At 71.5% G+C, this 113,568-nt stretch carries 97 protein-coding genes and 2 pseudogenes (2 of these 99 only partly in view); 50 read left to right on the top strand and 49 right to left on the bottom strand.

The window, feature by feature from the left end:
- Both ACGFRG_RS22615 and ACGFRG_RS22610 read left to right on the top strand, forming a co-directional pair.
- Positions 1–251 carry the final stretch of an SAM-dependent methyltransferase gene (locus ACGFRG_RS22615; protein ID WP_393266478.1) on the top strand. 562 nt of this gene lie to the left of the window's left edge, so only the last 251 of its 813 coding nucleotides appear in the window; the start codon falls outside the window, past its left edge; it ends in the stop codon at positions 249–251.
- Positions 248–2,422: an EAL domain-containing protein gene (locus ACGFRG_RS22610; protein ID WP_361418807.1), complete on the top strand. Its 2,175-nt coding sequence runs from the start codon at positions 248–250 to the stop codon at positions 2,420–2,422. Before ACGFRG_RS22615 ends, ACGFRG_RS22610 begins: the two co-directional genes overlap by 4 nt.
- 19 nt (positions 2,423–2,441) lie before the next feature.
- Here ACGFRG_RS22610 and ACGFRG_RS22605 read toward each other — a convergent pair whose 3' ends face one another.
- The gene (locus ACGFRG_RS22605; protein WP_393266474.1) at positions 2,442–3,344 is read right to left on the bottom strand and encodes a LysR family transcriptional regulator; all 903 of its coding nucleotides are present in this window, start codon (positions 3,342–3,344) and stop codon (positions 2,442–2,444) included.
- 83 nt (positions 3,345–3,427) lie between these two features.
- On the opposite strand from ACGFRG_RS22605, the gene ACGFRG_RS22600 reads away from it, so the two are divergent.
- The 3 genes from ACGFRG_RS22600 to ACGFRG_RS22590 are packed head-to-tail and all read left to right on the top strand — an operon-like array spanning position 3,428 to position 6,837.
- The gene (locus ACGFRG_RS22600; RefSeq protein ID WP_393266472.1) at positions 3,428–4,135 is read left to right on the top strand and encodes a succinate dehydrogenase; all 708 of its coding nucleotides are present in this window, start codon (positions 3,428–3,430) and stop codon (positions 4,133–4,135) included.
- Complete coding sequence (locus ACGFRG_RS22595) at positions 4,136–6,085, top strand: fumarate reductase/succinate dehydrogenase flavoprotein subunit (protein WP_361418798.1); 1,950 nt, start codon at positions 4,136–4,138, stop codon at positions 6,083–6,085. It begins immediately after the preceding gene.
- Entirely contained in the window at positions 6,082–6,837 is a 756-nt protein-coding gene (locus ACGFRG_RS22590) for a succinate dehydrogenase/fumarate reductase iron-sulfur subunit (RefSeq protein ID WP_361418796.1), read from the top strand. Before ACGFRG_RS22595 ends, ACGFRG_RS22590 begins: the two co-directional genes overlap by 4 nt.
- Positions 6,838–6,866: 29 nt before the next feature.
- On the opposite strand, the gene ACGFRG_RS22585 is transcribed toward ACGFRG_RS22590, so the two are convergent.
- From ACGFRG_RS22585 to ACGFRG_RS22570, 4 genes are all read right to left on the bottom strand, one after another.
- Positions 6,867–7,541, bottom strand: coding sequence for a hypothetical protein (locus tag ACGFRG_RS22585; protein ID WP_393266468.1), 675 nt, complete (start codon positions 7,539–7,541; stop codon positions 6,867–6,869).
- A 171-nt stretch (positions 7,542–7,712) separates the two neighbouring features.
- Complete coding sequence (locus ACGFRG_RS22580; protein ID WP_393266465.1) at positions 7,713–9,458, bottom strand: glycosyl hydrolase family 18 protein; 1,746 nt, start codon at positions 9,456–9,458, stop codon at positions 7,713–7,715.
- A 125-nt stretch (positions 9,459–9,583) separates the two neighbouring features.
- On the bottom strand, positions 9,584–11,959 hold the full coding sequence (locus tag ACGFRG_RS22575) for an ATP-binding cassette domain-containing protein (RefSeq protein WP_393266462.1): 2,376 nt from the start codon (positions 11,957–11,959) through the stop codon (positions 9,584–9,586).
- A gap of 9 nt (positions 11,960–11,968) precedes the next feature.
- Entirely contained in the window at positions 11,969–12,988 is a 1,020-nt protein-coding gene (locus ACGFRG_RS22570) for an LLM class flavin-dependent oxidoreductase (protein WP_393266459.1), read from the bottom strand.
- A gap of 48 nt (positions 12,989–13,036) precedes the next feature.
- Here ACGFRG_RS22570 and ACGFRG_RS22565 point away from each other — a divergent pair, with 48 nt between their 5' ends.
- Positions 13,037–13,525 (top strand): hypothetical protein, encoded by a 489-nt coding sequence (locus tag ACGFRG_RS22565; RefSeq protein ID WP_361418781.1) that lies wholly within the window; start codon positions 13,037–13,039, stop codon positions 13,523–13,525.
- Positions 13,526–13,594: 69 nt separating this feature from the next.
- On the opposite strand, the gene ACGFRG_RS22560 is transcribed toward ACGFRG_RS22565, so the two are convergent.
- Positions 13,595–13,816, bottom strand: a complete 222-nt coding sequence (locus tag ACGFRG_RS22560; protein ID WP_361418778.1) for a dodecin — start codon at positions 13,814–13,816, stop codon at positions 13,595–13,597.
- A gap of 205 nt (positions 13,817–14,021) precedes the next feature.
- On the opposite strand from ACGFRG_RS22560, the gene ACGFRG_RS22555 reads away from it, so the two are divergent.
- On the top strand, positions 14,022–15,275 hold the full coding sequence (locus ACGFRG_RS22555; RefSeq protein WP_393266668.1) for an extracellular solute-binding protein: 1,254 nt from the start codon (positions 14,022–14,024) through the stop codon (positions 15,273–15,275).
- A 16-nt stretch (positions 15,276–15,291) separates the two neighbouring features.
- On the opposite strand, the gene egtD is transcribed toward ACGFRG_RS22555, so the two are convergent.
- From egtD to ACGFRG_RS22525, 6 genes are all read right to left on the bottom strand, one after another.
- The gene (gene egtD / locus ACGFRG_RS22550; RefSeq protein ID WP_393266455.1) at positions 15,292–16,266 is read right to left on the bottom strand and encodes an L-histidine N(alpha)-methyltransferase; all 975 of its coding nucleotides are present in this window, start codon (positions 16,264–16,266) and stop codon (positions 15,292–15,294) included.
- The gene (egtC, locus tag ACGFRG_RS22545; protein WP_393266453.1) at positions 16,239–17,018 is read right to left on the bottom strand and encodes an ergothioneine biosynthesis protein EgtC; all 780 of its coding nucleotides are present in this window, start codon (positions 17,016–17,018) and stop codon (positions 16,239–16,241) included. The genes egtD and egtC overlap by 28 nt, the downstream gene beginning before the upstream one ends.
- On the bottom strand, positions 17,018–18,349 hold the full coding sequence (egtB, locus tag ACGFRG_RS22540) for an ergothioneine biosynthesis protein EgtB (protein ID WP_393266449.1): 1,332 nt from the start codon (positions 18,347–18,349) through the stop codon (positions 17,018–17,020). Before egtB ends, egtC begins: the two co-directional genes overlap by 1 nt.
- Positions 18,346–19,599 carry an ergothioneine biosynthesis glutamate--cysteine ligase EgtA gene (gene egtA / locus ACGFRG_RS22535; protein WP_393266446.1) on the bottom strand — a complete coding sequence of 418 codons (1,254 nt, stop codon included), beginning with the start codon at positions 19,597–19,599 and terminating at the stop codon, positions 18,346–18,348. The genes egtB and egtA overlap by 4 nt, the downstream gene beginning before the upstream one ends.
- A gap of 295 nt (positions 19,600–19,894) precedes the next feature.
- Positions 19,895–22,663, bottom strand: a complete 2,769-nt coding sequence (locus ACGFRG_RS22530; protein WP_393266443.1) for an exo-beta-D-glucosaminidase — start codon at positions 22,661–22,663, stop codon at positions 19,895–19,897.
- A 104-nt stretch (positions 22,664–22,767) separates the two neighbouring features.
- Complete coding sequence (locus ACGFRG_RS22525) at positions 22,768–23,949, bottom strand: ROK family protein (RefSeq protein ID WP_393266440.1); 1,182 nt, start codon at positions 23,947–23,949, stop codon at positions 22,768–22,770.
- A 107-nt stretch (positions 23,950–24,056) separates the two neighbouring features.
- Here ACGFRG_RS22525 and ACGFRG_RS22520 point away from each other — a divergent pair, with 107 nt between their 5' ends.
- The gene (locus tag ACGFRG_RS22520; protein ID WP_361418756.1) at positions 24,057–25,505 is read left to right on the top strand and encodes an APC family permease; all 1,449 of its coding nucleotides are present in this window, start codon (positions 24,057–24,059) and stop codon (positions 25,503–25,505) included.
- A gap of 57 nt (positions 25,506–25,562) precedes the next feature.
- Here the strand turns inward: ACGFRG_RS22520 and ACGFRG_RS22515 are convergent, their stop codons facing one another.
- Together ACGFRG_RS22515 and ACGFRG_RS22510 are read right to left on the bottom strand one after the other, a co-directional pair.
- Positions 25,563–27,068, bottom strand: coding sequence for a flotillin family protein (locus ACGFRG_RS22515; protein ID WP_393266437.1), 1,506 nt, complete (start codon positions 27,066–27,068; stop codon positions 25,563–25,565).
- 212 nt (positions 27,069–27,280) lie between these two features.
- A complete protein-coding gene (locus ACGFRG_RS22510) occupies positions 27,281–27,484 on the bottom strand; it encodes a hypothetical protein (protein ID WP_188272798.1) in 204 nt (67 codons plus the stop codon).
- 135 nt (positions 27,485–27,619) lie between these two features.
- Between ACGFRG_RS22510 and ACGFRG_RS22505 the strand changes: the two genes are divergently transcribed.
- A complete protein-coding gene (locus ACGFRG_RS22505; RefSeq protein WP_361418750.1) occupies positions 27,620–28,642 on the top strand; it encodes a LacI family DNA-binding transcriptional regulator in 1,023 nt (340 codons plus the stop codon).
- A gap of 318 nt (positions 28,643–28,960) precedes the next feature.
- Positions 28,961–29,224, top strand: a complete 264-nt coding sequence (locus ACGFRG_RS22500) for a hypothetical protein (protein WP_361418747.1) — start codon at positions 28,961–28,963, stop codon at positions 29,222–29,224.
- Here the strand turns inward: ACGFRG_RS22500 and ACGFRG_RS22495 are convergent.
- Positions 29,188–30,681: an IclR family transcriptional regulator C-terminal domain-containing protein gene (locus tag ACGFRG_RS22495; RefSeq protein WP_393266433.1), complete on the bottom strand. Its 1,494-nt coding sequence runs from the start codon at positions 30,679–30,681 to the stop codon at positions 29,188–29,190. The two genes, ACGFRG_RS22500 and ACGFRG_RS22495, sit on opposite strands and share 37 nt — an antisense overlap.
- A gap of 175 nt (positions 30,682–30,856) precedes the next feature.
- Between ACGFRG_RS22495 and ACGFRG_RS22490 the strand changes: the two genes are divergently transcribed.
- The 3 genes from ACGFRG_RS22490 to ACGFRG_RS22480 all read left to right on the top strand — a co-directional run bounded on the left by ACGFRG_RS22490 (position 30,857) and on the right by ACGFRG_RS22480 (position 34,757).
- Positions 30,857–32,041: a thiolase family protein gene (locus tag ACGFRG_RS22490; RefSeq protein WP_393266430.1), complete on the top strand. Its 1,185-nt coding sequence runs from the start codon at positions 30,857–30,859 to the stop codon at positions 32,039–32,041.
- Positions 32,042–32,207: 166 nt separating this feature from the next.
- On the top strand, positions 32,208–33,644 hold the full coding sequence (locus tag ACGFRG_RS22485; protein ID WP_393266427.1) for a benzaldehyde dehydrogenase: 1,437 nt from the start codon (positions 32,208–32,210) through the stop codon (positions 33,642–33,644).
- A 189-nt stretch (positions 33,645–33,833) separates the two neighbouring features.
- The gene (locus ACGFRG_RS22480) at positions 33,834–34,757 is read left to right on the top strand and encodes an AEC family transporter (RefSeq protein WP_393266425.1); all 924 of its coding nucleotides are present in this window, start codon (positions 33,834–33,836) and stop codon (positions 34,755–34,757) included.
- Between the two features lie 33 nt (positions 34,758–34,790).
- Here ACGFRG_RS22480 and trxA read toward each other — a convergent pair whose 3' ends face one another.
- The gene (gene trxA / locus ACGFRG_RS22475; protein WP_361418732.1) at positions 34,791–35,162 is read right to left on the bottom strand and encodes a thioredoxin; all 372 of its coding nucleotides are present in this window, start codon (positions 35,160–35,162) and stop codon (positions 34,791–34,793) included.
- A 136-nt stretch (positions 35,163–35,298) separates the two neighbouring features.
- Here trxA and ACGFRG_RS22470 point away from each other — a divergent pair, with 136 nt between their 5' ends.
- Positions 35,299–36,729 (top strand): dihydrolipoyl dehydrogenase family protein, encoded by a 1,431-nt coding sequence (locus ACGFRG_RS22470; protein WP_393266421.1) that lies wholly within the window; start codon positions 35,299–35,301, stop codon positions 36,727–36,729.
- Positions 36,730–36,825: 96 nt separating this feature from the next.
- Positions 36,826–37,308, top strand: coding sequence for a GNAT family N-acetyltransferase (locus ACGFRG_RS22465; RefSeq protein WP_393266418.1), 483 nt, complete (start codon positions 36,826–36,828; stop codon positions 37,306–37,308).
- Between the two features lie 81 nt (positions 37,309–37,389).
- Here ACGFRG_RS22465 and ACGFRG_RS22460 read toward each other — a convergent pair whose 3' ends face one another.
- Together ACGFRG_RS22460 and ACGFRG_RS22455 are read right to left on the bottom strand one after the other, a co-directional pair.
- Positions 37,390–38,439, bottom strand: a complete 1,050-nt coding sequence (locus ACGFRG_RS22460; protein ID WP_393266415.1) for a M4 family metallopeptidase — start codon at positions 38,437–38,439, stop codon at positions 37,390–37,392.
- A 153-nt stretch (positions 38,440–38,592) separates the two neighbouring features.
- On the bottom strand, positions 38,593–39,675 hold the full coding sequence (locus tag ACGFRG_RS22455; RefSeq protein WP_361420013.1) for a magnesium and cobalt transport protein CorA: 1,083 nt from the start codon (positions 39,673–39,675) through the stop codon (positions 38,593–38,595).
- Between the two features lie 153 nt (positions 39,676–39,828).
- On the opposite strand from ACGFRG_RS22455, the gene ACGFRG_RS22450 reads away from it, so the two are divergent.
- Complete coding sequence (locus ACGFRG_RS22450) at positions 39,829–40,794, top strand: pirin family protein (protein ID WP_361418720.1); 966 nt, start codon at positions 39,829–39,831, stop codon at positions 40,792–40,794.
- Between the two features lie 98 nt (positions 40,795–40,892).
- Here ACGFRG_RS22450 and ACGFRG_RS22445 read toward each other — a convergent pair whose 3' ends face one another.
- The 3 genes from ACGFRG_RS22445 to ACGFRG_RS22435 all read right to left on the bottom strand — a co-directional run bounded on the left by ACGFRG_RS22445 (position 40,893) and on the right by ACGFRG_RS22435 (position 45,405).
- Positions 40,893–42,845, bottom strand: coding sequence for an amino acid transporter (locus tag ACGFRG_RS22445; RefSeq protein ID WP_393266411.1), 1,953 nt, complete (start codon positions 42,843–42,845; stop codon positions 40,893–40,895).
- 348 nt (positions 42,846–43,193) lie between these two features.
- The gene (locus ACGFRG_RS22440; RefSeq protein WP_393266408.1) at positions 43,194–43,742 is read right to left on the bottom strand and encodes a hypothetical protein; all 549 of its coding nucleotides are present in this window, start codon (positions 43,740–43,742) and stop codon (positions 43,194–43,196) included.
- A gap of 88 nt (positions 43,743–43,830) precedes the next feature.
- Complete coding sequence (locus ACGFRG_RS22435; protein ID WP_393266405.1) at positions 43,831–45,405, bottom strand: Na+/H+ antiporter; 1,575 nt, start codon at positions 45,403–45,405, stop codon at positions 43,831–43,833.
- Positions 45,406–45,651: 246 nt separating this feature from the next.
- Here ACGFRG_RS22435 and kdpF point away from each other — a divergent pair, with 246 nt between their 5' ends.
- From kdpF to ACGFRG_RS22415, 4 genes are all read left to right on the top strand, one after another.
- A complete protein-coding gene (gene kdpF / locus ACGFRG_RS22430; RefSeq protein ID WP_361418708.1) occupies positions 45,652–45,741 on the top strand; it encodes a K(+)-transporting ATPase subunit F in 90 nt (29 codons plus the stop codon).
- Positions 45,742–45,914: 173 nt separating this feature from the next.
- Positions 45,915–48,437 carry an ATP-binding protein gene (locus ACGFRG_RS22425; RefSeq protein WP_393266401.1) on the top strand — a complete coding sequence of 841 codons (2,523 nt, stop codon included), beginning with the start codon at positions 45,915–45,917 and terminating at the stop codon, positions 48,435–48,437.
- Between the two features lie 83 nt (positions 48,438–48,520).
- A complete protein-coding gene (locus ACGFRG_RS22420) occupies positions 48,521–48,745 on the top strand; it encodes a hypothetical protein (RefSeq protein ID WP_361418702.1) in 225 nt (74 codons plus the stop codon).
- Between the two features lie 2 nt (positions 48,746–48,747).
- The gene (locus ACGFRG_RS22415; RefSeq protein ID WP_393266397.1) at positions 48,748–49,176 is read left to right on the top strand and encodes a hypothetical protein; all 429 of its coding nucleotides are present in this window, start codon (positions 48,748–48,750) and stop codon (positions 49,174–49,176) included.
- Between the two features lie 56 nt (positions 49,177–49,232).
- Here ACGFRG_RS22415 and ACGFRG_RS22410 read toward each other — a convergent pair whose 3' ends face one another.
- Positions 49,233–49,952: a GNAT family N-acetyltransferase gene (locus ACGFRG_RS22410; protein WP_393266394.1), complete on the bottom strand. Its 720-nt coding sequence runs from the start codon at positions 49,950–49,952 to the stop codon at positions 49,233–49,235.
- A 244-nt stretch (positions 49,953–50,196) separates the two neighbouring features.
- Entirely contained in the window at positions 50,197–51,006 is an 810-nt protein-coding gene (locus tag ACGFRG_RS22405; protein WP_361418693.1) for an SDR family NAD(P)-dependent oxidoreductase, read from the bottom strand.
- A 341-nt stretch (positions 51,007–51,347) separates the two neighbouring features.
- On the opposite strand from ACGFRG_RS22405, the pseudogene ACGFRG_RS22400 reads away from it, so the two are divergent.
- Both ACGFRG_RS22400 and ACGFRG_RS22395 read left to right on the top strand, forming a co-directional pair.
- Positions 51,348–51,752 (top strand): annotated as a pseudogene (locus ACGFRG_RS22400) (winged helix-turn-helix domain-containing protein); the annotation flags it as partial.
- Between the two features lie 73 nt (positions 51,753–51,825).
- On the top strand, positions 51,826–54,363 hold the full coding sequence (locus ACGFRG_RS22395; protein WP_393266390.1) for an ATP-binding protein: 2,538 nt from the start codon (positions 51,826–51,828) through the stop codon (positions 54,361–54,363).
- 127 nt (positions 54,364–54,490) lie between these two features.
- Here ACGFRG_RS22395 and ACGFRG_RS22390 read toward each other — a convergent pair whose 3' ends face one another.
- From ACGFRG_RS22390 to ACGFRG_RS22365, 6 genes are all read right to left on the bottom strand, one after another.
- Complete coding sequence (locus tag ACGFRG_RS22390; protein WP_393266387.1) at positions 54,491–55,936, bottom strand: glyceraldehyde-3-phosphate dehydrogenase; 1,446 nt, start codon at positions 55,934–55,936, stop codon at positions 54,491–54,493.
- A gap of 161 nt (positions 55,937–56,097) precedes the next feature.
- Complete coding sequence (locus tag ACGFRG_RS22385; RefSeq protein WP_393266384.1) at positions 56,098–58,224, bottom strand: FG-GAP repeat domain-containing protein; 2,127 nt, start codon at positions 58,222–58,224, stop codon at positions 56,098–56,100.
- Between the two features lie 99 nt (positions 58,225–58,323).
- Positions 58,324–59,673, bottom strand: a complete 1,350-nt coding sequence (locus ACGFRG_RS22380) for a VCBS repeat-containing protein (protein ID WP_361418682.1) — start codon at positions 59,671–59,673, stop codon at positions 58,324–58,326.
- A 191-nt stretch (positions 59,674–59,864) separates the two neighbouring features.
- Entirely contained in the window at positions 59,865–61,058 is a 1,194-nt protein-coding gene (locus ACGFRG_RS22375; protein ID WP_393266380.1) for an FG-GAP-like repeat-containing protein, read from the bottom strand.
- 190 nt (positions 61,059–61,248) lie between these two features.
- Positions 61,249–61,434: a hypothetical protein gene (locus ACGFRG_RS22370; protein ID WP_393266377.1), complete on the bottom strand. Its 186-nt coding sequence runs from the start codon at positions 61,432–61,434 to the stop codon at positions 61,249–61,251.
- 111 nt (positions 61,435–61,545) lie between these two features.
- Positions 61,546–61,947, bottom strand: a complete 402-nt coding sequence (locus tag ACGFRG_RS22365; protein ID WP_361418674.1) for a hypothetical protein — start codon at positions 61,945–61,947, stop codon at positions 61,546–61,548.
- A gap of 183 nt (positions 61,948–62,130) precedes the next feature.
- Between ACGFRG_RS22365 and ACGFRG_RS22360 the strand changes: the two genes are divergently transcribed.
- Positions 62,131–63,129, top strand: coding sequence for a helix-turn-helix transcriptional regulator (locus tag ACGFRG_RS22360; protein WP_361418671.1), 999 nt, complete (start codon positions 62,131–62,133; stop codon positions 63,127–63,129).
- Positions 63,130–63,191: 62 nt separating this feature from the next.
- Here ACGFRG_RS22360 and ACGFRG_RS22355 read toward each other — a convergent pair whose 3' ends face one another.
- The 3 genes from ACGFRG_RS22355 to ACGFRG_RS22345 all read right to left on the bottom strand — a co-directional run bounded on the left by ACGFRG_RS22355 (position 63,192) and on the right by ACGFRG_RS22345 (position 68,157).
- A complete protein-coding gene (locus ACGFRG_RS22355) occupies positions 63,192–65,171 on the bottom strand; it encodes a helix-turn-helix domain-containing protein (protein WP_361418668.1) in 1,980 nt (659 codons plus the stop codon).
- A 370-nt stretch (positions 65,172–65,541) separates the two neighbouring features.
- Positions 65,542–66,759, bottom strand: a complete 1,218-nt coding sequence (locus ACGFRG_RS22350; RefSeq protein ID WP_361418665.1) for a transposase — start codon at positions 66,757–66,759, stop codon at positions 65,542–65,544.
- 459 nt (positions 66,760–67,218) lie between these two features.
- Positions 67,219–68,157 carry an AfsR/SARP family transcriptional regulator gene (locus tag ACGFRG_RS22345; protein ID WP_361418662.1) on the bottom strand — a complete coding sequence of 313 codons (939 nt, stop codon included), beginning with the start codon at positions 68,155–68,157 and terminating at the stop codon, positions 67,219–67,221.
- Positions 68,158–68,379: 222 nt separating this feature from the next.
- Here ACGFRG_RS22345 and ACGFRG_RS22340 point away from each other — a divergent pair, with 222 nt between their 5' ends.
- The 3 genes from ACGFRG_RS22340 to ACGFRG_RS22330 all read left to right on the top strand — a co-directional run bounded on the left by ACGFRG_RS22340 (position 68,380) and on the right by ACGFRG_RS22330 (position 71,380).
- Positions 68,380–69,117 (top strand): SDR family NAD(P)-dependent oxidoreductase, encoded by a 738-nt coding sequence (locus tag ACGFRG_RS22340; RefSeq protein ID WP_361418659.1) that lies wholly within the window; start codon positions 68,380–68,382, stop codon positions 69,115–69,117.
- Between the two features lie 182 nt (positions 69,118–69,299).
- Positions 69,300–70,220 carry a zinc-binding dehydrogenase gene (locus tag ACGFRG_RS22335; RefSeq protein WP_393266373.1) on the top strand — a complete coding sequence of 307 codons (921 nt, stop codon included), beginning with the start codon at positions 69,300–69,302 and terminating at the stop codon, positions 70,218–70,220.
- Positions 70,221–70,420: 200 nt separating this feature from the next.
- The gene (locus tag ACGFRG_RS22330) at positions 70,421–71,380 is read left to right on the top strand and encodes an MBL fold metallo-hydrolase (RefSeq protein ID WP_393266370.1); all 960 of its coding nucleotides are present in this window, start codon (positions 70,421–70,423) and stop codon (positions 71,378–71,380) included.
- Between the two features lie 73 nt (positions 71,381–71,453).
- On the opposite strand, the gene ACGFRG_RS22325 is transcribed toward ACGFRG_RS22330, so the two are convergent.
- Complete coding sequence (locus ACGFRG_RS22325) at positions 71,454–71,999, bottom strand: flavin reductase family protein (RefSeq protein WP_188272673.1); 546 nt, start codon at positions 71,997–71,999, stop codon at positions 71,454–71,456.
- A gap of 218 nt (positions 72,000–72,217) precedes the next feature.
- Between ACGFRG_RS22325 and ACGFRG_RS22320 the strand changes: the two genes are divergently transcribed.
- A complete protein-coding gene (locus tag ACGFRG_RS22320; RefSeq protein ID WP_393266366.1) occupies positions 72,218–73,291 on the top strand; it encodes a phosphotransferase family protein in 1,074 nt (357 codons plus the stop codon).
- A 105-nt stretch (positions 73,292–73,396) separates the two neighbouring features.
- The gene (locus ACGFRG_RS22315) at positions 73,397–74,881 is read left to right on the top strand and encodes an FAD-binding protein (RefSeq protein WP_361418649.1); all 1,485 of its coding nucleotides are present in this window, start codon (positions 73,397–73,399) and stop codon (positions 74,879–74,881) included.
- A 140-nt stretch (positions 74,882–75,021) separates the two neighbouring features.
- Here ACGFRG_RS22315 and ACGFRG_RS22310 read toward each other — a convergent pair whose 3' ends face one another.
- The 6 genes from ACGFRG_RS22310 to ACGFRG_RS22285 form a co-directional block, all read right to left on the bottom strand.
- Positions 75,022–76,077, bottom strand: coding sequence for an LLM class flavin-dependent oxidoreductase (locus tag ACGFRG_RS22310; RefSeq protein WP_188272676.1), 1,056 nt, complete (start codon positions 76,075–76,077; stop codon positions 75,022–75,024).
- A 69-nt stretch (positions 76,078–76,146) separates the two neighbouring features.
- Positions 76,147–76,920, bottom strand: coding sequence for an SDR family oxidoreductase (locus ACGFRG_RS22305; protein ID WP_361418646.1), 774 nt, complete (start codon positions 76,918–76,920; stop codon positions 76,147–76,149).
- Positions 76,917–77,378: a nuclear transport factor 2 family protein gene (locus tag ACGFRG_RS22300; RefSeq protein WP_361418643.1), complete on the bottom strand. Its 462-nt coding sequence runs from the start codon at positions 77,376–77,378 to the stop codon at positions 76,917–76,919. Before ACGFRG_RS22300 ends, ACGFRG_RS22305 begins: the two co-directional genes overlap by 4 nt.
- Complete coding sequence (locus ACGFRG_RS22295; RefSeq protein ID WP_361418640.1) at positions 77,359–77,865, bottom strand: nuclear transport factor 2 family protein; 507 nt, start codon at positions 77,863–77,865, stop codon at positions 77,359–77,361. The genes ACGFRG_RS22300 and ACGFRG_RS22295 overlap by 20 nt, the downstream gene beginning before the upstream one ends.
- Before the next feature lie 4 nt (positions 77,866–77,869).
- Entirely contained in the window at positions 77,870–78,334 is a 465-nt protein-coding gene (locus tag ACGFRG_RS22290) for a nuclear transport factor 2 family protein (RefSeq protein WP_361418637.1), read from the bottom strand.
- Entirely contained in the window at positions 78,331–78,642 is a 312-nt protein-coding gene (locus tag ACGFRG_RS22285; protein ID WP_361418634.1) for an antibiotic biosynthesis monooxygenase family protein, read from the bottom strand. The genes ACGFRG_RS22290 and ACGFRG_RS22285 overlap by 4 nt, the downstream gene beginning before the upstream one ends.
- Before the next feature lie 259 nt (positions 78,643–78,901).
- On the opposite strand from ACGFRG_RS22285, the gene ACGFRG_RS22280 reads away from it, so the two are divergent.
- Both ACGFRG_RS22280 and ACGFRG_RS22275 read left to right on the top strand, forming a co-directional pair.
- A complete protein-coding gene (locus ACGFRG_RS22280; RefSeq protein WP_361418631.1) occupies positions 78,902–80,482 on the top strand; it encodes an FAD-dependent monooxygenase in 1,581 nt (526 codons plus the stop codon).
- A gap of 40 nt (positions 80,483–80,522) precedes the next feature.
- Positions 80,523–81,386: an NAD(P)H-binding protein gene (locus tag ACGFRG_RS22275; RefSeq protein ID WP_361418628.1), complete on the top strand. Its 864-nt coding sequence runs from the start codon at positions 80,523–80,525 to the stop codon at positions 81,384–81,386.
- 75 nt (positions 81,387–81,461) lie between these two features.
- On the opposite strand, the gene ACGFRG_RS22270 is transcribed toward ACGFRG_RS22275, so the two are convergent.
- Positions 81,462–82,085, bottom strand: a complete 624-nt coding sequence (locus tag ACGFRG_RS22270) for a hemerythrin domain-containing protein (protein ID WP_361418625.1) — start codon at positions 82,083–82,085, stop codon at positions 81,462–81,464.
- Between the two features lie 154 nt (positions 82,086–82,239).
- Between ACGFRG_RS22270 and ACGFRG_RS22265 the strand changes: the two genes are divergently transcribed.
- Positions 82,240–82,848, top strand: coding sequence for a TetR/AcrR family transcriptional regulator C-terminal ligand-binding domain-containing protein (locus ACGFRG_RS22265; protein WP_361418622.1), 609 nt, complete (start codon positions 82,240–82,242; stop codon positions 82,846–82,848).
- Here the strand turns inward: ACGFRG_RS22265 and ACGFRG_RS22260 are convergent.
- Genes ACGFRG_RS22260 through ACGFRG_RS22240 form a run of 5 tightly spaced genes read right to left on the bottom strand, consistent with a single transcriptional unit; the run spans position 82,845 to position 86,875 of the window.
- A complete protein-coding gene (locus ACGFRG_RS22260; RefSeq protein ID WP_393266358.1) occupies positions 82,845–83,540 on the bottom strand; it encodes a 4'-phosphopantetheinyl transferase family protein in 696 nt (231 codons plus the stop codon). The genes ACGFRG_RS22265 and ACGFRG_RS22260 overlap by 4 nt on opposite strands.
- A gap of 11 nt (positions 83,541–83,551) precedes the next feature.
- The gene (locus ACGFRG_RS22255) at positions 83,552–84,703 is read right to left on the bottom strand and encodes a 2-oxo acid dehydrogenase subunit E2 (protein ID WP_361418616.1); all 1,152 of its coding nucleotides are present in this window, start codon (positions 84,701–84,703) and stop codon (positions 83,552–83,554) included.
- A complete protein-coding gene (locus tag ACGFRG_RS22250) occupies positions 84,700–85,722 on the bottom strand; it encodes an alpha-ketoacid dehydrogenase subunit beta (protein WP_393266355.1) in 1,023 nt (340 codons plus the stop codon). The genes ACGFRG_RS22255 and ACGFRG_RS22250 overlap by 4 nt, the downstream gene beginning before the upstream one ends.
- Positions 85,719–86,651: a thiamine pyrophosphate-dependent dehydrogenase E1 component subunit alpha gene (locus tag ACGFRG_RS22245; protein ID WP_361418610.1), complete on the bottom strand. Its 933-nt coding sequence runs from the start codon at positions 86,649–86,651 to the stop codon at positions 85,719–85,721. Before ACGFRG_RS22245 ends, ACGFRG_RS22250 begins: the two co-directional genes overlap by 4 nt.
- Positions 86,648–86,875, bottom strand: coding sequence for an acyl carrier protein (locus ACGFRG_RS22240; RefSeq protein WP_188272687.1), 228 nt, complete (start codon positions 86,873–86,875; stop codon positions 86,648–86,650). Before ACGFRG_RS22240 ends, ACGFRG_RS22245 begins: the two co-directional genes overlap by 4 nt.
- A 407-nt stretch (positions 86,876–87,282) precedes the next feature.
- Between ACGFRG_RS22240 and ACGFRG_RS22235 the strand changes: the two genes are divergently transcribed.
- Positions 87,283–87,624, top strand: a complete 342-nt coding sequence (locus ACGFRG_RS22235) for a LysR family transcriptional regulator (protein ID WP_393266351.1) — start codon at positions 87,283–87,285, stop codon at positions 87,622–87,624.
- 134 nt (positions 87,625–87,758) lie between these two features.
- On the opposite strand, the gene ACGFRG_RS22230 is transcribed toward ACGFRG_RS22235, so the two are convergent.
- The gene (locus ACGFRG_RS22230; RefSeq protein WP_393266348.1) at positions 87,759–88,343 is read right to left on the bottom strand and encodes a TetR family transcriptional regulator; all 585 of its coding nucleotides are present in this window, start codon (positions 88,341–88,343) and stop codon (positions 87,759–87,761) included.
- A gap of 527 nt (positions 88,344–88,870) precedes the next feature.
- Here ACGFRG_RS22230 and ACGFRG_RS22225 point away from each other — a divergent pair.
- The 10 genes from ACGFRG_RS22225 to ACGFRG_RS22180 all read left to right on the top strand — a co-directional run bounded on the left by ACGFRG_RS22225 (position 88,871) and on the right by ACGFRG_RS22180 (position 100,704).
- Positions 88,871–92,092 (top strand): amino acid adenylation domain-containing protein, encoded by a 3,222-nt coding sequence (locus ACGFRG_RS22225; RefSeq protein ID WP_393266345.1) that lies wholly within the window; start codon positions 88,871–88,873, stop codon positions 92,090–92,092.
- The gene (locus ACGFRG_RS22220; protein WP_361418595.1) at positions 92,089–92,832 is read left to right on the top strand and encodes an alpha/beta fold hydrolase; all 744 of its coding nucleotides are present in this window, start codon (positions 92,089–92,091) and stop codon (positions 92,830–92,832) included. Before ACGFRG_RS22225 ends, ACGFRG_RS22220 begins: the two co-directional genes overlap by 4 nt.
- Before the next feature lie 12 nt (positions 92,833–92,844).
- Complete coding sequence (locus ACGFRG_RS22215) at positions 92,845–94,815, top strand: chorismate-binding protein (protein WP_393266340.1); 1,971 nt, start codon at positions 92,845–92,847, stop codon at positions 94,813–94,815.
- 68 nt (positions 94,816–94,883) lie between these two features.
- Positions 94,884–96,032 carry a 3-deoxy-7-phosphoheptulonate synthase gene (locus tag ACGFRG_RS22210; RefSeq protein WP_393266664.1) on the top strand — a complete coding sequence of 383 codons (1,149 nt, stop codon included), beginning with the start codon at positions 94,884–94,886 and terminating at the stop codon, positions 96,030–96,032.
- Between the two features lie 56 nt (positions 96,033–96,088).
- On the top strand, positions 96,089–96,793 hold the full coding sequence (locus tag ACGFRG_RS22205) for an isochorismatase family protein (RefSeq protein WP_361418586.1): 705 nt from the start codon (positions 96,089–96,091) through the stop codon (positions 96,791–96,793).
- Entirely contained in the window at positions 96,790–98,109 is a 1,320-nt protein-coding gene (locus ACGFRG_RS22200) for a peptide ligase PGM1-related protein (RefSeq protein ID WP_361418583.1), read from the top strand. Before ACGFRG_RS22205 ends, ACGFRG_RS22200 begins: the two co-directional genes overlap by 4 nt.
- Positions 98,110–98,185: 76 nt before the next feature.
- Positions 98,186–99,376, top strand: a complete 1,191-nt coding sequence (locus tag ACGFRG_RS22195; RefSeq protein WP_393266336.1) for an MFS transporter — start codon at positions 98,186–98,188, stop codon at positions 99,374–99,376.
- Positions 99,377–99,520: 144 nt separating this feature from the next.
- Positions 99,521–99,799, top strand: coding sequence for a hypothetical protein (locus ACGFRG_RS22190; protein WP_393266332.1), 279 nt, complete (start codon positions 99,521–99,523; stop codon positions 99,797–99,799).
- Complete coding sequence (locus ACGFRG_RS22185) at positions 99,796–100,416, top strand: TIGR03619 family F420-dependent LLM class oxidoreductase (protein WP_393266329.1); 621 nt, start codon at positions 99,796–99,798, stop codon at positions 100,414–100,416. Before ACGFRG_RS22190 ends, ACGFRG_RS22185 begins: the two co-directional genes overlap by 4 nt.
- Positions 100,417–100,515: 99 nt before the next feature.
- On the top strand, positions 100,516–100,704 hold the full coding sequence (locus ACGFRG_RS22180) for a hypothetical protein (protein WP_393266326.1): 189 nt from the start codon (positions 100,516–100,518) through the stop codon (positions 100,702–100,704).
- Between the two features lie 50 nt (positions 100,705–100,754).
- Here ACGFRG_RS22180 and ACGFRG_RS22175 read toward each other — a convergent pair whose 3' ends face one another.
- Positions 100,755–101,348 (bottom strand): TetR/AcrR family transcriptional regulator, encoded by a 594-nt coding sequence (locus tag ACGFRG_RS22175; RefSeq protein WP_393266323.1) that lies wholly within the window; start codon positions 101,346–101,348, stop codon positions 100,755–100,757.
- Positions 101,349–101,560: 212 nt separating this feature from the next.
- Here ACGFRG_RS22175 and wrbA point away from each other — a divergent pair, with 212 nt between their 5' ends.
- The 5 genes from wrbA to ACGFRG_RS22150 all read left to right on the top strand — a co-directional run bounded on the left by wrbA (position 101,561) and on the right by ACGFRG_RS22150 (position 104,709).
- Positions 101,561–102,169 carry an NAD(P)H:quinone oxidoreductase gene (gene wrbA, locus ACGFRG_RS22170; protein ID WP_361418568.1) on the top strand — a complete coding sequence of 203 codons (609 nt, stop codon included), beginning with the start codon at positions 101,561–101,563 and terminating at the stop codon, positions 102,167–102,169.
- Between the two features lie 122 nt (positions 102,170–102,291).
- Complete coding sequence (locus ACGFRG_RS22165; RefSeq protein WP_361418565.1) at positions 102,292–102,462, top strand: hydrophobic protein; 171 nt, start codon at positions 102,292–102,294, stop codon at positions 102,460–102,462.
- A 96-nt stretch (positions 102,463–102,558) separates the two neighbouring features.
- Positions 102,559–102,780, top strand: a complete 222-nt coding sequence (locus tag ACGFRG_RS22160; protein ID WP_361418562.1) for a hypothetical protein — start codon at positions 102,559–102,561, stop codon at positions 102,778–102,780.
- Positions 102,781–102,903: 123 nt separating this feature from the next.
- Entirely contained in the window at positions 102,904–104,238 is a 1,335-nt protein-coding gene (locus tag ACGFRG_RS22155; protein WP_393266319.1) for an NAD(P)/FAD-dependent oxidoreductase, read from the top strand.
- Between the two features lie 57 nt (positions 104,239–104,295).
- Positions 104,296–104,709 (top strand): VOC family protein, encoded by a 414-nt coding sequence (locus ACGFRG_RS22150; protein ID WP_361418556.1) that lies wholly within the window; start codon positions 104,296–104,298, stop codon positions 104,707–104,709.
- A gap of 6 nt (positions 104,710–104,715) precedes the next feature.
- Here the strand turns inward: ACGFRG_RS22150 and ACGFRG_RS22145 are convergent.
- Both ACGFRG_RS22145 and ACGFRG_RS22140 read right to left on the bottom strand, forming a co-directional pair.
- A pseudogene (locus tag ACGFRG_RS22145) lies at positions 104,716–104,874 on the bottom strand (flavodoxin family protein); the annotation flags it as partial.
- Positions 104,875–105,027: 153 nt separating this feature from the next.
- On the bottom strand, positions 105,028–105,732 hold the full coding sequence (locus tag ACGFRG_RS22140; protein WP_361418553.1) for an alpha/beta fold hydrolase: 705 nt from the start codon (positions 105,730–105,732) through the stop codon (positions 105,028–105,030).
- Positions 105,733–105,955: 223 nt separating this feature from the next.
- Here ACGFRG_RS22140 and ACGFRG_RS22135 point away from each other — a divergent pair, with 223 nt between their 5' ends.
- The 3 genes from ACGFRG_RS22135 to ACGFRG_RS22125 form a co-directional block, all read left to right on the top strand.
- Positions 105,956–106,702 carry an AraC family transcriptional regulator gene (locus ACGFRG_RS22135; protein ID WP_393266315.1) on the top strand — a complete coding sequence of 249 codons (747 nt, stop codon included), beginning with the start codon at positions 105,956–105,958 and terminating at the stop codon, positions 106,700–106,702.
- Between the two features lie 217 nt (positions 106,703–106,919).
- Complete coding sequence (locus ACGFRG_RS22130; RefSeq protein ID WP_393266313.1) at positions 106,920–112,865, top strand: glycosyl hydrolase family 18 protein; 5,946 nt, start codon at positions 106,920–106,922, stop codon at positions 112,863–112,865.
- A 297-nt stretch (positions 112,866–113,162) separates the two neighbouring features.
- On the top strand, positions 113,163–113,568 hold the 5' portion of the coding sequence (locus ACGFRG_RS22125; RefSeq protein ID WP_393266310.1) for a PKD domain-containing protein. 2,306 nt of this gene lie beyond the right edge of the window; the window shows 406 of its 2,712 coding nt (coding positions 1–406); its start codon is at positions 113,163–113,165; the stop codon falls past the right edge of the window.

Here is a 113,568-nt window from a genome sequence, read left to right as displayed (position 1 = left end):
TCCTCACCCATGCCGCGTACGAGGGCATCCCGCTCAGCGAGGAGCGCGCGGGCGGCGCGGTGGGCGTCTACCGCACCATCCGCAACCCGCTGGTCATGCGGACCAGCGAGCAGATAGCCGGGTTCTTCGACGGGTTCGACCTGGTCGCGCCGGGCGTGGTCCAGATGCCGATGTGGCGGCCCGAGACCTCGCCGGAGCAGGAAGACCCCTATGCCTTCTCGGGGTTCGCCGGCGTGGGACGCAAAGCGTGAGCACCCCGGCCAAGGCGCAGGGGCAGCCCCTGGATCCCGACGGTCCGGAGTCCAGGCTCAGACGGTTCGCCACGATCTGGAGCCGGGCGATCTTCCCGGTGACCGCGACCTCGCTGACCCGCCCCGAGTTCGAGCAGCATCTGGTCCCGCTGGCGCGCCGGCTCATCGAGGCGCTGCACCGCCGCCACTTCGACCCGGCGCCCGCGCACGAGGTCGGCGCCTCACTGGTGCGCGCCCACTGCACCGACCCGGACGCCCTCAGCCGTACGCTCGGCGTCGTCGACTCGTATCTCGTCCTGTACTGCGGTACGGACCAGGGCCTGCGGGCCGAGGAGGCGCGGGCGCGGTGCGCCCGCCTCCAGCACGCGCTGGCCGCGGGCTTCGCCCAGGCGCTGCGCGAGCGCACCCTCAGCGAGCAGGAGGCCATCGCCCGCTCCGCGCTCTCCGCGCGCAGCGCCGCCGAGGTGGCCCTGCACACCAGCGAGGCCCGGTTCCGCGCGGTCTTCGAGGGCGCCGCCGTCGGCATCGGCATCGCCGACCTCGAAGGCAACGTCCTGGAGGTCAACGAGACCCTCACCCGGATGTTCGGCGGCATCGAGGGCCGGATCCGCAGCCGCAACGTCAGCGAGTGGGCGCACCCCGAGGACGCGCCGCAGGTCTGGCGGCTCTACGAGGAGCTGGTGCGCGGCGAGCGCGACCACTACCGGGTCGACAAGCCGTACTACCGGGGCGACGGAACCGTGCTGTGGACCAATCTGACGGTCTCGCTGCTGCGCGACTCCGAGGGGCGTCCGCAGTACCAGCTGGCGCTCCTGGAGGACACCACCGAGCGGCGGCTGCTCAATCTGCGGCTGCGCTACGAGGCCACCCATGACGCGCTGACCGGGCTGCCCAACCGCACGCTGTTCTTCGAACGCCTGGAGAAGGCGCTGGCGCCGGGCGAGGGCAGGCGGTTCGGGCTCTGCTATCTCGACCTCGACGGCTTCAAGGCGGTCAACGACAGCCTCGGCCACTCGGCGGGCGACCGGCTCCTGGTGGAGGTCGCCGACCGGCTGCAGAGCTGCGCGACCGGGCCCGGCGAGATGGTGGCGCGGCTCGGCGGCGACGAGTTCGTGGCTCTGACCACCGGCACCGACACCCTGCGCGAGGTCGACGAACTGGCCTCGCGCATCCTCGGCGTGCTCTCCGCGCCGATCCGGCTCGACGGCCGTGAGCTGACCGTGCGCGGCTCCATCGGCGTGGTCGAGGGCCCGGCGGGCGAGCGCGGCGCCGCCGAGGTGCTGCGCAGCGCCGACATCACGATGTACCGGGCGAAGGCGGCGGGCGGCAACCGCTTCGAGCGGGCCGACCCGGAGGCCGACGCGCGCGCGATCACCCGGCACGGGCTGACCAACGCGCTGCCCGCGGCCCTGGAGCGCGGCGAGTTCTTCATCGAGTACCAGCCGCTGGTGCACCTCGACGACGGCAGTGTGCACGGGGCGGAGGCGCTGGTGCGCTGGTCGCACCCGCAGCACGGGATCCTCGGGCCGGACCGGTTCATTCCGCTCGCCGAGCACACCGGTCTGATCGTGCCGCTCGGCCGCTGGGTGATGGCCGAGTCCGTACGCCAGGCCCGGTTCTGGCAGGAGCGCCACCCGGGTTCGCGGGCGGGCGGCCCGCTGCGGATCAACGTGAACCTGTCGCCGACCCAGCTCCACCACCCGGGCCTGGTCGCCGACACCGTGGAGGTCCTGGAGCGCTCCGGCCTGGAACCGGGCGCGCTGTGCCTTGAGGTCACCGAGTCCGCGCTCATCGGCGCCGACGACGACCTGTTGAAGCCGCTGCGCCAGCTCGCGGACATGGGCGTGGACATCGCGCTCGACGACTTCGGCACCGGCTACTCCAACCTCGCCAATCTGCGCCGGCTGCCGGTGAGCGTGCTCAAGCTGGACCGCTCGTTCACCCAGTCCATGCAGCAGCACCCGGCGGACCCGGTCGACATCAAGATCGTCGAGGGCATCGTCTCGCTCGCCCACAGCCTCCAACTGGCCGTCACCGTCGAGGGAGTGGAGACCGGGGCGCAAGCCGAGCAGTTGCGCGCGCTGGGCTGCGACACCGCGCAGGGCTGGTACTACGCCCGCCCCGGCGCCCCCGACCGCATCCACTCGCTCGCCCTGGTGGACGCGGTCTGACCCGGCCGCGGCGCCGGGCTCACGAGGCCGCCCCGCTCTTCCCGATGCCGAGCAGGACCCGCTGCAACTCCCGTGCGGCGCGCGGCGGGTCCACATCACTGCGGTGGGCGAGCGCGATCGTACGGCGAAGGCCGGGGCGCGCCAGCGGGGTCACGCGCAGCTCGCGGCCCGCCCGGGCGGCCACCATGCTCGGCACCACCGCGATGCCGAGCCCGGCCCGTACGAAACCGAGCACCGCGTCCATCTCGCCGCCCTCGACGGTGAACGACGGCTCGAAGCCCTCGGCGCGGCAGGCGCCCACCGTCAGCTCCCGCAGGTCGTAGCCGTGCCGGAACATGACCAGCGGCGCGTCGCGCAGATCGCGGATCCGCACCGACTCGCCCGGGCCCGGCGGCGGTTCGGCGGCCGCCGAGACCACCACCAGGTCCTCGTGGAAGAGCTCGACGCTGGTCAGCGCGGGCGACCCGGGCGGCAGCGGCAGCACCACGAGCGCCAGATCGAGCGCGCCGCGCGCCAGTTCCCGTACGAGGTCGTGCGAGCCGCCCTCCTCGATGAGGAGCTGGATGCCGGGGTGGCGGCCGTGGAAGGCGCGCAGCACCTCGGGCAGCAGTCCGGTGCACAGGCTCGGGGTGGCGCCGAGCCGGACCCGGCCGCGCCGCAGCTGGGCCAGCTCCTGCACCTCGATGCGGGCGGTGTCGGCGTCGGCGAGGATGCGGCGGGCCAGCGGCAGCAGCGCCTCGCCCGCGTCGGTGAGCGCGATGTTGCCCCGGGCGCGGCTGAACAGCTCCGCGCCGAGCTCCTTCTCCAGCGCCCTGATCTGCTGGGAGAGCGACGGCTGGGAGACGTGCACCTGCTCGGCGGCGCGGGTGAAGTGGCGCGTCTCGGCGACGGCGACGAAGTACAGGAGCTGCTGGAACTGCATTGGCCCACGATAGTCCATGGCTATCGATTTGAGCAGATCCATGTCTTGGACCTCTCGGGACCTCCGGCCCTAGCGTCTACGGCATGGCTCTGGCAACGCGGACGGACCGAAAACCGTCCTTGACGCGCACCGTGTGGGACTCGACCGTCGGCAAGAAGGCCGTCATGGCCGTCAGCGGCCTGATCATGCTGTCCTACCTGGCCGTCCACATGTTCGGCAACCTCAAGATCTTCTTCGGTGCGGGCGACTTCAACGCGTACGCGCACTGGCTGCGCACCATCGGGGAGCCGTTCCTGCACCACGAGTGGGCGCTCTGGATCATCCGGGTGGTGCTGGTCGTGGCCGTCGTCGCGCACGCGGTCTCCGCGTACCAGCTGAGCCGCCGGGACATCAGGGCGCGCCCCAGCCAGTACGTGCACAAGCGGCCGCGCGCGAGCTACGCCACCCGCACCATGCGCTGGGGCGGGATCATCCTCGGGCTCTTCGTGGTCTGGCACATCCTGGACCTGACCACCGGGACCGTGCACTCCGGCGGCTTCCAGTCCGGGCACCCGTACCAGAACGTCGTGGACACCTTCTCCACCTGGTACGGCGACGTCATCTACATCGTGGCGATGCTCGCGCTCGGCCTGCACATCCAGCACGGCTTCTGGAGCGCGGCCCAGACCCTCGGCGCCGGCAGCGCCGCCCGCGACCGGTTCCTCAAGACCTGCGCCAACGTCCTCGCGCTGGTGCTGACCCTCGGCTTCATCGCCGTACCCGTCGCCGTCATGACCGGAGTGGTGAGCTGAATGACCTCGTATACCGACTACGCGCTCGGCGACCCGATCGCCGACACCAAGGCGCCCGCCGGGCCCGTCGCCGAGCGCTGGGACACCCGCCGCTTCGAGGCGAAGCTCGTCAACCCGGCCAACCGCCGCAAGCACACCGTGATCGTCGTCGGCACCGGCCTCGCGGGCGGCTCGGCCGGCGCGACGCTGGCCGAACAGGGCTACCACGTCGTCCAGTTCTGCTTCCAGGACTCCCCGCGCCGCGCCCACTCCATCGCCGCGCAGGGCGGCATCAACGCGGCCAAGAACTACCGGGGCGACGGCGACTCCGTCCACCGCCTCTTCTACGACACCGTCAAGGGCGGCGACTTCCGGGCGCGCGAGTCCAACGTCCACCGCCTCGCCCAGATCTCGGTCGAGATCATCGACCAGTGCGTGGCGCAGGGCGTGCCGTTCGCCCGCGAGTACGGCGGGCTCCTCGACACCCGCTCCTTCGGCGGCGTCCAAGTCTCCCGTACGTTCTACGCCCGCGGCCAGACCGGACAGCAGCTGCTGCTCGGCGCCTACCAGGCGCTGTCGCGCCAGATCGCCGCCGGGAACGTGGAACTGCACGCCAGGACCGAGATGCTGGACCTGATCGTGGTGGACGGGCGGGCGCGCGGCATCGTCGCCCGCGACCTGGTCACCGGCCGGATCGACACCTACTTCGCGGACGCGGTGGTGCTGGCCAGCGGCGGTTACGGCAACGTCTTCTATCTCTCGACCAACGCGATGAACTCCAACGCGACCGCGATCTGGCGGGCCCACCGCCGGGGCGCCTACTTCGCCAACCCCTGCTTCACCCAGATCCACCCCACGTGCATCCCGCGCACCGGCGAGCACCAGTCCAAACTCACCCTGATGAGCGAGTCGCTGCGCAACGACGGCCGCATCTGGGTGCCGAAGGCCAAGGGCGACCATCGCCCCGCCGCCGAGATCCCGGAGGACGAGCGCGACTACTACCTGGAGCGCATCTACCCGTCGTTCGGCAACCTGGTCCCGCGCGACATCGCCTCGCGCGCCGCCAAGAACGTCTGCGACGAGGGCCGCGGGGTGGGCCCCGGCGGCCAGGGGGTCTACCTCGACTTCGCGGACGCCATCGCACGGATGGGCCGGGACAAGGTCGCGGAGAAGTACGGCAACCTCTTCGAGATGTACGAGCGGATCACCGCCGAGAACCCGTACGAGGTCCCGATGCGGATCTATCCGGCCGTGCACTACACGATGGGCGGGCTCTGGGTCGACTACGACCTCCAGACCACCGTCCCCGGTCTGTTCGCGATCGGCGAGGCCAACTTCTCCGACCACGGCGCCAACCGGCTCGGCGCGTCCGCGCTGATGCAGGGCCTCGCCGACGGCTACTTCGTCCTGCCGTCGACGATCGGCGACTATCTGGCCCGCAACCCGAACCAGGCGCCGGTCGCCGCCGACCATCCGGCGGTCGCCGAAGCCGTCGCCGAGACCGAGGACCGGCTCAACCTGCTCCTCGCCGTCGACGGCGACCGCACCCCCGACTCCTTCCACCGCGAGATCGGTGAACTGATGTGGGAGTACTGCGGGATGGCCCGCACCGAGGAGGGGCTGCGCAAGGCGCTGGAGCGGATCCCGCAGATCCGCGAGGAGTTCTGGCGCCGCATCAAGGTGCCGGGCACCGGCGAGGAGTTCAACCAGTCGCTGGAGAAGGCCAACCGGATCGTCGACTACCTGGAGCTCGCCGAGCTGATGTGCCTCGACGCGCTGCACCGGGCCGAGTCCTGCGGCGGCCACTTCCGCGAGGAGTCCCAGACCCCGGACGGCGAGGCCGAGCGCCGCGACGAGGAGTTCTCGTACGCGGCCGCCTGGGAGTTCGCGGCGAACGGCGCCGCACCTGTCCTGCACAAGGAAGACCTGGTCTTCGAGTACGTCCACCCCACTCAGCGGAGCTACGCATGAAGCTCACCCTGCGCGTCTGGCGCCAGCGCGACGCCGACGCCGACGGAGCGATGTCCACCTACGAAGTGGACGGCATCTCCGCCGACATGTCGTTCCTCGAAATGCTCGACACGCTCAACGAGGAGCTCATCCTCAAGGGCGAGGACCCGGTCGCCTTCGACCACGACTGCCGCGAGGGCATCTGCGGCGCGTGCAGCCTGGTCATCAACGGCGACGCGCACGGCCCCGAGCGCACCACCAGCTGCCAGCTGCACATGCGGTCCTTCCGGGACGGCGACACCATCGACGTCGAGCCGTGGCGCGCCGCCGCCTTCCCGGTGGTGAAGGACCTGGTGGTGGACCGCTCCGCGTTCGACCGGATCATCCAGGCCGGTGGTTACATCAGCGCCCCGACGGGAGCGGCCCCCGAGGCGCACGCCACACCGGTGCCCAAGCCGGACGCCGACTTCGCCTTCGAGCACGCCGAGTGCATCGGCTGCGGCGCGTGCGTGGCGGCCTGCCCCAACGGCTCGGCCATGCTCTTCACCTCGGCCAAGGTCAACCATCTCAACGTGCTGCCGCAGGGCGCGCCCGAGCGCGAGACCCGGGTGCTCGACATGGTGGGCCAGATGGACGCGGAGGGCTTCGGCGGCTGCACCCTGACCGGCGAGTGCGCCACCGCCTGTCCCAAGGGCATCCCGCTGCCGTCGATCGCGGCGATGAACAAGGAGTGGCTGCGGGCGACCCGCAGGGCCAAGAAGGTCGGCCGCTGACTCGGGCGGCCGACCTCCCAGGGCTCGGTTCAGCTGGTCACGGTGATCTGCTGGGCCGGGTCGGTGGTGTCCGTGACGTTGTACGTGGCCGAGAAGGTGGTCGTCTGGTTGCCGGTCGGGCAGAGGAAGCCGCCGGTCACCACGGCGGCCACCGGGGCGTTGGTGATCGCCAGCGACGACGGCGAGCCGTTGGTCCAGGTGCCCGAGACCGTGGTGGGCCCGTCGGGCGAGGCGGTGATCGTGCAGCTGGCCAGGCCGCTCGTCTGGAGCACGACCCCGCCCTGCGGCATGGTCAGCCCGGCCGAGATCGGTGAGCCGTACTGGGCGCCGATGCTCCAGGACCCGTTGGTGGAGTTGCTGGAGACGGTGACGCCGACCCCGCCGATGCTCGTGGTGCAGTTGTCGAAGGTCGGCGGGTTGATGGTGGTGGAGACGGGCCCGGCGTCGTTGTGGTTGTCGGGGTCGGCCGGGATCTGGTTGTTCGCGTCGCCGGTGGGGACGGACGCGGAGACCGTACAGGTCAGGGTGGTGGATCCGGCCGTGAAGACGGCCTGGCCGCTGAGCGTGGCGGCGAAGGAGTCACCGGCGGGGACGACGGTGGTGGAGCTCGCGTCGAGGGCGCCGGCGGCTGTGGTGGCACCGAGCGTGAGAGCGGCTGACGCGGCCAGCAGCGCCAGCGGGGTACGGAATCTTCGGACTGCCATGGGGGGCTCCTCGGTCGAATGGCTTCGATGGTGTGGGGGTGCGAGGAGGAACACTTGTTAACTTGAGGGTAAGTCCGGTTCTGGGGGTCGAACAGCTGATGACCCGCCAGTAATTGACGGGCCATCAGCTTGCTCTCGTAAGTGGGTGTGCTACTGATCGCAAGGGGGCGATCAGGCCACCGAGAAGTCGTCCCCGTAGACCGCGCTCTGCCCGTACCAGCCGTGCAGATAGACGGTGACCGTGCCCGAGGCGCCGGTGGTGAACGGCACGGTCAGTCTGGCCCAGCCCGCCGAGCTGGTCCAGGTGGACGCCGAGGCCGAGCCGCGCACCCCGAGGTAGGCGTAGTCGCCCTGCACCCAACCGCTCAGTGTGTACGCGGTGTTGGGCTTCAGGGTGAGCGTCTGTGTGCACTCGCCGGTCTGGGATGAGGTGGGCGCGGTCTTCACCGCGTACGAGCCGCCGTGCGTCGGGGAGGAGACCACCGCGCCGCCGCTCTCACAGGTCCAGGGCGCGAGCGACCCGCTCTCGAAGCCGCCGTTGACCAGTGTGCCGCCGCCGCCCGGGCCGGAGACGGTGAGCGTGAAGGTGGTGGAGTGCGCGAGCGCGCCCGCCGACCCCGTGATCGTGAGCGGATAGGTGCCGGGCGCCGCCGACGCCGAGGCGCTGACGGTGAGCCGGGCCGAGCCGCCCGCGGTGACCGAGGACGGGCTGAGCGAGGCCGTCACCCCGGCGGGGGCGCCCGTGGCGGTCAGGGCGACGGTCTTGGCGTCGCCGGAGGTGACCGCGGTGCTCACCGTGGCCGTGGTGGAGCCGCCGGGCGCGACGGACGCGGAGCCGGGCGCCACCGCCACCGAGAAGTCGTCGCTGACCGGCCCGCCGCCCCCGGTGAACGGCTCGAAGGTGTGGCTGAAGTACCACGGGTCCTGGGCGATGCCGGAGCAGGTGTCCGAGCCGCCGGTGCCCGGGCAGCCGCCGTTGTCGCGCTGGAGTGCCCAGAAGGAGAGGGTGTTGATGCCCTTGGCGACGGCCCAGTCGTAGACGGCGGTCGCGTCGGCGGTGGTGAAGGTCTCGGCGGCTCCGTAGTCGTCGATCCCCGGCATCTCGGTGACGCCGATCGTGCCCCACAGCTGCGCGGGCGTCTTCGACGGGTAGAGCGAGGCGAGCTGGCCGTAGAGCCCGGTGGCGGCGCTCTGGGTGTCGTTGGCCATGTTGTGGGTGGCGCCGTCGTAGTAGTCGAACGTCATGATGTTGACGACATCGACCTTGGCGCCGTAGGTGTTGGCGCTCTGGAGCACCGCGAGCCCGCTGCTCGCCAGACCGTTCGTGGTGGTGGGCAGGGTGTAGGAGATCTGCACGGAACGGCCGCCCGCTGCGGCCCAGTCCTGGACCTTCTTGATCGCCTGGTTGCGGCGGTCGATCCCGGCCTTGTCGGTCAGGGAGTTGTCCTCGATGTCCATGTCGAGCCGGGAGAGGTCGTAGGTGGTGATGACCTTCTCGTACGCGGCCGCGATGGAGTCCACGCTGGTACAGCTGTCGGCGATCTCCGTGCCGCCGTTGTCGGCCGCGTAGCCGCCGAAGGACGGGATGACGTCGCCGCCCCGGGAGCGGATCGTGGCGATGTCCGCGCCGAAGACGGACGACGAGATGGGCTGTCCCGTCCGACCGTTCCAGTACGGGGTGCACGAGCCCTTGGCGTCGCTCTGTACGAAGGCCATGGTCAGGTACTTGGCGCCGGACTTCTGGGCCAGATCGGCCGGGCTGTCGGAGGAGTACGCCTCGAAGTAGGGCGCGAAGACATGGGCGGGCAGCGGGGTCGCGGCCTGCGCGCCCGTGCCGGTTCCGATCACGAGGCCGGCGGAGGCGGCGACGGTGGCGAGGGTGGCGAGCAGGGCACGGGCGGATCTGGGGCGTCTCATCGGTGCTCCCGGACGGGGTGGGGGAACGGAGCGGACGCCTCATGATTGGTCTGGACCAGGTGGCGGTCAAGGGTCCAGACCAATTCATTCCGTGCTGTTTGCCGACGACGCCAAGTCGCCCGTGCTCAGCGGCCGTTGAGCGCTTTGCCGAGATACGGCGCCGTGCGCCCGGCCCCGGACCCGGCCACCTCGTGCGGCGTCCCCGCCGCCACGATCCGCCCGCCCTCGTCCCCGCCGCCCGGCCCCAGGTCCACGACCCAGTCGGCGCCCGCGACCACCGTCATGTCGTGCTCGACCACGACCACCGAGTGGCCCGCGTCGACCAGACCGTGCAACTGGCGCAGCAGGACCTCGACATCGGCCGGATGCAGACCGGTGGTCGGCTCGTCGAGCAGATAGAGCGTGTGCTCGCGGCGCCCGCGCTGGAGCTCCGAGGCCAGCTTGATGCGCTGGGCCTCGCCGCCGGAGAGCTCGGTGGCGGGCTGGCCGAGCCGCAGATAGCCGAGGCCCACGTCGAGCAGCGCGGTCAGGCTGCGGGCGGCGGCCGGGGTGTCGGCGAAGAACTCCGCCGCCGCCTCCACGGTCAGGTCCAGCACCTCGGCGATGGTGCGGCCCCGGTGGGTGACCTCCAGCGTCTCGGGGTCGTACCGGGCGCCGTGGCAGTCCGGGCAGGGCGCGTACGTACTCGGCAGGAAGAGCAGTTCGACCGAGACGAACCCCTCGCCCTGGCAGGTCTCGCAGCGCCCGCCCGCCACGTTGAAGGAGAACCGGCCCGCCTTGTAGCCGCGCGCCCGCGCCTGCTCGGTGTCGGTGAAGAGCTTGCGCACGACATCGAAGAGTCCGGTGTACGTGGCGAGGTTGGACCGGGGCGTACGGCCGATCGGCTTCTGATCCACCGTCACCAGCCGCCCCACGCCCGGCAGTTCCTCGGTGACCGCGCCGACCAGGGTGGACTTCCCGGAGCCCGACACACCGGTCACGGCTGTGAACACGCCCAGCGGCAGCCGGGCTCGCAGGCCGCGCAGATTGTGCCGGGTGACGGGGCCGACGGTGAGCCAGCCGGACGGCTCGCGCACCTCGCGCACCGGCTCGGCGCGGCGGTCGAAGAGGAAGCGGCGGGTCTGCGAGTCGGCGACCTCGGCGAGGTCCTGGGGCGGGCCGCTGTGCAGCACCTGTCCGCCGTGCACCCCGGCGCGCGGGCCCACGTCCACCAGCCAGTCGGCGTGCCGCACCACATCGAGATGGTGCTCGACGACGAACACCGAGTTCCCCGCGTTCTTCAGCCGGTCCAGAACCGTGAGCAGCGCCTCCGTGTCGGCCGGGTGCAGCCCCGCCGACGGCTCGTCCAGCACGTACACCACACCGAAGAGCCCGGACCGCAGCTGGGTCGCGAGCCGCAGCCGCTGGAGCTCACCGGCGGAGAGCGTGGGCGCGGTCCGGTCCAGGCTCAGATAGCCCAGACCCAGCTCGGCGACGGGTTCGATCCGGCCGAGCAGATCGGCCGTGAGGGCGTCCGCGGTGGGGCCGCCGTCGGCCGAACGCAGCACCTGGGCCAGGGAGTCGAGCGGAAGCGCCGCCAGCTCGGTGATGGTGTGGCCCGCGAAGGTGACCGCCATCGCCTCCGCCCGCAGCCTCCCACCCCCGCACACCGGGCACTCGGCGCTGGTCAGAAACCGCTCGGCCTTGGCCCGCAGCGTCGCGCTCTTGCTCTGCGCGAACGTCTTCATCACATAGTGACGCGCGCTCATATACGTGCCCTGGTAGGGGCGTTGGATCCGGCCCGCCTCGCGCACCGGGTGCACGGTGACCACCGGCTGCTCGTCCGTGAACAGGATCCAGTCGCGGTCCTCGGCGGGCAGCTCGCGCCAGGGCCGGTCGACGTCGTAGCCCAGGGTGTCGAGCACATCGCGCAGGTTCTTGCCCTGCCAGGCGCCCGGCCACGCGGCGATCGCGCCGTCGCGGATGGACCGCGACGGGTCGGGGACCAGCAGGTCCTCGGTGGTGCGGTGGACGCGGCCGAGGCCCTGGCACTCGGGGCAGGCGCCCGCCGCCGTGTTCGGCGAGAAGGCGTCCGAGTCCAGGCGCGGCGCGCCCGGCGGGTACTCGCCCGCGCGCGAGAACAGCATCCGCAGCGAGTTGGAGAGCGTGGTGACCGTGCCGACCGAGGAGCGCGAGGTGGGTGACGAGCGGCGCTGCTCCAGGGAGACGGCGGGCGGCAGCCCCGAGATCTCGCCCACCTTCGGCGCACCCACCTGGTGGATCAGCCGACGCGCGTACGGCGCCACGGACTCGAAGTAGCGCCGCTGGGCCTCCGCGAAGATCGTTCCGAAGGCGAGCGAGGACTTGCCCGAGCCGGAGACACCGGTGAAGACGGCCAGCGCGTCCCGGGGGATGTCCACGTCGACCCCGCGCAGATTGTGCTCGCGCGCGCCCCGGACCCGTACGTACGGATCGTGGGCGCGGGCAGCCGGGGCGAAGTCGGGTCGGGCGGGGCTTTGCATACCGGAATTCTAGGCGGACGCGCTGGTCAGACCCGCGAGCCGGGCGAGCCGGCGGTAGGAGTCCAGCATGGCCGCGCGGTCGTACGTGCTCGTGGTGACCAGGTACTCGTCGGCCGCGCTGCGCGCGAGCAGCTTCTCCAGGGCGTCCGCGACCTCGTCCTCGGTGCCGTGGATCTGGCCGCGCAGCGCCTCCTCGAAGAGCGTCCGCTCGCGGTCGGTCATCGTCGCGGCGTCGATGTCCTCGGCGGGGGAGAGCGGCGGGAAGGCGCCCCGGGTGCGCGAGTACGCCGTCGACCACGCCTCGGGGAGCAGGATGCGGCGGGCTTCCTCGGTGTCGGCCGCGACCGCGACCGTGCCGGAGAGCACCACATACGGGCGCTCGCTCCAGGCCGAGGGACGGAAGCTCTCGCGGTAGTCGTCGATGACCCGCAGCATCGCGTCCTCGCCGCGCACATTGGCGATGACCAGCGGCAGCCCCGCCTCGGCGGCGAGCAGGGCGCCCTGGCCGGTGGCGAGCACGAACGCCGGGACGCGCAGCCCCTCGGAGGGGCGCGCGTGCACCTGCGGATGAGCCGTCTGCGTACCGTCGAAGTAGCCCAGGAGCTCGGTCAGCCGGACGGGGAACGCGTCGGCGTCGTCCTTGCCGTGGCCCAGCGCTTTGCGGATCCCGTCCGTGAACCCGACCGAACGGCCCAGGCCCATGTCGATCCGCCCGGGGAACAGCGACTCCAGGACGCCGAACTGCTCGGCCACGACCAGCGGTTGATGGTTGGGCAGCATGACCCCGCCCGTGCCGACCCGGATCGTCGAGGTCGCGGCGGCCACGGCGGCGGCGAGCACGGTCGGGGCGGAGCCCGCGACGCCGGGGACGCTGTGGTGCTCGGAGACCCAGAAGCGGTGGTAGCCGAGCCGTTCGGCCTCCTGGGCGAAGGCCACGGTGTCCCGCAGGGCCTCGGGGCCCTCGTGTCCCGCGCGGATACGGGAGCGGTCCAGGACGGACAGGCGCGTCGATGCGATCACTGAGCTCACACAGGGTTCAACACCTGCGTGGTGCCAGGATTCCCTAGGGTGGACCACATGACGGAAAACAGCAGGCCACTGGCCGTGTTCGACCTGGATGGCACGCTCGCGGACAGCGGGCACCGCCAGCACTTCCTGGAGGGCGCCAAGCGCGACTGGGACGGTTTCTTCGCCGCCGCCCCCGCCGATCCGCCCCTGGAGCGCGGCGTGGCGCTCTGCCTCGCGGCCGCCGAGGAGTGCGAGGTCGTGTACCTCACCGGCAGGCCCGAGCGCTGCCGCGCGGACACCCGGGAGTGGCTCGCGCGGCAGGGGCTGCCCGGGGGCGCGATACACATGCGCCCCAACGCCGACCGCAGGCCCGCCCGGACCACCAAGCTGGAGACCCTGCGCCGCCTCGGCCGCACCCGCGAGGTCCGGATGCTGGTGGACGACGACGAGCTGGTCTGCGACGCCGCCGAACGGGCGGGCTTCCGGGTCGTACGGGCGTCGTGGGGCGCCGCGTCCGAGGCGTTGAAGGACGCGCAGGAGCGGGAGGGGCGGACCTGACCCTCGGCCGGACCTGCTCCGGGCTCCACCGGCCCGGCTCCGGCCTCGGCCCGGCTCAGGTACCGGCCGTCACACCTCCTGGTTGTCGTCCAGCCTGAAGCCGACCTTCAGACCCACCTGGTAGTGCTCGATGCGCCCGTTGGCGATCTGGCCGCGTACCTGAACCACCTCGAACCAGTCGAGGTTGTGCAGCGTCTGCGCCGCGCGGGCTACGCCGTTGCGGATGGCCTGGTCGACGCCCTCGGGGGAGGTGCCGACGATCTCGGTCACGCGGTACGTGTGGTTGGACATGGAGGTGCACTCCTCTTCGTCGCGTCCTTCCACCGTGCCCCACCTCGGCCCGCTTCGCGAGACGTCGGCCGGGGCGTCCGTTGCGTAACGGGGCTTGACCGGTCCATTGGTACAGACCAAAATCGGCCACACCCGAACCAGCCGACCGCGCTTCCCCCCACGTCGGGTCATGACTGCCCATGCCATGACGCAGAAGGTGACCGCCGTGAAGAACCGCTACCTCCATGCCCCCGTCGTGCTCGTCACGGCCCTCGCGCTCGGCGGCTGCGGGGCGCTGCCGGGGACGGGCGGGGACGGCACGGCCACCGTCACCGTCTGGCTGATGAAGGACAGCGCCTCCGACGACTTCGTCCAGCGGTTCACCCGCGACTTCGAGAGGGCGCACCCCTCGGTCCGGCTGCACGTGAAGATCCAGGAGTGGACCGGCATCGGCCAGAAGGTGGGCGCCGCGCTCACATCGGGCGACGCGCCCGACGTCATCGAGGTCGGCAACACCCAGGTCCCACAGTACGCGGCGAGCGGCGGACTGCTCGACCTCACCCTTCAGTCGCTGCGCGACTGGGGCAGCAAGGACTGGCTGCCCGGCCTCGCCCAGCCGGGCAATGTCGACGGGGTGCAGTACGGCATCCCGTGGTACGCCGCCAACCGCGTGGTGATCTACAACAAGGACCTCTTCGGCGCGGCCGGAATCACCGAGCCGCCCACCACCCGCGCCGAGTGGCTGACGGACACCGCCAAGCTCAACACCGGTGGCAAGCAGGGCATTTACCTGGCCGGGCAGGACTGGTACACGCTCTCCGGGTTCATCTGGGACGAGGGCGGCGAGCTCGCCCAGCAGAGCGGGGGCGACTGGACCGGAGCCCTCGCCACGCCCGCCGCCCTGCGCGGCATGGCGTTCTACAAGCAGCTCCAGGCGCTCGGGAACGGGCCGAAGAACGCCGACGAGGCGACGCCCCCGCAGGCCGAGGTCTTCGCCAAGGGCGAGGTCGCCCAGATCATCGCCGTCCCCGGCACCGCCAAGGCCATCCAGAAGGCCGCCCCCGCGCTGGCCGGCAAGCTAGGCTACTTCCCCGTCCCGGGGAAGACCGCCGCCAGGCCGGGCGCGGTCTTCACCGGCGGCTCGGACCTGATCGTGCCCAAGCGGTCCGGGCACCGCACCGAGGCCGTGGAGGTCGTCAAGGAGCTCGCGAGCGCCAAGTGGCAGCAGGACCTGGCCGCGACCATGAGCTATGTGCCCAACAAGCCGGCCCTCGCGGCCGCCGTCGAGGGCCAGGCGGGCACGGCCGCGATGGCCCGGGGCGCGGCCCAGGGCCGGGCCACGCCCAACTCGCCGCAGTGGGCCGCCGTCGAGGCCGACAACCCGATCAAGCCGTACATGACCGCCGTCCTGACGGGATCCGACCCCAGGACGGCGGCCAGGACGGCCTCCTCGCGGCTCACCGCGCTGCTGTTCCCGTGAGCTGGCCGGCCGGGCTCTAGCTGCCCAGGACCGCCAGCGACAGCGCGAACCGGCCGGCGGCGTCCGTCCACCAGTGCGTGGCCGTCAGACCGGCGGCCGCGAGCTCGGTCCGTACCCCCTCGCGGCGGAACTTCGCCGAGATCTCGGTACGCATCTCCTCACCCTCCTCGAAGCGCACGACGAGGTCCAACTCGGGTACCTTCACGGTGAGTTCGGCGCGCGCCCGCAGCCGCATCTCGATCCACTCGTGCTCGGCGTCCCAGCGCGCCACATGGGTGAAGTCGTCGAGGTCGAAGTCGGCGCCGAGCTCGCGGTCGATGACGGCGAGCACGTTCTTGTTGAACGCGGCCGTCACCCCGCTCGCGTCGTCGTACGCCCGGACCAGGACGGACTCGTCCTTCACCAGGTCCGTGCCGAGCAGGAAGCTGTCACCGGGCGCCATCATCGCGGCGACCGAGGCCAGGAACTGAGCCCGCTCGGCGGGGAGCAGATTGCCGATCGTGCCGCCGAGGAAGACGACCAGACGCGGCCCGGGAGTGGACGGCAGATCCAGCGCCCGGGTGAAGTCGGCGATCAGCGCGTGCACGTCGAGCTTCGGGCGCTCCTCGATCAGCGCGTTGGCCGCCCCGGTCAGCGCGCTCTCGCTGACGTCCACCGGGATGTACGTGAGCGGGTCCGGCAGCGCGTCGAGCAGCAGCCGGGTCTTCTCGGAGGAGCCCGAACCCAGCTCCACCAGGGTGCGGGCACCGGACGCGGCCGCGATCTCCACGGCCCGCTCGGCCAGGATCTCCCGCTCGGCGCGGGTCGGGTAGTACTCGTCGAGCCGGGTGATCTCCTCGAAGAGTTCGCTGCCCCGCGCGTCGTAGAACCACTTGGGCGGCAGGGTCTTGGGCGTACTGGTCAGCCCGTGCAGCACGTCGGCGCGCAGCGCCGCCCCGGTGGCGTCCTCGGGCAGGGTGCGGGTCAGCTGGAACGGGTGGAACTCGTGCACGAGGAAGGCTCCTTGAGGGGGGTCAGCAGAACATCGGTACGGGTCGCGGCCAGCAAGGTGCGGTCGGGGACCTCGTGCCAGTGCGGATCGTCGTCGTAGGGCTCGGAGGCGACCACCGTGCGGCGGCCCGGCTCGGCGAGGTACCACAGGGTGTCGCCCCAGGCCGTCGCCGTGATCGTCTCGCCGTCGGTGAGCAGCAGGTTCAGCCGGGAGCCGGGCGCGGCCGCGTCGACCTCGGCGACCGTGTCGGCGAGCGCCTGGCCCATCTCGTCACCCGCCCGCAGCCGGTGCAGCACCAGCGCCCACACCAGCGCGGAGTCGCAGCGGGCCTCCAGGCTCAGCAGCTCTTCGGCGGGCAGCGCGGCCGCCGGCTGGGCCATCGAGCGGGGCCAGCCCTTGACCGCCCCGTTGTGGCTGAACAGCCAGGGGCCGTGGGCGAAGGGCGCTGCCGCCGCCTCGCCGTCCGCACCCGGCTCGGTGGCGTCCCGTACGGCCGCGAGCAGCGTGCCGGTGCGCACCACCCGGGCCAGGTCGGCGAACGAGGGGTCGGCCCAGACGGGCCCCGAGCGGCGGTAGCGGCCCGGCACCGGGTCGCCCTCGGCGTACCAGCCGACGCCGAATCCGTCGGCGTTGACCGTCCCGTACCGCTGGCGGCGCGGCGCCCAGGACTGCCGGTACAGGCCGTGCGGCGGGCTCACCAGGAGCTCACCGAGCGCCAAGGGCGGTCCCGTGTAAGCGATATGACGGCACATCAGGCATCCCTCGCGGTCCGGAACCCGGCGAAGATCTGGCGTCGCACCGGAAGGTCCCAGTTGCGGAAGGTGCCCCGGCACGCCACCTGGTCCACCGCGAACGAACCGCCGCGCAGCACCTTGTGGTCGGGCCCGAAGAACACCTCCGAGTACTCGCGGTAGGGGAAGGCGGCGAAGCCGGGGTAGGGCATGAAGTCGCTCGACGTCCACTCCCACACATCGCCGATCAGCTGCCGTACGCCCAGCGGCGACTCACCCGCCGGATAGGCCCCGGCGGGGGCCGGGCGCAGATGGCGCTGGCCCAGGTTGGCGTGCTCGGAGGTGGGATCGGCGTCGCCCCACGGGTAGCGCCGGGAGCGGCCGGTGGCGGGGTCGTGCCGGGCCGCCTTCTCCCACTCCTCCTCGGTGGGCAGCCGCCGCCCCGCCCAGCGGGCGTACGCGTCGGCCTCGTACCAGCTGACGTGGAGCACCGGCTCGTCCAGGGGTACGGGCTCGGTCACCCCGAACCGCCGGCGCAGCCACTGCCCGCCCTCGCGGCGCCAGAACAGCGGGGCCGTGAGGTCGTGCTGCCGGACCATGGCCCAGCCCTTGGGGTCCCACCAGCGCTCGTCGGTGTAGCCGCCGTCCTCGATGAAGTGCAGATACGCGCCACAGGTCACCGGGGTGGTGTCCAGGTGGAAGGCGGGCACGATGCGGTGGTGCGCGGGCCGCTCGTTGTCCAGCGCCCAGGGCTCGGCGGAGGTGCCCATGGTGAACGGGCCGCCGGGGACCAGGACTTCGGCGGGCAGACCCGTGACCGAGCCGTGCGGGGGCTCGGGCGCGGCGAGCGCGGCCGGGCCCTTGCGGAGCTGATGGGTGATCAGCATCGTCTCGTCGTGCTGCTGTTCATGCTGGGCGATCATCCCGAAGGCGAAGCCCGCGTCGACCAGACGCGGGCCGCCCTCCAGCGGGGTGGACTCCAGGACGTCCAGCGCCCGGCCGCGCACCTCGGCGGCGTAGCGGCGCGCCTCGGCGGGGGAGAGCAGCGGCAGCGAGGTCCGGGTGGCGCGCGGGTGCTCGAACGCGTCGTACAGCGAGTCGATCTCCGGCCGTATCGCCTCGCGCCCGGCGACGGCCCGCAGCAGCCACTGCTCCTCCTGGTTGCCGATGTGCGCCAGGTCCCACACCAGCGGGGACATCAGCGGCGAGTGCTGGGCGGTGAGGTCGTGGTCGTCGACGCAGGAGGTGAGCGTGGCGGTGCGCGCCCGGGCGGTCGTGAGCGCCGCCAGGGCGCGCTGCCGGAGCGCTTCCGGATCGGTCAGTTCCGCTCCGGTCGTTTCGGGGGCGGTCATGAGTGGTGGTCCTTCCCAGGGGCGAGCGCGGCGAAGTCGTCCGCGGGACTGAGGCCCCGTGCGACATAGCGGTCCATGAAGGCGGCGACGGCCCCGTGGACCTCGGGGGTGGCGCCGAGCCGGGGCAGCGCGTCGAGCGCGGCCGCGAAGCAGATCTGGGCCGCCTCCCGCAGCTCGGCGTCGGCGAGGCCCGAGCGGGCGGCGTCGGCCCACAGCGGATTGCGCGGCGCGGCCAGCGAACCGGCCCGCTCCGCAAGGGATTTCACGGTCCGGTACGCGGTCTCGGCGGCCGCCGGGTCGTCGAAGAGCGCGGTGGTCACGGCGAGCGGCACGATCCAGCCGTCCTCGCCCGGCTGCGCGTCGATCATGCGCAGCTCCAGGTGCCCGCGCGGCCGGACCGGTGGAAAGAGCGTGGTCAGGTGGTAGTCGAGGTCTTCGCGGGTGGGTCTGCGCGGTACGCCCGTACGCAGCCAGTCACGGAAGGTGAGCCCCTCCGGCGCGGTCCACGGTCCCTCGGGGGTGCGCACGCACATCACCGGGGCGTCCAGCACATGCGCGGCCCAGGCGGCCCGGGGCTCGGCCTCCAGCGGCGGCGCGAGCGCGCGCACCGGGTCGATCCGCGTCCACACCTCCTGCCGGGCGGACCGCAGACCGGTGCGTCTGCCCTCCTGGTACGGGGAGTTGGCGAACGCGGCCACCAGGACCGCGCCGAGCAGATGGGCGAGTCTCCAGCGCCGCCCGTACCCGAGCGGCCCCGGCTCCTCGTGACCGGCGTCCAGGCAGACCTGGACCGAGGCGGAGGAGCACATCATGGCGCGCCCGGCCGGTCCCGTACGGTCGAAGTGGGCTTCCATGGTGTCGTACCGGGGGTCGTGCAGAAACCGGCGCGGCGGCTGCCACGGCTCCTGGCCGAGCCCGGTGAGTGTGAGGTCCCTGGCGCGCAGCGCGGTCCGGACGGCCGTGAGATCGGCCGATACGGAGTCCACGCACGCCATGAGGGAGGTGGCGGGCAGCGAGCTGAGCTCCAGCTGGCCGCCGGGTTCGACGGTGAGTGCCGACCGCAGGGGCAGCGCCCTCAACGCGTCGTAGGCGTCGGCGAGTCGGCGGTGCGATACGGGCGTCCGGGGGTCGTGCAGATCGTGGACCAGCCACTCCACTTCCACCCCTATGTAACGGGGCGGGCCGGTCTTGAAACAGATACATCGAAGCAGATCGTCCGCTTCCGTTTCGGTGAATTGCCTTGTCAGCATGGTCGCTTCCCCAACTCCGGGGCTCTTTCGGTGCACTGTCCCACCTAAGCCACTGCCGTCTTCTCGCACAAGAGTGCCCATCCGGACGGAAATCATGTTGCGGGAGTGTTGTCCTGGCGTCAACGATGCTAGGTATGAGTGCACGACTGCGCGACCTCGCGCTCCGACCGGGTGATCCACTCGCGCGGTGCGCCGAGGCGTGGTATACGCGCCAGGGCCGGGGCACGCGAAAGCCCCCGCCCGGGATGGGGCTCCGGGCGAGGGTGTCCGTTCGGCGTCGCGCGAGGCGCGTCAGTTAGTTCCAGGTGGCCCAGGCTCGGACCGTGGTACGCATATGCCGAGCTCCAACCGGAGCCGTAGACCCGGGGGGTCGGCCCGGGACCGTGGCCGTGGGGGTGTTCCAGCCGGAGATCCGCAGCCGGGGCGCGGATCCGTGCAGGTCGGCGGTGCGGTAGGTGGCGGTGAGGGTGGCCGACTCACCGGGCCAGAGCGTGACCTGGTTGTCGGTCCACCGCACGGGCAGGACCGGGGTTCCCTCCACGTCGACGAGATGGACGTCGGTGAGCAGGGCGGGGGTGCGGCCCGAGCCGGTGTTGCGCAGTGTGACCGTGGTCGTGGAGGTGCCGTCGGCGGTGGTGGTGGCCGCCGTCGCGCCCACCCGGGCCGGTGCGAGGGAGCCGAGGCCCTTGAGATCCGCGTACGCCGTGGTCGGGGTGTGGAACCAGTCGGTGTGCGCGTAGTCGAGGATGTCCGCCCTGGTGGAGAGCCAGTACACATTGCGGCTGACCTCGTGGCCCGCACTGTCGGTGAGCAGCAGCCGGGCGAGATACGTGGTGGACAGGCCGCTCACCGCCGCCGGCACGGTCAGCGCGGTCGCCTTCGCGCCGTCGCCGCCCACGCTCACACCCGCGACCGTCCTGTCGTACTTCTGGGTCCCGTCGGTGTCGAAGAGCGTCACCCGGGCGGTGAGCCCCGAGACGGCGGTGTGCCGGGCGTTCACCACGGCCACCGAGCGGTCGTCGTAGGAGTACTGGACGTGCAGCGGCTCGTTCGCCTTCTTGGCGCCGAAGTAGGCACCGCCCTGGTCGAGGTAGCGGTCCGTCAACTGCCAGTGCAGCGAGGTCCAGCCGCTGTTGAACATCCAGTGGACGACCCCGGTGGCGGGCTTGGCGGTGTCCTTCGCGCTGCGTCCGTACGCCTCGAACTGGGCGCGCACGTTCTCGTACTGGGCGAGCTGCGCCTTGCGTACGTAGTCGTCGAGGCCGGTGGGGGCGCCGTAGCGGCCGGTCAGGGCGTCGTCGTACAGCTTGAGGGTGGCGAAGACGGACGAGGGGGAGCGGTGGTACTGCTTGGCCGACGGGTTCTTCCAGAGCGTGTCCAGCTCGGCCGGTGACATCATGCGGCGCAGGGTGTCGAGGGTGGGGATGTCGGGGCCCGCGCTGGTCTCGGAGTTGAAGCCGGTGGCTCCGCCCTCCTGCTTGTTGTACCAGTAGTTCGGCGGTACCCAGTCGTACGGGCCCGTCATCTTCATGCCCGAACTGCCGGTGATCGGGGCCGAGTTGTCGGACGCCGCGGCCACGACCGGCGTCGCCCAGTCGGCCGCGGTGAGGGCGTCCACGTATGTCTTCTCGATCGTCTTGTCGGGGGCGAAGTCGCTGCCGATCAGGAACGAGATCACGCTCGGGTGGTCGCGCAGGCGCGCCGCCTCGGCGGCCATCGACGCCTTGGCGACCGGATAGTCGGCGGCGGTCCACTTGTCGCCCGGCTCGCTGCCGTTGACCTGGCCCTCCCACTTGTCGCAGCACTCCCACCCCGGCAGCGTGAGAACGCCGTACCGGTCGGCGAGGTCGAAGAACTCGTCCGGCTCGATGTGCCCTTCCAGGCGGATGGTGTTGAGGCCCAGATCGAGCGCGTAGCGCAGCCGGTCCGCCACATACGTGGGGTCCCAGCGCAGATACTCGTCCGGCGACCAGCCGCCGCCCTTGATGAGCAGCGGGCGGCCGTTGACCGCGTACTGGCGGGCGCCGTCCGCGTTGAGCGGCGCCTTCACGTCGCGGATGCCGAACGACTCGTGCGCGGTGTCGGACGCGGCGGCGGAGACGGACGCGGTCAGGTCGAGGTCGTAGAGCGCCTGGTCGCCCATGCCCGCGGGCCACCACACGCGCGGCGAGGTGAGGTGCAACTGGGGGTAGGCGTTGGGGGTGAAAGAGACGGTCCTGGTCTCATGCGCGGCCAGGGTGACGTCCTGGCTGAAGGCGGCGGTGCCGATGGTGCCGGAGACCGTGGTGGTCACGGTGCTCGCCGAGTCGTTGCGGGCCAGCGCCTTCACCGTGAGATCGGCGCTCGCGAGCGAGGGCACGGCGAGAGAGGTGACCACATGCGCGTCGCGCAGCGCGACCGGGCCGCCGCGCCGCACCAGCACATCGCGGACGATGCCCATGTTCTGGTCCGGCGGCGGTTGCAGCCAGTCGATCCATCCCATGGTGAGGTTCTTGTTCGGATCGTTGGGCTGGATCCGGAAGGCGACGGTGTTGGTGCCCTTCCCGACCAGGTCGGTGATGTCGAGCTCATGGTGGGTGTACGCACCCGCGACCGCGCTCCTGTCCGCCGCCCGGCGGCCGTTGACGTATACGTCGGCGGCGGAGACGACCCCGCTGAAGTCGAGATACGTACGGGAGGAGGTGTCCGCGACGGTGAAGTCCGAGCGGTACCACCACGGGACGGTGAAGTCCGCGGTGGGGATGTTCTTCTGGTTGGTGGAGTAGAACGGGTCCGCGTACGTGCCGTCGGCGAGCAGCGCAGCGAGAACGGTGGAGCGCGGCCCGGCCGGGTACCAACCGGTGGTGGGGTAGCCGGGGCTCGACACGGCGGCCGGGGAGTCGGTGACCTTGGCGGTGGACTGGATGGCGTAGCCGGAGAGGGGGGTCATGGAGGGCACGACTGCCGTACGGGGCACGGGAGTTGCCGTCGGGACCCCGGAGGCGAGGGCGAGGACGAGGCCGAGCGCGGCGACCGCCGCGGTCTTCCGGTGGACGGTGGGATGACGACGGTGACGGTAGGACACAAGGGTCTCCCGACAGCTCAAGGTATCAAGTTAGGAAGCCTTACTAACTCGCTTCCGAAGCTAGAGATATGAGCGAACCATGTCAACGAGGCGTGGCGCGCGGCTCAGCGGTCGTGCCGCTGGCTGCGCCGTTCGAACGTCACGTCCCGCGCCGTCCCGAGCGCCGTCGCCACCGCTCCCAGCAGTACCGCGTCCTCGCCCAGCGAACTCGGCGCCACCTTCGGGCGCAGCGGGGTCAGGGCGCGCAGCGTCTCGCGTACGGTGCGAAGGAGCAGATCCGCGCTGTGGCCGACGCCGCCGCCGAGCACGACCAGATCCGGGTCGAGCACGGCCGCGACGGCCGCGACGGTGTGGGCCAGGCGCTCGCCCTCCAGCTCGACCGCCTTGACCGCGGCCGGATCCCCGGCCCGCGCGGCCTCGAAGACGTCCTTGGCGGTCAGCGGTCCCGCCATCCCGTGCGAGCGCGCGGCGGCCACCACGGCGTCGCCCGAGACCGCGCCCTCCAGCGTGTCGGCGCCGCGACGGCCGGGCCAGGGCAGGAAGCCGATCTCCCCGGCGCCGCCGTGCGCACCGGTGAACAGCCGGCCCTCGCTGACCACGCCCATGCCGAGCCCCGTGCCGATCATCACGTACACGAACAGGCGGCTGCCCGCCCCGACGCCGAAGGTGTACTCGCCGAGCGCCGCGAGATTGGCGTCGTTGTGGACCGCGAGCGGCAGCCCGAGTCCGTCGCGCATCCGGTCGAACAGGCCCGGGCGGCCCCACCCGGGCAGATGTTGCGCGTACCGCACCCGCCGCTTCTCCGCGTCGTACACACCGGGCGTGCCGACCACGGCCTGGGCGATCTTGTCCGCGTCGACACCCGAACCGGCGACCAGCTGATGCGCGGTGGCGACGACGAGATCGGCCATCGTGCCCGAGGTGCGCGCCTGGTTGCGGACCTCGGAGCGGGCCACCACCGTGCCGTCCAGATCGGCGAGCGCGACCCGCAGCCAGGCCCGTCCGATATCGATGCCGAGCGCGTACCCGGCGGTCGGGTCCGGGGCGTAGAGCACGGCCGAGCGGCCGCGCTCGGGGATGTGCGTACCCGCCTCGCGGACCAGTCCGGTGGCTTCCAGCGCGGCCAGCGCGCTGGAGACGGTGGGCTTGGACAGGCCGGTCTCGCGGGCGAGTTGGGCGCGCGAGGCCGGGCCGGCGGAGCGCAGCCGGTCGAGCAGCAGACGTTCGTTTCCGCTGCGCTGGCGCTGTGGGTTCCAGGGGCGCTCACCCTCGTCGCTGCTGGTCATCGCATCATTCTCACGCATCGCTCCCGACCGCTTCCCGCCGACCTCTTGACGCTCAAAGTAAAGGTACTTAACTTGAGCACGCCCCGCGCCGACCAGGGAGGCCCCTCGTGTCCGGATCCCCGCCGCCGACCGGTGGTTTCGTCCGCCGTATCGGACTCTTCCAGGCCACCGCCATCAACATGAGCCAGATGTGCGGCATCGGCCCGTTCGTCACCATCCCGCTGATGGTCACCGCCTTCGGCGGGCCGCAGGCCGTGATCGGGTTCGTCGCCGGCGCGGTGCTCGCCCTCGCCGACGGTCTCATCTGGGCCGAACTCGGCGCCTCGCTGCCCGGTTCGGGCGGCAGCTACGTCTATCTGCGCCAGGCCTTCCAGTACCGCTCGGGCCGGCTCATGCCGTTCCTGTTCGTGTGGACGGCGATGCTCTTCATCCCGCTGATCATGTCCACCGGTGTGGTCGGCTTCGTGCAGTACCTCGGGTATCTCGCCCCGCGCATGAGCGACACCACCGGCGACCTCGTCGGGCTCGGCATGATCGCGCTCGTCGTGCTGCTGCTGTGGCGCGGCATCGAGAACATCGCGCGGCTCACCGCCGTCATGTGGGCCGTGATGATCGCCTCGGTGGCCCTGGTCATCGTCGCCGCCGCGACCGACTTCAGCCCCCACCGCGCCTTCACCTACCCGTCGCACGCCTTCGAGCTCACCGGCAGTCACTTCTGGCTCGGCTTCGCCGCGGGCCTCACCATCGGCATCTACGACTACCTCGGCTACAACACCACCGCCTACATGGGCGCCGAGATCAAGAACCCCGGCCGCAATCTGCCGCGCTCCATCATCTACTCCATCGTCGGCATCATGGCGATCTATCTGCTCCTCCAGATAGGCACCCTCGGCGTCATCGACTGGAAGCGGATGACCGACCCCGGCGACATCGCCTCGACCTCGGTCGCCTCCGCCGTACTGGAGGAGACCTGGGGCAAGGGCGCCGCCGACGTCGTCACGGTCCTCATCCTCGTCACCGCCTTCGCCTCGGTCTTCACCGGACTGCTCGGCGGCTCGCGGGTGCCCTACGACGCGGCCCGCGAGCGCGTCTTCTTCCGCCCGTACGCGAAACTCCACGCCAGGCACCGCTTCCCGACCCTGGGCCTGGCCACCATGGGCGTCATCACGGCCGTCGGCTTCCTCATCGGCCGCCACACCGACCTGGCCACCCTCATCCAGCTGCTCACCACCGTGATGGTGCTGGTCCAGGCGCTCGCGCAGATCGCCGCGGTGACGGTCCTGCGCAAACGGCAGCCCACCCTGCGCCGCCCGTACACGATGTGGCTCTACCCGCTGCCCAGCCTGGTCGCCCTCGTCGGATGGCTGGTGATCTACGGGTACGCCGACAAGAACTCGCCCGGCCGCCATCCCATCGAGTGGTCGCTGGCCTGGCTCGCGCTCGGGTGCGTCGCGTTCGTGGTGTGGGCGCGCTTCGAGAAGGTCTGGCCGTTCGGGCCGCGCGAGGTGCGCGAGGAGTACGTGGAGAACCCGGTCGTGGACGAGGTGAGCGCCTGACGGGTAGGTGCGCGAGTTGGCCCCCGCCGTATCGGGCAGGGGCCAACTCACCAGCAATCAGGGTTGGTTGCCGCCCTCCTCGGTGATCGGGATCGACTTCGAGAGCGGGGCGGGCGCGGCCGGGGTCTGGCCGTTGACGCCCTGACCGGTGGCCGCCGTGCCGTTCTGGTGCATCGACGAGAGGAGCTGGCGCGCCAGGCCGAGGCCCGTGCCGCCCATCGTCAGTGCCTTGGCGAACATCTCCGACATGCCCTCGGCGCCGTTCAGGAGCACCATGTGCTCCACATTGCCGAACGCGCCCGCGCCCGCCTCCACGATCTGCGGCCAGTTCTCGGCCAGTTGCTGCGCGACCACGGCCTCCTGGTTCTCCGCCAGGGCCGCCGCGCGCGCCTTGATCGCCTCGGCCTCGGCCAGACCCTTGGCCCGCGCCGACTCGGCCTCCGCGAGACCCCGGGCCTGCGTCGCCGCCGCCTCGGCCTCACCGGTGGCCCGGGTCGCCGTCGCCGCGGCGAGTCCCCGCGCCTCGGTCGCCTGGGCCTCGGCGGCCGCGGCCGCCCTGACCCGGGCCGCCTCGGCGGCGGAGGCCAGTTCGGTCTCCTTCGCCTTGGCCTGGGCGGCCGAGATCCGCGCGTCGCGCTCGGCCTCGGCCATCGTCCGCTTCTGGTACGCCTGCGCGTCGGCGGGCTTGCGCACATCCGCCTGGAGCTGCTGCTCACGGCGGTGGGCCTCCAGCTCGGCGACCCGGGTCTCCTGGACCACGACCTCCTGGCGGGCGGCCGCCTCGGCGAGAGGTCCGGCCTGCTGGGACTTGGCGGCCGCCTTGTCCCGCTCGGCCTGGTAACCCGCCTGCAGGATCTCGCTGTCCCGGGTCACCTCCGACATCCGGGCGAACGCCTGCTGCTCGGCCTCGGTGGCCAGCAGGTTGGCCGCCGCCTGCGCGATCCGCGCGTCCCGTTGCACGGCGGCCGCGTGCGGCATCGCGAGGTTCTTGATGTAGCCGGTCGGGTCCTCGATCTCATGGATCTGCAGCGAGTCGACGATCAGACCCAGCTTCTCCATCTCCGTACCGCACGCGGCCCTGGTCTGGCCGGTGAGCTTCTCCCGGTCGCGGATCATGTCCTCCACCGTCAACCCGCCCACAATGGACCGCAGATGGCCCGCGAAGACGTTGTGGACGCGCTCCGACATCAGCTTCTGCTGGTCCAGGAAGCGCCGTCCGGCGTTGGCGATCGACACGAAGTCGTCGCCCACCTTGAAGATGACGACGCCCCGCACCCGCAGCGGGATGCCCTGATGCGTCACACAGTCCACCGAGAGCTCGGTCTCGTTGAGGTCCAACGACAGCTTCCGGACCGCCTGCACTCCCGGCAGTACGAGCGTTCCGCGCCCGGTGACGATCCGGAATCCCATGCCCTCGCCGAGGCCCTCGGTCTTGTGCTTGGAACCGGAGATGATGAGTGCTTCGTTCGGTTCGGCCACTCGCCACATGAGCTTGAACAGGCCGATCAGAACGATGATGGCGGCGAGAACGAGTCCCGCCGCGACGCCGATGACCATCGGCATGCGCCCCCTTTTGACGTGGTGCCCATCGGCACCGACGAAGGGAGTTTGCTCCTGGCCATGTCATGCGAGAAGACGCTGACGGATCCTTGTCGCAATCTTGATACCGGCAGGTGACAGCGGTGGGACCAGCCCGGATCGGCCGCGCTCGGCTGATGGCCGCAGGGCTCAACTGTCGTACGCCGGAGGGCTCAGCCGTCGTACGCCGAAGGGCCTCAGCTGTCGTACGCGGGCGTCACATAGACGGTCCTGGGCGGCAGATATTCGACAACCGTGACCACCGTCCCGGTTTCGATCCGGTCCTTCGCCATGGCCGGATATGCCAGGAAGTGCTCGGCGCCGCCCCGGATGCGCACGATGACCTCGCCGACCAGACCGGGCCCGATGGTGCCGGTCACCCGGCCGAGCAGTCCCACCATGGTGCCGTCCCCCGTACCGTGATCCATGTCCGACCGCCTTCCCCTGACGTGGAGGGTATATCCGGTTGTGACCGTACCGACTTCGGCCATCCGCCGGACTTGGGGCCCGGTGGTTCTGCGAGGATGCCGAACGCGATGAGTCAGACACCCGAGCAGCCCGCCGAACGTCCCGTCCCGACCAGCGCCGATGTCGCGCGACTCGCCGGAGTGTCCCGCGCGACGGTCAGCTACGTACTCAACAACACCTCGGCCGTACGGATCAGCGAGCCCACCCGGGTACGGGTGCGGGAGGCGGCCGAGGAGCTGGGGTACGTGCCGCACGCGGCGGCCCGGAGTCTGCGCGCCGGGCACACCCGGATCGTGCTGCTGCCCAGCGGGCACACCCCCGTCGGCCCGCTCTACACCCGCTTCCTCGACGAACTCCAGCGCGCGCTGCGGCGGCTGGACTACACGGTCGTGCAGTACGCGAGCCTCGGCCTCGGCGCCGAGGACGCGGCCCGTGCGTGGGCCGAGCTGCGGCCGGTCGCGGTGATCTCCCCGGGCGAGACCGAACTGACGGCTCAGGGCGTCGAGTTGCTGAAGCGGTCGGGGGCGCGGGCGGTGATAACGCTCGCCCCGCAGCCCGTCGAGGGCACGCACGCGCTGGTGATGGACCAGCGCGAGATCGGTCTGTGCGCGGTCCGCCACCTCCTGGAGCGCGGCCACCGCCGGATCGGTGTGGTGGTCCCCACCGCACCCGGCCTTGAGCTCTTCGCCCGCCCCCGCCTGGCGGGCGCGCGCAAGGCCGTCGCCGGTACGGACGCGGTGGTCGAGCCGCTGGAGATGGCGTACGAGGAGGACTCCGCGGCGCGGCTGGCCCGCCGGTGGCGGGGGCTCGGTCTGGACGCGGTGTTCGCGTACAACGACGAGTACGCGATGCTCCTGATGCGGGCGTTCCAGGACGCGGGCGTCGCGGTCCCGGCCGAGGCGGCCGTGATCGGCGCGGACGATCTCCTCCTGGGCCGCCTCCTGCGGCCCCGCCTGACCACGGTCCGCGTCGACATGGTCGCGGGCCACGATCTGGCGGAGCTGGTGGACGGAGTCGTCCGCGACCCCACTGGCGTGGGGGAGCGACGCGATCTCCTCACGGCGAGCGCGGTACACCGGGAGTCGACGTGAGGGTGCGCTCTGCCGGGCGTGGCTGTTCGGCTGCGGACCGTGCTGGGTTGCTCGCGCGGTTCCCCGCGCCCCTGGATACTTCGCCGCAGTCGGGGAACCTGGCTCAGCCACAGGCATTTAGGGGCGCGGGGACTGCGCGAGCAACCCAAGACGGCCCGCACCCAAAATGACGGCCCGCCTTCAGGGGCGCGGGGAACTGCGCGACCAGCCCAGTACGGTCCGCAGCCGAAAAGGGGCCCCGGTCCCACCGGGGGAAAACCGCCCCGCCATGGAGTGGCGAGCCCTCACACCCCCCGCACCCCACCTAGCGTGAGCAACATGCCCACACACCCCACCCGCTTCGAAATCATCCTCGTCCCCGCCCACGTGGAAACCCGCGGAAACGCGAGCGTCGCCGACAGTGCCGTCCGCTCGGCCGTGGTCGAGGCGACCGGCGAGAGGGGGGAGACGGGGTACCCCAGGTACGCCGGCCACGGACTTGTCGCCGACATCGACCCCCGCACCCGTACCGTCGAGGCCCTGCTCGTCGACGGCGTGGAGCTCGACTACGGCCTCACCGCGCTCATCGTGCCCGAGGAGTGACCCAGCGCCGCCAGATCGGCCTCGATCAGCGCGGCCGTCGCCCGCAGCGGCGCGAGCAGCGTGCGCAGCATCTGCGCGGGCGTGCCGCGCCCGGCGTGCTGCGCCACGTTCACCGCCGCCACCACGCGCCCGTCCGCCCCGCGCACGGGTACGGCCAGTGAGCGCAGGCCCTCCTCCAGCTCCTCGGTCACGAGCGCGTGGCCCTCGGCCGCGACCCGCTCCACGATCCGGGCGAGCCCGGCGGCGGAGGTCACCGTGTTCGGGGTGAGGGCGGGCAGCCCGTCGGGCAGCGCGGGCCGCTCCCCGGGTGCCAGACCGGCGAGCAGCACCCGCCCCATCGAGGTCGCGTACGCGGGAAAGCGCGTCCCCACCGTGATGTCGATGCTCATGATCCGTACGGTCGGGACGCGCGCCACGTAGCGGATGTCGGCCCCGTCGAGGACCGCCATCGACGCCGACTCGCCGGTACGCGCGACGAGCCGCGCCAGATGCGGCTGCGCGACCTCGGCCGGGCCGAGGCCCGAGAGACGCGCGCAGCCCAGCTCCAGGACGCGGGGGAGGAGGCGGAAGCGCCCGTCGTAGGCCCGCGCGTAGCCCAGTTGAAGGAGCGTCAGGAGCGAGCGGCGGACGGTGGCGCGGGCCAGCCCCGTCGCCGTGGCGACCTCCGTGAGCGTCAGGCCACCGCCCGGGTCCGCGCCCAGGGCGCACAGCACCGCGAGCCCCCGGGCCAGCGACTGGAGGAACCCCGGGCCGAGCTCGCGCTTCAGGTCGAGGGAGGTGTCGTGGGCCCGCCCGGTCGCCGCGTCCGGGGTGCGCCGCGCGGCCAGTGCCGCCTCCAGGTCGCCGCGTGCCGCGAGCAGCCCGGGCAGCACGGCGTCCCGCAGTGACGCCACGGAGTGCCGGCTCGTATGGCTCACCACGCTCACCGCGCAGGACGTCCGGCCCGCCCCGTCGCGTACGGGCACCGCCACCGCGATCAGCCCCGGCTCGATCAGCTGGTCCTCGTCCGCCCACGTCAGCGCCGAGTCGGCGAAGAGCGCCCCCGGCGCGCAGCGCCCGCCCGGCAGCAGGTCGCCGACGCGGAAGGCGAGGGAGACCGCGCGGCGGCGGGCGTCGCGGTGGACGACCCGGGCGCCGGCGATGTCGGGGACGGCCACCAGGACCGACTCGTCCAGTGCGTCGGCGAGCCGCCGGGTGAGCGGGCCCAGCGCGGCCGGTATCCCACTGCCGCGCAGATACGCGCCGGACAGCTCCATCAGGCGCGGCGCGAGCGTCACTTCCCGGCCATCGGCGCGGACCAGGGCGAGCCGGTCGAGGGTGGCCACCACCCGGTCGACCGTCGCGCGGGCCAGGCCCGTGGCGCGCACGAGCGCTGCCCGGTCCGCGTCGCCCGCGGCCAGCACGCGCAGCACCGCGACCCCGCGTACCAGGGGGCCGACCGGCAGGGTGTCGGACATGGTCCTCCCAGGGCCGTTGACAGCGCGCGGGGGCGGGCAGAGACTCGGGACTGATTGTGAACCAAAGTTCACTGGGCGAACAGCCCGCGTACCAACTGAACAACCGGCGCACCACCTGAACAAGCGGCGCATCACGCGAACCACGCGAGCGGGCCGACGAGCGGGAGAGATTTCGATGAGCATCCGGGACGTGTACATCGTCGACGCCGTGCGCACCCCGATCGGCAAGTTCGGCGGCGCTCTCGCCGCCGTGCGCCCCGACGACCTCGCCGCGCATGTGGTGAGGGCGCTCGTCGACCGTTCCCCCGAGCTCGACCCGGCCCGCGTCGACGACGTGTACTTCGGCGACGCCAACGGCGCGGGCGAGGACAACCGCGATGTGGCCCGGATGGCCGTCCTGCTCGCCGGGCTGCCGGTCTCGGTCCCCGGTGTCACCGTGAACCGCCTGTGCGGATCGGGCCTTGAGGCCGTCATCCAGGCCGCCCGCGCCATCGCGGTGGGCGACGCGCACATCGCCGTGGCGGGCGGCGTCGAGTCGATGTCCCGCGCGCCCTGGGTGATGCAGAAGCCCGAACGCGGCTTCCCGGCCGGTCACCAGCAGCTCTGGTCGACCACGCTCGGCTGGCGGATGACCAACCCGAAGCTGCCCGCCGAGTGGACGGTGGCGCTCGGCGAGGGCGCCGAACTCATCGCCGAGCGGCACGCGTTGAGCCGCGAACAGCAGGACGCGTTCGCCCTCGACAGCCACCGCAAGGCCGCCGAGGCCTGGGCGAAGGGGCTGTACGACGGCGAGGTGGTCCCGTACGAGGGTGTCGATCTCGTCCGTGACGAGTGCATCCGCGAGACGTCCTCCATGGAGGCGCTCGCCAAGCTGAAGCCCGCCTTCCGCGCGGGCGGTTCGGTGACGGCGGGCAACTCCTCGCCGCTGAACGACGGCGCCGCGGCCCTGCTCCTGGTCGACGAGGAGGGGCTGCGGGCCACCGGCCGCGAGCCGCTGGCCCGGATCCGTACGTCCGCCGTCACCGGGATCGAGCCGCAGCTGTTCGGGCTCGGGCCCGTCGAGGCGGTGCGCACGGCGCTGGCCAAGGCGGGGCGGGGCCTCGCCGACCTGAGCGTGTTCGAGCTCAACGAGGCGTTCGCCGCGCAGTCGTTGGGGTGTCTGGCCGAGTGGCCCGAGCTCGACCCGGCCGTCGTCAACCCGCGCGGTGGCGCCATCGCGATCGGCCATCCGCTCGGCGCCTCGGGCGCCCGGCTCGCCGGTGCGGTGGCGCATCAACTCGCCGCCGCGGGTTCGGGTGTGGGCCTCGCCGCGCTCTGCATCGGCGTCGGCCAGGGTCTCGCGCTCGTCCTGGAACGCTGAGCGATCAGGTCAGGGGCCGGTCGCGTCGGCGCGGGCCCGGGGCCGGTACCGTCGGCGTCGGCCCAACTGCCCCGTGCGGGCGCCGCGTTCTCGTACGACACGCTGATACCCGAACGCTCTCGTACGACACGAGCTCGTACGACACGAGTGAGACTGGAGACCCTTCATGCCCCTGCTCGACCCCAAGACCTGGCAGTCGCGGACGCTGTCAGGGATTGCGTACGAGGTCACCGAGCCCGCCACCGGGGAGAGCCTGGGCGCCGTCACGCTCGCCGGCGCCGACGACGTGGCGGCCGCCGTCGCCGAGGCCCGCGCGGCACAGCCCGGCTGGGCCCGCACGCCGCACTTCGCCCGCGCCGCCGTGCTGCGCCGGGCCGGGGACCTGTTCGCCGAGCACGCCGACGAGCTGCGCGAATGGCTCGTACGGGAGTCGGGGGCGATACCCGGCAAGGCCGGGTTCGAGCTGCACGTGGCCGCCCAGGAGTGCTACGAGGCGGCCGCGCTCGCCTCGCGGCCGCTCGGCGAGGTGCTGCCCAGCGAGGAGCCCAGACTCAGCTTCACCCGCAGAGTGCCGGTCGGCGTCGCCGGGGTCATCGCGCCCTTCAACGCCCCGCTGATCCTCGCGATCCGCTCCGTCGCGCCCGCCCTCGCGCTCGGCAACGCCGTGCTGCTCAAGCCCGATCCGCGCACCGCGGTCTGCGGCGGGCTCGCGCTCGCCGCCGTGTTCGCCGAGGCCGGGCTGCCCGAGGGGCTGCTGCACGTCCTGCCGGGCGGCGCCGACGCGGGACAGGCGCTGGTCGCCGACCCGGGCGTCCCGGTGATCTCCTTCACCGGCTCGACCGCCGCCGGGCGCAAGGTCGGCGAGGCGGCCGGACGGCTGCTCAAGCGGGTCCATCTGGAGCTCGGCGGGAACTCCGCGCTGGTCGTCCTGGAGGACGCCGACATCGAGGCCGCCGTCGCGCAGGCGTCCTGGGGCTCCTTCTTCCACCAGGGACAGATCTGCATGACGACCGGCCGCCACCTCGTGCACACCTCGCTCTACGAGGAGTACGTGGAACGGCTCGCCGCGCAGGCCGACGCGCTGGCGGTGGGCGACCCCCATCGCGAGCAGGTCCACCTCGGGCCGCTCATCGACCGGGGCCAACTCGCCAAGGTCCACGGCCTGGTGGAGACGAGCACGGCGCGCGGTGCCCGGCTGGTGGCGGGCGGCACGCATCGCGAGCTGTTCTACCGGCCGACCGTGCTCGCCGACGTCGACGACCACACTCCGGCGTACGCCGAGGAGGTCTTCGGGCCGGTCGCGCCGGTACGCCCGTTCCGGACCCTGGACGAGGCGGCGGCGCTGGCCGCGGACGGGCCGTACGGGCTGTCGCTCGGCATCGTCACCCGGGACACCGCGCTCGGTCTGGAGCTCGCGGACCGGATCCCGACGGGCATCGCCCACATCAACGACCAGACGGTCAACGACGAGGCGGTCGCGCCCTTCGGGGGCGTCGCAGCGTCCGGCACGGGGGCGCGGTTCGGCGGCTCGGCCAACCTGGAGGCGTTCACCGAGCTGCGGTGGACGACCGTGCGTCGGGAGGCGGCGGGGCATCCGTTCTGAGCCTGTGCTGGAGGTGCGGTGGGTCGGCTGCGGATCGTGCGGGGCCGGTCGCGCAGTTCCCCGCGCCCCTTGTAGGTTCGGGCGATCCGATTCGCCCGGCCCCTGCGGGTCAGGTTCGCCCGGCCCCTGCGGGTCAGGCGGGCCGGTTCCCCTGGATCATGCGTTCGGGGCGGTCTCTATGCTGACGCGGTGAACTCGGTCCTCTCGGGATTTCTGCCCATCTGGGCGCTCACCGCCTGCGGCTGGGGCGCCGGGCGCTTCCGTGTGCTCGGCGACCAGGCGCAGCACGTCCTCGGGCGGTTCGCGTTCACCTTCGCGATGCCCTCGCTGCTGTTCCTGACCATGTCCCGCTCGCACCCCGGTGAGCTCGCCCGGCCGGGCGTGGCCGTCTTCGCGCTCAGCCTCGTCGCGGTCTTCGCGGCCGGACTGCTGGTCAGCCGCTGGATGTTCCGGCGCAAGCGGGGCGAGCAGGCGATAGGCGCGATGGCCGCGTCCTATGTGAACTCGGCGAACCTCGGCATCCCGGTCGCCGTGAACGTGCTGCACGACACTTCGTTCATCGTCGCCGCCGCGCTCTTCCAGATGCTGTTCATCACGCCGCTGATCCTGGTCCTGATCGAGCTGGACGTGCGGCGTGCGGCCCGGGAGCGGTGGACGCGCATCCTGCAACTGCCGCTGCGCAACCCGGTGATCGGGGCCTCGGCCGCCGGGCTCACGATCGCGGGGCTCGGGCTGCGGCTGCCCGCCGAGGTGGTCTCGCCGCTGCAGACCCTCGGCGGCGCCGCCGTGCCCTGCGCGCTGTTCGCGCTCGGCATGTCGCTGAACGCCCGCGCCCAGGCCGACGCCGACGGCCGGGCCGAGCGGATGATCCTGGTGGGGCTGAAGGTCGCGGCCCAGCCGCTGCTCGCCTATGCCCTGGGGCGCTGGCTGTTCGGGCTCGACGGGCACGCCCTGTTCGCGGTGGTGCTGTGCGCGGGGCTGCCGACGGCCCAGAACGCCTTCATCTTCGCGTCCGAGTACTCCCTGGACACCGAGCTGCCCAGGGACACCGTGCTGCTCTCGACGTTGCTGTCGATGGTGTCCCTGTCGCTCATCGCGTGGCAGCTCGGCTGAGGCCGGGGCGGGGCTCCTCGGCCGGCCGGGGCCTCAGCCGGCCTGGTTGTCGGCCTCCGCCACCGACTTGCGGACCTCGTCCATGTCGAGGGCCCGCGCCTGGCGGATGACGTCCTCAAGGGCGGCCTCGGGCAGTGCGCCGGGCTGGGAGAAGATCGCCACGTTCTCGCGGACGATCATCAGCGTGGGGATCGAGCGGATCTCGAACGCCGCCGCCAGCTCCTGCTGCGCCTCGGTGTCCACCTTGGCGAAGACCAGGTCCTCGTGGCGTCCGGAGGCCGCCTCGTAGACCGGGCCGAACTGCCGGCAGGGGCCGCACCAGGAGGCCCAGAAGTCGATCAGGACGAAGTCGTTGTCCGAGACGACCTCGTCGAAGTTCTCCTTGGTCAGCTCCACAGTAGCCATCAGTACTCCCTCTCTCCGGCCTCACCGTGAAGCCGCCTCGCACAACGGCGTCCGCCGCCGTCGTATTCCGTTCGCTTGTCGCTGCCACACGGCTGCCCCTGTGGCTCTCTCGTACACCCGCCACCACAATGTCGGCATGACGGAAGCCTTGGAGTACGACGTAGTGGTGCTGGGCGCCGGACCGGTCGGCGAGGTGCTGGCGGACCGGGTGCGGGCGGCCGGGCTGAGCACCGCCGTGGTGGAGAGCGAACTGGTCGGCGGCGAGTGCTCGTACTGGGCGTGCATGCCCAGCAAGGCGCTGCTGCGGCCGGTGATCGCCCGCGCGGACGCCCGCAAGGTCCCGGGCCTGCAGCGATATGTGGGCGGCGACCTCGACACCCGGGCGGTGCTCGCCCACCGCGACGAGTACACCTCGCACTGGAAGGACGACGGCCAGGTGCGCTGGCTCGACGGGATCGGGGCCGACCTGTTCCGGGGACACGGGCGGCTGTACGGCACCCGGACAGTCGGTGTCGTCGGCCCCGACGGCGAGCACCACGTCCTCACCGCCCGGCACGCGGTCGCCGTCTGCACCGGCACCCGGGCGGTGGTCCCCGATCTGCCGGGAGTCGCCGAGGCCAGGCCCTGGACCAGCCGGGACGCCACCAGCGCCCAGCGGGTGCCGGACCGGCTCGTGGTGGTCGGCGGGGGAGTCGTCGGCGTCGAGATGGCCACCGCCTGGCGCGCGCTCGGCGCCGAGGTCACCGTCCTGGTGCGGGGCGGCGGGCTGCTGCCGAGGATGGAGCCGTTCGCGGGCGAGCTGGTCGCCGAGGCGCTGACGGAGGCGGGCGCGACCGTCCGTACGCGGGTGTCGGTCGCCGAGGTCGTACGGGACGCCACCGGCCCGGTCACGGTGGTCCTGGACGACGGCGAACGGATCGAGGCCGACGAGATCCTGTTCGCCACCGGCCGCGCCCCGCGCACCGACGACATCGGCCTGGACACCATCGGCCTGGAGCACGGCTCCTGGCTGCCCGTCGACGACTCCTGCCGGGTGGCGGGCAGCGAGTGGCTGTACGCGGTCGGGGACGTCAACCACCGGGCGCTCCTGACCCACCAGGGCAAGTACCAGGCCCGGATCGCGGGCGCCGCGATCGCCGCGCGGGCGGCCAAGGTCCCGCTCCTGGAGACCGACGCCTGGGGAGCCCACTCGGCCACCGCCGACCACGCGGCCGTCCCGCAGGTCGTCTTCACCGACCCGGAGGCTGCGGCCGTGGGCCTCAGCCTCGCCGAGGCCGAGGCGGCCGGACACCGGGTGCGGGCCGTCGACTACGACATCAGCGGGGTCGCGGGCGCGGGCCTGTACGCGGAGGGCTACCAGGGCCGGGCCCGGATGGTGGTGGACCTGGACCGCGAGGTGCTGCTCGGCGTCACCTTCGTCGGCCCGGGCGTCGGCGAGCTGATCCACTCCGCGACGGTCGCGGTGGCCGGCGAGGTCCCGATCAGCCGCCTGTGGCACGCGGTACCGGCCTACCCGACCATCAGCGAGGTGTGGCTGCGACTCCTGGAGACGTATCGGGACCAATGACGGGCTGTCTCCCGTCCTGTCGCCTTCGACTACCCGGGTGTACGGCGTCGCGCGTACGGTCTGTCCACCCGGGTGGCGATGAGTAATACTCTTCCCATGACTTCGCATATTACGAGCAGGGGTGGTGAGGCGGTGCGCGTCCGGCGCGCGGACGCCCGGGACGCCAAGCGGCTGACCCGGCTCGTACGGTCGTCACGCGCCTACGAGGGCCCGTACGCGGACATGGTCGCGGGCTACCGGGTGGGCCCCGACTACATCGAGGCACACGAGGTGCACGCGGCGGTCGGCGCCGACGGCCGGGTGCTCGGCTTCTACGCCCTGCTGCTCGTCCCGCCCGAGCTCGACCTCATGTTCGTCGCCGACGAGGCGCAGGGGCTCGGCATCGGGCGGCTGCTCATCGCGCACATGACGGACCGGGCGCGGGCCGCCGGTCTTGAGCGGGTCCGGGTCGTCTCGCACCCGCCCGCCGAGGGCTTCTACCGCAGCGTGGGCGCCATCCGCGTCGGCACGGCCCGGGCGAACCCGCCGGCCGTCCGGTGGGACCGGCCGGAGCTGGAGATCCCGATCCCGGTCGGGTGAGGGGCCGGGCGGCGGTCCGCGCGAGAGGGGCTCGCCGCCGTACGAAGCGCGAGGGGCCCCTGCGCGAACCGCATGCGGTCGCTAGGAGGTGGGCACCCCCACCTGCGACCACGCCTTGAGGACGGACTGGACCTCCTCGCCTTCGCCGTAGAGGGTGCGGGCGGTGGCGGCCGTCAGCCGCGCGAAGTCCGCGAACTGGGCGTCCGTCGCCAGCTCCCCGCCGGTCAGGGTCGCGTACCAGATCTTCCCGGCCTTGTCCCACGCGTTGCCGCCCAGGGCCGAAGCCAGCAGGTAGAAGGCGTGGTTGGGGATGCCCGAGTTGATGTGCACACCGCCGTTGTCGCGGCTGGTGCGCACGAAGCCGTCCATCGTGGCGGGCTGCGGGTCCTTGCCGAGCTGCGGGTCGTCGTACGCCGTGCCCGGCGCCTTCATCGAGCGCAGCGCCGCACCGTGGATGGTGGGGCCGAGCAGCCCGGCGCCGATGAGCCAGTCGGCCTGGTCGGCGGTCTGGCCCAGCGCGTACTGCTTGATGATCGAGCCGAAGACGTCGGACATCGACTCGTTGAGCGCTCCCGACTGCCCGAAGTACTCCAGGTTCGCGGTGTACTGCGTGACGCCGTGGGTGAGTTCGTGCCCGATGACGTCGACCGAGACGGTGAAGTCGCCGAAGAGAGTGCCGTCCCCGTCGCCGAACACCATCTGCTCGCCGTTCCAGAAGGCGTTGTCGTACTTCTCGCCGTAGTGGACGCTGGCGTTCAGCGGCAGTCCGGCGTCGTCAATGGAGTGTCGGCCGTACACCTTGAGGTATAGCTCGAAAGTGGCACCGAGCGCGGCGTGCGCGTTGTTGACGCTGGTGTCCTTGGAGGGCTTGTCGGCCTCGGAGTGGACCTTGGTGCCGGGCAGCGTCTGCTGGTGTCCGGCGTCGTACACGGTACGTACGGGCTTGTCGGAAGGGGTGCCGGTGGGGGCGGCCATGCCGCGCACCGTGGTGATCCTGCGCTGGGTGCGCAGGAATGCGTCGTGCTCCAGGGTGCGGCGGGCCGGCTCGTAGGTGGCGGGGTCCTCGGACTGGGCGAGCCTGTCCAGGACATGGGGCGGGATGATCGTGCAGAACACGGTGTTGTTCTCCATGCGCAGCAATGTGGCACAGCGTCACCGTGGCGGTGATACGTGTTGTCAGGTTGGCTGGAAATAGGTGGCGGATTCGGAGCGGCCGGTTCTATCGTCCGCCAACGCATCCGCCGGAGCCAGTCGTTGTGCACCGCCGGAGCAGTCGCCGGTCTCTCACAGCCAGCCGTTGCGGCGGAACCCCCGGTAGATGGCGTAGCAGGCCAGCGTCATCACCGCGAGTGAGATCGGGTATCCGTAACGCCAGTGCAGTTCCGGCATGTTGTCGAAGTTCATGCCGTAGATGCCGCACACCATGGTCGGTACGGCGACGATCGCCGCCCACGCCGTGATCTTGCGCATGTCCTCGTTCTGGGCCACCGTCACCTGCGCGAGGTGGGCCTGGAGGATCGAGTCGAGCAGCGCGTCGAAGGAGACGATCTGCTCGGTGACCCGGGTGAGATGGTCGGCGACGTCGCGGAAGTAGGGCTGGATGTCCGCGTCGATGGGCGGCAGCGGCCGGGTGGCGAGCTCGTTCAGCGGCCGCTGCAGCGGGGTCACCGCCCGCTTGAACTCCAGGAGTTCCCGCTTGAGCTGGTAGATCCGGCCCGCGTCGCCGCGCCCGGAGGTGTCGCTGAAGACGGCGGTCTCGACGGCGTCGATGTCGTTCTGCATGGCGTCGATGACCACGAGGTAGTCGTCGACGACATGGTCCGCTATCGCGTGCAGCACGGCGGCCGGCCCCTTGGCCAACTGTTCGGGGGTGCCCTCCAGGGCCTCGCGGAGCGGGCCGAGGGAGCCGTGCTTGCCGTGCCGGACGGTGACGACGAAGTCGGGCCCCGCGAAGACCATGAGCTCACCGGTCTCGACGACCTCGCTGGTGGCCGTCAGCTCCTCGTGCTCGACATAGCCGACGGTCTTGAACACCGCGAAGAGCACGTCGTCGTACGGCTGGACCTGCGGGCGCTGATGGGCGCGGACCGCGTCCTCGACGGCCAGCGGATGCAGATCGAAGAGCGCGGCGATCCCGGCGAACTCCTCGGCGCTCGGCTCGTGCAGCCCCACCCACACGAACCCCTCCTTGGCCCTGCGCACCCGGCGTACGGCCTCGTCCACCGGACAGTCGCCGGGCTGGCGCACCCCGTCCCGGTAGACCACGCAGTTCACCACGGCGCTGCCGAGCGGCGAGCGAGCGGGGTGGCTGAGGTCCACCGTGCGGTGGTACGCGCGGCGCACCGCCCTGCGGAGGTTGCGGATCATCGGCACGGCTGGGCTCTCCTTCGGCGGATCGGCGGCCAGTGTGCCATGCGCGCCTGAAGGGGCGGAGGGGGCCCGGGGTAGGCGTGCCCGGAACGGGCGTCCGGAGCGTGGGAGGCTGCCCTGTGGCGCCCCGGCGGGCATAGGTTGAGCGCCATGAGCAATCTCGATCGTCAAGCCACAGTGTCGGTGTGCGGCGGCCGCGGCTTCGTCGTCGCCGAGCCGGTACGAGAGCTGTTGTCGCCGCGTACCGTCAAGCTCGGCGAGTCCACCGAGGTCCGCCGGCTGCTGCCGAACCTCGGCCGCCGCATGGTCGGTGCCTGGGCCTTCGTCGATCACTACGGCCCGGACGACATCGCCGACGAACCCGGTATGCAGGTGCCGCCGCATCCCCACATGGGGTTGCAGACGGTGAGCTGGCTGCACGAGGGCGAGGTGCTGCACCGCGACAGCCTCGGCAGCCTGCAGACCGTTCGCCCCCGCGAACTGGGCCTGATGACCTCGGGGCGGGCGATCAGCCACTCCGAGGAGAGCCCGAAGCCGCACGCCCGCCTTCTGCACGGCGCCCAGCTCTGGGTCGCCCTGCCCGACGCCCACCGCCACACCGAGCCGCACTTCCAGCACCACGCCGATCTGCCCGTCGTCACCGCGCCCGGGCTCACCGCCACGGTGATCCTCGGCGAACTCGACGGCGCGGCGTCGCCGGGCACCACCTACACCCCGCTGGTCGGCGCCGACCTGGCGCTCGCCGCCGGAACGGAGACGACGCTGCCGCTCGACCCGGACTTCGAGTACGCGGTCCTGTCGATGTCCGGCGAGGCCCATGTGGACGGCGTACCGGTGCTGCCCGGCTCCATGCTCTACCTCGGCTGCGGCCGCACCCAACTCCCCCTGCGCGCCGCCTCCGACGCGGGCCTGATGCTGCTCGGCGGCGAGCCGTTCGAGGAGGAGATTCTGATGTGGTGGAACTACATCGCGCGTTCGCAGTCAGAAATCGAGGAGGCGCGGACGGCCTGGATGGAAGGCTCGCGCTTCGGCGAGGTCAAGGGCTACGCCGGGGAGCGGCTGCCCGCGCCGGAACTCCCGCCGGTGCCGTTGAAGGCGCGAGGACGAGTGCGCTGACCTGGTGCCGGCGGTATGCCCCGGTGAAGCTTGAGAGGCTGAGCCGGTGATCGGTGGGAGCCGTCAGCCGTCAGCCGTCAGCCGTCAGCCGTCAGCCGTCAGCCGACGTGGACGCGGGGGCGGCGGGCGCGGTCGGGTTCGGCCTCGCGCAGGATCTCGCGGGTGACCGGCGCGACCTCGCCCTGGCCGAACAGGAAGAAGCGGACGAAGTTGGCGAAGGGGTTGCCCTCGGTCCACTCGAAGTAGATGTGCGGGCAGGTGCCGGTGGTGTCGCGGGCGTGGAGGAGGAGGGCGGCCAGGGCGTTGGGGACGGAGGAACTCTCCACCGTGAGGACCCGGTAGCGGCCGTGCATGACCTCGCCGCGCACGGCCATGTCGCCCTCGAACTCGGAGGGGTCGGTGACCGTCACCTCGACGAAGACGAAGTCCTCCGGGGCGGGGATGTCGTTGTCGGAGCGGATCTGCTCGATCTTCTCCCGGTATTCCGCGATGTCGCGGCGGTCCGGCTCGTTCGCGATGAAGCGGGCCCGCCGCTGGGAGACATCCCGGATGAACCGTTCGGCCATCGCGTCGAGTTCGATGTGGGTGACGCGCAGTTCGAAGGCGCGGGCGAGCCGGGAGAAGAGGGAGATGAGGATGATGCCGGCGATGAAGCAGGCGCCGATCTTCACGCCGTCCGGGCGCTCGATCACGTTCACCACGGTCGTGTAGAGGAAGGTGGCCGAGATGGCGCCGAAGGCGATGGTCCAGCCGCGCTGGCCGGCCTCGCGGGCCGCGATGGTCACGGCGATCGCGGCGGAGCAGATCAGGACGAGGACGCCGGTGGCGTAGGCGCCGCCCTGGGCGTCGACGTCCGCGTCGAAGAGCCAGGTGACGAGGAACGCGACCAGGGTGAAGACGATGACCATGGGGCGCACGGCGCGGGCCCAGTGCGGGGCCATGCCGTACTTGGGCAGATAGCGCGGCATCAGGTTGAGCAGACCGGCCATGGCGGAGGCTCCGGCGAACCACAGGATGAGGATGGTGGAGACGTCGTAGACGGTGCCGAAGGTGTTGCCGAGGTACTCGTGGGCGAGGTAGGCCAGGGCACGGCCGTTGGCCTTGCCGCCGGTCTCGAACTCCTTGTGCGGGATGAGCACGGTGGTGATGAAGCTGGTGGCGATGAGAAAGACGCTCATGATCAGCGCAGCGGTGGTGAGCAGCTTCTTGGCGCCCAGGATGCGTCCGGCGGGCCTGGCCTCGGTGTCGCCGGGGGCGCCGGTGACATGCGGCATCACGGCCACGCCGGTCTCGAAGCCGGACAGGCCGAGCGCCAGCTTGGGGAAGACGATCAGGGAGACGCCGATCATGGCGAAGGCGTTGCCGTGTTCGGTGGTGAGGGCGGCGGTCCAGTCGGTGACGACATGGCCTTGGGTCAGGACGTGCGCCAGGCCGGTGACCACGACGACGACGTTGAGCGCGAGATAGATCCCGACCAGGGCGACGGCGACGCCGATCGCCTCCAGGAAGCCCTTGAGGAACACCGCGCCGAGCAGCGCGACGAGGACCATGGTGATCAGTACCTGCTGGTTGTGCAGGGTCTTTTCCAGGTGCGGGTTCTCGACCAGATGGGTGGAGGCGTCGGCGGCCGACAGGGTGATGGTGATGAGGAAGTCGGTCGCGGCGAAGCCCAGCAGGGTCAGGACGAACAGCTTGCCCTTCCAGAACGACAGCAGCCGCGACAGCATCGCGATCGAGCCCGCGCCGTGCGGGCTCTCCTCCGCGACCCGCCGGTAGACCGGCAGAGCACCGGCCAGCGTCACGATCACGAGCACGACCGTCGCGACGGGGGAGAGCAGCCCGGCCGCGAGGGCGGCGATGCCCGGCTGGTACCCGAGGGTCGAGAAGTAGTCGACACCCGTCAGGCACATCACCCGCCACCAGGCCTGCCCCCGGTGCTCGGTGGCCGGCTCCGCCTTGGGGGCGGACGGCCGGCCTTTGCCCATGTCGGACAGCCCCTCCAGCATCCACGCGCGAAGCCTGCTCGTGCGCGCGTCGTTCGTGGCGGCCATGGAGGTGCTCCTGGGTCGTGCTGGACGAGATGCTTCTCGGCCATCGCTCGGTCGACCGGGCCAACGTAAGCAGTCCCCGTCACGCGCGCACCCCGGCGAGCGCGTCAACAAACCGTCAAGATCCGCTCTGCGGGTGCTGGCAGGGCGCTGGCAGGGCACTGCGGCTCGCCGTGGCCTTCGCTTCCTCCGCGCTCGGCAAACGCCTCGCCGGGGCACTGCCCCGGCGACGGACGCCTGGTCCGGCTTCCCGCCCACCATGCTGTACCAGAGGTTGCCCATCCGCGACCGCGCCGGGCGGACGGTGCCCACAGTGTGTGGTGGCGCGAGACCTGTCGTCCGTGGCGGTGGCTACTGCAGACCGGAGACCTTGAAGACATTGCGCGCCGTTTCGCCGTCGACGCGGGCGGCGAGCTGCCGCAGCGCGGTCTCCCCGCAGCACAGCAGGCCGCGCTCGACGCTGGTACGGGTGTCCGTGTCCAGGACGTGCCACAGCGCCGGGTTGGCCTTCAGCACCCTCGGGTCCACCTGGGCGCGGTTGCCGTCCGCGTCGCGCAGTATCAGCCGCTGGGAGACGCCCGGAGACCAGCGCACCGACACCAGCCGGTCGGTGTGCACCTCACGGCGGCGCCACAGGCCGCGCGAGATCAGCCGGCCCCGGACGGCGGTGACCCGCGTCGGCCACAGCACCGCGAACAGCAGGGCACCGAGGGCCAGCCACAGTGCGGTGCGCGGGTAGGTGAGCGTGCCGGCCGCCGCGTCGACCAGGGTGAGCAGAGTGGACAGGAGCGTCGCGTACCCCACCGCCGAGCGGGCTTCGCCCGCCCAGGTCACGTCGTGCGTGGCAGGCTCGCGCTGCTGAACCTCGCCCGCCGCGGCGCGGGTCGTCCGTCGTCCCATGGCGGGACCGTAAGCGCGCCGAAGGCCGTGGGCGCTCGGCGACGGCCAGTCCTGACGCGGACCATACGACTCTCTTACGCCGACCGGCTCAGGCATCCGCCAATCGGGCCTCTTCCAGGTCGAGGGAGCGCTGGAGGCGACGGCGGGTGGTCTCGCTGATGCGGTGGGTGTCGTAGAGGCGCTGGAGCTCGGCGGTCTCTTCGAGGATGAGGTCCCGGCGCAACTGCCGGTAGATGTGGTCGGCGGACTCGCCCGCGCCGTTACTGCCGCCGATGTCGTCGAGGCGTTCGCGGGCGTGCTCCTGGCGGGTCTGCAGGGCGCGCCGCAGGCGGTCGGTGACGACCTCGGGGACGGCTTCGAGTTCGGATATCTCGTCCAGGCGCCGCATTCCCGCGTCGGCCAGGCTCAGCCGGGCGCTCGCCTCCTCGCGTTCGGTGTGGTCGGGTTCGAGGGCGATGCCCGAGCGGCGTACCACCGTGGCGAGGGTGAAGCCCTGGACGACGAGCGTCACGACCACCACGGAGGTGGTGAGGACCAGGACCAGGGGTCGGCCGGGCAGCGTGGTGCCGTCCGCCGCCGCCACGGGTATGGACAGGGCCGCGGCGAGTGGCATCACCCCCCGGGTGCCGGCCCAGGAAAGGACGGCAGGAACACGCCAGTTGGTCCTGCGCCGCCCGTCCTGGCGCTGGAGCAGCGCGGACAGCGGGAAGACCCACAGCATGCGGACCGCGATGAGCGTGCCCGCCAGGGCGAGTGAGTACAGCGGCCACAGGCGGTCGCCGTCGCCCAGTTCGTGTATCAGGCCGGGCAGTGAGAGGCCGATGAGGCTGAAGACCACGCTTTCGAGGAGGAACACCACCGTGCCGTAGACGGCGTGGAGCTGGAGGCGGATCCGGGCGCTGGTCAGCCGGTCGGAGCGACCGCCGAGGACGACGCCCGCCACCACCACCGAGGTCACGCCCGAGGTGTGGGCGGCCTCCGCGAGGACGTACGCGGCGTACGGAGTGACCAGGGCGATCACCGTCTCCAGAACCGGGTCCTCGGTTCGGCGCCGGATCAGCACCACCACACCGGCGACCGCCGCCCCGATCAGCGTGCCGCCTCCGGCGAGCAGCGCGAACTGGCCGCCCGCGCCCGCCCAGGACACCGTGGACGCGGCGACGGCCACCGCCACCGCGACGCGGTACAGCACCAGCGAGGTGGCGTCGTTGAACAGGCTCTCCGCCTGGACGAGGACCTGCACCCTGGGCGGCAGGGCGAGGCGGCGCCCGAGCGCGGTCACCGCCACGGGGTCGGTGCTCGCCAGGACCGTTCCGAGCACGAGCGCCATCTGCCAGGACAGCGGGGTGATGACGGAGGCGACGAAGCCGACGATCGCCGCCGAGGCCAGTACGAGCCCTATGGCGAGGATGCTCACGGGCTTCCACACGGCGCGCAGCTCCCGCCAGGAGACGTCCTCCGCGCTGGCATACAGCAGTGGCGGCAGCACGACGAGCCCGATGATCTCGGGGGTGATGTGTATCTCGGGGGTGCCGGGGAGCAGCGCGACGGTCAGGCCGGCCACGACCAGCAGGGAGGGCGCGGGGATACGCCAGCGGCGGGCACCGGTGGCCACGATCGTGGCGAGGACCACGAGAAACAGGACCGTACCAACGCCGCGCATGCCGCCCCCTGGAACCCCGGAACAGAAACGGGCCCGTCCGGCCCGCAACGCCGACCAGACTTCCCGGCACACCGCCTTCACCCTATCGATACGTGGATTGTCAAGGCGACGTCAATGAAATGCCGGTCGGCGACAGGGAGGCGTCAAGGCGCGTGCCCGGAAGAGGCCGGTGGGGGTTTGCTGGGAGGGCCGCCTGTCGCTGCCCTCACCCATAGCCGTCGTCCTGCGCAAGGGAGTTGAACGACCGTGAGCGTCGAGAACATCGTCGGACTGTGCGTCGCCGTGAGCCTGCTCGGCTATCTGATCTTCGCGCTGGTCTTCCCGGACCGGTTCTGACCCAACGCCATTGCCTCGCAAGGCCGTTGGGTCAGAGATACGTCAATGTTGTCAGGCGCGGCTGTTCTCCTCCGCATCGCCCGGTGATGATCGGCATCACACAACGCGCCCCCGGTCGCGCACGGCTGCCTGCGCGACCGGGGGCGCGCGTTCGGCGTGAGGAGGAGCGTGCAGTGGTGGTCGAGCCGGATGTCCCGCCCGGAAGACAGGGTCGGCTGAAGGTCTTTCTCGGGGCCGCCCCCGGGGTGGGCAAGACATACCGGATGCTCGACGAGGCCCGGCGCAGGGCCGAGCGCGGAACCGATGTGGTGGTGGCCTACGCCGAATGCCACAAGCGACGCCACACCCTGGGCAAGCTCGACGGCCTGGAGATCCTGCCCCGTACCCGGCGGGCCTACCGGGGCGGGACGTTCGAGGAGATGGACCTCGACGCCGTCCTTGAGCGCAGACCGCAGGTGGCACTCGTCGACGAGTTCGCGCACTCCAACGTCCCCGGCGGCCGCAACGCCAAGCGCTGGCAGGACATAGAGGAACTGCTCGCGGCCGGGATCGACGTGGTCACCGCGGTGAACGTCCAGCACCTGGAGTCCCTCAAGGACGTGGTCGAGAAGATCACCAGGGTGCCGCAGCAGGAGACGGTGCCCGACGAGGTGGTGCGCCGCGCACACCAGATCGAACTGGTGGACATGCCCGCCGAGGCGCTGCGCCGCCGGATGGCGCACGGCAACATCTACGCCCCGGAGAAGGTCGACGCGGCGCTCGCCAACTACTTCCGGGTCGGGAATCTGACCGCGCTGCGCGAGCTGGCCCTGCGCTGGGTCGCCGACCAGGTCGACGAGGCGCTGCAGAAGTACCGTTCCGAGCACGGCATCGGCGGTGTGTGGGAGACCCGGGAACGGGTCGTGGTCGCGCTGACCGGCGGGCCCGAGGGCGAGACGATCATCCGGCGCGCGGCCCGGATCGCCGACCGGTCGGTCGGCGGTGATCTGCTCGCCGTGCACATCGCGCGCAGCGACGGGCTCACCGCCGGATCCTCACCCGCGGCCCTGGCCCGACAGCGGACCCTGGTGGAGAGCCTGGGCGGCAGCTACCACTCGGTGGTCGGCGACGACATCCCCACCGCGCTCATCGAGTTCGCCCGCGCCGAGAACGCCACCCAGCTCGTCCTCGGCACCAGCAGCCGCGGCCGACTGGAGCGTTTCGTGACCGGGCGGGGCAGGGGAGAGACCGTCGTCGCGCTCTCCGGAGACATCGACGTGCATATGGTCACCCATGAACGGGCCGGCAGAGGGCGGCTGTTGCCCTCCGGACGGCGCACCCTGTCCACGCCCCGGCTCATCGCGGGACCGGTCGCGGGTCTCGCCCTGCCGGTCCTCCTCACCTTCCTGCTCGATCACACCCGGGGCAGCCTCAACCTCACCAGTGAGGCCCTGCTCTTCCTGCTCGCGGTCGTCGGGGTCGCCTGCGTCGGGGGAGTGGTGTCCGCCGTGGTCGCCTCCGTGACGGCCTCGCTGCTGCTCAACTACTGGTTCATCCCGCCGATCGGCGCGTTCACCACCAACCTCAACAGCGTTCTCGCGACCGTGGTGTTCGCCGTCGTCGCCGGGGTGGTGGCGGCTGTCGTGGACCGCTCGCTGCGGCTCTCGCGCCGCTCGGCCCGTGCCACCGCCGAGGCCGAGACGCTGTCCTCGCTGGCCGGGTCGATCGTCCGGGGCGACCGAGCGATCCCGGCCCTGCTGGAACGTACGCGCGAAACCTTCGGCATGGACTCCGCGGAACTCACGGAGAAGCCCGTGGCGGACGACGGCAGCGTCGTCCAGGTGCCGGTCGGCGAGCAGGCGCATCTCGTGCTGCGCGGCCGCACCCTGCCGTCCTCCGAGCGCAAGGTGCTCACCGCGTTCGCCGCGCACGTCACCGTCGCCGTCGAGCGGGCCCGGCTCGCCGAGGTGGCGGCCGAGGTCGAACCCGTCAAGGCCGCCGACCGGATGCGCACCGCGCTGCTCGCGGCCGTCAGCCATGACCTGCGCACCCCGCTGGCAGCCGGGTGGGCCGCCATCGCCTCCCTGCGCAGCCGTGACGTCGACTTCAGCGACGAGGACCGCGACGAGCTCCTCGCCACCGCCGACGAGTCGATGGCCCGCCTCGGCAGGCTGATCGACAACCTCCTGGACATGAGCCGCCTCCAGGCGGGAGCCCTGAACCTGAGCCTGCGCGCCACGTCCCTGGAAGAGGTGCTCCCGACGGCCCTGGAGTCCCTGCCGCCCGACGGCCCCCGCATCGACGTCCAGCACCTCGACGCCGTCCCGGCCGTCCTGGCCGACCCCCCGCTGCTGGAGCGGGTGGTCGCCAACCTCCTCAGCAACGCCGCCCGGCACACCCCGCCCGGCGAGACCGTGCTGCTCACGGCGAGCACGCTCGCCGACCGGGTCGAAGTACGGGTCATCGACCGGGGTCCCGGTCTGCCCGCCGAGGACAAGGAGCGCGCCTTCGTGCCGTTCCAGCGCCTGGGCGACACCGACAACACGAGGGGGGTGGGGCTCGGCCTCGCACTGTCACGCGGCCTCACCGAGGCCATGGCCGGCACACTCACACCCGAGGACACTCCGGGCGGCGGTCTGACCATGGCCCTGTCCCTGCCCGTCGCCGAGCCACGGGAGCCCGCCGGGGCCGCCACCGGGAACGTCTCGGACGCGTAAGAAGGGTGTCAGGAACTTCGGGGTCCGCTTCCCCTTCCGCCGTGGCGGCGCATCGTGGAAGACGGGGACCACGGGAGGTGGCCATGTCCGGGTTCTCGCTGCCAGGGGTCGTGGGTCGTGGTGGCCCCGTACGACTTGCCGTCCCGCCGCGCGACCGGCTCGCGTTGGCGGCGGCCGTCGCCGGGCCGTTCGCCGTGGCCTGCGTACTCGTCCCGTTCCGTACGCACCTGGCGAGCACCAACATGGCGCTGGTCCTGGTGGTCGCCGTGGTGGCCGTGGCCGCCAACGGGCATCGGGGCGGCGCCTGAAGGTGGTCACGGTCACCGACGCCGGGCATCTCGCGCGTATCCACACCACGGCCCGGTTGGCGCAGCGCGCCACCTCGGCCGACGCCGTCGTCGAGCACGTCGGCGAGCTGATCGAACTGCTCGCCCTGGACGGCTGCCGCTTCGAGTACGGCTCGCTCCTGGGGCACCCGGCGCGGCTTGAGCAGGACGGTGAGGTGTCCACGGCACGCGGCCGGTGGGACGTGGACCGCCGGGGCTGGCCGCACGAGGAGCTGGAGCTGCGCGCGTTCGGCCAGGGCCACTACTACGGGCGGTACATGTTGCGGCCGGGGCCGGGCGAAGCCGTACCGCAGCAGGCGCGTCTGGTGGCCGCGATCCTCGCCGGGCAGGCGGGCGCGGCACTGGCGGACGCGGCAGCGGGGGCGGTCCCCAGGGGCGACGAACACTCCTGATCCGGCCGGGAAGGAGATGGCGTCAAACCTGCGTCGAACGGCGCCCCTGGGCGAAGTCACCCCGTGCGGGCGGTAACGGCGACGTTCGTGATTCCTCGGGCCGATGCCGTGCCGGTCGCGTGGTGGACGTACTCCCGCTCCAGGCGGAAACCGGCCGTCCACGCGAGCAGGCGGCTGGCCCGGTTGTACCGGGAACAGGTCCAGCTGGCGGTTCGGCCGCGGGCGGCGACGTCGGCGCCGAGTGCGACGACACAGCTGAGGGCGAGCTGCTGGCGGCGGTGGCCGGGTGCGGTGACCACGGCGATGTCCTCGTACCGGCTGCCGAGGAAGTAGGTGCAGGCGACGGCGAGGAGGTGGTCCTTGTGGAAGGCACCCCAGGCGTGCCCGGAGGCGGCGAGCCCGCCGGGGCCGCCCCAACTGGCGTGTATCCAGGAGGAGTCGGCGTCGAGCGCGGCCAGCGCCCGGGTGTCGGCGGCGTTCACGCGCCGCACGGTCACCCCGTGCGGAGGGCGCGGCGGCTCCGGCTTCTCCCGCTGGATGTACACCATCCGCTCCCAGGGCACGACACGGTCGAAGGAGGTGCCGAGAAGCGGCACGAACTGGGCCGGGGCCTGCACGTAACGACCGGCCAGCGGGGCCAGCGCGGCGGGAGTCACGGCACCCGGGTCCCCGCGCAGAAGGACGTGGCCCGCGCAGGCGACGGCGACCGTGCGCGGCTGGTCGGCCCGGTCCACCCACAGACGGCCGACCTGGGTCGCGACGGCGTGTTCGGCCATGCATGTCGCGCCGGCGCAGGCGCGGGGAAACCAGCGGGTGTAGGCAGGGAGTCGGTGTATCGGCAGCTCCAGCACGGGAGACCTCCTGATTCGGGAAATGGATGGGGGCGGGCGTGCCCTGGTCGGCTCGCCCGCCCCTCGCCTCGTCGGCTGGGCTAGTTCGCGGCTTTGCTGCCGTGGTTCGCCTTCTTCTTGCGGCGAGCCTTCTTCTTGCGGGCACGCTTGGACATGCGGGGTTTCTCCTTCAGGCGGTGTGGCCGACGAGCAGGGACGCGAGCTTGTTGAGGCGCTGCACCGAGCGGTTCTCGGTGGCGGCGGGCGCCGGGTCGACGCGCGTGTCGCGGTCGTAGTACGCGCCGTTGACGATCTCGACCGCCGGGTCGCAGAGCCGTACGACATGAGCCGCGCCCTCGGCGGCCGGGACGCCCTCGTGGGCGTACAGCGGCAGCAGATCCGTGGCGCAGACGCCCGGGTGTACGGAGACGGCGGTGACGCGCGGGTCGGCGGCGAAGACGGTCAGGGCCAGCTGGGACTGGGCGTAGGCGGCGAGGCGGGAGTAGCGCTTGGTGCGGTTGGGGTCACTCCACTGGATGTTGCCGGTGCGGTGCAGCGACGACGACACGTTGATGACGCGGCCGCCCGGGTCGGTCGTGAGCGCGGGCTCAAGGAGGCAGGTGAGGAGGTAGTGGGCGAGGAAGTTGACCTGGAAGGCGATCTCGTTGCCGTCGGCCGTGATGGTGTGCCGCTCAGGGGCGGCCAGGCCGGCGTTGTTGACGAGGACGTCGAGGTGGGGGTGGGCTTCGATGACCCGGCGGGCCATCGCCTCGACCTCGTCGAGGCGGGTGAAGTCGGCCGCGTAGGCGCAGAGTTGAGCGGTCTTGATGCCTGCGGTGGCGATCAGCCGGTCGGTGGCCGCGCGGGCCTCCTCGGCGGTGCGCCCGTGGACGAGGACGGTGGCACCGCGCTCGGCGAGCAGGCGCGCGGCCTCGTAACCGATGCCGGAGGTGGCTCCGGTGACCAGGACGGTGCGGCCGGACAGGGCTGTGGAAGACATGGTGGATCCCTGGGTACGGGCACGACGAAGCCGCCCCCTCATGGGGCGGTGGACGTGCCGGGAAATGGGGACGCGCGTACGCCGCCCGGCATGGGACGGCGGCGGCGTACGCGCGGGGGAGGCGCGGCTCTAGAGAGCCGACGCGGGAACAGCACGCACTACCGGAGGCACCGGATTCGGTGGCCGGTCGTCATGGCGCGGACTGCTGTTCACGACACTGATCCAACTCCGGGACCATCCGGGGCACAAGAGACCGGTCCGGTCCTTGATGTCCTTCTGACGCAGGGGCACCCGAGGCCGGGAACCATCGACACCGGCAGCGTCGGCTGCCGCGCCGCCGTGGCGCCGATGACTACATCACCAAGCCGTTCAGCATGGACGAACTCCTCGCCCGGCTGCGGGCCGCGACGCGGCGTACCGAACCCACCTCGCATTCGGAGGGCTCGGGTCGCGTCATCACGAAGGACTTCACCCTCGACTTGCCGGCGAGGAAGGCCAGCCGGGGCGCGGAGGACGTCCGGCTCACCCCGACCGAGTGGCACATCCTGGAGGTCCTGGTCCGCAACCGGGGGAAGCTGGTCAGCCGGCGGCACCTGCTGGAGGAGGTCTGGGGGCCCGACTTCCGTACGCACAGCAACTATCTCCGCGTCTACATGGCCCAGTTGAGGCGGAAGCTCGAAGCGGACCCGTCCCACCCGGAATACCTGATCACCGCGCCGGGCATGGGATACCGGTTCGAGGAGTGATCCACCCGTTCCGCCACCGCTCAGCGGTCTGAACTCCTGCCCCACTGCCCACCGACGACAGAGAATAGAAGCCATGGCACGCGGCAAGCTCCGCATCTACATCGGCGCGGCGCCCGGCGTCGGCAAGACGTACTCGATGCTGTCCGAGGCACACCGCCGCATCGAACGCGGTACCGACTGCGTGGTCGGGTTCGTCGAGCACCACAGCAGGCCACGTACCGAGGTGATGCTGCACGGGCTTGAGGAGATCCCGCGCCGGGAGATCGAGTACCGGGGCTCGGTGTTCACCGAGATGGACGTGGACGCGGTGCTGGAGCGGCGGCCCAAGGTCGCGCTCGTCGACGAGCTGGCCCACACCAATGTGCCCGGCTCGCGCAACACCAAGCGCTGGCAGGACGTCGAGGAGCTCCTCGCCGCAGGGATCGATGTGGTCTCGGCCGTCAACATCCAGCACCTGGAGTCGCTGGGGGACGTGGTGGAGTCGATAACGGGCATCCGTCAGCAGGAGACGGTGCCCGACGAAGTGGTGCGGCGTGCCGACCAGGTCGAGCTCGTGGACATGTCACCGCAGGCGCTGCGCCGCCGTATGGCGCACGGCAACATCTACAAGCCCGACAAGCTGGACGCGGCCCTCTCCAACTACTTCCGGCCCGGAAACCTCACCGCTCTGCGGGAGCTGGCGCTGCTGTGGGTCGCGGACCGGGTCGACGAGTACCTTCAGGAGTACCGCAGCGAGCACCAGGTCTCGAAGATCTGGGGCTCGCGCGAGCGCATCGTCGTCGGGCTGACCGGTGGCCGGGAGGGCAGCACGCTCATCCGCCGCGCGGCCCGGCTGGCCGAGAAGGGCGCGGGCGGCGAGGTCCTCGCGGTGTACGTGTCGCGCAGCGACGGCCTCACCTCCGCCTCGCCCAAGCAACTGGCCGTCCAGCGCACCCTGGTGGAGGACGTCGGCGGCAGCTTCCACCATGTCGTCGGCGACGACGTGCCCCAGTCCCTGCTGGACTTCGCGCGCGGTGTCAACGCCACCCAGATCGTGCTCGGGACGAGCCGCCGCAAAGCCTGGCAGTACCTCTTCGGCCCCGGGGTCGGAGCAACCGTCGCCGTCGACTCCGGCCCCGACCTGGACGTCCACATCGTCACGCACGAGGAGGCCGCCAAGGGACGCGGCCTGCCGGCGGGGCAGCGTGCCCGGCTCGGTCGCGCGCGCACCGTCTGGGGCTGGCTGGCCGGAGTCGTGGGCCCCGTCCTGCTCACCCTGCTGCTGACCCGCGTCGACACCGACCTCGGCCTCGCCAACGACATGCTGCTGTACCTGTCGTTGACCGTGGCCGCGGCCCTGCTCGGCGGGCTCCTGCCGGCGGTGGCTTCGGCGCTGGTCGGGTCGGTACTCATAAACTGGTACTTCACACCACCGGTCCATGAGCTCACGATCGCCGACCCCAAGAACATCGTCGCCATCGTGATCTTCGTGCTCGTCGCGGTCTCGGTGGCCTCGGTGGTGGACCTCGCCGCCCGCCGCACCCATCAGGCCGCCCGCCTGCGAGCCGAATCCGAGATCCTCTCGTTCCTCGCGGGCAGCGTGCTGCGCGGGGAGACCAGTCTCGACGCGCTGCTCGAACGCGTCCGGGAGACCTTCACCATGGAGTCCGTGGCGATGCTGGAGCGGGCGAGCGAGGTCGACCCGTGGACCTGTACGGGCAGCGTGGGCCCGGCCCCGGTGGCCCGCCCGGAGGACGCGGACGTGGACATGCCGGTCGGCGACCGCATGTCGCTGGCCCTGTCGGGCCGGATCCTGCCCGCCGAGGACCGCCGGGTGCTGGGAGCCTTCGCCGCCCAGGCCGCCGTCGTCCTCGACCGCCGACGCCTCCAGGAACAGGCGGATCAGGCGCGCGTGTACGCCGAGGGCGACCGCATCCGTACGGCACTTCTCGCCGCTGTCAGCCACGACCTGCGGACACCTCTCGCCTCCATCAAGGCGTCCGTCACCTCCCTGCGGTCCGACGACGTCGAGTGGTCCGAGGAGGACGAGGCCGAACTCCTCGCCGGTATCGAGGTGGGGGCCGACCGGCTGGCCCATCTGATCGGCAACCTGCTCGACATGTCCCGTCTCCAGACCGGCACCGTCACGCCCCTCATCCGCGAGATAGATCTGGACGAGGTCATCCCCATGGCGCTCGGCGGGGTCCCCGAGGACAGCGTCGTCCTCGACATCCCCGAGGGCCTCCCGATGGTCGCCGTCGACCCCGGGCTGCTGGAGCGCGTGGTCGCCAACGTCGTCGAGAACGCCGTGAAGTACAGCCCCGAGGGCGAGCGGGTCCTGGTGTCGGCGAGCGCGATCGCCGACCGGGTGGAGGTACGGGTCGCCGACCAGGGCCCGGGCGTCCCCGACCAGGCCAAGGACCGCATCTTCGCCCCGTTCCAGCGCTACGGCGACGCCCCACGCGGCGCGGGAGTCGGCCTCGGCCTCGCTGTCGCACGCGGGTTCACCGAGGCCATGGGCGGCACGGTGACCGCCGAGGACACCCCGGGCGGCGGCATGACGATGGTGATCACACTCAAGCAGCCCTCGGGCCACCCACCGGTGAGCCCGGACCTGCCGGCGACTTCGTAACCGCGTGCCCCGGCCGTCGGTCACCGGATGCCACTCGGGCTCTGGTACGCCGGTCGGCCGGAACGCCGCTCACGCAGCCCCCGTCGGCCGTGGCCGGGCGGGGGCTGCGTGCGGAACTTCGGGTGGATCAGTGGGCCGGGGCCGGGTACGTCGGGTACTCGACGCCGGAGACGTGCTGGACGACCCGGATGACCTGGCACGAGTAGCCGAACTCGTTGTCGTACCAGAGGTAGAGGATCGCGTTGTCGCCGTCCACCTTGGTGGCGCCGGCGTCGACGATCGAGGCGTGGCGCGAACCGACGAAGTCCATGGAGACGGCGTCGGGGGCCGTGGTGAAGTCGATCTGGCGCTTGAGCGGCGAGTTCAGCGAGACGTCGCGCAGGTACTCCAGGACCTCCTCGCGGGTGGTCTCGCGGCCCAGGCGCAGGCTCAGGATCGCGATCGAGACGTCCGGGACGGGGACGCGGATCGAGCTGCCGGTGATCGGGGCCTTGAGGTCCGGCAGCGCCTTGGCGACGGCGGAGGCGGCACCGGTCTCGGTGATCACCATGTTGAGCGGCGCGGAGCGGCCGCGGCGGTCGGCCTTGTGGTAGTTGTCCAGCAGGTTCTGGTCGTTCGTGAACGAGTGGACGGTCTCCACGTGACCGCGCAGGACGCCGAACTCGTCGTCCATCGCCTTCAGCGGCGGGACGATCGCGTTGGTGGTGCAGGACGCGCAGGACAGGATCTGCTCGTCCGGCTTGATCATGTCCTGGTTGACGCCGTGCACGATGTTCGGGACGTCGCCCTTGCCCGGGGCGGTCAGGACGACCTTGTCGATACCGGGGCGCAGGTGGTTGGAGAGGCCCTCGCGGTCCCGCCACTTGCCGGTGTTGTCGATCAGGATGGCGTCCTTGATGCCGTACGCCGTGTAGTCGACCTCGGAGGGGTCGTTGGCGTAGATCACCTTGATCGCGTTGCCGTTGGCGACGATCGTGCTGGTCGCCTCGTCGACGGTGATCGTGCCGTTGAACTGGCCGTGGATCGAGTCGCGGCGCAGCAGCGAGGCGCGCTTGACGAGGTCCGCCTCGCCGCCGCCGCGCACGACGATGGCGCGCAGCCGCAGCCCGTTGCCCGAGCCGGCCTTCTCGATGAGGAGGCGGGCGACCAGGCGGCCGATGCGGCCGAAGCCGTAGAGGACGACGTCGCGCGGCTCACACCGCTCGATCTTGTTGGCACCCGTGGCGCCGACGACGGCCCCGGCGGTGAACTCCGCCACCGACAGTCCGCGGTCGTCGCTCTTGTACTGCGCGGCGAGCATGCCGAGGTCGATCTGGGACGGGCCGAGATCGATCTCGGTGAGGGCCTGAAGGAACGGCAGCGTCTCGGTGACCGAGAGCTCCTCACCGGCGATCTGCCGGGCGAATCGGTGGAGCTTGAGAATGCTGACCACCGACTTGTTCACCAGGGAGCGGCTGTGCAGCAGGACCGTGACGTCCCGCTCCCGGTGCAGCTTCCCGATGATCGGGATCATCGACTCCGCGATCTCCTCGCGGTTCTTCCAGTTAGTGAACGAGTCGTCGTTGACAGTCACAGGCTTATCTCTCGATCGAGCTAGGCGGTGCTCATATGCTAACCCGTCGAGATTTTGATCGTTCAAGCGGTCTCACCCCTGGACGCGCGGAGCCCCCGCACCGAGGTGTCGGCGAGGGGGCTCCAGGCGTACGAAGGGGATATAGGGGGCATACGGGAGGGTTACCAGCCGCTGCCCGCCTGGGTGCGGTCGCCCAGCGCCGTCGCGCCGGTGCCCGGGTAGAAGTAGAGCGGGCCGGTCGCTCCGGTCGGGGCCTGGACGGCGTCGAGGTCGCCCTTGCCGTCGCCGTTGAAGTCGGCGCCGACCAGCCCCCGCATGCTGTCCCAGCCACTGCCGATCTTGGTGCGCGAGCCGAGGGTGCTCATCCCGTTGAGGGAGCCGGTGCCGGGGTACTTCCACAGCCCGCCCGCGGTGTCCACGGCCACCAGGTCGCCCTTGCCGTCACCGTTGAGGTCGCCGGGGGAGGTGAGCTCGGTCATGGTGTCCCAGCCGGAGCCGATCTGCGTACGGTCGCCCAGGGTGTCCGTGCCGTTCAGCGACCCGGTGCCGGGGTAGGACCAGAGGTCGCCGCGCACGTCGACGGCCACCAGGTCCGCCTTGCGGTCGCCGTCCACGTCCAGCGCGGTCAGCTCCCGCATGCCGTTCCAGCCCATGCCGATCCGTACGCGGTCGCCGAGGGTGCCCGTACCGCCGGCGCTGCCGGTGCCCGGGTAGACGTACAGATTGCCGGTGGCCTTCTCGACGGCGACGAGGTCGGCTCTGCCGTCACCGGTGTAGTCGGCGGCGGTGAGCTTGTCCATGGCGCCCCAGCCGGTGCCGATCTGGACGCGGTCGCCGAAGGTGCCGTCGCCGTTGCCCGGGTAGAGGAACAGCTTCCCGCTGGCCGTCTCGACGCCGACGAGGTCCTTCTTCCCGTCGCCGGTGAAGTCGGCGGACGTCAGGTTGGTCATACCCGTCGGCGCGGGGTCCTTCGGCCATGAAGTGCGTACGACGATACGGTTGTCGGTGTTCTCGTTGACCATCCACAGCTCGTCGGTGCCGGGCCAGTACGAGAGGTTCTCCAGGTTGATCCCGGTGCGGGTGACCAGGCGCACCGGCTGGTCGGGCCACGCGTGGTAGAGGCAGCTGGGGATGTTCTTGCCGCCGTGCTCGGCGGGCACGAACTCCGGGCAGGGGCCCGAGAGCGCGAAACGGCCCTTGTTCATGGCGACGCCCTGGACGCCGCCCATCGGCGAGGCGAACGCCTCGGCGGCCTGCACACGGCCGGTGGTGTCGGCCTTCAGCGTGCCGGTGGCGGTGTCGATGGGCCAGCGGACGATCCGGGCCGCGACCTTGCCGAAGTCGCCCTCCACCCCGCCCGGGTCGCCCTCCGCGGTGACCAGTGCGGGCTGGGCGCCGGTGAGGTCGAGCGAGGCGGCGGTGATGCAGGGGCGCTCGGGGACGTCCGCCCCGGGGTAGCTGCCGCAGCCGGTGCCCGCGCCGGTGTACTCGTACGTCCCCTGGCGCGGCAGCACGTAGTCGTGGCCGCCGCCGTGCGTCTTCCCGTTGGCGTCCACGCCCACCGAGGTGTCGGAGGTGACGTCCATCTGCCAGATGTCGTTGAGGTCGAAGACGTCGAGGGTGCTGCCGGTGCTCGCCACGTACAGCTTCGAGCCCGACCAGACGATGCCGTGCCCGTGCCCGTCGACGACGGGGACGAAGTTGGCGCCGTCGCCGGAGGACATGACCAACTGGACGTGTTTGTAGGTCACATGGGCCGGGTCGGTGACATCGGCGAAGGTGATCCGCTCCATGCCGCTGGGCGCGTTGGTGCCGTACCAGCTGGTGAGGAGGACCTTGCGGCCGTTCACCAGGGCCTGCGACCGGGGCGACTCGCCGGAGCCGGTGAGACCCTGCGGGATCCAGGTGTTGGTCGCGTCGTCCTCGGCGGACCAGCAGAAGCCCTGCGCACCGGCCGTGTTGGAGGGGTGGCACAGCGGACGGGCCTGGGTCTGCGACGGGTTGGCGAGGACGCCGTTGATCGTGGTGCGCTTCAGGTTGGGGTGGGAGGACTCGAAGCCGGCGGCCCAGCGGGCCTGCGCGCCGCTGTCCCGCAGGCCCATGCCGTCGGTGGCGACATGGGTGATGGTGTTGTACGTGGCGATCGCCCCGTTGGGGACCGTGGCGGGGGCGGTGGCCGCGGCGGCCGGGCTCGCGCTCGCGGCCCCCGTGAGCAGTGAGGTCAGGGCCACGGCGGCTGCGGCGGCGCCGCGTGCCGAGCCGCGGATCCTGCGGACTGGGGTGGTCATGGCGGTGCTGTCCCTTCCTGGTGCGGGGTGCGGGGCAGCCGCCGCACCGGTGGATGCGGCGGCTGCCCGGGGGTGGAGCGGGAGCGGGGGAGCGGGTGACTACCAGCCGGTGCCGATCTGGGCGCGGTCGCCCAGGGTGTTCATGCCGTTGATGGAGCCGGTGCCCGGGTAGGTGTAGAAGGTGCCGGTGGAGCCGACGGCGGCCTGGACGGCGTCCACGTCGCCGACACCGTCGCCGTTGAAGTCACCGCTGACCAGGTTGGTCATGGCGCCCCAGCCGGAGCCGATCTGCACCCGGTCGCCCAGGGTGTTCATGCCGTTGACGGAGCCGGTGCCCGGGTAGGCGTACAGGTTGCCGGTGGACACCTCACGGGCGACGATGTCGTCCTTGCCGTCCTTGTTGAGGTCACCGGGGCTGACGATCTGGTCCATGCCGTTCCAGCCGGCGCCGATCTGCACGCGGTCGCCGAAGGTGCCGTTGCCGTTGCCCGGGTAGAGGAACAGCTTGCCGCTGGACGACTCGACCGCGACGAGGTCGCTCTTGCCGTCCTTGTTGAGGTCGGCGCCCGCCAGGTCGTGCATACCGTCCCAGCCGGTGCCCGCCTTGGTGCGGTTGCCGAAGGTGCCGTTGCCGTTGCCCGGGTAGATCCACAGCACACCGTCGGCGTCGACGGCGGCCAGGTCCAGGTTGCCGGACCCGGTGAAGTGGCCGGAGGTCAGCTCGCTCATGGTGTCCCAGCCGGTGCCGATCTGGACCCGCTCGCCGAGCGAGCCGCCGCCGATGCCGGGGTAGAAGTACAGCTTGCCGGTGGCCGCCTCGACGCCCACGACGTCGGCCTTGCCGTCGCCGGAGAAGTCACCGCCCGCGAGGTTGGCCATGCCCGCGTCCTTCGGCGGGGTCGGCGCACCCTCGATGATCTTGTTGTAACGGTACGGCTTGAAGCCGTTGTTGTTGATGTAGCTGCGGCTGTACGTGGCCTTGCGGGCATTGGTGCCCGTGTGGGCCTCTTCCATGATGTTCGCCGTGGTGTGGCTGGAGTCCGTCCAGCTCACGAAGAGCACGACGTGGGCGTCGATGTTGTCGAGCATGTCGCCGGGCTGGAGCTGGTCGAGGTTGGCGAGCGGGGCGGACACGTCCGGCAGCGACCAGGTGGTCAGGCTGGTGGGCAGGTGCCAGGCGAGGGAGACGAAACCGGAGCAGTCCTGCCGGTAGTTGCGGCCCTGCGAGTCGCCGGTGTAGCTGGACTGGCTGTACGGGACGCCGTTGTCGACCCAGTACTGGGCCCGGGACAGCACCTCGGCGGTGGTGATGCTGCCGCCGACCGAAGAGGTCCCGGCGGCACTGGCGGTGGCGGCGCCCGGTCCGGCGATCGACAGACCTGTCACGGCGGCGGCCGCGACGAGGGTGGCGACGGTGGTCTTCTTCAGCTTGGCGGTGAACTTCGACATCGTGGGATCTCCTGTGGAGGGGCACGGCGAACCGCGCCTGGAATCAGTGAAGTTGGTGGTGCGAAAACGTGCGTGGCGGTGCGAGGGCGGTGGCCGTCGCTACCGGGTGTCGTGCGGTGCGTGGTGGTGCGCGGCGCGTCGGGCCGTCGCTACCAGGTGCGGTGAAGTACGCGGGCGGGTGGGCCCGTTGCCTACCAGCCGGTGCCGATCGCGGCGCGGTCGGCGAAGCCGCCGCTGCCGTTGCCGGGGTAGAAGTAGAAGGTGCCGGTGGATCCGGCGGGGGCCTGGACCGCGTCGAGGTCGCCCTTGCCGTCGCCGTTGAAGTCGGCGCCGACGAGCTGGCGCATGGTGTTCCAGCCGGTGCCGATCTGGTTGCGCTCGCCCAGGGTGTCCATGCCGTTGAGGGAGCCGGTGCCGGGGTACTTCCACAGCCCGCCCGCGGTGTCGACGGCGACCAGGTCGGCCTTGCCGTCGCCGTTCAGGTCGCCGGGGCTGGAGAGTTCGGCCATTGCGCCCCAGCCGGAGCCGATCTGCACCCGGTCGCCCAGGGTGTGGGTGCCGTTCAGCGAACCGGCGCCGGGATAGGCCCACAGCGCGCCGGCGGAGTCGACGGCGAGCAGGTCCGGCTTGCCGTCCTTGTCGACGTCCATCGCGGTGAGGTCCCGCATCCCGCGCCAGCCGGTGCCGATCTGCACCCGGTCGCCCAGCGTGCCCATGCCCGCCGCGGTGCCGGTGCCCGGGTATACGTACAGGTTCCCGGTGGCGGAGTCGACGGCGAGCAGGTCCGCCTTGCCGTCGCCGGTGTAGTCGGCGGCGGTCAGACCGCTCATGCCGCCCCAGCCCGAACCGATCAGCACCCGCTCGCCCAGCGTGCCGTTGCCGTTGCCGGGATACAGCCACAGCTTGCCGGTCGCGGCCTCCACGCCGACCAGGTCGGCCTTGCCGTCGCCGTTGAAGTCGGCGGCGGTGAGCTGGACGATGCCGACCGGGGCGGGCGGGATGTTCGTCGTGGGGTAGGGGTCGACGCCGTCGTCGGTCAGGCCCGCCCCGCGCCCGCAACTGCCCCAGGCCCCCGGGCCCTGGCCTCTGAGGACCTTCTCGGCGATGAGTATCTGCTGTTGCTTGGTGGCATGGTTGGGATAGGTGGCGTACTGGCGGCCGCCGAACGCGTCCCAGGTGGAAAGGAGGAACTGAAGGCCGCCGTAGTACTGGTGGTTGGACGAGATGATGGTCCAGTCGTCGGTCGCCTCGCAGTGGGCGACCTTCTCCCAGGTGCTCACCGAGGCGGCCGAGGCGGTGCCGGCGGAGGCGGTCGACAGGGCGATACCGGCGAGGGTGAGCCCGGCCAGGGCGGTGAGCCGCTTGCGCGAGGTGGTTTTGGGCATGACGGATCCTTGGGTCGGCGGGTGAGCGCGTGGGTGGTGGGTGCTGCGGGGGAGAGGCCCGTTCGGGCCCGGCGTCCCGGTCGGCCGCAGCTGCCCTGCAGGAGCAGCTGAAGGTGTGTGCCGGGTGAGCCGGTGTCAGGCGGCGGGGACGTAAACGTTTACGACGTCCCGGCGCGGCCGGTGGGCGTGACTACGCCCAGATGATGTCGCCGTTGACGTGGTCCACGGGCGAGGGCGAGCCGGCGGTCGAGGCCCAGATGATGTCGCGGGCGCTGACGACCGAGGCGGAGTGCGAGGTGGTGGCCCCGGCGGCGCCGAGGAGGGAACCGGCGAAGGCGACGACCGCGGTGGCCTGGGCGAGACGGATGCGAAGCATGGTGTGAGAGTCCTGTTCTGACGACGGGTCGGGTGGTCCCGAACCGGTTCGCACCCCGCGGTGGTGCTGTCCGGCTCTTGCCTGCCGGGCGGTGTTCCCTGCTGGCAAGTACTACTTTCGTCGCTGGTCAGGCGGGGTGGAAGGGTTTTCGGGTGGACCGAAACGGCCTTGGACGAATCTGTCCACCCACGGCACCTCCGGGACGGATGAGGACAGCAGCGCCTCATAGAAGGGCGCGACCAGCGGTGCCTGGGCGGACAGCAGGGACCAGCCGTCGAACTCGGGGCACTGTGTCAGGACCCGTCGGCAGAGCGCGGCCGCCCGGGACTCGGCCTCGGCCAGGTTCCTGGCCTGTACATAGAGGCCGAGCACGGGGTGGGGGAGCGCGCGCGGATGGACGCTGACGTGCTCGACCCCGTCCTGCGCGCGGGCGTGGGCGAGGACCAGGGACCGCGTGTCGGCAGGCAGGGCCGCGCCGGAGGGCGCCTGCACGAGAGCGTGGACGAGATACATGAAGTCCACTCTTTCAAGTGGGCAGCACACCTACCAACAAACCGAGTTGGACGGATGTGTCCATGGCCGTTTCCGGCCGTCGCGAACCGGATGACGCATTCCGTATACGCAGGTATCGGCCATTTATGACATGATCCGGATGGCCCTGGGGTGGGGGTCGTGTCGAAGCCAAAGGGGATGGCGATGCTGACCGCATTGGGACTCGACGAGGTCGCCGAGTCGGTCTACCGGGCGATGCTGGCCGATCCGAGAGGCGGGGTCGCCGACCTCGTGGCGCGGGTGGGCAAGCCCGAGGAGGAGGTCAGGGACGCGCTCGACGTACTGAGCGAACTGGCCCTCGTACGACCGTCGGCCGAGCGGGAAGGCAGCCTGCGGGCGGTCTCGCCGGACATCGGCATGGAAATCCTGATGGCGCGTCAGCAAGCCGAACTGGCCGCCCAGCAGCAGCGCCTTGAGGCCTCCCGGGCCGTCGCGGCCCAGCTGATCGCCGAGTACACCGATCTGCGGCCCGCTGCGTCCAGCCCCGGTGTCGAGCAGCTCATCGGCCTCGACGAGATCCGCGACTGCCTGGCCCGGCTCACCCGCGGCCTGTCCGTGGAGGCCATGACGTTCGCGCCCGGCGGGGCCCAGCCCGCCCAGGCCATGGCGGCGGCCCGGCCGCTCAACAAGGATCTGCTGGGGCGCGGGGTGCGGATGCGCACCGTCTATCTGAGCAGCGTGCGCAACGACCAGCCGACCGTCGAGTACGTCAACTGGCTCGCGGAGCTCGGCGGTCAGGTGCGCACGGTCCCCGAGCTGCCCACCCGGATGATCATTTTCGATCGCACCACCGCCGTCATCCCGGTCACCAGCGACGACAGCGCCGCCGGCGCCGTCGTCCTCACCGGACAGGGCACGCTCACCGCGCTGTGCGCGCTCTTCGAGAGCGTGTGGGCGGGTGCCCAGCCGCTCGGCGAGGCGGCGGTCAAGGACACCCACGGGCTGAGACCGCAGGAGGCGACCACCATCTCCCTGCTGGCGCAGGGGTACACCGACGAGGCCATCGCCAAACGGCTCGGGGTCTCGCAGCGCACCGCCCGGCGGATCGCGACCGAGCTGATGGAACGGCTGGGCGCGCGCAGCCGGTTCGAGGCGGGGGTGCGGGCCGTGCAGCACGGCTGGCTGCCGTCCGAACCGGCCTGAACCGCACCACCCCGCCCGCGTCCGGGGCGGGGTGGTTCAGGCCGTGGCGCGGCGCGCGCGGATCAGTCGCCGTCGGGCCAGGTCAGCGCCTGGCCCGACAGCGCGTGCGCCGGCGCCGTCCCCTGTCCGGCCGCCGCATGGCCCCGCAGTGACGCGCTGACCTTGTACAGGCGCAGCGCCAGCTGGATCTCCAGGGCCGGGCCCGGCTGCTGCCAGTCGGGGCCCAGGAGCTGGGAGATGCGCTCCAGGCGCCGGGCCACCGTGTTGGTGTGCACCCGCAGTGCGGCGGCCGCGTGGGTGGGGCTGGCGCCCGCCGCGAAGTACGCCTCCAGGGTGGCGGCGAGGTTGGTGGAGCGCTGCTCGTCGTAGCTGATGATCGGGCCGAGCGTCTGCTCGATGAACGCGCCGATGTCACGGTTGCCGCCCAACAGCATCCCGACGAAGCCGAGTTCGACGGCGGTCGCCGGGGTCCGGGCGTCCTCGTCGCCGAGGATCGTCAGGACCTCCAGACAGGAGACGGCCTCCTCGTACGCGGCCAGCAGCTCCTCGGGGCCGCCCCGGGCCGAGGCCGCGCCCACCGGGACGGGACGGCCGAGCGTCTTGCCGAGGCGCTGCATCACCTCGCGCGCGGCCTCCCCGGCGTCGGAGTGCGGCAGCAGGAGCACCAGACGGCCGTTGTGGATCGTCCGGGCGCCTCCGCGCAGCCACACGAAGGTGGAGGTCCAGGTGGAGACCGACTGCCAGTCGTCGGCCGGGATCTCGGCGACGATCACGGCGTGCCGACGGCTCAGGTCGAGTCCCAGATGCTGCAGCCTCATCTGACATCGGCGGCTGAAGGGGCCGCCGTTGAGCAGCCGGTCAAGAGCCTCGTCGCGGAACCTGCGGTCGGAGGACTCCGCGCCGCGATCGAGCGTGATCAGAATCGCCGCCGCCTGGACCGCGTACTGCAACAGGCCCGCGTCGGGCGTGCCGTCCCGCTGGTGGCTGCGCAGCACCAGCGCGCCCAGGTCCTCCTCGGCGATGCGGACGGGGGCGACCGTGACGCCGTCCTCGCACCGCACCACGCGGTGCTCGGCGCGCGCCGTGAAGACGGCGGCGGCCAGCTCCTCCTCGTCCTGCCAGACTCCGCTGGTGCGGGCGAGCGTGCCGTCGTCCTCGTCGCGCAGCCACACCGAGCCGCCCAGCGCCTCGCCCACGGCCGCGGTGAACGCCGTCACATCGACGCCGCCGAGGGCGAGTTCGACGAGGCGGTGCCCGTTGCGCGCGTTCTGCTGGCGCGTCCGGTCCCGGATGCGCAGCCGGTCGACCTCCACCGAGAGGTCGACGACCCGGTCCCGGGTCCGCTCCACCGCGCGGACCCATTTGACGGCCGAGGTCGCGTAGTCGGCCAGCGTCGACATCATGGCGACCTCGTCGGCGGTGTACGAACGGGCCACCCGGTCGCCGCCGAAGAGCACGCCGACCACCTTGCCCCCGCTGCGCAGCGGCACCGCGAGCAGCGCCGTCAGCCCCTCCTCCAGGACCACCGACTCGATGTGCTCGGACCGCCCGAGCATGTCGTCCCGATGGCAGTCGGAGGTCCAGACCGCGGACCGCCCCACCGCGTCGATGGCGCTGAGACCGTGCCGGGCCGGGGTGCGGGCCACCCCGCCGAGCACGGATATCGCGCCGTCGGTGGCCTGAATGCAGCAGTCGTCGTCGCCGTCGAGCAGCATCACCCAGGCCATGTCGACGTGCAGCAGCAGCCGGGAGCGGCGTACCAGCGTCGTCAGTAACGCTTCCAGGTCCTCCTCCTCGGTCAGGGCCCGAGCCGTGTCCAGGAGCAGGGAGAGCTCGTTCTTGCGGCGGTCCAGGTCGGCCAGCTGCTGCTCGACGCCGAGGGCCAGCTGCTCGGCGCGCTCCAGTTCGTCGACGACATGAGGTGGGGCGCCGCCGCGCCGGGCCTGCAGCGCCGGTTGGCTGAACGCGCCGCGCGAGGCGCGCACGGCGAGGAGTTCGAGGTAGGTGAATGCACCACTCCGCGTGACCGTATCTTGCGACATTTCACTCCGTACTGTGTGCGGGGGGACGCTCCGTCAATGAGGGGTGTCGACGCGACGAAGCGACTGGGGAAATGGCTGGTCCGTGCCGGTCCGTTTCCTGTCGGAACGCGGTCCGGAGTCGGTCGGCCGGGCGTGCGCGGCACACAGCCGCGCCGCTCGGCCGCATAACAGCTGACCTGCTCCTGCGCTGTTCCCTTGTTCTCTCGACCGCCATCACGGGACCCCACGCCGCAATTAGGGGTTCATGGCGAAGGTGCGATCAAGTAATCCCCCCGGTTTTGGCCGGAATCGTTCGCCGCCCGGCCGGTGTCGCGAACGGCCGGGCGGGGGTACGGGTCGTACGGAGGTGTGGACGCCGGCGGTTCGGAGCTCAGGCCAGCGCCCTCGCCCCCTGTCCCGGCGTGCCAAGGACGGACACCGCGTGGGCGGCCGAGGCCAGGGTCACATGGCGGTGCCAGCCGGCGTACGAGCGGCCGGTGAAGTCGCGGATGCCCAGGCGGTCGGTGGTCTCGCGGAAGTCGCGGTCGGCGCGCCGGATGAGCCGGCTCAGGCGCACCAGGGTGGGCAGCCGGGCCTGCGTCATATCGGTGAGCCACAGCTCCACGGGCTTGTCCCGACGGGCCTCCGCCACGCCGAGCAGGGCCAGTTCGCCCTGCCCCACCACCTGCCGCACGGCCCGCGAGGGGCGCACCCGGATCTTGGTGGTCAGCTGCAGCGGCCGCCCGGCCCGGGCGCCGCCCTGGGCCGGCAGGGGAGCCGGGCGCATCCGGTCCCGGGCGGCGGTCATGATCTGGGCCGCCTGCTGCACCTCCGGCGTACGGCCCTGGAGCGCCGGGTCGGTGACGGCGAGCTGGAGCGAGCCGTTGATCCGGGCGAGGAACGGCACACCGGCCGCGCGGAAGCGGGCGATCGCGGACGCCAGGTCCATGTGCCGGGCGTCAAGCACGACCGGCCGCTGCGGCAGGCCCCACTGCGACGCCGCCTCCAGGGCCGCCTCGACCGCCCCGTCACCCGGCGACTGCTCGCCGACGTCGTCCGGGATCGACGCCTGGCGGCGGCGGGCCCGGTCGCCCAGCCAGGAGGCCGACAGATGCAGCCGCCAGTTGATGGGCACGCTCATCTCCTCGGTGGCGGACCAGACCCCCGCCGCCTGCTGGGCGTTGACGAGCTGGCCGAGCTCCGAGACGAACTGCCGGTCCACCCCGACGGAGTTCTCGCCCGTCTTCGGAATGACCATGGGCCGCACCACATACGCGAAGGGCGGCGCCTGCTCGGAGATGTGCCGGGCGAGCGAGCGGCGCACCGGCGCCCAGTCCCAGGTCGAGTCGGACACGAAGTGGTGCAGGCTCTGCTCGGTGGCCGAACCACCCAGTCGGGACGCCATGTTGCGTATCGAACGGCGGCCCTGCGCGCCCAGGAGGCCGCGCAGGTACTCGGTGCCCCTGAGCCGCTGGTCACTGCGGCGCAGAGAGGCGAACAGGACCGTGCTCATCTCGCTGAGCACCCGCTCGTCCCAGGCGGCGGGTCCGGCCGCGGGGTCGGCGGTGTCCGGAGAACCGCTCTCCAATAGCTGGGCAACAGCATTCATGAGTCCCCCGTGGACCGTTGGAATGATGTGGGAGGAAGGCTCCGCCGGGGCCGGCGGGACCTCTGGATTCCGGCTCCAACGATGCGGTCGGGCCGATCGCGTGCCAAGGGTGGCCGGGCACCCTCTCGCCGCCCGGAGGTGAGGCGGGGCCGCCCACGCTCCCTCGCCATCCCGCGTTCGAGCGCACCTCGCCCGGCGTTCGAGCGAGGTGTGCTGAGCGGACGTGTGGTGCGGCAACACTGGAACGGAGTGTTCCAGTGACAGAACGTCGCCACCGGCCCGCTCTCACGCGGGTGAGGGACGCCATCGGGCATGTGGTCCGGCCACATGAAGTGAACCCCGGACAGGGTCCCGAGGGCATCGCGCACCGCCCCTACCGGGGGTACGGAAGGCGAACTACCGGGAGTACGGCGGGTCGTGCCCGGCCTCCGTACAGCCGACACGCCGGGCGCGTCGGGCTCAGGCGATGCGGCGGACCCCGGCGCCGCGGACGCTGTGGGCTCCCCCACTGTTTGACCCCGCGCTGTGTGCTCCGGCACTGTTCGCCCTCGCGCTGTTTGCGCGGGCCGTGTGCGAGCCAGTGTGGGCCAGCAGATCCAGCGAGAGCAGCGGGGCCGTCTCCGCCGGGGCGTCGATCACCGGGTCGCAGGCCAGCACCGCCTGGTGGAGCCGGTTCATCCGGGGCGAGGGCTCAAGGCCCAGCTCGTCGTCGAGCATCCGGCGCAGCCGCTGCACGACCTCAAGGGCCTGGGTGCGCCGCCCCGAGCGGCTGAGCGCCAGCATGAACTGGGCGTGCAGATTCTCGTGCGTCGGATACAGCGCGCACAGGGCGCTGAGTTCCCCGAGCAGATCGTGGTGCCTGCCGAGCCGCAGATCGGCGTCGATGCGCTGTTCCTGCACACTGATCCGCGTTTCCTCAAGACCCGCCAGATGAATACGCAGAACGGGACCGGCCTGGACGTCGGAGAGCGCGGAACCCTGCCACAAATCGAGGGCCTGCGAAAGGAGTTCGGACGCCACGGCGTCGTTCCTGCCGAGTTCGGTCCTGCCTTGTCGTACGAGGTCGTGGAAGAGATTCACGTCGAGTTCGTCGTGCCCCACCGAGAGCAGATATCCGCCGTCCCGGGTCTGCAGCAATTCACGGGCCGCCTGGAGGCTGCCGATGCGGGGCACCCGCTTCAGGATCCGGCGCAGCTGGAGCACATACGACTGGAGTGTGGACAAGCCCGTCTCCGGCGGGTTCTCTCCCCACAGCTCCTCTATACAGGTGCCCACCGAGACGACCTGATTGGCGTTGAAGACCAGCAGAGCGAGGAGTTGACGCTGTTTCGGCGCTGTGGGCGCGTAGTCCAGACCGTTTTCGCGTACGCGCAGCGAACCGAGCACCGAGAATTCCATGACGACCTCTCATACGAATCGGCGGACCCAGCCGACCCCGAAACCTCGGCGACCGGCGCGGTCGTTATGCAGGGAAACTATCCCCGAGGCGCGATCATCCCTCCCATCCGCGTTCAGGATCCGTCAACTCGCGCCATCGCGGGCCCCCATCGGGAGTTCAGCCAGCCTCGCTCGGGATTCCGTAGCGTCGGCCTCCGTCGACACGATCCCGAGGAGGCACACGTGCGACTCGCAGGGAAGGTGGCCATCGTCACCGGTGGCACCAAGGGCCTGGGGTACGCGATCGCCCAGGCATACGCCAAGGAAGGGTGCCGCGTCGTCTGCGCCGCCCGAGAGCCCGACGAACGGCACGAACTGCCGCCGGTGGGCGAGGGGGACCTCGCCTACCATCCCGTCGACGTACGCGACCCGGACTCCGTGGACGCGCTGACCCGGACCACGTACGAGACCTATGGCCGCCTGGACGTCCTGGTCGCGAGCGCGGGCGTCAGCCGTCCCGGTCCGGCCCAGGGGATGGACGTCGAGCACTGGGGGGAGGTCATCTCCACCAACCTCAACGGCACGTTCCTGTGCGTGCGTTCGGCGGTGCCGTATCTGGTGCGCGACGGCGGGGGCCGCGTCATCACGCTGTCGTCGGCCCTGGCGACCAGGGTGGCCCCCGGCTCGTCCGCCTACGCGGCGTCCAAGGCGGGGATCGAGATGCTGACTCGGGTCGTCGCCGTCGAGCTGGCGGGCCACCCCATCACGGTCAACTGCCTCAGCCCCGGCTTCATCGACGAGGGCATGGGACGTGAACTGGCCCGTCACGAGGGCCTGTGGGGCTATTACGGTGGGAAGATCGCGGCAGGCCGCGCGGGCCGGGCCGAGGAGGTCGCCGAGGCGGCGCTCTTCCTCGCCGACGACGGCTCCGACTACGTCAACGGCCATGTCCTGGAGGTCAACGGCGGACTCAGATGGTGACATCCGGCCACCGGCCGCTGCCCCGGACACGGTCCGGGCGACCGGCGCCGCGATCCCGCCGTACGACGGCGCACACTCGGTGACACCCCAGATCGGACAAGGAGATCAACAGCCATGCCCCCATTGACCATCGGGCGTACGCACCCGCCCGCGCAGACCGGGCCGACCCGGGCGGCCGCCTCGTGAAGGCGCTCGTGACCGGCGCCTCGGCACTGCGGCTCGACTCGGTCGCCGAGCCCGAGCCGCGCCCTGACCAGGCGCTCGTCGAGGTCCGCGCGATCGCCGTCAACCGCGGTGAACTGGCCCTGATGGGGCAGCTGCCGACCGGGTCCCGGCTCGGCTGGGACGTGGCGGGCACGGTGCTGCGCGCCGCCGCCGACGGGACCGGCCCGGCGCCCGGCACCCGCGTCACCGCGCTCGCCGAACGGGACGGCTGGGCCGAGCGGATCGCGCTGTCGCCGACGCGACTCACCCCGATACCGGACGGCATGGAGTATCCGGCCGCCGCCGCCCTGCCGGTGGCCGGACTGACCGCGCTGTACGCGCTGGAGTACGCGGGAACGCTGCTCGGCCGGTCCGTGCTGATCACCGGCGCGGGCGGGGGAGTGGGCCGCATGCTGGTCCAGCTGGCCGCCGCCGCGGGCGCCGAGGTGATCGCCCAGGTCGGCTCCCCGGGCCGGGCGGACGGGCTGCGGGCGCTGGGGGCGCACCGGGTGGAGATCCACGACGCGTCCGGCGGCGCCACCGGTGAGCCGGTGGACGTGCTGGTCGACAGCGTGGGCGGGCAGGTGCTGGCCGACGCGTTCGGGCGGCTGCGGCCCGGCGGCTCGGTCGTCTGCTACGGCAACACCGTGCGCGAGGAACTGCGGCTGCCCGTCGACTGGGGCCACGCGCGCCCCGGTCTGCGCCTGCGCTATCTCCACCTGTTCGACGAGCTGACCCGGCGGAGCGTCGCGCGGGACCTCGCGTCGCTGGTCCGGCTGGTCGCCGAGGGACGGCTCGCCCCGCAGGTCGCGGCCGTGGGCTCCTGGACCGACCCGGAGACCGCACTCGACGCGCTGCGCGGCCGGCGGGCCAACGGCAAGGTCGTCCTCGCGCTCTGAGACGGGTTCCGGACCTTCTGGATCGACTCCGAACCGGTTCCGGTTCGGCTCTGGCCAGGCCCGGCGGGTGTGCGGACCCGCCGGGCCCTTCCGCTGCCCTGCGGCGGTCCCGGGCGCCCGTCGGCGCCCGTCGGCGGCCTCCACCCGGCGGTCATCGGCGCACCTGCCGTCCTCCAGGACGCCCGGCCACCGTTGAGGCCATGAGCCTGCCTTCCACAACGCCGTACGACAGCCACCCCACCCGCGTGCCGCCGCCCCGCGTGGAGGAGGTCGCCGACGGGATCTTCGCCTATATCCAGCCCGACGGCGGCTGGTGCCTCAACAACGCCGGGATCCTCGTGGGCCACCACACCACGGCGTTCGTCGACACGGCGGCCACCGAGGCCAGGGCCCGGGGCCTGCGCGCGGCCGCGCTCGAACGCGGCGGCGTGGAACCGAGGATGGTGCTCAACACCCACCACCACGGCGACCACACCCTCGGCAACGCCGTCGCCGCCCCGTACGCGACGGTCGTCGCGCACGCGCGCATGCGCGACGAGATGGCGGCGAAGGGCGAGGGCCTGAAACACATGTGGCCGGACACCGAGTGGGGTCAACTGGGCGACATCCGGCGCTCGTTGCCCATGGTGGCCTTCGAGGACCGGCTGACGGTGTACGTCGACGACCTCGTCGTCGAGCTCATCCATGTGGGCCCGGCCCACTCCGACAACGACGTCGTGGTGTGGGTGCCCGAGCACCGGGTGCTCTTCGCGGGAGACGTGCTGATGCCCGGCTGTACGCCGTTCGTCCTGATGGGGTCGGTCAAGGGGTCCCTGGAGGCGATCGCCGGGCTGCGGGAGCTCGATCCGCGCGTCGTCGTCGGCGGGCACGGGCCGGTCGCCGGGCCCGAGGCGCTGGGGGAGACCGAGGCGTATCTGCGGTGGGTGCAGCGGGTCGCCGCCGACGGGATCGCGGCCGGACTCACCCCGTACGAGGCCGCCCGGGACGCCGCGCTCGGCCCCTACGCGCAGTGGCGGGACGCCGAGCGGGTGGTGGCCAATCTGCACCGCGCGTACTCCGAGGCACACGGCTGCCCGCTGGACACCCAGATCCGCTCGGCGCCGGTGATGGCCGAGATGGCCCAACTCAACGGCGGCGAGCCGATGGTGTGCCTGGCCTGAGATCCGTAAGCGGACAACGCCCGCGCCCCGCCGGAACATCCGGCGGAGCGCGGGCGTGGTTGTTCCGCGGCCCTCAACCCCGTCGGGGCGCCGGGATGTCGGCGGAAGGCGCCACCGTGTGCAGGGCACCCCGGTGGAAGACGAGCGGCGGGCGGGCCGCGTCCACGCCAAGCCCGACCACCTCGGCGACGGCGAAGAAGTGGTCGCCGAGCCGCTGCACCTGGCGTACCAGACAGTCCAGCCACGCGGTGGTGCCCGGCAGCACCGGGTTGCCGTGCGGCGACTCCCACCAGCTCAGCCCGGCGAACTTGGCCGCCGGATCGTTCTCGCCGCCGCTCTTGGCGAAGCGCGCGCACAGCTCCTGCTGGTCATGGGCGAGGATGTTGACGGTGAACGACCCCGCCTCGCTCATCGGCGGCCAGCTCACCGACCGCTCGTCGATGAAGATCCCGACGAGGGGCGGTTCGAGCGACACCGACACGAACGACCCCACCACGAGCCCCGCCGGCCCGGCCGCCGTCGCCGCGGTGACCACGGTGACGGGGCTCGGGACATGGCCGAGTATGTGTCGGAACAGCTGCGGCTCCACGTGCACTCCCACAGGCGGTGCCCAGGACATGTCGACCTCCCCAAGTAGTGTTCGCTATTCGACAGCGATGCTGGCAGCGGCAGTTGGGGAACCGCTCGGCGCTCGATGCAGAGCCGCCGACGGGCGCACGAGGATGTGGTCACGCCGTCGCACGAAGACGCCGTGCCGCCGTCGGCCATCCTCCATCCGTCCCCCATCGGCCCCGCCGACGATGGGGGCACCCCTATACATGGATGGAGGAGCCGGCCATGCCCGTGCCCCAGCAGCGTGATCCCGAACTCACCCGAAAACAGCTCACGACCTGGCTCGCCGAGCGGCTGCCGGGCGCGGTGGACCTGCGGACCGAGGTCGAGGTGCCCAAGGGCCTCGGTTTCTCCAACGAGACGCTGCTGGTGGACGCGGTGTGGCGGGAGGCGGACGCCGAACGCAGGCGCCGTCTCGTCGTCCGGGTCGCCCCCACCGCCTACCAGGTGATGCCGGGCTCCCGCCTCGACGAGGAGTACCGCGTACTCGACGCGCTGCGGGACACCGACGTACCGGTCCCCGGCGTCCTCGGCTTCGAGCCCGACCCCGCGCTGCTCGGCGCGCCCTTCTACGCCATGGACCGGGTGGACGGCTGGGTCCCGCCGGACCTGCCCTCGTACCACCGCCCGGACGGGCCGGTCTCCAACCTGGACGAGAGCGGCCGGGCGGCGGTGTGGTGGGGCGGCGTCGAGGTGCTGCACCGCATCCACCGCCTCGATGTGAGCGAGCTCGGCCTGGACGACCTGCGGGCGTCCAAGCACGGGCCGTACGGGCTCGGCGCGCAACTCGACTACTACGAAGCCCACATGGACCACTTCGGCGGCGCGGACTCGGTGCCCGTGCGCGAAGCGCTCGCGCTGCTGCGCGACGCGCTGCCGCCCGAGCCGGAGAAGCCGAGCCTGCTGTGGGGCGATGCGCGCCTGGGTAATCTGCTCTTCTCCGGCGTGACCCCCGCCGCCGTACTGGACTGGGAGATGACGTCCCTGGGCCCGGGCGAGGCCGACCTCGGCTGGTACCTGTATCTGGACCGGCACCTCAGCGAAGGCGTCGGCGCGCCCCGGCTGCCCGGCCTGCCCGGCCGCGCCGAGACCGTACAGCGGTACGAGGAGCTGTCCGGGCGGTCGGTGGCCGCGCACCTGGACTGGTACGAGGTCTTCGCGGGCTTCCGCTTCGCCCTGATCGCCTCCCGGGTGGGACGGCTCCTGGTGGAGCACGGCCTGGTCGCCGCCGAGGCCGACGTCCCGCTCGCGCGCAACGCGGCCCGGCTGCTCGCGCGCACGCTCAAGCCGCTGGGCTGAGCCCGATGACTTCCGCGCCCTGACCCCACACGACGCGGAGCCCCCCACACACGCACTACGGATCGACCCTTACGCATGTTCCGAAACGTTCAGAGAGGCCGTCCCATGGAAACCCATCAGCACCGCACCGACGCCCTGGTCGTCGGCAGCGGTTACGCCGGATCGATCGCGGCCCTGCGGCTCGCCGAGGCCGGGATCGCCACGATCGTGCTGGAGCGCGGCCGCCGCTGGCAGGTCCGCGCCGACGGCGACACCTTCGCCACCCAGCACCGGCCGGACGGCCGCGCGTCCTGGCTGAGCCCCAAGTCCCCGCTGACCGACCGGGAGCTGGACATCTACCCGGGTGTCCTGGAATCCCTGGAGGGCGAGGGCCTGACGATGATCGCGGCGGCCGGTGTGGGCGGCGCCTCGCTGCTCAGCAACGGCACCATGGTCGAGCCCTCGCCCGAGCTGTTCCGCCGGGCGTTCGGCGACTTCCTCGACCAGCAGGAGATGCACGACGTCTGGTATCCGCAGGCGCGGGAGCTGATCGGCTGCTCCCCGATACCGAAGGACATCCTGGAGTCCGAGTTCTACCGCTCCTCGCGTGACTTCATGAGCCAGCTGGAGCGCGCGGGCATCCCGTACGACCTGGTCGACCTGGCCGTCGACTGGGACGCGGTCCGCGAGGAGATGGCCGGGCGCCGGGAGGCCTCGCACATCGCCGGGCTCAACGTCTTCGGCGTCAACAGCGGGGCCCAGCGCAGCATGGACGTTACCGTGCTCGCCCGCGCCGAGGCCACCGGCCGGGTCGAGGTGCGGCCGCTGAGCCTGGTCACCGGCATCCGGCCACAGGGCGAGGGCCATGTGGTCGCGTACGACGAACTGGACGAGAGCGGCACCGTGGTGGCCCGGCACGAGGTGCACACCACGCATCTGGTGCTCGCGGCCGGCACACTCGGCACCACCCGGCTGCTGCTGCGCGCGAAGGCGCTGGGGTATCTGCCGGACCTGGACGACTCGGTGGGCACCCGGGTCGGCAACAGCGAGGTGATCACCGCGCGCACCGGGATGGCCCCCAACAACCCGGCGCAGGGCGGCCCCTGCTCGATCGTCGTCAAGGACTGGCAGGACAACCCGCACGCCCCGGTCACCCTGCTCAACTTCCCGTGGGTGGACGCCCCGTCCACCGAGGGCTGGATCACCACGATCGGCGCCTCGCCGACCGAACCGCTCGGCTCCTTCCGCTACGACGCCGCCAAGGACGACGTCGTCCTGAACTGGCCGGTGGAGGACCCGCGCGCGGTGCGGGCGACCCACGCGGTCCAGCACACCCTGGACCGGCTGAACGCGGCGACCCCGGGCAGCAAGACCGCGTTCAACCGCATCGGCACCACCGGCGGCAACGTCGTCGGCGGTGTGCCGCTGGGCCTGGCCACCACCGCCGACGGCTCGGTGCGCGGCGCGCGCAACCTGTACGTCGTCGACAGCTCGCTGCTGCACGGCTCGTCCGGCGCCGTGCCGCCGGCGCTCACCATCGCGGCGGTCGCCGCACGCGTGACCGCTCTCCTCGTGCCCGCCGTCGCGGGCGCCTGGGTCGCCGGAGTCTGAGCACCGTGTCCGCTCACGGAAACGTGAGCGGACATACGTGTGCCGGGTGCCGGACATACGAGAGGGGCTCCCCCCGATGGTTTCGGGGGGAGCCCCTTCCTCGTGCCCGCGGCCCGTGGTGCGGGCCGACTTCCCTGCTGCTAGCGGAAGTTCGGGATGACCTGCTCGGCGAAGAGCCGGGCGGTGCGGGTGGTCTCCTCGAAGCTCGGGTTGCCCGAGATCATCTGGAGGCTGATGGTGACATCGCCGTACCACTCGCGGATGGTGCGCAGCCGCTCGGTGATCTCCTCCGGGCTGCCGACGAGGGTCTTGTTCTCGGCGAGCGTCTTGTCGAAGTCGGACCGCTTGACCTTGTCGACGATCTCCTCGTAGCCCTGGTAGCCCTCGCTGCGGCGGGTGCCCCAGGCGGCGACGGCGTCGATCATGACGGCGTTGGTGCGCTGGTTGTACTCGCGGCCCTTGGCCTTGGCCTCGGCGGCGTCCTCGGCGAGGTAGCAGCCGTAGCTGAGGTGCACCTCGTCGCCGCCCGCCGGGTGACCCGCCTCGGCATACGCCTTGCGGTAGAGGGTCAGCATCTCCTGGACCTTCTCGCGCTTGGAGATGGACGGCACGAGCAGCAGCCCGTGGCCGTCGCGGCCGGCCTGCTCGCAGGACGACGGCGTGATGGCCGCGGCCACCAGGATCCGCGGGTGCGGGCGCTGGTAGGGGCGGGGCAGCAGGGTGACCGGGCCGAACTTGTAGAACTCGCTGTCCCAGACCACGTTCTCCTCGGCCCACAGCTTCTGGCAGGCCTTGAGGCCGTCGACGAACCGCGGGCGGCTCTCGTCCATGGCCAGCTCGAACGCGTCGAACTCGTCCGGCAGGAAGGCCCGGCCGAAGCCCACCTGGAGGCGGCCCTTGGAGATGTTGTCCAGCATGGCGAGCTTGCCCGCCAGCTTCAGCGGGTGCGTGAAGGCCGGGATGACGGCGCCGGTGACCAGCTTGATACGGCTGGTGCGGGCGGCCGCCGCGGCCAGGAAGGTCACCGGGTCGGGGCTGTAGCCGCCGTACTTGAAGAAGTAGTGCTCCACGGTCTTGATGTGGTCGTAGCCGAGCTCCTCGGCCAGTTCCACGAGCCGCAGCGCCTCGTCGAAGTACTGGTCGGCCGGCTTGTCGTCCGGACCGACCGTGGGGAAGAAATTGATACCGAATTCCATCGCTGCTCCATGTGTCTCAGGGTTCGGCGCTTCAGGCCGGGCCGTGCTGGTGTGCGGGCCGGGTCGTTCTCAGAACACGACTCCGGCGCCGCCGTCCACCGGCAGCACGAGGCCGGTGGCGTAGGACGCTTCGGGGCGGGCGAGGTTCACCAGCCACCAGGCGATCTCCTCGGGCTGCCCCACCCGCCCGAGCGGCACCCGGGCGCGCTGGCGCTCCCGCAGCCGGACGACGCCCTCGGCGTCCAGGCCCGCGTGCTCGCCGATCGGGGTCTCGACCGGACCGGGCGCGACGGCCGCGACCCGGATGCCGCGCGGCGCCAGCTCCAGCGCCCAGGTGCGGGTGAGGAAGTCGAGCGCGGCCTTGGTGGCGCCGTACACCGAATGGCCGGGCCAGCCGCGCTGGTTGCCCGCGGTGGTGACGTTGATGACGGTGCCCTTGGCCGCCTCAAGGTGGGGCAGGGCCTCCTGGGTGAGGAAGAGCGGCGCCAGGAGGTTGGTGGCGACCTGGCGGTGCGTGTCGTCCGGCTCGATCCGGCCGAGCGGCGCGGACCGCATGGTCACCGCGTTGTTGATCAGGACGTCGACGCCGCCGAGCTCGCGCACGGCCGCCTCGACGATCGCGCGCGGTCCGTCCGGCGCCGAGACGTCGGCGGCGAACGGGTGGATCCCCGGGCGCCCCTCGGCCGTCTCGGCCAGCCGGGCGGCGCCGCGCCCCACGGCCAGGACGCGGGCGCCCTCGTCGGCGAAGGCGTGCGCCACCGCCCGGCCGATGCCGGTCCCGGCACCGGTGACGACGACGGCCCGGCCCGACAGAGCGGTGCCGTCGCCGGCCGGGGCGGTCACAGCTCCGTGCGCTCTCCGTCGGAGCCGACCGGCGACCACCACAGGTTGCCCCGGGTCACCCCGTCCGCGAACAGGGCGCTGCGGCCCTCGACGATGCGGCCGTTCTCCCAGCGGAGCATGTGCACGCCCTCGACCTGAAGGCGCTCGTACGGAGAGGTGGTGCCCTCCTCGGCGTGCGCGCGGTAGCCGTCGAGCTGGTAGATGTCGACGGAGATCCCGTCCGCCTCGTTGATCAGGATGTGGTGCGTGTCGGCCGTGATGCGGCCGCCGCACGCCTCGCCGAGCTTCCCCATCTTCTGGAGGTAGTCGTCCAGGCCGTTGAACCAGCCGGCGAACTGGTGGTTACCGGGCATCTGGAAGCGCAGGTCCTCGGACCAGTACTCAGTGATCTTGTCCCGGTCGCCGGTCATGAGGGCCGCGTACGCCGCCTCGACGCGCTCACGTGTCAGATCGGCCATGGTGTTCCTCCTGCTCGGGGCCGGTGTGCGAACCGGCCACGCTGTCGTGTGAGTTGACTCGGTGACGGACGAGCCAGCCGTCGTCGCGACGGACCAGCTCGTCCCGTCCGGTGGTGCTCAGGTGCAGTTCGGCGCGACCGCCTCGCGGGGTCTGCACCAGCAGCGCGTTGTACCGGGTGCGCACGGCGCCGTCCCCCGCGGGCTCGACGGTGAGCATCCCGATCAGATACCGGCGCACCCGGCCGTCCGCCCGCCGCTCGCCGACCGCGCCCCGGGCCGCCGCCGCGATGGCGGCGCGCCCCCGGCGCACGGGCGGCGCGTTCCCGGCGAAGACCTTGTCCGCCGGGGCCTCCTGCTCGAAGACGGCGTCCTCGGTGAAGGTGAGCGCCCAGCGGTCGACGTCGCCCTCGCCGAGCAGCCGCACCTGGGTGGCGTAGAACCGCTGGATCTCGTCGTGGACGGAGCCGTCGACGGTCTGCGGCGCCATCGGCTCAGACCCCGTCGTGGGCGATGTCGCGGTGCTTGATCAGCCACCGGCCGTCGCGGCGCACCAGCAGGTCCTCGCCGGTGGTGCTCAGATACACCGAGGCCTTGCCGCCGCGCGGGGTCTCGAAGACCACCGCGTAGTACGTGGTGCGCACGGCCTCCTCGTCGTCCGCGCCGGCGGTCTCGGGGGTCGCGACGACCATCGAGAACCAGTGCCGCCGCTGCACGTCGCGGGCCGCGAGCCGGTCGATGCCGCGCCGCATCGACGTGGCGATGAACGAACGGCCGCTCCACGGCTCGGGCTTGACGTTCTGGGCGAAGACGCCGTCCTCGGTGAAGCCGTCCGCCCACGCCTCGGCGTCGCCGCCGTCGAGCAGCTGCATGTGGTGGGCGTAGAACTGGAGGATCTGCGCGTACGACTCGGCCGAGACGGCGGACAGGTCCGCGGCGGTGGCGGTGGGCGCGGTCATCGGGCCGCTCCGGCCTCGCGGGCCACACCCTCGACGACGACGTCGCTCATGTGCGGCTCGCCCTTGATGACGGTGCCCAGCGCCTTGAGGCGGGCGCGGAACTCGGGCTCGGCCAGCGCCTTGTCGAAGGACTCGTTGCTGTCCCACTCGGCCACGTTGAAGTAGGTGCCCGGGTCCTTCTGCGAACGCAGGAGCTGATAGCGGATCAGACCGGGCTGCTCCTCCATGAACTCCGCGACGTGCGCGTAGATCCGCTCCAGCTCCTCGGGCTTGCCGATGAGCGTCAGCTTGTTGACGAAGACGACCACGAAGACTCCTCGGTAAGACGAACGGTGTCGCCCGGGCACCGGCCGGTGCGGCAGGTCCCCCGGCCCGCACGGGCCGGTGCCCCGGGCACCGTCCACACTTCCGGCCGCCGCTGATGCCTGGTTGGTGACTCGTTGGAGGACGGCGGCAGCGGCGCCACGACCGAGCCCCCAGCCCGTCGGCATCGCGTCCCGATCCGGTCACCGTCCGCGCTGCCGATGCTGAGCGCATCGTCCTTGTCCACCGAATCCGGGAGTGACCGTGTCCGAGGCATCCGTGCCTGTCCTCATAGCCGGCGGCGGTCTGTCAGGCCTGTCCACCGCGCTCTTCCTCGGTCTGCACGGCGTGCGGCCGCTGCTGGTCGAGAAGCACCCCGGCACCTCCGTAGTGATGAAGGCGCGGGGCCAGTACCCGCACACCATGGAGGCGCTGCGCATCGCCGGTGTGGCCGACCGGATCACCGCCGCCTCGCCGGGCGGCACCGGCGACTTCTACATGGCGCTCGCCGAGACCCTTTCCGGCCCCGTCCTGCGCGGCATCATGACGCAGGGCGAGATGAGCATGAACCATGTCTCGCCCGAGGAGTGGGCCATGGCCAGCCAGGAGCTCACCGAGGAGATCCTCGCCGACCGCGCCCGCGAGCTCGGAGCCGAACTCGCCTTCGGCACCGAGCTCGTCTCCTTCACCCAGGACGCCGACGGGGTCACCGCGCTGCTGCGCGATGTGAAGACCGGTGCCGAACGCACCGTGCGCGCCGAGCAGTTGGTGGCCTCCGACGGCCGCCGCAGCCGGGTGCGCCGGGCCCTAGGTCTCGGAGTGCACGGCCGGGGCCGGCTCGGCGAGGTGTTCCGGGTCTTCTTCGACGCGGACATGAGCGGCCCGCTCAAGGGTCTTGAGGGCGGGGTCACCGAGGGCCGCCGCTTCGCCCTGTTCCATCTGCTGCACCCGGTGCCGGGCGTCTTCTACACGACCGACATCCCGGGCCGCTACGGCTACATCCGCGGCATGACCAAGGAGCAGCCCGACTTCACCGACTACTCCGAGGAGCAGTGCGCCGCTCTCGTACGCACCGGTCTGGGCATGCCCGACCTGGAGCTGACGGTGGCGGGCTCGGGTCTCACCGAGATCGTGAGCGAGGTCGTGGACCGCTTCTCGGTGGGGCGGGTGCACCTCGTGGGCGACGCCGCCAAGGTGGTGCCCGCGCCGGGCGGGCTCGGCGGCAACACGGCCATCATGGACGGCTTCTACCTCGCCTGGAAGCTCGCCATGACCGTCACGGGCCAGGCCGGTCAGGGGCTGCTCGCCAGCCATGACGCCGAGCGCAGGCCGGTCTCCGACATGATCGCGGAGCAGCAGTTCGCCAACACGGTGGAACGGCTCGGCCCCGAGCTCGACGACGGTACGGCGGCCGCTCCCATCGACCCGGTCGTCCAGGTCTTCGGCTACCGCGTCGCCCAGGGCGCCGTGGTGCTTGAGCCGGGTGACGAGGGCGAGTTGCTGGAGGACCCGACCGCGCCCACCGGACGGCCGGGCTCGCGGGCGCCGTACGTGGCGCTCGACGGCGGCGGCTCCACCACCGCCCTGTTCGGCCCGTCCTTCGTGCTGCTCGTCGGGGCCGGGAGTACGGGCTGGGAGGAGGCGGCGAAGGCGGCGGCCGACCGGCTCGGCATCACCCTCGCCGTCCACCGGGCGGGCGGCTGGGAGAAGGCTTACGGCGTCACCGAATCCGGTGCCACGCTGGTGCGACCCGACCGCTTCATCGCCTGGCGCGCGGCCGACGACTCGGGGACCGGTGGCCTGGAAGCCGCCCTGCGCACGGTCCTCGACCGCCCCGCGCACTGACCTCCCCCTACCTTTCCCACCAGCGGAATCGGAGATATCCATGACCATTTTGGTGACCGGGGCGACCGGCAACATCGGCGGCAAGGTGCTGGCGCGCCTGCTCGCGGCGGGCCATCCCGTACGGGCCCTCACCCGCGACCCCTCCCGCGCTCGACTGCCCGCCGGGGTGGAGGTGGTGGGCGCCGACATGGGTCGGCCCGACACGCTCCCGGACGCGCTCGACGGCGTACGCGCGGTCTTCCTGATGTCGCTCGGCCACAACAAGCGCACCCACGACGCCCAGTTGATCGAGGTCGCGCGCAAGACGGGCGTGGAGCACATCGTGCAGCTCTCCACGCTGGGCGTCGCGGAGGTCGAGGAGGAGAACGACACCCCGCTGGGCCTGTGGCACCGGCAGGCCGAGCGGGCGCTGACGGAGTCGGGGATCGCCTGGACGATCCTGCGGCCCAACGGGTTTATGACGCACGCGCTCGGCTGGCGCGACGCCGTGCACGGGGACGGTGTGGTGCGCAGCCCCGTCGCCGATCTGCCGGAGGCCCTGATCGACCCCCGGGACATCGCGGACGTCGCGGTGCGCGCGCTGACCGAGCCGGGCCACCAGGGCCGCGTCTACGCGCTGACCGGGCCCGAGGCGCTGACGGCCCGCGAGCAGGTGGCGGTGGTCGGTTCGGTGCTCGGCAAGCGGCTGCGCTTCGAGCAGATCTCCATCGAGGAGCACCACGCGGTCATGGCCCGCCAGTACGGGGAGGAGACCGCCGACGGTGTGGTGGTGGCCCTGCGCAAGGCCCTCGAATCCGGCGACGACTTCCGGGGCCGGCTGTTCCCCGACGTCCAGCAGGTCCTCGGCCGCCCGGGCCACAGCTTCCGCGAGTGGGTGGAGGCGCACACCGCCGACTTCGCCTGATCGGCCCGAACGGCACGGTGCCCGGCGTCCGCCTCGCGGACGCCGGGCACCGGTGCGTGCGGCTGATCGGGCCGATCAGGCCGCGGCCTGCGAGAACGCGCGGGTCCGCTTCTCGTAGCGCGGGCGCCACACCGCCTTGTAGATCATCCGCACCGGCGGCGGCAGCGCGCCGAGGGCGGTGCGCCGGGTCTCCTGTGAGGCGCCGTCCAGCACCCAGGGGAAGTACAGGGCGCCGCCCTTGAGGCCGAGCATCCGGCGCTGCTCGTTGCCGAAGGTGTCGTACTCCTCCTGGCTGAGCACCGCCTGGACCACCGGAAGGGCGGCCCGCTCCTCGTGGTCGAGGTGGTGGGCCAGCTTGTCGGCGACCGTGGCGACCAGGGCCGGCAGCCGCTGCTGCTGCCCCTGGGCAAGCACGTCCTCGACGGCCGCCAGCAACGGGTCGAGGACCTCGTGCTCGGCGTCCATCTCGTCGAGCATCCTCAACTGCGCGGGCTCCTCGGCGAGTTTGGCCCGCATCATGGGCCAGAGCACCTTGTCCTCGGCGGTGTGATGGATCGTCAGAAAGGTCTGGAAGGTCTCCCAGCCGGTCCGGAAGGCCGAGCCGGGCGCCGTGCCCCGGTCCTCGGCGGCAGCGGCCAGCAACCCCAGATCGCGCCGGAAGGCGTCGTGGGTCGCGTACATCAGCGTCAGGTCGGGCATGTGGTGGGCGCCGTCCTCGTGAGAGAAGTTATGGGGCATGCTGTTCCGAATCTGTGGAACAGCATGCCCCACGCCGGGATGCGGGGCAAGTTGTTCCACAAACCCGTCCGGGGCAGACTGGTGCACTGGTGACAAGACGACAGGATGGAGCCGGATGTCCGCGCCGACCGGGCCGAGCAGCACCCATGACGCACCGGGCCGGGGGCCCGACCCGCGCGCCGAACGCAGCCGGACCGCAGCCCTGGCCGCCGCCCGCGATCTGCTCATCGAGCAGGGCTGGTCGGCGGTGACCCATGTGGCCGTCGCCGCGCGCAGCGGAGTGGGCCGTACGACCCTGTACCGCCACTGGCCCGACGCCTCCGGCCTGGTCCGGGACGTCATCGCCGAGCGGATCTCCACCGCGCACACACCGCCCACCGGGGTGCTGCGCGAGGATCTGATCCATGAACTGGACGGGCTGCGGCGGCTGCTGCACGACCCGGTCAGCGACCGGGGGCTGCGCGCGGTCATCGAGCGGGCGGGCGTCGACCCGGTCTTCGCCCGGCTCAAGGAGGAGCTGTACCACCAGGGCTCGCGCGTCTTCAGGACCGTGCTCGACCGGGCGAAGGCGGCGGGGGAGCTGGCCGTGGACCTCGACGCCGACCTGGCCGTCGACCAGCTGGCGGGACCGCTGATGTACCGAAGACTGCTCGCCGGGCGCGCGGTCACCAAGGAGTACGTGGAGCGCGTGGTCGACGACTTCCTCGCGGCCCACGCCCCCTAGTCGGCGCCGTCCGCCGACTGAACCGCGCAAGCCGCCCGATATCCCAGCGGAGCCCGGACGTCGGTCAGGGTCCAGCGGGGGAGCCGGGCGGGGATCGCGCCGGCGCCCACATAGGTACGGGAAGGGTGCTCGGCGAGGCCCGTGCCCGTCCCCTTGAGATACGCCTCCTTGCGCGCCCAGCAGCGCGCGAAGGCGGCCGGTCGCGCGGCGGGCGGCACCGCAAGGAGTTCGGCCCGCTCCTCGGGGTGCAGCGCGGTCAGTACCGTCTGGGCCGTGTCCGGCGCCGGGATCTTCTCGATGTCCACGCCGATGGGGGAGGCGGCGATCCCCACGAGCACCACGCCCGCACCGCGCGAGAGCGAGTAGTGCAGCGGCGAGCCCGCCACGGCGGGGCGGCCGTGGCCGTCCCCGCAGCACGGACACGCTTCCCGGACGAGAGACACCCGCGCCGGGTGCACACCGAGGCAGCCGCCGAGCAGCCGTCGCACCAGGGCATGGGCACGGATGTACGCGGCGCGGTCGCCGGGGCGGACGAACGCGGCCGCCCGGGCGAGTTCGTCCGCGTCCAACAGCGCCCGGTCGGCCGTCGGCGCGGGCCCGGCCGGGAAGGGGCCCGCCAGCCACAGGCGCGGCGGCCCCCCGTCCCACGGCCCGGGCAGCCGGTCCGCGTCGTAGCGCTCGGGGAGCCGCACCCGGGGCCCGCTCAGCCGGCCTCCCCCGCCTGGACCGGCACGGCCAGCGGCTGCTCCAGCGCGGACTTGAGGGCCTGGAGGAACAGCACCGCGTCCCGGCCGTTGATGACCCGGTGGTCGAAGGCGAGCCCGATGTGCGCCTGACGGGTCGCGACCACCTCGCCCTCGTCGGTGAGCTCCAGGACGTTCTGGGTGCCGCCGAGCGAGACCATGCAGGTCTGGCCGGGGAAGACGATGGGCTGCGTGAACACCACGTCCGCGTCGTTGTTGAGCGACAGCGTGATCGCGGCCCCGGTCAGCTCGCTGCCCTTGAACGAGCCGCGCAGCGCGGAGAACCGGATGTCCTCAAGACGCTCGGCGACATCGGCGACGCTCAGCTCGTCCGCGTCCCGCACGACCGGGATGTAAAGACCCTGGCCGAGGTCCACGGTCACCCCGATGTGCGACCCGTCGGCGTACGCGATCGTGCCGTCGTCGTGGTACGTGGCGAAGAAGGCCGGGAAGTCGCCGCGCAGCCGGGCCAGTTCACAGATCAGCAGCTCGGGCAGGCTGATGGCGACGTCCGTGTGCCGCGCGAGTTCGCGGGCGGTGTCCTCGGCCGCGTCGACCCGTACGCGTACCACCGTGAAGGAGGTCGGGACGGTGTGCAGCGACTCGGTGACCACCGCGCCGATCGCGCGCTGGAGCTGGCTCAGCGCGACCCGGCCCGAGTCCTCGTGCTGTGCGGGGGCACGCCGCGCGAGCAGGGCCTCCACGTCGGAGCCCTTGATCACGCGCTTGCCCAGCGCGCGCAGCTCGTCCGCGCCGACATCGTGGGTGGCGGCCAGCGTGCGAGCGGCGTCCGTGAGGACGTACGCGGCGTCGTCGCCCGGACCGGCCGTGGCGGCCGGGGCCGAGGCCGCCGAGGCCAGGTACGCCGCGCGCTCGGCCTCGTCGGCGAAGAGCCGGCCGACGACGGTGCCCGGCGCGACCTGCTCGCCCGCCGGTACGGCCCGCAGCAGCACACCGTCGTGCTCGCAGACCAGATCCTCGGCCGCCTTGGACGTCTCGACCGTGGCGAGGTCGTCGTCCTTGGCCACCGTGGCGCCGTCCTCGACCAGCCACTCGACGAGGTCGTAGTGCGCGTCGTTGTTGTTCAGCTTGGGTACGGTGATCTCGATCATTGCGCCAGCTCCCGCAGGGCGAGTCCCAGCGAGTCGCTGCTCACCAGGACGTTCTCTTCAAGGTGGAGGGCCGTCGGGATGACGGCGTCGGCGGAGTGCACCAGCCTGACCGGGGCGCGCAGCGCGTCCCAGCAGTGGGTGTACAGCTGCTGGGCGACCTCGCCGCCCCAACTGCCGCCCGGCGGCGCGTCGTCCACCACGCACACCCGCCCGGCCCGCGCCACCGGCTCGGCCAGGACCTTCGCGTCGAACGGGTACAGCCGTGCCGGTACGTAGATCTCGCAGGCGATCTCGTGGCTCAGGAACAGCGCGCGGGCGGCCTCGACCGCGCGGTGGGCGAGCCCGCCCGGCGCGATGAGCACGAGGTCGGGCTCGTCGACGCCCTCGATGGCCAGGCGGGCCACCGGGAACGGCTCCTCGCCCACGAAGTCGAGCGAGAACAGACCGCCGACCGGTCCGGCCTCGCGCCGGTGCGTGCGCTCGGTGTAGAGGACCTTGTCCTCGAAGAAGACGCAGGGGGCGCCCAGTTCGACCATCCCGGCGAGTACCGCGCTGGTGTCGTGGAAGGGCGACAGCTCGAACAGATGCAGATCGGGAACGCCCAGGAAGTGCTTCTGCGGGCTCTGGCTGTGCGTGGGGCCGTAGCCGCGCCGCCCGCCGACGGGGCAGCGCACCACCAGGTGCATCGGGTGCCGGGTCCCGTACATGCTCACGGACTTGGCCGAGAAGTTCACGATCTGGTCGAAGGCCAGCGTGATGAAGTCGCCGAACATCATCTCGGCGATCGGCTTGTTGCCGGTCAGGGCCAGCCCGTTGGCGACACCGAGGATGGCGTTCTCGCTGATGGGCGTGGTCAGGACGCGGTCCCCGAACCGGTCGGACAGGCCCTTGGAGATGTTGAAGGCGCCGCCGTACGGATCGAGGACGTCCTCGCCGATCAGGAAGGTGTCGTCGTGGGCCGCCATCACCTCGTGCAGGGCGCGGTTCAGGTTCTCGCCCACGCGTTCGTTGCGCGTCATGCCGTCCCTCCGGCTGCCAGCGGTCGCGCCAGGACGTCGGCGGCGACGCGGTCGATGAGTTCCCGCTGGGTGCGGTCGTGCGCCGCGAAGCGCTCCGGGTCGGCCTCCCGGCAGGCGGTGTACCAGTCGCGGGCCTGTGCCGCCGCGATGGTGTCGGCGGGCCGGGTGTCGTCGCCCTTGCTGTGCGGGCCCAGGCGTACGGTGTCGAACTCCACGACCAGCGGCATGCGTTGCTCGCGCACCCGGGCGATCCTGGGCGCCAGCTCGGCGCGGATCGCGGGGATGAAGTTGGTCGTCACGCGGTGGTGCTCGATGTCGAAGGCACGGGCGCGGTCGGCGACCGTGCCGGCCATGTTGACCTCGTTCGGGGTGGTCTGCGAGATGCCGTTGTTCTCCACGACTACCAGCAGCGGCAGCTCCCACAGGCGCGCGATGTTGAGCGCCTCGTAGACCGACCCCTCGCCCCAGGTGCCGTCGCCGATGTAGGCGCACGCCAGCAGGGGCAGGCCCTGGCGCTTGAAGTGCAGCGCGGCGCCGGCGGCGACCGGCAGGCTCTCGCCCTGGATTCCGGTCGAGACATAGCTGTCGCGGAAGATGTGCTGGCTGCCGCCGACACCGCCGCACACCGCGCCCTCGCGGCCGGTGATCTCCGCGAGGAGCCCGGCCGGATCGGCGAACCGGGCCAGGTAGTGGCCGTGGCCCCGGTGGTTGCTGAAGAGGAAGTCGCCCTGGGACAGCAGGGGTTCGAGCGATACGGGAACGTACTCCTGGCCCAGGCAGGTGTGCGTGGTGCCGTTCAGCTTCCCGGCGGCGAACAGCTCCAGGAGCTTCTGCTCGAAGTGCCGGATCAGCAGCAGCGAGTCGAGGTCGGCGTCGGTGAGCGCCGAGGCGGACGAGACGGCCGTGGGGGAGGGTTCGGTGACCGTCATGCCGCGAGTCCCTTGCTCAGCAGGACCTCGCGGATCGCGCCCACGGATTTGAGGGCGCGGACCTCCTGACGGCTGAAGGAGGTCGCGTACCGCCCTTCCAGGGCGATGATCAGCTGCATCTGCTTCAGGCTGGTCCAGCGGCTGTCGCGCACCGGCCCCAGGCTGTCGTCGACTTCCCCCCGGGGGATGCCGAGTACGTCCGAGACGACGTCTTCAAGCTTCATGCGTCAAACACTCCGAGCGGTTGCGGTGACAACCAAGAAGTCGGTGGTGGATGCGGCCCAAGTGCCAAGGGCTCCAAGGTGCTTGGCACTGGCGCCGGACACGCTGTGGTTGCGTGAGACCTCAGTAAAAGCAAACCTTCATGCCGGTTTCAATTGCGATCAGACATCTCGATGGAAGCGGCGCGGCTCTGTAACGGGGGTGTGAACGGAGCTTGACCTGGGTTCGACGGGACCCCCTGCCGGGTCGTACCTGCTGGTCACGGGCTATTTTGTGGCGTGGGCCACGTGGTGGGCTGGAGCGGCTGGCGCCCTTGCAATAAACATACCGGTAGGTATATTTTCGGCCCCGAGAGCGGAGCACGTATCTCCGCTCATCGGACGATCCAGCTGTCGTGGGAGGGGAGAACATGGAAATACAGCATCTGCGTGTCTTCCGCGAGGTCGCCCAGGAGCTGAGCTTCACCCAGGCGGCCAGGAACCTGTACTGCGCGCAGTCCACGGTGACCGGCCAGATCAAGAGCCTTGAGCAGGCATTGGGGGCCGAACTGTTCCATCGGCGCGGCCGGCTGCCGATCGAGCTCACCGAGGCGGGCGCCCGCCTGCAGCCACGCGCCGAGCAGATCCTGCACGCGGTGGAGACGGCGGTACGTGAAGTGCGTACGGGTGTGGCCGGGCCGGCTGCCCGGGCGCGCCGGGAGCCACTGTCCCTGGCGGGGGCGATCCCGTCCCAGCCGCGGGCACGTCGCTGAGCGGACTTGTGGCGACCCGATGCGCTTTTGCGCCCCTCAAGGGGCGCGGGGCTGTGACATATGCGGCTCCGCCGCGTGGGCGCGACCAGCCACGCACGATCCGCAGTCGAACGACCCCACGTCCAGCGGAGCGTCTAGCGGGTCGGGCCCATCAGCAGATCCCAGATGTCGCCCGCCCGCAGCACCAGGCAGTCGCCCTCGGTGGCCGCCGTGGTGTGCCGCAGTCCGAAGACCGCGGCGAGCAGCAGCCGGGCGAGCGTGTCGACATCGCGGCCGGGCGAGATCTCGCCGCACTGCCGCGCCTGTCGGGCCAGCCGTTCCACCACCTGCCCCGACTCGCCCACCACCACCGGCACGGCCTCCCGCGTACGGGCGTCCTCGCAGGTCAGTCGCAGTGCCGCGGCGAACCGTACGTCGTTCTGGATCCGGCCGACGAGGTCCAGGACCAGCGTGCGCAGCGCGGCCAGCGGGCGGCCGTCGGCCGCCTCGGCCTCGGCGCGCCGCAGCAGTGCGCGCCAGTCGTCGTCGAACCGGCGGACCAGCTCGTCCGCGAGCTCCGCCTTGGAGGAGAAGTGGCCGTACAGCGCGCCCTTGGTCAGCCCGGTGCGCCGCACCACCGACTGCAGTTGGGTGCCGGCGTATCCCTGGGCGGAGAACTCCTCGGCGGCGGCGTCCAGGATCGAGCGGCGCGTGCGCAGCGCTCTGTCCTGCTTGATCACGGTCAGATCCTTTCGTGCCTCGGTCGCACCCGGGGATCCGCACTCGGTGGGGTGGGCCGCGCTCGGCGCGGCGGGGGAGGCGCCTCGGCGGCTCGTGCGGTCCCCCGCGACCGGCGGGGCAGGAGCGCTCGCGCGCCTCGTCCGGGGGCGACCCAGCGCGAACTATGGCAGACGCCGGACGGTGTGTCCACCGGCTCCCACCACCTGTCCAGCGGTCATGACCTGCGCGGACGTGGGGACTTGGGGGCCCGGGCGGGTGTCCGGCCGCTTCTGTCATCGGGGTATCCGATGACATTTGAAATCCGTCGCACGGGGGTGATTTCGTGAGTGCGGGGCGTCTCCCCCCGGGCCCGCTCTCCGGGCGGTGCGGGATTCGCACGTCACTCGGCCGCAGGTCGTCCGGACGCACGTCACCCGGCCGGAGCCCGGCCCGCCGTGCCGCAGTCGGCCGGGAGCCCGGCCGCGGCCGGAGTGGACCCCAGTGCTGCCGCAACCGGCGCCACCCGCAAATCCGTGAGGTCTTTCCTGTGCATACACCGCAGAAGCCGCAGACACCGCATACGCTTCAGGCGTCGGAACATCCCCAGCCTTCCCGGGCGTTCCCGCTGACCGAGGCGCAGCTCGGCCTGATGGCCATCCACCGCTCGGTGCCCGCCCGCAACCTCTACAACATCGTCATCGAGTTCACGCTCGACCCCGGGTTCTCGTCGCAGGACGTACGCACCGCGCTGGCGGCGGTCGCCGAAGTGCAGCCCGCGCTGCGCCTGGGACTTGGCGAGGCGCCGGTCCCGCACGCGGAGCTGGTGGCGCCGCTCACCCCGGAGAACGTCCCGCTGAGCGTTCACGTGGCCCGGCCCGACGAGTTCGCCGTCACGCGCGCCGTCCTCCTGGACGAGCTCGGCGCGCACGCCTTCACGCTGAACGAGCCGCCGCTGTTCACCGCGGCCCATCTCGCACGGCGGGGCGAGACGGGCGACGCGGTGCTGCTGCTCGCCGTCCACCACACCGTCTTCGACGGCTTCTCCGCGGGCCCGTTCGTACGTGATCTGAACGCGGCCCTCGAAGGCACCCTCGACACCCGCGCCCTGGCGCCGGTCCGCGAGGCGGCGCTGCGCGCCGAGGTCGAGGCGCAGCTGGCGGCGGCCGACGACGAGGACGTCGCGCAGGAGGCCCGGGAGCTCGCCGCCCGGCTGCGCTCGGTCCCGGCCACCGAGCTCTATCCCCGCCCGGGGCGCCCCACCCGTACCGACTTCTCCGGCGCGCGGCATGAACTCCCGCTCTCCGCCGAGGAGTCGGCGGCCGTGGACGAGACCTGCCGCAGGCTGGGCGTCACCCCCTTCACCTTCTTCTCGGCGGTGTACGCGGCCGTCCTGGCCCGCCACAGCGGCAACGCGTCCGCGACCTTCGGTGCCACGCTGATGTCCCGGCGCACGCTCGACTCCTTCGACCTGTGCGGCTTCTTCGTCAACACGCTGCCGCTGTCCGTGCCGGTCGACTGGGACGCGCCGTTCGCCGAGTTCGTGGCCAAGGTCGTCGACGAGGAGGTCGAGGACACCAAGTTCCGTACGCAGCTGCCGTTCAGCCGGGTGGTGGAGCAGTACGCGCCGGACCGCACCAGCGACCGCAACCCCGTCTTCTCCGCGCTCCTCGCGATGCAGGACAGCACGGTCACCGCACCGGGCGCGCCCGTGCGAGGCGTACGCCAGCACGGCAACGGGGCGGCGAAGTTCGACGTACTCCTCTTCGCCACGCCGACCGCCGACGGCTGGCTCCTTGAGCTGGAGCACGACCGGACCCTGCTGCCCGCACCCGTGGCCGGGGCGCTTGCCGACTCGCTGCGCCAGGCGCTCACCCGCGCCTCCACCGCGAGTGACACCAGCACGGTGGCCGGACTCTTCGAGGACTGCGCGCACCACGACGCACCGCCCGCGCGGCCGCTTCCGTACGCCACCGTCTACGAGTGGGTGATGGCAACGGCGGCCGCCCATCCGGAGCGCACCGCCGTGATCGAGGAAGGCGCGCCGATCAGCTATGGCCAGTTGGTCCGGCGCGTCGACTCGGTGGCCGGGGGGCTCGCCCGGCGCGGTGTCGGTCCGGGCGGTGTGGTGGGAGTGGCGACCAGGGGGCTGACCGACACGGTGGTCACCGTCCTCGCCGCGCTGGCGCGGCGGGCCGCGTATCTGCCGCTGGACAGCCAACTGCCCACGGAACGCCTGGCCATGATGATCGATCAGGCGCGGTGCCGACTGGTGGTCGGCGCGGGCGAGAGCGCGTTCGCGGGTACGGACGTCACCGTCGCCCGCCCCGCCGACCTGGCCGCCGAAGGCGCCCGGGACGGTCGGCCGCAGGTGACCGGGCGCGGCCCGGACGACCCCGTGTACACCATGTTCACCTCCGGCTCCACCGGCCGCCCCAAGGGCGTCCTGATGGGCAACGGCGCTCTGGTCAACCTCACCGACTGGCAGCTCGGCGTGCTCGGCATGGACGGCACGACACGCTTCCTCCAGTACGCCCCCATCGGCTTCGACGTCTCCTTCCAGGAGATCTTCCCGACCCTGGTGTCGGGCGGCACGCTGGTTTCGCGCGAGCCCGTCGACCGGCGCGACCTGCCCGCCCTGGTGCGCAGGGTAGCCGAGACCGGAGTGACGCACCTGTACCTGCCGGTGGCCGCGCTGCGCCCGTTCGCGCTCGCGGCCGAGGACCTGGGGGAGCGGCTGCCCGGGCTGCGCCACATCTGCGTGGCGGGCGAACAGCTCCAGGCCGACACCAGCGTCCAGCGCTTCTTCGAACTACGGCCGCACATCCGGCTGTTCAACATGTACGGGCCGACCGAGACCCATGTCGTCACCGCGCAGGAGCTGACCCGCGACACGCTGCCCTGGCCGGTCCACGTACCGATCGGCCGCCCGCTGCCCGGGGTCACCGCCCAGGTCGTCGACGTCACCGGCCACCTCGCCCCACTCGGCGTCACCGGTGAGCTGCTGCTCGGCGGCCGCTGCCCGGCCCTCGGTTACGTCAACGACCCCGAGCGGACCGCCGAGCGGTTCGTGCCCGACCCCTACGGCGACGGCCCCGACGCCCGCCGCTACCGCACCGGCGACCAGGTCTTCCGGGACGAGCACGGTGTGCTGGTGTACGCCGGACGCGACGACGACCAGGTCAAGATCCGTGGCTACCGGGTCGAGCTCGGCGAGCTGGAGTCGGCGGCCACGGCCCTGCCGGGAGTGCGCGCGGCGGTCGCCGCCACCCACAAGGACGGCGTGGAGCGGCAGTTGCTGCTCTTCGTGGTGGCGGACGAGGCGGGAGCGGACGAGGCGACGCGAGAGAGCGCGATACGCGACGCGCTCGCCGCCCGCCTCCCCTCGTACATGCACCCCGCCCACGTCCTGACCGTGGACTCCATCCCCACCAGCCACAACGGCAAGCTCGACCGGGCCGCGCTGCTGCGCCGACTGCCCGAACTGCTCGCGGATCGGGCCCAGGACGGGCCCGCCGCACCCGCCGTCGACGGCGGACCCGCATCCCCCTTGGAGACCGAACTGTGCGCACTGTGGGCCGAACTCCTGGGCGGAGATGTGCCGGTGGACGGCTCGCTGGTGGAGCACGGGGCGCACTCGCTCAATGTGCTCACCGCCCTCGCCCGCATCGAGCAGCGCCACGGCGTGCAGATCACGATCCTCGACTTCTTCCGCACCCCCACCGTGCGGGCGCTGGCCGAGCTCATCACCCTGGAAGGCAAGCACGTATGACCACGCCACCGGCCACCTTCGCCTCGCCCCTGCTGGTCCCGCTGGGCCGGGGCACCGGCGACGCGCACACGGTGCTGCTCCCCGCCGCGGGCGGCGGCTTCAGCCCGTACTACTCCCTCGCCGGCGGACTCACCCACCGCGGCCCCGTCCACGCGATCCGCGCCATGGGTCTGATGCCCGGCGAGGAGCCCGACCGCGATGTGCCCACCATGGTCGAGCGCTATCTCGACCTCATCAACTCCCTGCCCACCAAGCCGAGTTACCTCGTCGGCTGGTCGCTCGGCGGGGTGCTCGCCTGGGAGCTCGCGGCCCGGCTCGCCCATCAGGGCGACGCCGCCCCCGCGGTGGTGATGGTGGACAGCTACGCCCGCCTCGCCGACCGCGAGGGCGCGACCCGCGACGAGGTCCTGGACCGCATCGGCCGCTCCATGGGCTTCGAGCCGACCTGGGACCAGGCCCCGCGCGTACGCGAGGTCGCCGCCGCGCACCTCGACGCGGCCCACGCCCACCTCGCCTCGGCGGGGTGCGAACCCCCGGCCCTGCTGCTCTCCTGCACGGCCGGACGCGGCGCCGACCAGCTCGACCAGTGGGCCCTGCGCGCCCCGAACCTGCGGGTGCGGGAGGTGGACTGCGACCACTTCGAGGTCCTGGACGCCGCCCGCACGCCGACGCTGCTGCGCCACATCGACGACTTCCTGACGGCCCTGGACCAGGGCTCGTACGGGACCTTCGCGGGCTGAAAGGGAATCGCCATGGCCGACACCGCACCCGGCAGCGCGCTGCCCCCAGCCCTGCCCTCCGCTCTGCTTGACGGGTCTCCCTTCGCGCTGCTCCACCGCCCGCACGCCACGGGCCAGGACGGACTGGAACTCCTCCTCGGCGACATCTCATCCGTCGAGCGCCTCGCCGACCTGCCGCTCGACACCGCGACGCCCGCCGCCGACCGCCATGAACTCCTCGCGATCCTGCCGTACCGGCAGATCACCGAGCGCGGCTACGCCTGCAACGACGACGGCGCCCCGCTGGTGGTGATGAGCGTGCGCGAGCAGCGCGCGCTCTCCGTGGCGGGGCTGCTCGCCGAGATCCCCGACGTCCCCCAGACGCTGGGCGACGCGGGGTTCGACATCGACGACGAGGAGTACGCGCGGATCGTCCGCAAGGTGCTCGCCGAGGAGATCGGCAACGGGGCCGGCGCCAACTTCGTCATCAAGCGCTCCTTCGTCGCCACGGTCGAGGACTGGTCCCCGGCCGCCGCGCTGGCGCTCTTCGGGCGCCTCCTCGCCCGGGAGTCGGGCACCTACTGGACCTTCCTCGTGCACACCGGTGAGCGGACGTTCGTGGGCGCCTCGCCCGAACGGCATGTGAGCCTGGAGGCCGGCACGGTCACCATGAACCCGATCAGCGGCACCTACCGCTACCCGGCCTCGGGTCCGACGGTCGAGGGCGCGCTCGGCCTGCTCGCCGACCGCAAGGAGCGCGAGGAGCTCCACATGGTCGTCGACGAGGAGCTGAAGATGATGACCCGGATCTGTGATCCGGGAGTGCGGGTGGAGGGGCCCCACCTCAAGGAGATGAAGCGGCTCGCCCACACCGAGTACTTCATCCGTGGCGAGAGCGCGCTGGACGCGCGGGAGATCCTGCGGGAGACCATGTTCGCGCCGACGATCACCGGCAGCCCGGTGGAGAGCGCCTGCCGGGTGCTGCGGCAGTACGAGCCCCGGGGCCGCTCCTATTACAGCGGCGCGCTGGCCCTGATCGGCCGGGACGGCGAGGGGCGCCGGGCCATGGACTCCGCGATCCTCATCCGTACGGCCGAGGTCGACCGCGCCGGACGCCTCGAACTCGGCGTCGGGGCCACGCTGGTACGCCACTCCGACCCGGCGAGCGAGGTGGCCGAGACCCACGCCAAGGCCGCCGGGCTGCTCGGCGCGCTCCGGGACGAGCAGCCTTCGGCCCGGCGCCGGGAAGCGGCCGCGTCCACCCTGGCCCTGGACCCCAGGGTGCGCGACGGGCTCACGCGGTACAACCAGGGTCTGGCCCGGTTCTGGCTGGACCCCAGCCCGTCGCGGCACACGGACCTCGCCGGGCTGCGCGTGCTGGTCGTGGACAACGAGGACACCTTCACCGCGATGCTGGGGCACCAACTCCGCTCGCTGGGGCCGCAGGTGACGATCCACAGCTGGTACGACGTGCCGGAGTCGGCCCTCGACGACGCCGATCTGGTGGTCGTGGGCCCCGGCCCCGGTGACCCGCGACAGAGCGCCGACCCCAAGATCGCGGCGGTGCGGGGTCTCGTGGAGCGGCTGCTCGCACGCCGGATCCCGTGTGTCGCCGTGTGCCTCGGCCACCAGGTGGTCTCGGGCGTCCTCGGCCTCCCGCTGGTGCGCAAGGAGGTCCCCAACCAGGGACTCCAGGAGGAGATCGACTTCTTCGGCCGCGAGGTGCGCGTCGGCTTCTACAACGCCTTCGCCGGACGCGCGGACAGCGACCGGATCCACCTGGACGCCGGGTTCGGCCCCGCCGCCGTGGAGATCAGCCGGGACGCCCGGACCGGCGAGGTGCACGGGCTGCGCGGCCCCGGCTTCGCGACCGCCCAGTTCCACCCCGAGTCCCTGCTCACCGAGCACGGCCCGGCCCTGCTCCACGATCTGGTGACCACGGCCCTCAAGACGCCGTCGTCCGACACCGTCACGACCGACCACGCACGGGGGACCGACCGTTGAGCATCACCACCGCGGCCCGGCGCCCGGACACCACCTTGCTTCCGCTGCCCGACAGGGAGCGGGAGTCGATGGCCGCGCTGCCCGCCGGGCAGCAGCCGTCCTGGGCGGACCGGGAGCTCCTCGCGAAGGTGCGCGGCGAGCTCGCCGACAGCGCGCCGCTCGTCCCCGCGCACGAGACCGTACGCCTGCGGGCCCTGCTGGCCGAGGTCGCCCACGGCCGGGCGCTGGTCGTCCAGGCCGGGGACTGCGCCGAGGACCCCGCCGACCGCACCCAGGAAGCCGTCGACCGCAAGGCCGGGCTGATCGACTGCCTGGCGGGCATCCTCCAGGCGCGTGCCGGACTCCCGGTGCTGCGCGTCGGCCGTATCGCGGGCCAGTACGCCAAGCCCCGCTCGCAGCCGGTCGAACAGCGTGACGGCGTCGAACTCCCAGTGTTTCGCGGCCCGTTGGTCAACGGCCCCGGCTTCGATCCGTACGAGCGGCGCCACGATCCCCTGCGCATGCTCGACTGCCACCAGGCGGCCGCGTCCGTACGGGACCGGTTGCACGACCGGCACGACACCCGGCCCGGCGGCACCCCCGTCTGGACCAGCCATGAAGCGCTCGTCCTCGACTACGAGCTGCCGCAGCTGCGCCGCGACGCCTACAACCGCACCTTCCTGACCTCCACCCACTGGCCGTGGATCGGTGAGCGCACCCGGCAACTCGACGGCGCCCACGTCGAGTTGATGTCCCGAATCGCCAACCCGGTGGCCTGCAAGGTCGGCCCGGCCATGACGGCGGACGACCTGCTCGCGCTGTGCGCACGGCTCGACCCCAACCGGCAGCCGGGACGGCTCACCCTCATCGCGCGGCTCGGCGCCAACGTGGTGAGCGAGCGCCTGCCCGCGCTCGTGGCCGCCGTACGCGAGGCCGGGCACCCGGTCAGCTGGCTCTGCGACCCGATGCACGCCAACACGTACACCGACCGGGGCGGCCGCAAGACCCGGTCCGTCGCCACCGTCGTCGACGAGGTCCAGCGCTTCCACGCCGCCGTCACCGACGAGGGAGGCGCGGCGGGCGGGCTCCATCTGGAGGCCACGCCCGAGCCGGTCGCCGAATGCGTCGCCGACCGCGAACCGCTGGCCCCCGGTGCGTACACCACGCTGTGCGACCCCCGGCTCAACCTCCAGCAGGCCATCGCCGTGGCCAACACCTGGCCGGGACAGGCCAGTTGAGCGCCGCCGCTCACCGATCCCCCCTCGAACCGTCGTCTGCCGAAAGATCCGTCCCCATGGCACTTCCCGCGATCCAGTCCTATCCGCCGCCGTCCGGCCCCGAGCTGCCGGAGAACCAGGCCACCTGGCGCATCGACCCCGACCGCGCGGTCCTGCTCGTCCACGACATGCAGCGGTACTTCGTCGACGCCTTCCCCGCCGGCCAGGAGCCCGCGCTCTCGCTGACCGCCAACGTCCGCGCGCTGCGCGACAGTGCCGCCGCCAACGGCGTCCCGGTCGCCTACACCGCACAGCCCGGCGGTATGACCGCACCCGAGCGGGGTCTGCTCAACGACTTCTGGGGCCCGGGGATGACCGTGAGCCGCGAACAGCGCGCGGTCGTCGACGGTATCGAACCGCGCCCAGGCGACTGGGTGTTCACCAAGTGGCGCTACAGCGCCTTCCACCGCACCGGGCTGCTCGACCTCCTGCGCGAACAGGGCCGCGACCAGCTCGTCATCTGCGGCATCTACGCCCACATCGGCTGCCTGGCCACCGCCGTCGAGTCGTACACCAACGACATCGAGACCTTCATGGTGTCCGACGCGGTGGCCGACTTCACCGCCGAGTACCACCGCATGGCCCTGCGGTACGCGGCTGAGCGCTGCGCGGTGGTCCTGCCCACCCGCACGGCCGTCGACCAGATCACCCAGGCGCGCCCGGCCATGGCATCGGCCGCGCCGACACCCTCCAGCACAGCGATCTCAGGGGAGACCCGATGACCACCCTGTTCATAGCCAACAACCGCACCGCGCAGATGGTCGGCGACCTCGACGAGCTCACCCCCGAGCACCGCCGCACGGCGGGCGTCACCGCCCAGCGCATGATCTGGTACGCGGCCGAGGGCGACGTCCTGGTGGTGCCGCATGTGCCCAGCGAGGAGTTCCTGGCGTACGTCACGGGGCTCACCGGCCGCAGCCGCGCGGACATCGCGGTGATCGCCCCGCCGCCGGGCCGGCTCGGCACCGATGTGCTCACCCCGGACCGCTGGGAGGACACCCCCTTCGTCGAGCAGATCCGGCGTTACGTGGAGAAGGGCGAGATCACCCGCGTCTACCCGATCTACTTCGACAGCTCGGTCGTCCGGCTGACCCAGGAGTTCGGCCTGGACACCTCGACGCCCGGATTCCCGTACATCCACCAGGGCGGCGGCCAGCTCCTCAACAGCAAGGCCACCTTCCGCGCCCTCGCCGCCGGGATCGGCAGCCCGGTGCCCGAGGGCACGGTGGCCTTCGACCGGGCCGCGGCCGAGGAGTTCCTGTGGGCACTGCTCTCGGCGGACCGCCACGCCATCGTGAAGAAGGACTTCCACGTCGCCGGTTACGGCAACGCGATCCTCAGCCGCACCGCCGACATCACCCCGATCGGCGCCCCCGAGGTCACCGTCGTGGAGAGCCGCGAGGCGCTCGCCGCGCATCTGGACCGGCAGTGGGGCTGGTACTCGAACGACGACACCCGGCCCGTCGTCGTCGAGGACTACACCCCCGACAGCATTCCGGTGTACGCCGAGTTCCGCATCACGGCCGAGGAGACCCGGCTCTTCGGACACGGCGAGATGCTGATGGGGCCGATCTTCAACGGCCTGGTCATCCCCGCCAAGTCCGCCGACCACCCGGGCTTCCCGCGCTTCCTGGAGGAGGCGCACCGGCTCTGCGAGACCGTGCGGGCGATGGGGTACCGGGGTCCGATCAGCGTCGACGGCATCGTCACGCCCGACGGCCCGATCCTGCTCAACGAGTTCAACGGCCGGGTGGGCGGCTCGACCCACATCAACTACCTGGCCGAGCAGCTGGTGGGCGAGGACTTCCTCACGGAGCGCGTCCTCATCCAGCGCCACCAGTGGAAGGTCCCCTCCTTCCAGGAGGCGGTGCGCGAACTCGCCGAGCGGGGGCTGGCGTTCGACGCGCAGACCCGTACCGGCGTCGTGATCACCTCCGACGACAGCCGGTTCGGCGGCACCGTCGAGTACTGCCTGATCGCCACCGACATGGCCGCCGCCGAGCGGACCGAGGAAGTGCTGTCGGCGCTCTTCGCCTGACGCCGCACTACCGGCGGGCGCGCGAGCACCGAGAGCCCAGCACCGAGCACCGAGCACCAAGAAGAAGACAGGGAACATGAGTTACCGGAAGATCCTGACCAGAAACGTCCTGCTGTGGATGCTCACGGCCTTCGCGGGCCGACTGCCCATCGCGATCGCACCGCTGGGGCTCGTGTTCCTCGTCAGGGAGACGTCCGGCGGCTACTCGCTGGGCGCCACCCTGGCCGGTGCGTACGTACTCGGCGAGGTGCTGGGTTCGGTGGTGCTCGGCGCGTGGATGCATCCCACGCGGCTGCATCTGTCGATCGGCATGGCCGTCGGCGGCGCGGCCTTCGCCGGACTCGCGCTGTTCCCCGACGCCTCGATGGCGCTGACGGTCGCCCTGGCGTTCGTCGGCGGCGCGGCCCCGGCGGCCGGACCGGGCGGTATGCGCAGCATGCTGATCGCCCTGGTCGACAAGGCGGACGAGCCCAAGGCGCTGAGCGCGGAGACGGTACTGACCCAGGTCACCTGGGGCGGTGCGCCCGCGCTCGTCGTCCTGCTCGCGGTGAACGTCTCGCCCCGCGCACCGCTCGGGCTCGGCGCCATCGGCTTCGTCGCGGCCGCGCTCGTGCTGTTCCTGCTGCCCGCCGCGAGCCCGACGGCGGCCGAGGACGAGGGCACGGGCCAGGCCAAGACGGCGCGCGGCCGGGTGCTCGCCTCCGCCTGGCCGATCTACCTCACCAGCGCCGCGGCCATGGCCATGCTCGCCACGGCGGAGCTCGCCCTCACCCCGCTCCTGGAGTACCGCGACCTGACCGTCAACTGGTCCGGCGCCCTGCTCGCCCTCTTCTCCCTGACCAGCGCGTTCGGCGCGTTCCTCTACGGCCTGCGCACCTGGCCGGGCACCGTGCGCAGCCAGAGCCTGGTGTTCCTGCTGCTGACCGCTGTGTGCGTGTCGATGTCCGCGGTGCTGCCCAACCTGATCGGCATCGCGGTCGCCTTCCTCGCGGCCGGTGTCTTCCAGGCCGGTGTCATGGTCACCCGAAGCCTCAGCCTGCGCGAACGCCTCCCGGAGCACGCGCACACGGCCGGCTACTCGATCCAGTACGCCGTCCAGGGCGTCGGCTACACCCTCACCGCGTCGGTGGCGGCGATCGTCCTCGACGGCTCGACCCCGGTCGTGGCCATCCTGGGCGGTGTGGTCATCACGCTGCTCCTTACGGGGGTGAGCGCGGCCGCCGAGCTGCGGTTCCGCCAGACGCGGGCCGAAGAGGCGGTCAGTTGAGCGGGCGGCGCCCGTTGACGGTGTCACTCGGTGGAAGGAAGCGCTGACCATGCCCAAGCTCGTCCTGCCCAACGGCGCGCTCCTCTCCACCAGTGCCACCCCGGACACCCCCGGCTTTGACCACCTCACGGCTTCGACCCGTACGTGGGACGGAAGCTGCCCGGGCTGCTGCGCCGCGCGGGGCTGGTCGACGTCGACGCCGAGGGGCGGGTGATCACCCTGCGGGGCGCGAGCTCCACGCTGGCGCCGATCTACACCAAGTCGCACGAGCAGTTGGTCGCCCGGTCCGATGCCCGGGGTCTGATCACCGACGAGGAGAGCGCGGCCTTCCTGCGGCGGATGGCCGACCCGGAGTTCGACATGACCGGGCAGACCATGATGGCCGCCTGGGGCCCACGTCCCGGCACGGAGGCGGGCGTGTGAAGATCGGGGTGACCACGTTCGTCACGGACCACGGCATCGGGCCCGTCCCGCTCGGCCTGGCGGTGGAGGAGCGGAACTTCGAGTCGTTCTTCATGCCGGAGCACACGCACATCCCGGTCAGCCGTGAGTCGCCGTTCATGCCGATGACGGCCAAGTCGGACCTCGTACTCGCGGGCGAGCGGGTGCCGCCGGAGATGAGCGCGGGGGATCTGCCCGAGAAGTACGCGCGTACGCCGGATCCTCTGGTGGCGCTGAGCGCGATCTCGGCCGTGACCGGCCGACTGCTGATCGGCACCGGCATCCTGCTGGTCGCCCAGCGCGATCCGATCATCCTCGCCAAGCAGGTCGCCAGCCTCGACCACCTCTCGGGCGGCCGCTTCCTGTTCGGGGTGGCGGCGGGCTGGAACCGCGAGGAGATGCGCAACCACGGCACCGACCCGCGCCTGCGCAACGCGGTGCTGCGCGAGCGGATCCTGGCGATGAAGGAGATCTGGACACGGGAGCAGGCGGAGTTCCACGGCACGCATGTCGACTTCGACCCGATCCTGTCCTGGCCCAAGCCGGTGAGCGTGCCGCACCCGCCGATCCTCGTCGGCGGCGAGGGCCACCCTTCGTAGCGTCGGGCGCAGGAGTACGGGGACGGCTGGGCCCCCATCTACGGCGGCGACGCGGAGGGGCTGGCCCGCCAGATCACCCGTTTCCGCGCCGAAGCGGAAGTGACGGGCGCTCCGGTACCCCCGGTCACCGTCTTCTGGGCCGCCGCGGATCCGAGGGTGCTGGAGACCCTGGCGGCCGCGGGGGTGGAACGCGTTCTGCTCGACCTGCCGTGGGCGACGGAGTCGGACACGCTCCGGCATCTGGACCGGCTGGTTGCGGCGCGGGAGGAGTTCCTGGGCACGGCGTGAGCGGCCGGGAGCCGAGCACGGTCCGCATCTGAACAACCCTCCCACCCCGCTCAGAGCCCCCGCAGCAGCTCGTCAATCCCGGACTTGATCCGCTCGGGGGTCACCTTCCGTTCCACCGTGAGGTGTTCGAACAGACTCGGCACGAACGGCCCGAGCAGCAGGTGGGCCGCCACAGCCGGATCCGAGCCGGGCTTGGCCTCCCGCAGCAGCATGGCGACATGCGCGTACGTCGCCCCGTACACCCCACTGCGATATCGCGCGCCCGGCGACGCGGCCTCCGCCATGCTCATGATCGCGATCTGGTCGATGATCCGGTCGGCGAGCGCGTGCAGGAAGGCGCGCAGCCGCTCGGCGGCCGGGGCCCCGGGCCCGAGGGGCGGGGGACCGGTCAGGAACGACTCCTGGAAGCGCTGCTCGGCGTCGTCGAGGAGCGCGAAGAGCAGCTGGCTCACATCGCCGAAGCGGCGATAGACCGTGCCGACGCCCATGCCGGCGGCGTGCGCGACGGCGTTCATGGTGACGGCCTGCGGCCCCTGCTCGGCGACCAGCCGGGCCGCCGCGTCGAGGATCTTCCGGCGGTTACGGGCGGCGTCCGCGCGCTCGGGCGGGGCCTGGCCGGTGACGGAGAGTTCGATGCGGGTCATGTTCCGAGGCTACCGGATAGTTATCCGCATCGCTCGTTCGGTGCGCGAAGGCTCACGGGGTGGGCTCACGGAACGGGTTCACGCGGCGTTCATGGAAGGGGCTTGCGAAGTGGATTCGTATCCGGTTTACTCATGGACGTCGAAGCGGATAGATATCCGGATCCGGGTCGACGACAGAAGCTTACTGATCTCTGCTTGGGAGGGGCCTCGTCATGAGCGCCAAGGTTGCGGTCGTCTACTACTCGTCCACCGGCAACGTCCACCAGCTGGCCAAGGCGGTCGCCGAGGGTGCCGAGAAGGCGGGCGCCGAGGTGCGGCTGCGCCGGGTGCCCGAGCTCGCCCCGGACGCCGCCATCGACGCCAACCCGGCGTGGCGCGAGCACGTCGAGGCCACCAAGGACGTCGAGATCGCCACGCTCGACGACCTGGAGTGGGCGAACGCGTACGCCTTCGGCTCGCCGACCCGTTACGGCAACATCGCCGCCCAGTTGAAGCAGTTCATCGACACGACGGGCGGCCTGTGGTCCAAGGGTCTCCTGGCCGACAAGCCCGCCACCGGCTTCACCAGCGCCCACAACGCGCACGGCGGCAACGAGTCGACGACGCTCGCGCTGTACAACACGTTCCACCACTGGGGCTCGATCATCGTCGCCCCCGGCTACACCGACCCGGTCGTCTACGGGGCGGGCGGCAACCCGTACGGCACGGCCCACGCGGGCTCCGACGCCGTCTCCGAGGAGACCCTGACCGCCGCCCGCTACCAGGGCGAGCGCCTGGCGACGATCGCGGCGCGGCTGCAGGCCGGTGCGCGCCAGTCGTAGCTCGGCGTGCTGTTCGTGAGAGCCCTTGCCCAAGAGGCAGGGGCTCTCAGCCCGTTCGGGGCCGGAATTCTCCGAGCATGGCCGAGTGCTTCGCGGGAACTCGGATGCCAGGAGGTGTACGTATGGTTCCCCTGCTTCTGGTGCTGTTGCTCGCGCTGCTTCTTTTCGGTGCGGGTTTCGCGCTCAAGATTCTGTGGTGGTTCGCCGTCATCGTGCTGGTCTTCTGGCTCGTGGGATTCGCGGCGCGCTCGGCAGGTGCCGGTGGTCGGCGAGGTCGCTGGTACCGGTGGTGAGGTGATTTCCGGGAGGGAGCGTTAGGGACGGGTCCCCGGGGGCACCCGTCCCACGTCCAGCCGACCATCCGTACCAGCGAATTCGGAGGTAATACCATGGGTCTGGGCGGATGCATTCTGTTGATCGCGGTGGGAGCGATTCTCACCTTCGCGGTCGACTGGCATGTGCAAGGCATCAACATTCACGTGGCCGGGCTCATCATCATGGCTGTCGGAATCATCGGAACGGGCGCCTATGTGAGCATCTTCAAACGCCGTCGGCTACAGGCGCCCCCGCCTGCCGCGCCGGTGGTGGAGGAAGACCGCCGCTACTACTGAGCACGGAGTTCGTAGCACGTAACCGCTGAGCCACCGCCGAATTCGACCGTACGAGCGCACATGCAGGCACGAGTACGCACGCGAGCATGTGGGCCCACGAGTCGAATCGGCCGAGGGAGTCCGATGGTGAGCCGAACCCGCGTCCTGGTCGTAGGAGCCGGATTCGCCGGCTACCAGGCGGCCCGCACGGTCAACCGCCGTCTGCGCGGCCGAGCCGAAACGGTATTGCTCAACCCGACCGACTACTTCCTCTACTTGCCGCTCCTGCCACAGGTGGCCGCCGGAATCCTGGAGCCGCGCCGGGTGACGGTCTCGCTCCCCGCAACCCTGCCGGGCGTACGTCTCGTCCTGGGGGAGGCCGGGCGGGTGGACCTGGAACGGGGCCGCGTGCACTACCGCGACCCGGAAGGGCGGCCGGGTGAACTCGGCTACGACCGGCTGGTGTTGGCCGTGGGCAGCGTGAACAAACTGCTGCCCGTGCCGGGAGTCGTCGAGTACGCGCACGGTTTCCGCGGCCTGCCCGAGGCGTTGTACCTACGGGACCACATCACGCGCCAGATCGAACTCGCGGCGACTTCGGCCGATGCCGGGGAGCGCGCGGCGCGCTGTACGTTCGTGGTCGTCGGGGCGGGCTACACGGGCACGGAAGTGGCGGCCCAGGGAAGCCTGTTCACGGATGCGCTGGTGCGCCACCACGCCGACCGGCGCCATCCCGATCGGCGACACACCAGCCCGCCGCGCTGGCTGCTGGTGGACATCGCCCCCAGGGTGCTGCCGGAGCTGGACCGCCGCCTGTCCACCACCGCCGACCGGGTGCTGCGCGGCCGTGGCGTCGAGATACGCCCGGGGACGTCGGTGGCCGAGGCCACGCCGGACGGGGTGCGCCTGGACGACGGCGAGTTCGTACCGACCCGCACGCTGGTCTGGTGCGTGGGCGTACGCCCCGACCCGCTGGTCGGCGAGCTGGGCCTCCCTGTGCGGGGCGGACGGCTGACCGTCGATCCCCGCCTGCGTGTGCCGGGCCACGAGGAGGTGTTCGCCTGCGGCGACGCGGCGGCCGTCCCCGACCTGACCCACCCGGGCCGGCTGACGGCGATGACCGCCCAGCACGCCACCCGCCAGGGCAGGACCGCGGGAAACAACGTCGCGGCCACGCTGGGTGTGGGGGAGCAACATGACTACCGGCACCACGACTTGGGCTTCGCGGTGGATCTCGGCGGGACCTCGGCCGCGGCGAACCCCGTCGGCGTCCCGCTCTCGGGCCCGCTCGCGGGTGCGGTGACGCGTGGCTACCACCTCGCCGCGTTGCCGGGCAACCGGATCCGCGTAGCCGCCGACTGGCTACTGGACGCACTGCTGCCGCGCCAGGCGGTACAGCTGGGGCTCGTACGCTCCGGTGCCGTACCGCTGGACATGGAGACACCGGAACCGGCCCGTGCGCCGGGGCAGCGGAAGTAGCAAATGGAACCCCCTCACTTACGCGACTGTACTGCTGCATCGGGTGGAGAAGACGAAATGGAACCCCTGTCAGAAGGCGTCACGACGGACTCAACAGGCTTGGTGGAGGCGGCGGTTCTGGTCCTGGACTGCGCCGAGCCGGAGCCGTTGGCCGAGTTCTACGCCCGGCTCCTGGGCGCCGAGATCCCGCTGGAGCGGGAGATCGAACGCATCGAGATCACCGGGCGCGGCGGTACGCGCATGGCCTTCCGGCGCGACCACGGCGCCGCCCCCAACAGCTGGCCCCGCCCCGACGACTCCCAACAGGCCCACCTGCAACTACTGGTCGCCCGCGACCGGATGGACGCCGTGGAACGCCAGGTCATCGCCCTCGGCGGTCGCCCCCTCGATACCAAGGACAACAGCGGCCTGCACGACACCCGCCTCTATTCGGATCCGGCGGGGCATACGTTTTCGCTGCGGAGCGAGTGACGCGGATCAGGCGTCGATGTGCAGACCAAAACCACTGCGACCCGGTGTCTCCAGTCCCTCGTGCAGACGCGCCGAGGGTATTTCGTAGTCACCGCCGTTCTGGCGGCGGTACGGGATGGGGTCGGTGTCTTCCAGGGGCAGCAGCCTCTTCTTCCACAGCTCGGCTGGCTCCGCCGCCCACGACAGCCTGCGCCTGCTGGCGAGGCTCGGTGCCACGGGCGCCCCCCCCGCCGAACCTCCGGGACGAGCCGCGAAGCGCTGGGTATTCGGCGATTCCGGGATCTTGAAGTCGCGGGGCGGCGTGGGTGCGTGACGATCTCAGGCCTGCCGTCCGTGCGTCGAGGCGTCCGCGATGCTCTCGCCGAGCAGTAGCGCGGCGACCGCCTCCGGGGCCTCGTGCATGGCGTCGTGGCCGGTGGGGAGGTCGTGGACCTGCCACTCGGGATCGGCTTGGAGTCGGGTGCGTAGTTCGGCGAACGGCGTACGGTCCTCCCATCCCGAGCAGTACACGAACTCCCGACGGGGGACCTGGGCGAGCGCGCCCGTGAGCCGGATCCTCTGCAGGAACGAGGCGAGGGGATGGGGACGGCGACGAGGATCGCCGCCGTCCGGCGGGCGAACGGCGTAGCCGGTGGTCGCAGCGCCGGCAGCGATCAGTTCCCGGAAATACTCGTTCGTCGACGACCACCACGACTCGCCATCGCGCGGTACGAAGGCGTCGAGATGCACCAGTCGTGAGATCCGGCCGTCGGCGCGGTCGGCGGCCGCGGCGATCACCATCCCGGCGTAACTGTGGCCGACCAGCGTCGCGTCGGTGATGTGGGCGCGATCGAGGAGCCGCAATACGTCGTCGGCGTGCGTGTCGAGGTTGGCGGTCGCGACCGTCGCGTTGTCGTCGTCCGGCCGCAGACCGGTCAGGGTGAGGGCGTGCACCGTGTGACCGGCACCCTCCAGCAGCGGAACCACGGCCTCAAACGCCCAGGAGCCCTTCCAGGCCCCGGGCACAAGGACGAACGTAGCCATACGTCTCTCCTTCTCCATTTCCCCATCAAGCCGCGGCATCGATGCGAGCTGCCTCGATGCCACTCCCCATGGAGGCAGTCTCACTGGATCAAGGTGTGGCTCACTACCGCTACGATGCCAACTCATGCCTGTTCCCCGCCAACCTCGCCAGATCGCCGGTGTGACGTCACACATATGGCCGTCCGGCGGGCGCCACCTCTGGTCATCCGGCGGAACAGGCCCGGTGCAGTCGCACGCACAGGGGCACTTGGTGTACGCGGCCAGCGGCGTCCTGGCAGTTCACACCGAGCGCGGCACGTCGATCGTTCCCGCCAACCGGGTCGCCTGGACCCCCGCCGGGTTCACGCACCACCACCGCGCCCACGGCGACACCGATATGCGGATCGTCTTTCTCCCGCCGTCCCTGGCCCGGCTCATACCGGACCATCCCGCCGTCTTCCATGCCTCCGACCTCGCCCGCGAAGTCCTGCTCGCCCTGACCGGCCCCCGCAACTACGACGCCGCAACGCCTGGCTACAGCCGCTCCGCGCGCTCTCGCCTCCTTCGTGTCCTCGTCGATGAACTCCACGAGGCACACGAACAGCCACTGCACCTGCCGGAGCCACAGGACGACCGACTGCGGGCCATTGCCCGGATGCTGTACGAGAACCCGGCGGACAACGCGACGCTGGCCGAACTCGGGAAGACGATCGGAGCCAGCACCCGCACCATCAGCCGACTGCTGCGCAACGAACTCGGCATGACCTTCTACGAGTGGCGCACGCAACTGCGCGTCTACCACGCGCTGGTACTCCTCGCCGACGGCCACGACACCATCCACACCGCCTACGCCTGCGGTTGGGCCAACCCCAGCGGCTTCATCACGGCGTTCACCAACATCATCGGAACGACCCCGGGCCGCTACCGAGCCAGTCGCCGGACCACGGCCCCCGCATCTCACCTCCCGACGGCGGTCAAGTCCTCGGGGTGATCACGGCACCGCTCAGCGCGTGAGGATCAGCCACCATGCCGCAGGGTCGCAACCGCTCGCGGCACCTCATTCACCCGTCGTTGATCTGCCGTTGAGTGCGCCACGTTGCAATGCCCGGACAAACGCTCTCCAGGTACCCAGAGAACGAGGTCATGGCATGCTCCTCCAACATCAGCGGATGAGGAACAGACGACGGCGACGGAGAAACGGGTACGGCGTGCCCGTCGTCCTGCTCCTGGCCGTCGCTCTCCTGGCCGGGCTGCTCCCGGCCTTCGTGCTGCCCGCGCACAAGGCGGCCGCGGTGCCGGGGGGCTTCCAGTACAAGGCCGCGTCGTGGAACCTCGCATTCAACAGGTCGAGACTGAACGACAAAGTGCCCACGCTCATGCAGGCGGCGGGCGGTCTGGACGTCATGGCCCTCCAGGAGGTGCGGGACGAGTTCGCGGGGGACGTCCTGCCCGGGGTCGCCGAGCCGTCGGTGGACGTCCCGGAAGACCGGAAGGTCGTGGACCCTGATACCCCGGGGGGCTGGGAGGCGCGGCGGACTTGGACAGTCGATCGCACCCGGTGGACCCCGCAACCGGGGCTCTCCTTGTACCTGTACCGCGTGAAGACGCCGGGGGTCAACAACCGCTCCGTGGTGATCGTGCAGCGCAGCTGGAACGCCGGACAGGCGCTGCTGGACGCGAACGACCTGAGCGTGCTGTCTACGCGGCCCGACCACAAGGTGCTGCGGCCGCTGCCCACTGCCACCGCCGTCGTTCCCAAGGCCGCGGGTTTCCCGGCTCTTGGCATCCGCCTCAACGTCGCCGGGCGCGGCGGACCCACCTGGTTCTACTCGATCCACGCGACCAGCGAAACGATCCGCGCCGACAACAACGCCGACTTCATCGTGCAGGACGTGAGCTCCAACGACCCGCGACGCGCCGCAGGCGACCGCTGGGCCATGCTCGGGGACTTCAACCGGATCCCCACCGCCCGCTCGATAGGCAACACCGGCAACGCGGTGAATGACGCGCCTTTGGAAGACATTGTCGACCGTGAACCCGGCGAAGCGTTCCACTACTCGGACGTCACGCTGCCGACCTATACGAAGAAGAACGGCGCCAACATCTCCAAGTCCCAGCTGGACTACATGGTGTCCAAGGAGGCGATCGACAGGTACCGCGCCGTGCGCTGGCCCGATCGCATGGGGTCCGACCACTACCCCGTCGTCTATGTGCCACCGGCTTGCCCGGTCGGCCCCCGCGTGGCCGGTGCCCGTACGGCCGGTGCCTCGGCGGCCGAGGGCGACAGCTGCGGGACCAAGCTGCCCGCCGCCGTCTCCCTCGGCGACAGCTACATCTCGGGGGAGGGCGGCCGATGGCTCGGCAACGCGAACACCTGGGCCGACGGCTCCGCCTGGGGCACCGACCGTGCCGCCGTGGCGTGTGACGCGGACGAGGCGAAGTGCGACCACGATCTGAGCCGGGTGTACGGCGACACCTCGTACGGCACCAATGGCGAGGGGGAGGAGGGCAATCGGTGCGACCGGTCCGACACCGCCGAGATCATGACGGCCGACCTGCCGGGCATCAGCCGGGAACGCCGCTTCAACCTGGCCTGCTCCGGTGCCACCACCGAGCATGTGCGCGGCACCGAGTTCAAGGACGAGGACCCGCAGATCGACCAACTGGCCGCGTTGGCACAGTTCTTCGACATCAAGACGGTCGTCGTGTCGGTGGGCGGCAACGACCTGGACTTCAGCGGAATCGTCAAGGCGTGCGGCGAAGCGTTCGTCAACCGCCTGACCACCTCGTGCAGCAAGAGCAGGGAGCCCGGCTTTGCCAGCGCCCTCGGTGACGTACAGGGCAAGGTCAAGGCGACCCTCGACGCCGTCCACACGACCCTCAACGCCACGCAGGAGCCCGGCAGTTACAGCGTCGTGCTGCAGTCCTATCCCTCGCCGATCCCGCGCAACGACAACAACCGCTACCGCGACGCCCTCAACCGCTACGAGTCGGGTGGTTGCCCCTTCACCGCCCAGGCGTCCGACTGGGCGCGCGACTCGGTCATGCCCCGGATCAGCTCGATGCTCCGGCAGGCGGCCCGCACCGGGGATGCGGCGTTCCTCGATGTCCAGGACGCCTTCAACGGGCACGAGTTGTGCGCCAAGACGGCGCAGCAGGCCACATCGGCCAACCGCCTGGGCACACCGCAGCCCGCCGAGCAGGCGGAGTGGGTGCGGTGGGTTCCGTACCTGTTCGAGACGTCGAAGAACTGGCTGTGGCAGTCCCAGGGCGACCAGCAGGAGGCCGTCCATCCCAACGCCTTCGGCCAGCAGATGCTCGCCACCTGCCTGAGCCGCCTCGTCGGCCAGTCGCCGCGCGGGGGTACGGAGTTCTCCTGCACCAACACGCCGGGTCAGGGCCCGGACGGCGCCCAGGTGCGGCCGGGTACGGCCCGCGGTATCGACGCGACGCTCTCGGTGGCCACCAACGAGGCGTACTTCTTCCACGGTGACCAGTACGCCCGGGTGAAGCTCGGGCGCAACGGCGCCAACGAGATCGTCGACGGCCCCGACAAGGGCATCAAGTCCATCGGCGACAACTGGCCGAGCCTGCGCGGCACCCAGTTCGCCAACCGGGTCGATGCCGCCTTCTCCCTGCCCGATGTGCCGGGCGAGGCGTTCATGTTCAGCGGCAGTCAGTACGTACGGATCAAGAACGTGCATCCGGGGACCACGGACGACACTCTGGTGAACGGGCCGTGGTCGATCTGTACCGGGTGGACGAGTCTGTGCAGCACACCGCAGCTGAAGGCGTTGTTCGCCGACGGTATCGACTCCGCGCTGTCGGTGCGCAAGAACGAGGTGTACTTCTTCAAGGGCGACCAGTACGTGCGCGTGGAGGCCAATCCCGGGAGCATCGACCGCGTCATCAGCGGCCCGCTGCCCATCGCCGACCACTGGCCCAGCCTCAAGGCCGCCGCGGAGAAGGCTCCGACGGCGGGTTTCACCAACGCCATCGACGCCAGCTTCGGTGTGCCCGAGTGGTACTGCAGCTGGCTTCAGGCGATCGTCACGCTGGGCATCGCCTGCACGATGAACGAACCGGGGCGCGGAGCGGTGTTCGCGGGCGGTCAGGTCGTCGCGATCTCGGTGATCCCGGGCACCAACGACGACAAGCTGCTCGGCGGGCCCGATCGGATCACCGACGTGTGGACGTCGCTGCGCAACACCATCTTCGACGAGCAGCCGGACCCGGCGGTGATCCGGGCGCGCTCGTCGATGCGCGGCCCGCAGCCCGCCGCGGACCGTGAGCCGAAGGGGCCGGGCCCCTGGTCCACGGACCCCGCCGATCAGCCCAAGTGCCGGCCGGACGGTATGACCGCGACGCCCGACGTGAACACACCGTACTGCCAGGTGTACGACGACGAGGGGCGGGAGCGGATGGGCAGTACGCATCCCCGGCGTGTCGTCGGCTACTTCACCGGCTGGCGGACCGGCGCCGACGGGCGGCCCCAGTATCTGCCGAACAGTATTCCCTGGGGCCAGGTCACCCACGTCAACTACGCCTTCGCGCACATCCAGGACGACAAGATCTCCGTGGGCGACCCCAACGACCCCGACAACCCGGCACTGCGGATGACCTGGCCGGGCATCGCGGGCGCGGAGATGGACAGCGGCCTGCCCTACCAGGGGCAGTTCAACCTGCTCACCCAGTACAAGCGGCAGCACCCCCGGGTGAAGACACTGATCTCGGTCGGCGGTTGGGCCGAGACCGGCGGGCGGCTCAACCCGGACGGCACCCGCACCGCCGACGGCGGATTCTACTCGCTGGCGACCAAGGAGGACGGCAGCGTCAACCAGTCGGCGATCGACACGTTCGCCGACTCCACGGTGGAGTTCCTGCGCCGTTACGGCTTCGACGGCGCGGACATCGACTACGAGTACCCCACGGCGCTACCGAACACCGGGAACCCGCTGGACTGGCCGGTGTCCAACCCGCGGCGCAAGGGGCTCACCGCCGGATACACCGCGTTGATGAAGACCCTGCGCGAGCGGTTCGACCGCGCGGGCGCGGCGGACGGCCGCTACTACCAGCTGACCACCGCCGCTTCCGCATCCGGCTACCTGGTGCGCGGCATGGAGGACTACTCCGCGCTGCAGTACCTCGACTTCGTCAACGCCATGTCGTACGACCTGCACGGTTCGTGGAACCGTTTCGTCGGCCCGCAGGCCCCGCTCCTGGACGACGGACGCGACAACGAGCTGGCCGCGGCCGGGATGTACGACAAGGCCAAGAACCCGGAGTACGACCAGTTGGGGTACTTCAACACCGACTGGTCCTACCACTACTTCCGGGGCGCGATGCAGGCCGGGCGCATCAATCTGGGCGTGCCGTACTACACGCGCGGCTGGGATCACGTGAGCGGCGGTGTCGGCAACGGTCTGTGGGGCACGTCCGACCTGCCCGACCAGAAGGCATGCCCGCCCGGGACCGGCCCCAACGGCGGCCGGATCGCCTGTGGTTCGGGTGCGAAGGGTGTCGCCAACCTGTGGCACGACACCAATCCCGACGGCAGCGAGGTCGGCGCCGGTTCCAACCCGATGTGGCACGCCAAGAACCTCGAACGCGGTGTCACCCCGGGCTATCTCGAACGCTTCGGCCTCGACCCCGACGACCCCGCGAACGCGACCGGAGGCTACACCCGCCACTGGGACGACAGGCTCAAGGCGTCCTGGCTGTGGCACGAGGACAAGAAGACGTTCCTGTCGACCGAGGACGAGCAGGGCGTCGCCGCCAAGGCCGAGTACGTCAAGGACAAGGGTGCGGGCGGTGTGATGCTCTGGGAGCTCGCCGGGGATTACGACTGCCCCGCCGAGGGGGAGTGCCGCCCCGGCTACACCCTGACCACCGCGCTCGACGACGCCCTGCGCTCCGCCGGGCCCTACGGCGCCGAGCGTGCGCAGGGATCGACGGCCAGGCTCCCCAAGGAACAGCTCGACGTCAGCGCCCAGCTCGTCGAATTCCCCACCGGTCTGGACGACCTGTGGCCCCAGCAGCCCAAGCTGCGGATCACCAACCACACCGCTGCGTCGCTGCCCTCGGGCGCCGAGCTGGCCTTCGACATCCCCACCAGCACCTCGCCCCTCGTCAAGGACGGGGCGTGGAAGGAGCTGAAGGACGCGGTCCAGGCAGGCCACAGCGGCCCCAACGTGGGTGGTTTGAAGGGGGACTTCCACCGGGTCACCCTGAAACTCGGCTACTGCGAGGACATCCCACCGGGCAAGTCGCGCGACATCGCGCTCAAGTACTACCTGCCCATCACCGGCCCCGCCAACTTCACCCTCAAGATCGGAGACACCACGTACGGGCTGAGCCAGGACCGGCGCAAGAACACCACCGCCGTGTCGCCGCCCACCGGGGCGGGCGGACCGGGCTGCCAGGCCGAGGAGTGGGACGGCGGCCGTACGTACAATCCGGCCTGGGCCCCGTTCTCGTTCTGGCAGACCGGCGACAAGTGGAAGATCGAGGACGTGAACAGCGGCAACCTCCTCGACCACCCCGGCGACTGGTCCACCGCTCACCTGATCGAGAAGCAGGACGGCAACGCCAACCAGCTGTGGACGGTCGGTGAAGACTCGGCCGGCGGCTGGTTCCGGATCAAGAGCGGCACCAGCGGCCACGAGCAGTGTTTGGGCGCATCGAGCACACTCGGCGCGCTGACCGTGCGGGACTGTGACTACAGTCCCGGGCAGTGGTGGCAGCTGCGCACGGATTCCGGGGAGGTGACGACGGGGGCGCCACGCCACGGCGGGTCGTACGGGCTGGTGTCGTTCGCGGCGGGCACCGACTTCGCGAAGCCGGACTTCGTCGCCGAGCCGCGCAACAGCGGCACGGCGCCGGGCACCGAAGTCGTGGCGGGCACCCCGGACGGCAGCACCCGCACCGTCGTCTCGTACGGCGGCTTCTACTGGAAGGCGAAGTACTGGACGAAGGGGAACCGCCCCGACGCCGCCGATCCCGCCAGCCCCTGGACCCGCCTCGGCCCCACCTCAACGGAACAACTGCTGCGGGGCCCCACCTTTGGGGGTGGCCTCGGGGGTGGCCTTGGGGGTGGCCGCACGCTTGGGGGCGGCCTCACCCTGTCGCGTACTCCGCTGATAAGAACCATGTGACCGGGCCGGAGGCGGCCGAACTCCACGAGTAGTACCTGGACGGTGGCCTGCTAGGGCAGGCCACCGTCGAGCTTTTCGGCTCGACTGGGGTCGCCGTGCACTGCCCGGTCTACTCGATCAGCCCGGTCACGTTCACCAGTTGCGCCGCCCACAACGGTGGACGAACACGGGATTACTGCCCAGATAAGAGCTAAGTCGATCAAACGAGCCCCCTTGTCGGGTCCCTGACCCGTCGTCACAATCCCGTAGTGGCTGAAACTCACCGCGCGTAGACCGTGACTCGATACGGGAGTGCCGATGAAGAAGTCCAGACTATGGCTGGTCGGCGTGGCCGGCCTGGCCCTTCTGCTCGGTGGGACGCAGGGCTCGGCGCAAGGAGCAGGAGCGAGCGGCTCCGCACACCCCGCGACAGGCGTGGGCTCGTGCACACTGAAGAACTGGAACGCCGACCAGGACCCCGAAGACGCCAAGAACCTGCCCGAGGGGCAGCGTCCCCAGTCCTACAAGCCCGACGACTACAACTGCACAGGCGCCCACTTCGCCGCGCCGGGCGTTGAGTTCGCGAAGTTCCCGCAGCCGCACAACTACTCGGCCAAGGCGGCCACCGGGGGCGGGAAGCCCACCGCCACCACCGCGGCGACGAACCCGCTCGCCCCTTACTTCCCGCCGTTCACGCACTTCGTGATGCTGACCCGGGAGAACC

Origin of the sequence: Streptomyces sp. NPDC048696 (genome assembly GCF_043198895.1) — a bacterium.
In the GTDB taxonomy this organism is placed as follows: domain Bacteria; phylum Actinomycetota; class Actinomycetes; order Streptomycetales; family Streptomycetaceae; genus Streptomyces.
This window is presented reverse-complemented; position numbering and strand designations above follow the sequence as displayed.

Bases quoted from the DNA above. Each gene is read 5' to 3' on its own strand.
- ACGFRG_RS22605 (WP_393266474.1), bottom strand. From the start codon at position 3,344: ATGCAGTTCCAGCAGCTCCTGTACTTCGTCGCCGTCGCCGAGACGCGC.
- ACGFRG_RS22600 (WP_393266472.1), top strand. From the start codon at position 3,428: ATGGCTCTGGCAACGCGGACGGACCGAAAACCGTCCTTGACGCGCACC.
- ACGFRG_RS22595 (WP_361418798.1), top strand. From the start codon at position 4,136: ATGACCTCGTATACCGACTACGCGCTCGGCGACCCGATCGCCGACACC.
- ACGFRG_RS22590 (WP_361418796.1), top strand. From the start codon at position 6,082: ATGAAGCTCACCCTGCGCGTCTGGCGCCAGCGCGACGCCGACGCCGAC.
- ACGFRG_RS22585 (WP_393266468.1), bottom strand. From the start codon at position 7,541: ATGGCAGTCCGAAGATTCCGTACCCCGCTGGCGCTGCTGGCCGCGTCA.
- ACGFRG_RS22580 (WP_393266465.1), bottom strand. From the start codon at position 9,458: ATGAGACGCCCCAGATCCGCCCGTGCCCTGCTCGCCACCCTCGCCACC.
- ACGFRG_RS22575 (WP_393266462.1), bottom strand. From the start codon at position 11,959: ATGCAAAGCCCCGCCCGACCCGACTTCGCCCCGGCTGCCCGCGCCCAC.
- ACGFRG_RS22565 (WP_361418781.1), top strand. From the start codon at position 13,037: ATGACGGAAAACAGCAGGCCACTGGCCGTGTTCGACCTGGATGGCACG.
- ACGFRG_RS22560 (WP_361418778.1), bottom strand. From the start codon at position 13,816: ATGTCCAACCACACGTACCGCGTGACCGAGATCGTCGGCACCTCCCCC.
- egtC (WP_393266453.1), bottom strand. From the start codon at position 17,018: ATGTGCCGTCATATCGCTTACACGGGACCGCCCTTGGCGCTCGGTGAG.
- egtB (WP_393266449.1), bottom strand. From the start codon at position 18,349: ATGACCGCCCCCGAAACGACCGGAGCGGAACTGACCGATCCGGAAGCG.
- egtA (WP_393266446.1), bottom strand. From the start codon at position 19,599: ATGCTGACAAGGCAATTCACCGAAACGGAAGCGGACGATCTGCTTCGA.
- ACGFRG_RS22525 (WP_393266440.1), bottom strand. From the start codon at position 23,949: ATGACCAGCAGCGACGAGGGTGAGCGCCCCTGGAACCCACAGCGCCAG.
- ACGFRG_RS22515 (WP_393266437.1), bottom strand. From the start codon at position 27,068: ATGCCGATGGTCATCGGCGTCGCGGCGGGACTCGTTCTCGCCGCCATC.
- ACGFRG_RS22510 (WP_188272798.1), bottom strand. From the start codon at position 27,484: ATGGTGGGACTGCTCGGCCGGGTGACCGGCACCATCGGGCCCGGTCTG.
- ACGFRG_RS22505 (WP_361418750.1), top strand. From the start codon at position 27,620: ATGAGTCAGACACCCGAGCAGCCCGCCGAACGTCCCGTCCCGACCAGC.
- ACGFRG_RS22500 (WP_361418747.1), top strand. From the start codon at position 28,961: ATGCCCACACACCCCACCCGCTTCGAAATCATCCTCGTCCCCGCCCAC.
- ACGFRG_RS22495 (WP_393266433.1), bottom strand. From the start codon at position 30,681: ATGTCCGACACCCTGCCGGTCGGCCCCCTGGTACGCGGGGTCGCGGTG.
- ACGFRG_RS22490 (WP_393266430.1), top strand. From the start codon at position 30,857: ATGAGCATCCGGGACGTGTACATCGTCGACGCCGTGCGCACCCCGATC.
- ACGFRG_RS22485 (WP_393266427.1), top strand. From the start codon at position 32,208: ATGCCCCTGCTCGACCCCAAGACCTGGCAGTCGCGGACGCTGTCAGGG.
- trxA (WP_361418732.1), bottom strand. From the start codon at position 35,162: ATGGCTACTGTGGAGCTGACCAAGGAGAACTTCGACGAGGTCGTCTCG.
- ACGFRG_RS22470 (WP_393266421.1), top strand. From the start codon at position 35,299: ATGACGGAAGCCTTGGAGTACGACGTAGTGGTGCTGGGCGCCGGACCG.
- ACGFRG_RS22465 (WP_393266418.1), top strand. From the start codon at position 36,826: ATGACTTCGCATATTACGAGCAGGGGTGGTGAGGCGGTGCGCGTCCGG.
- ACGFRG_RS22460 (WP_393266415.1), bottom strand. From the start codon at position 38,439: ATGGAGAACAACACCGTGTTCTGCACGATCATCCCGCCCCATGTCCTG.
- ACGFRG_RS22455 (WP_361420013.1), bottom strand. From the start codon at position 39,675: ATGATCCGCAACCTCCGCAGGGCGGTGCGCCGCGCGTACCACCGCACG.
- ACGFRG_RS22450 (WP_361418720.1), top strand. From the start codon at position 39,829: ATGAGCAATCTCGATCGTCAAGCCACAGTGTCGGTGTGCGGCGGCCGC.
- ACGFRG_RS22445 (WP_393266411.1), bottom strand. From the start codon at position 42,845: ATGGCCGCCACGAACGACGCGCGCACGAGCAGGCTTCGCGCGTGGATG.
- ACGFRG_RS22440 (WP_393266408.1), bottom strand. From the start codon at position 43,742: ATGGGACGACGGACGACCCGCGCCGCGGCGGGCGAGGTTCAGCAGCGC.
- ACGFRG_RS22435 (WP_393266405.1), bottom strand. From the start codon at position 45,405: ATGCGCGGCGTTGGTACGGTCCTGTTTCTCGTGGTCCTCGCCACGATC.
- ACGFRG_RS22420 (WP_361418702.1), top strand. From the start codon at position 48,521: ATGTCCGGGTTCTCGCTGCCAGGGGTCGTGGGTCGTGGTGGCCCCGTA.
- ACGFRG_RS22410 (WP_393266394.1), bottom strand. From the start codon at position 49,952: ATGGCCGAACACGCCGTCGCGACCCAGGTCGGCCGTCTGTGGGTGGAC.
- ACGFRG_RS22405 (WP_361418693.1), bottom strand. From the start codon at position 51,006: ATGTCTTCCACAGCCCTGTCCGGCCGCACCGTCCTGGTCACCGGAGCC.
- ACGFRG_RS22395 (WP_393266390.1), top strand. From the start codon at position 51,826: ATGGCACGCGGCAAGCTCCGCATCTACATCGGCGCGGCGCCCGGCGTC.
- ACGFRG_RS22385 (WP_393266384.1), bottom strand. From the start codon at position 58,224: ATGACCACCCCAGTCCGCAGGATCCGCGGCTCGGCACGCGGCGCCGCC.
- ACGFRG_RS22380 (WP_361418682.1), bottom strand. From the start codon at position 59,673: ATGTCGAAGTTCACCGCCAAGCTGAAGAAGACCACCGTCGCCACCCTC.
- ACGFRG_RS22375 (WP_393266380.1), bottom strand. From the start codon at position 61,058: ATGCCCAAAACCACCTCGCGCAAGCGGCTCACCGCCCTGGCCGGGCTC.
- ACGFRG_RS22370 (WP_393266377.1), bottom strand. From the start codon at position 61,434: ATGCTTCGCATCCGTCTCGCCCAGGCCACCGCGGTCGTCGCCTTCGCC.
- ACGFRG_RS22365 (WP_361418674.1), bottom strand. From the start codon at position 61,947: ATGTATCTCGTCCACGCTCTCGTGCAGGCGCCCTCCGGCGCGGCCCTG.
- ACGFRG_RS22360 (WP_361418671.1), top strand. From the start codon at position 62,131: ATGCTGACCGCATTGGGACTCGACGAGGTCGCCGAGTCGGTCTACCGG.
- ACGFRG_RS22355 (WP_361418668.1), bottom strand. From the start codon at position 65,171: ATGTCGCAAGATACGGTCACGCGGAGTGGTGCATTCACCTACCTCGAA.
- ACGFRG_RS22350 (WP_361418665.1), bottom strand. From the start codon at position 66,759: ATGAATGCTGTTGCCCAGCTATTGGAGAGCGGTTCTCCGGACACCGCC.
- ACGFRG_RS22345 (WP_361418662.1), bottom strand. From the start codon at position 68,157: ATGGAATTCTCGGTGCTCGGTTCGCTGCGCGTACGCGAAAACGGTCTG.
- ACGFRG_RS22330 (WP_393266370.1), top strand. From the start codon at position 70,421: ATGAGCCTGCCTTCCACAACGCCGTACGACAGCCACCCCACCCGCGTG.
- ACGFRG_RS22325 (WP_188272673.1), bottom strand. From the start codon at position 71,999: ATGTCCTGGGCACCGCCTGTGGGAGTGCACGTGGAGCCGCAGCTGTTC.
- ACGFRG_RS22320 (WP_393266366.1), top strand. From the start codon at position 72,218: ATGCCCGTGCCCCAGCAGCGTGATCCCGAACTCACCCGAAAACAGCTC.
- ACGFRG_RS22315 (WP_361418649.1), top strand. From the start codon at position 73,397: ATGGAAACCCATCAGCACCGCACCGACGCCCTGGTCGTCGGCAGCGGT.
- ACGFRG_RS22310 (WP_188272676.1), bottom strand. From the start codon at position 76,077: ATGGAATTCGGTATCAATTTCTTCCCCACGGTCGGTCCGGACGACAAG.
- ACGFRG_RS22300 (WP_361418643.1), bottom strand. From the start codon at position 77,378: ATGGCCGATCTGACACGTGAGCGCGTCGAGGCGGCGTACGCGGCCCTC.
- ACGFRG_RS22295 (WP_361418640.1), bottom strand. From the start codon at position 77,865: ATGGCGCCGCAGACCGTCGACGGCTCCGTCCACGACGAGATCCAGCGG.
- ACGFRG_RS22290 (WP_361418637.1), bottom strand. From the start codon at position 78,334: ATGACCGCGCCCACCGCCACCGCCGCGGACCTGTCCGCCGTCTCGGCC.
- ACGFRG_RS22275 (WP_361418628.1), top strand. From the start codon at position 80,523: ATGACCATTTTGGTGACCGGGGCGACCGGCAACATCGGCGGCAAGGTG.
- ACGFRG_RS22270 (WP_361418625.1), bottom strand. From the start codon at position 82,085: ATGCCCGACCTGACGCTGATGTACGCGACCCACGACGCCTTCCGGCGC.
- ACGFRG_RS22265 (WP_361418622.1), top strand. From the start codon at position 82,240: ATGTCCGCGCCGACCGGGCCGAGCAGCACCCATGACGCACCGGGCCGG.
- ACGFRG_RS22255 (WP_361418616.1), bottom strand. From the start codon at position 84,703: ATGATCGAGATCACCGTACCCAAGCTGAACAACAACGACGCGCACTAC.
- ACGFRG_RS22250 (WP_393266355.1), bottom strand. From the start codon at position 85,722: ATGACGCGCAACGAACGCGTGGGCGAGAACCTGAACCGCGCCCTGCAC.
- ACGFRG_RS22245 (WP_361418610.1), bottom strand. From the start codon at position 86,651: ATGACGGTCACCGAACCCTCCCCCACGGCCGTCTCGTCCGCCTCGGCG.
- ACGFRG_RS22240 (WP_188272687.1), bottom strand. From the start codon at position 86,875: ATGAAGCTTGAAGACGTCGTCTCGGACGTACTCGGCATCCCCCGGGGG.
- ACGFRG_RS22235 (WP_393266351.1), top strand. From the start codon at position 87,283: ATGGAAATACAGCATCTGCGTGTCTTCCGCGAGGTCGCCCAGGAGCTG.
- ACGFRG_RS22220 (WP_361418595.1), top strand. From the start codon at position 92,089: ATGACCACGCCACCGGCCACCTTCGCCTCGCCCCTGCTGGTCCCGCTG.
- ACGFRG_RS22215 (WP_393266340.1), top strand. From the start codon at position 92,845: ATGGCCGACACCGCACCCGGCAGCGCGCTGCCCCCAGCCCTGCCCTCC.
- ACGFRG_RS22210 (WP_393266664.1), top strand. From the start codon at position 94,884: ATGGCCGCGCTGCCCGCCGGGCAGCAGCCGTCCTGGGCGGACCGGGAG.
- ACGFRG_RS22205 (WP_361418586.1), top strand. From the start codon at position 96,089: ATGGCACTTCCCGCGATCCAGTCCTATCCGCCGCCGTCCGGCCCCGAG.
- ACGFRG_RS22200 (WP_361418583.1), top strand. From the start codon at position 96,790: ATGACCACCCTGTTCATAGCCAACAACCGCACCGCGCAGATGGTCGGC.
- ACGFRG_RS22195 (WP_393266336.1), top strand. From the start codon at position 98,186: ATGAGTTACCGGAAGATCCTGACCAGAAACGTCCTGCTGTGGATGCTC.
- ACGFRG_RS22175 (WP_393266323.1), bottom strand. From the start codon at position 101,348: ATGACCCGCATCGAACTCTCCGTCACCGGCCAGGCCCCGCCCGAGCGC.
- wrbA (WP_361418568.1), top strand. From the start codon at position 101,561: ATGAGCGCCAAGGTTGCGGTCGTCTACTACTCGTCCACCGGCAACGTC.
- ACGFRG_RS22165 (WP_361418565.1), top strand. From the start codon at position 102,292: ATGGTTCCCCTGCTTCTGGTGCTGTTGCTCGCGCTGCTTCTTTTCGGT.
- ACGFRG_RS22160 (WP_361418562.1), top strand. From the start codon at position 102,559: ATGGGTCTGGGCGGATGCATTCTGTTGATCGCGGTGGGAGCGATTCTC.
- ACGFRG_RS22155 (WP_393266319.1), top strand. From the start codon at position 102,904: ATGGTGAGCCGAACCCGCGTCCTGGTCGTAGGAGCCGGATTCGCCGGC.
- ACGFRG_RS22150 (WP_361418556.1), top strand. From the start codon at position 104,296: ATGGAACCCCTGTCAGAAGGCGTCACGACGGACTCAACAGGCTTGGTG.
- ACGFRG_RS22140 (WP_361418553.1), bottom strand. From the start codon at position 105,732: ATGGCTACGTTCGTCCTTGTGCCCGGGGCCTGGAAGGGCTCCTGGGCG.